We start from the raw sequence: 115,343 nt of genomic DNA on the forward strand, positions 1-115,343 counted from the left end.
GACCTGGCGTTCCTCTTCCGACAGGTGCGAATATACTTCTCCCATAGGTGCGACATCCCTTCGGACTGGTTTTCTAGGCAATTTCCAATCTAACGGGTGTTGCACTTTCATTTAGACAACGGGCATCACGGCCTTGAGACAACGCCGGCTGCCTACTCATGGCGGTAATGATGGCATCGCCAAGCACAATCAGCGTTCGTAGAGATACATGCGCCGAAAGTTGCGCCCATGTATGGAATAAATCAAGCGCATAAACATTTCGGCTGATTTCCACGACACCCGCTCGGGCCACGTGTTTCCAAATATGAGTGCACAAAGGTGAGTTCTTTACTCTGATCCGTTTGTTCTTAGCGCTGGAAACGGTATGCAACAACGACTCGTCAAGATCACAGTCAACGGGGAGCGGTACAGATTGTAGGACAAGGGACGTGGTCATACCGAAAAGCATTTTTTTATTTAACCGCTTTGCTTCTTCAATGCAGCGCGCGATTGTCTCTCGTTTACGCTGGTCCAAGCTCTCGGACATGGAAGGCGTCATCGCACTGTCCGATCCGCTACTCACGGCGGTTGCGGGCGGAATCATGGACTCCGTTTCCCAGTCCTCTGGAGGCAAATCATACGCCGAAACCGGCATCATTACAGGTGCAGCACGATTTATACCATTGCTATTTACTCCATTCATGAGCCCACCATATAGGCACGCAAATCACGAAGGAAGCCAAATCGGGGTATGTGGTTCCAGCTTCGCCGCAATGCTGTAAATGTGGATAACTTGCTCGACAATCATGCCGATTTGACAGCGTAACTGTATTTGATATAGTTACAGTATCGATACTGTACACAGTACAGTTACAGTTGATTTGGCAAGGAGGAGTCCGTGAACGGAGACTATTCACTAGCAGTGCACGCGCTGGTCTATTTGGATCACCGCAATACGCACCTGCCCAGCCAGATCTTGGCCGAGAACATCTGCACCAACGCAGCTCGCGTGCGCAAGGTGATGCGCCCGCTGGCCGCAGCCGGTCTCGCCGCCACCAAGGAAGGCACCGAGGGCGGATACGCGCTGGCTCAACCCGCCGCCGACATCACACTGAGCACAGTGGCCGAGGCCACCGGCACCACTTTTGTGGACGCGAACTGGAAACCGGGAGATATCCACGAGGAGTGCCTAGTGTCATCCTCCATGGGTGCGGTGATGGACGGCATTTACGATGGGCTGAACCGCACCTGCCTCGAGCAGTTGGCACACACCACCATTCACGACATCACCGAACAGATCTTCAGCGGCGCTAGCAGCCAAGCAAACTAGACCGCCCCGATCAGTTTCGGCCCTTCGCAATTCCCGAGGAATGCAGTAGCATCACAGCCCGCTACACACCTGCAAATGGTCAGGCTGCAACATCCGCGAACAAGGAATTCATGCCGGCACCAGCGCACCGCACGCACCGCAGACCCCGGCATCATCGCAACGAATCACACGGCGTGCGCCACAACTCAGCACGCCTACGCCACACACAAGGGAACACCGTTGACCGCGAACACGGTCGCCCCCCCCCCGCAAATTGTTCACACCTCACACAAGGAAGCATTCCATGACCACCAACACCACTTTCTCCCCCACCATCACCACAGATGTCCTGATTATCGGATTCGGCAAAGGAGGCAAGACATTGGCGGCCAAGCTCAGCGCAACCGGCCATAAAGTCGTCGTCGCAGAAGCGAGCGCCAACATGTACGGCGGCACCTGCATCAATATCGGGTGCCTGCCATCCAAGTCGTTGATTCTTTCTGCCGAACAGGCGAATCGAACCGGAGAAAGCCTGACGACCGAAACTCGCGAGATGGCATTCAAGAACGCAATCGCAGAAAAGCGCCGCGTCACCTCCATGCTGCGAGACAAGAATTATCACAAGCTCGCCGACCAGGACAATATCACCGTGCTGACCGGCCACGCTCGATTCATCGGACCGCACAGCGCGGAAATCGCCACTGCCGATGGGCCAGTAACCGTAACCGCCGGCAAAATCTTCATCAACACCGGCGCCACGCCGCACATCCCGGATATTCCCGGCATCCGCACTACACCCGGCGTGTACACCAGCACTGGTCTGATGGATATTGACGAGATTCCACAACGATTGGTGATTATCGGCTCAGGTTTCATCGGACTCGAGTTCGCCTCGATGTTCGCCGACTTCGGCTCGGCGGTTACCGTGCTGCAGCATAGCGCCGAGTTCCTGCCACGCGAGGATGCGGATATCGCCACTGCAATCCGGGAACAGCTGGAGGCCCAAGGCGTCAAATTCCTGTTCCATGCAGAGACCAAAGAAATCGCACCGGCGAGCGCTGGCGGCGTCCGACTTTCCGTCGCGGTAAAGGGCTCAACAAAAGCCACACCAGAGAAGAACGCCTCGGCCAATTCCACGACCACACCGCTGCAGGAAACATACGAAGCAGACCAACTGACTTCAGCCGCCCACCCTTCCGAGGCTCAATTCTGCCTGACTGCGGATGCCGTTCTGGTGGCCACCGGCCGCACGCCAAACATCGAAGGCCTGAATCTCGAAGCAGCCGGCGTGGAGCTCACCGAACGCGGCGCGGTGAAAGTGGACGAGTTGCTGCGCACCACCGCACCGGATATCTGGGCTCTGGGCGACGTGAACGGAGGTCCTCAGCATACGTATATCTCGCTGGACGATTACCGCGTGGTGTTCTCGCAGCTCAACGGCTCCGACCGCCCATACACGGTGAACGATCGGAAGAACATACCGTCGAGCACTTTCCTGCACACGCCGTATTCACGCGTGGGCCTGAATGAGCGGGAGGCATCAGCCGCCGGGCTCGATTATGTGGTCAAGAAACTGCCGGTGGCCGCCGTGCCGAAAGCGCAAGTGATGCGCCAGCCGGAGGGTATGATGAAGGCGATTGTGGAGCGCGGCACCGGCCGTATCTTAGGTGCTATGCTGCTCTCCGCCGAATCGCACGAGGTGATCAATATCGTCAAACTAGCGATGGACCTCGGTGCCCCGGCCAGCACCTTACGCGACATGATCTTCACACATCCGACCATCGCCGAAGCATTGAACGACTTGTTCGCGTAGCGGCCATCGCCCATCACCCAGCATCCAGCCACCCAGTGCGATAGGGTGGAATGCATGACGATTGTTGTATCTACTGACGGTTCCGCACTCGGCAATCCGAACGGACCGATGGGCTGGGCGTGGGCCGATCACGACAAGAACGCAGGCGGTACTGCCGGTCATGAGCATGACGATCACGGCTATGACGCCGGTGGCGCCACCAACGGCACCAACCAAATCGGCGAACTGTGCGCGGTGCTCGAGGCGCTGCGCGCGCACCCCGGTTCAGAGCCGCTGCTCATCGAATCCGACTCGCAGTATGCCATCAATTGCTCAACCACTTGGGTCAAGGGTTGGAAGAAGAACGGCTGGAAGAACTCGCAGAAGAAGCCGGTGAAGAACGTCGAGCTCGTCAAGGCTATCGACCGCGAGATATCGCAGCGCCCCGGACCGGTGAACTTCAAGTGGGTCAAGGGCCATGCCGGCAATGAAGGCAACGAGCTGGTCGACGAGTTGGCACGCACGTACGCCGGAGACTGCCGTTCGGGCGCACGCGATGGCTACCTGCCAATCGAAGGCTGGCAGTCGCTGCTAGGTTCTGAATACGCGCGTGGCACCGACGTGCCACCGGACGTGCAATTGGTACTGGATGGCAAAGCGGATGCGACAAGTCTGCGCAAGCCGGTCGCAGCCGACCCCAATACCGCACCGGGAGGCACCCCCCACCAAGTCAAGCCTTCATTGGAAGAATTACTGACCGAGCCGGAGGGAGTGCCGGATTGGGGCGACGACACGCCTACTGCCGAGGCGCCCGCCATAACAATTGACGAAAAGTCCGTCAGCAACGCGGCAACCAACGATACGCCACGTAACGCAACGTCCTCACCCAATGCGGCACAATCGCCGGCAGCCGAACAAACTCCAGCTGCATCAACATCAACAGCAACAGCCGCCCCGACTCCCACGCAACCGGCACAACCAGCCGCGACCACCCCAAAGGCCAGCCCCAGCGGTCTGACGGTTTCAGGTGCCTTGCGCTTCTCCCCCGCGCCGAAAACCAGCCCGTATTTTAACGGCCAGCCCATGCCCATCAGAGGCAGTATCGAGGTGCAGGGATACGTGGACGGCGACGGCAACTTGGTCATCACCAATGCGCCATTCACGCGACACTAACACTGAACCACACGAATACATACCGCAATCGGACACGATGTCACAAAATCGCTCATTCGCGTTAGGATAAGGAGTAAGGCTTCACGCCATTAATCCATGCGGCGGAAGCAAGGATGGCAAAGGAGAAACCATGGATAAGGCACAGCAGGATGCGCTGAAGAAGGCGGCCGGCATCGAAGCCGCCAAGCTCATCGAAGATGGCATGATCGCCGGTCTCGGCACCGGTTCGACCGTTAAGTTCCTGGTAGATGAGCTCGGCCGCCGCCATCAGGAAGAAGGCCTCGAGTTCACCGGCGTGACTACTTCCCGCCGCACCCAGGCTCAAGCCGAAAGCTACGGCATCAAGATCGTGGACATCGATGACGTGGACCACATCGACGTGACCATTGACGGCGCTGACGAGGTCGACAAGAACTTCAACGGCATCAAGGGCGGCGGCGCTGCCCTGCTGTGGGAGAAGATCGTGGCCACCAACTCCAACCAGATCGTGTGGATCGTGGACGAGTCCAAGGTGGTGGACACCATCGGCAAGTTCCCGCTGCCGGTCGAGGTCATCCCGTTCGGCGCCGGCCATGTGATCAAGAAGTTCGAGGAGCGCGGCTACAAGCCGGTGCTGCGTCTTGACGCCGAAGGCAAGGAAGTGCGCACCGACGAGAACAACTTCGTGGTGGATCTGCACCTGGAGCGCATCGATCACCCGCAGGAGCTGGCCGAGGACCTCATCAACACGGTCGGCGTGGTGGAGCACGGCCTGTTCCTCAACATGGTAGACAAGGTCATCGTCGGCGACCCGAACGGCCCGCGCGTGATGACCAACGCCAATAAGTGATCGTTCGCATCACTCAAGCTTCTCAAGGCCGCATCCGCATCTCGCAGGTGCGGCTTTGTTGTATTGCACGAACCAACTTTCGTCTCGCCGCGTGACAGGAACGCACCGGTCTTGACGGCATCGAAGCAAAAGAGAAACCCCGTGACCGTAACGATCGCGGGGTTTCCAATGCCTTGAATGCAGGTAAGACTACTTGCGCTGGTGGCGGGTCTTACGCAGCAGTTTGCGGTGCTTCTTCTTGCTCATCCGCTTGCGGCGCTTCTTGATGACAGAACCCATCTGAAGCCTCCATTCCGATTAATCGTAAAAGTTGCAACTCGCCCAATAGTACACGTGTTGCCAGACAGAGGGAACACGCACGCACAATTGCGCAACCCACCGGCGGCGACAACGGCAATCACCGGCATATTTGCGCAATACGTTGCGCTTTACAGCGGGAACTTCTGGTAGAAACGCTCGACGGCGGCCTTGGCGCCGGTGGCCCGGAACACCACGGTATCGTTCTGCCAGATAGCCACGGCGTTCTTGTCGTCCAAGGCATCCACCTTAACCGTGTAGGAACCGGTGGTGCTGCCGGAGACCTTCACATTGCCGGCAGCCAATTCATCACCGGTCTGAGCCGAAGCAAGAGCATCATACTGGGTCTTGGCATTGTCGGAAGCGGACCACTGAGCAATAATCAGCGTCACATCCTTGGCCTTGTCTCCGGTGGAATATGTAAGCGTGTACTCTTCGAGCGGCGTGGCAGCGGTCCAAGTGGTGGAAGCCTCGGCCTTGGTGCGCGCATAGTTCAACACGCTATCCGGCATGGCCTTCAGCAGTTCAGTGGCATCATCCGGCAAAGCCGTGGCCTCGATGGTCGGCTTGGTGGGCTCGGCCGATGCGGCGGCCTGCTGCTTGCCCTGAACACTGGTTTCGTCCTTCTTAATGGCCCAACCCGGCCATACGAAAGCCGAAAGCACTGCAAGAATAATGACGACCGCAGCGGCGACCACTACTGCAATCAGCTTGCCATGGGACTGCGTAGATGAAGAGTTCTCAGTATTAGTCATGGCTTTGATTCTCTCACAGCCGCGTGACGCTGGCGACTATGTCGTTCCTGATTGAGGTGAATATATCGTGAATCGGTAGAAATCTACCGCTTTGTATATCACCGGCTACTGTTGAAGGTATGGCGAAATCAAGTGTGCAGTACGTGTGTTCCGAATGCGGATGGAACGGCCCGAAGTGGTATGGCCGTTGCCCTGAATGTGGGCAGTGGGGAACGGTCGAGGAGTTTCATGAAGCCCGTCCGGCTGCGGGTTCACACACCGCTGCGCCCGGGCGGACATCACGCACACGATCGGCGGCCGTGCCGGACACCGCGCGTGCCGCAGCCAAGCCGATTACCGAAATCGGTACAGAAACCGTGGAACGCTTGGGCACGGGGTTTTCCGAATTCGACCGTGTGCTGGGCGGCGGCGTAGTGCCGGGTTCGGTAACGTTGATTGCCGGTGAGCCCGGCATCGGCAAGTCAACACTGCTACTGCAGACGGCTGGTAATATCGCCAGGACAGTGGCTGAAGGCCAGACAATCAACGCTGCTGGGAGAGGCCAATCATCGCATCGGCCTTCCGGATTAGCCTCGACTCGCGCTCACACGGTGCTCTATATTTCCGGTGAGGAGTCACAGGCACAGGTGCGTCTACGCGCCACCCGCATTAATGCAGTGGAACCGAATCTACTGCTTGCCGCCACCACCGATCTGGCTACCGTATTGGGCTTAATAGAGCAGAACAAACCGGCACTGGCCATCGTCGATTCGGCACAGACCATTGTTTCGCAGGAAGTCGATGGCATCTCGGGCGGTTCCACACAGGTGCGAGAGGTGGCAAGCGCCCTGATCGACACCGCCAAAACTCTCGATATCCCCGTGTTTTTGGTGGGTCATGTGACCAAGGACGGCTCGATTGCCGGGCCTCGTACCCTCGAGCATTTGGTCGACGTGGTCTGCCAGTTTGAGGGAGACAGCGAAACGGCCCTCAGAATGCTCAGAGCAGCGAAAAACCGTTTTGGCCCGACCGATGAGGTGGGGTGCTTCGACATGAGCGGCGAAGGCATCGAAGAAGTCACCGACCCCGCCGGACTGTTCTTGTCCGGAGATGGCCCGGAATCAGCCAATGACGCTCCCGTGGAGGGCACATGCGTGACATTCACGCTGGACGGCCATCGCAGTCTGCCTATCGAAGTGCAAGCATTGGTCACCAATTCAGTGCTGCCTACGCCAAGGCGTGCCGTCAATGGCGTGGATCCCAGCCGCATTGCCATGTTGGTCGCCGTGCTGTACCGGCACAGCAAACTCAATCTGCTTTCCAACGATCTGTATATTTCCACCATTGCCGGAGGTCAGGCCAAGGAGCCCGGTTCGGATCTGGCCATTGTTGGAGCGCTGGCAAGCGCGGCCACATCGAAGCCGATTGCCCGCTCCACCTGTGCCATCGGAGAAATATCGTTGACCGGGCAGGTTCGTCCCGTACCGCGTATGGAATATCGTTTGCGCGAGGCAGCACGCCTCGGGTTCACTACGGCGGTCATTCCACCCTTGCGCAAACCGGTGCATGTTGATGGGCTGAAACTCGTCGAGGCGAGCACGCTTGCCGATGCGCTTCACGCACTAGGAGTACGGAAGTAATGGGCAGTATCAAGCGGTAAGGCGCTTGGTTTCCTCCACATTGCGCTTGAGTTCCGCAACCAGCTGGTCCGGTCCATCGAACTTGACTTGGGGGCGCAGGAAACCCACGAATTCCACGCGGACATTGTGCCCATACAGGTCGAGCCAGTCACCGGTGATGGCATATGCCTCGACCACACGCTCGTGAAGTCCGGTCTTCTCGCTGAAAGTAGGCTTGGTGCCGATGGAAATGGCGGCAGGCCAACGGTTGTCGCCATCCACCAGCCAGCCGGCATAGACGCCGTCCACAGGAATGTATCCCTGTGTTTCCGAGCCGAGATTGGCGGTGGGGAATCCGATGGTACGGCCTCGCTCCTCGCCGTGCACCACTTTGCCTTCGATGGCGTGCGGCACACCCAAAATGGCGTTGGCGTCTTGAATGCGCCCGTGGGCAAGCAGATAGCGCACATTAGTGGAACTCCAGGCGCGCATGGCCTTGGCTTGGTTCTTCTTGCTCCAGGCACGGCGCTCGGCCTTGGTGGCATTGGCCAGCGGGTCGGCAGGCTCGCCCCATTCGGTCGGGGCTTCGGGCCGGAAATCACGCGGAATACGCACTTCGCCAGGACCACGGTCATCAACCACATCAAGTTCAAAGACACCGGTGGCGGCGGCGAGGTTGGCGATATGCTTGACATCGCCTGCGCATCCCTTGCCCATGGCGGCGTCCTGGCCAAGTACCAACGTGCGCATGCCGAGCTTGCCGGTCAGCTGGCCAAGGAAAAAGATGTAGGACTTATCCGCAAAAGCCAGCGTGTAATGAACCACCAATACATGATCCACGCCAAACTCTTCAAGACGACGCAGACGCTCATCAATGCCGGTCAGCGCATCGGCATCCACATTGCTCTGTGTCGGTTCCTCACCGTTGTGCGTGCCGGCCCAGCCGTGCACGAACGCAGGACGTGGATCAAACAGAATGACGATGGAAAACGCGTCATGCCGATGAGCGAGTTCCACCACACGGTTGATCACGGCCTGATGACCCAAATGCATGCCATCAAATGCGCCCAGCGTCACCACGGCCTTCTTGTCGTTGCTGAACGAAGGCCAGGCAATCGAGCCTTCGGCGTCAGGAGTCAAGTGCGTGATTTCCATAAGTTGTGCGGTTCCTTTATTCGTGCATTCAATCAAGTCTCGCTGTACGCGAGTTTACGCGAGGGGGAATACGGTGATCGGCTTGGCCTGATGGCCATTCGCCCTCTCGATGATGGCCACCACATCATGGGTTTGCGGCACGATGGCGGCGGCAGGCTCATGAATCGTGCGCTCGATGCGACGCCCAAAACGCAGCTCCGCAGCTTCCTCCGGCGTGATGTCAAGAGCGGGCATGGCGCTGCGGGCGGCCTGTTCCATGGTCAATGAGCGACCAATCAGCCATGCGCATCGACCAGCGCCGTCAAGCCCTTCCGGGGTGTCGAGCACGCACTTATTGCGAGTGATGGTTTCGCCTTCGCGATTAGTAAACGTTTTCTGCTCGGTATGAGCCGTGATCGTATGGGGCTGCGTCTCGCTCACCGCATCAGGCGAAAGAAGCCCGCTGGTGTCGTCCGGCAGGGCGAAGTTGCCGACTCTGGTGCGGCGCAAACGGGTCAGATAACCACCGACACCCAACTTGTCGCCCAAGTCACGGGCCAATGCGCGAATATACGTACCCGACGAGCAGCTGACGCGTACATCGACGTCCAATACTGAAACCATTCCGCGCTCTTGCAACGCTTCATCAGACTGCTTCCCCGTCACGAATCCACTGCGAATAGCCAGCACAGTGAATTCGCTGATAGTGACTGGACGTGGCTTAAGCTCCACATCCTTGCCTTCGCGGGCCAAGTCATAAGCCCGCTGACCATTGATTTTGATGGCGGAAAAAGTGTTGGGAATTTGCTCGATATCGCCGGTGAAGTTGGCGGCGATGGTGCGAGTGAGTAGCTGCTGCCACGAGGAGGCTGGCAATGATGATGGTTCCTCGCTATGACCACCTTCAGTCAGCTGCGACGACAGCTCCAGCCAGCGGGAGCGGACTTCGTCATCGACAAGCACCTCGCCTTCGGCATCGTCGGTGGTGGTGCGCAAGCCGAGACGAATGGTGGCCTCATAGGTTTTATCATGTGCAACGATGGCATTGAGCAGACGCGTGGCATGGCCGAATGCGATGACCAACGCTCCGGTGGCCATCGGATCAAGTGTGCCGGCGTGACCGACTTTCTTGATATGCAACGCGCCGCGCACGGCGGCCACTGCATCGAAACTGGTCACGCCTTGCGGCTTGTCGATGACGAGCAGGCCGCTTGGAGTTGTTTGAGGCATATGCGGTGTTCCCTTTATCCATGCCTTCGGCATGGTCTCTCCCTCCGCCCCCCTGGGTCACCTCCCTCGTCAGAGGGAGGTTGCGGGGAAACTACTCTTCGTCGGAAGAGTATTCCTCATCGTTGAGGTCTTCATCTTCCGGCTCGTCGTCGTGCTTATAGGGGTCGGCGTCGCCGGCGTAGTGAGCGGTGGCGCGGGCGCGCGCAAGATCCTCATCGCGCTTCTTGGCCATAGCCAAAATATCTTCGATCTCGTGGGCCTCGCCGGGCACTTCATCGAACACAAACTGCAGTTGCGGGGTCAGGCGCAAGCCGGCCTTGTGGCCCACCAAAGTACGCAGATGTCCCTTGGCCTGATCGAGAGCCTGCTGGGCACGCTTACGTTCGCCATCCTCGTGGCCTTCATGACCAAGCTGGGTCCAGTAGATCTTGGCGATCTGCAAATCATTGGTCACACGCACTTCCGTGACGGTGATGCTGGACAGTCGCTTGTCGTGCAGCTCATGCTCGATGGACGAGGCGACCACACGCTGAATCAGAGCCGCAATACGCGCGGCACGTGGGTTGGTTCCTGCCATGGGAATTTCCTTTTCTGTCGTGTTTCTAGCTCCCCCTCCTAGGGGGAGCTGTCGTCGTTAGACGACTGAGGGGCTGAGCCGTTAAGCGAACAGCCAGTGGGCTGTTCGTAGGCGAAGTAGCGGCGATAGCCGCAAATCAAATGAATACAAAAATAGAGGAGGCATCCAGCAAAAACCGGAGCCCCCTCAGTCTGCTTCGCAGCCGGCTCCCCCTAAAAGGGGGAGCCGATAAAAGTGAGGGGCTCTCCTTGAGGAGAACCAGAATGACTACTTGCGCTCGACTTCCTGCATCTCGAAGGTCTCGATGATGTCGCCGAGTTCAATGTCGTTGAAGGTGCCGAGGTTGATACCAGCCTCGTAGCCTTCCTTGACGGACTGAACGTCGTCCTTGAAGCGACGCAGCGAGGAGATCTCGAGGTCGTTGACCGTGGCCACGCCATTGCGCAGGATACGGCACTTCGTACCACGCTTGACCTCGCCGTCCTGCACCATGACGCCGGCGATGTTGCCGAACTTGGAGGAGCGGAAGATCTCGCGGATCTCGGAGTGAGAGGTGACGACCTCTTCGTATTCCGGCTTGAGCATGCCCTTGAGGGATGCCTCGATGTCTTCGATCGCACGGTAGATGACCGAGTAGTACTTGATCTCCACGCCCTCGCGCTCGGCGAGGTCCGCCACCTGACGGTTCGGGCGCACGTTGAAGCCGATGATAACGGCCTTGTCGACCGTGGCCAGGTTGACATCATTCTGGGTGATTGCACCGACGCCGCGGTGGATGACCTGGATGCCGACCTCGTCGGATACCTCGATCTTCATCAAGGAATCCTCGAGCGCCTCGACCGAACCGGACGAATCGCCCTTGATGACAATATTGAGCATGTCGATCTCGGACTCGGCGAACTTCTTCTTGAAGTCCTCGAGGGAGACGACCTTGCGACGCTTGGCCAGCTGGGCGGCACGCTCGGTGGCCTGACGCTTCTCGGCGATCTGGCGAGCGGCACGATCATCGGAGGCGACCAGGAAGAGGTCACCGGCGGTCGGCACGGAGGTCAAGCCCAGCACCTGAACAGGTGTGGACGGACCGGCCGCTTCCATCGGCTGACCGTTCTCGTCGAGCATGGCACGCACGCGGCCGTACGAAGTGCCGGCCACGATGGCATCGCCCACGTGGAGCGTACCCTGCTGAACCAGCACGGTGGCCACGGCACCACGACCCTTGTCGAGTCGGGCTTCGACGGTGGCACCACGGGCGTCCATGTCGGGGTTGGCGCGGAGGTCCAGCTCAGCGTCAGCCGTGAGCAGCACGGCTTCGAGCAGCTTGTCGACGTGCAGGTTCTGCTTGGCGGAGATGTCGACGAACATGGTGTCGCCACCATACTCTTCAGGGACCAGGCCGAACTCGGTGAGCTGGCCGCGGACCTTCTCCGGGTTGGCACCGGGCACATCGATCTTGTTGACGGCCACGACGATCGGCACTTTGGCGGCCTGAGCGTGGTTGATGGCCTCAACGGTCTGGGGCATCACACCATCGTCGGCGGCGACCACGAGGATCGCGACGTCGGTGAGCTCGGCACCACGGGCACGCATGGCGGTGAACGCCTCGTGGCCAGGGGTATCGAGGAAGGTGATCTTGCGCGGTTCGCCTTCAAGGTTCACGGTGACCTGGTAGGCACCGATGCGCTGGGTAATGCCGCCGGCCTCACGTGCGATGACGTTGGTCTTGCGGATGGTATCCAGCAGTCGTGTCTTACCGTGGTCGACGTGGCCCATGACGGTGACGACCGGCGGGCGAGGCTTCAGATCCTCATCATCCTGCAGTTCTTCCTCGTCAAGGTTGATGTCGAACTGCTGGAGCAGTTCCTTGTCTTCCTCTTCTGCGGAGACGAGCTGGATGTTCCAGCCGATCTCTTCGCCCAGAATCTGGAAGGTCTCCTCATCCAAGGACTGGGTGGCGGTAGCCATCTGACCCAGGTGGAAGAGCACGGTGACCAGCGCGGCCTGGTTGACGTTGATCTTCTCCGCCAGATCGGCCAGGGAAGCGCCCTGACGCAGACGGATGGTCTGACCGTTGCCGTTGGGGATGCGAACGCCGCCGATGGTCGGTGCCTTCAGCTCCTCATACTCATGGCGCTTTGCCAGGCGGTTCTTACGGGCCTTCGAGGACTTGCCGCCCTGACGGCCGAAAGCACCAGCGGTACCGCCGCGACCACCGCGGCCACCGCCGCGTGCGGGACCATTGCTCGGGGCTCCGCCGCCCTGGAAGTTGCTGCCGCCGCCTTGGCCGCCACGGAATCCACCGCGAGCGCCGCCGCCTTGTGCGGCACCGCCCTGACCCGGACGGTTATGACCCCATTGGCCGGGACGAGGGCCGCCCTGACCGCCTTGGCCCGGACGACCACCGCGGAATCCACCACGGCCTTGACCCTGGCCCTGGCCTGGACGACCGGGACGGCCACCACGACCACCTTCAGCGGTCGGACGAGCCATCGGATGCGGGCGCGGAATATCGCCCGGAGTCGGAGAGTGCATGCCCTGCTTGCGGGAGAACGGGTTATTGCCCGGACGCGGACCCTGTGCATGCGGGCGCGGAATCGCGTTGGAAGCATTGCCTCCAGCAGCCGGACGCGGCCCCTGTCCACCACGGTTGTTCTGGTGCTGACCGGGCTGGCCACCGTTCGGACGACCCTGGTCCTGACGATTACCGTTCGGACGGCCTTGACCCTGACGGTTCGGACGACCGCCGTTATCGTGCTGATTATTGTGACGTGCGGGAGCCGGAGCCGCAGGACGTTCCGCCTGCGGGCGCGGGCCCGGAGTTGCTGCAGCCGGTGCGGCACCCTGATGTATTGCAGCGGCAGCCGGCTTGTGCTGTGCCGGCTTGGCCGCAGGCTTCTGCGCAGAAGCCGCGGGCTTGGCATCGCCCTTATCGTCCTTGTCGAACGCGGCCTTCAGACGACGCGCCACCGGCGGTTCAATCGTAGAGGAAGCGGACTTAACGAATTCACCCATGTCCTTGAGCTTCTCAAGAACGGTCTTGCTATCGACGTTCAAGTCCTTAGCCAGTTCGTATACGCGTGGTTTCGCCACTAATTACTCCTATCTGTGACCACGCGTACATGGGCGTGGTCAGTTGGTGATGACGGCAAGCCTACCCTGTCTCATCGTGCGACCATGATCGTGTTACCTCGTCTCTGGTGTGGGAGATTTTGCGCACACTGCGCCAACCCACATACGCCAATCCAGCATACTCATAGCGCTGGATAGCACGGAATAGCGCGAGCCGCGTCATTATCGGCGCGGCTCGCAATATATATATCTGCCGGCTGCTCGGAATCATTCGTTCCGGGAGCCGGGCCTTCCCAAGCTATTCGGCCTGTGCCGTAGCCTGCTCGGCTGCCTGTTCCGCAGCGACCTTCTTGGCGTGAGCCTCAGCGGATTCGATACCGATCTTCCAACCGGTGAGCTTTGCGGCCAGACGGGCGTTCTGCCCTTCCTTGCCGATGGCAAGAGACAGCTGATCATCGTGGATGAAGGCGATTGCGGTCTTGTTCTTCTCGCTGATCACCTGTACGCCGGTGGCCACGGCCGGAGACAGCGCGGCAGCCACGAACTTGGCCGGATCATCGGAGTAGTCGACGATGTCGATCTTCTCCGGTCCGAGGTTCTCCATGACGGCACGCACGCGAGCGCCGCCGGGGCCGATCAGAGCACCCTTCGGGTTGACGCCATCGGTGTTGGCCTTGACCGCAAGCTTGGTGCGGGCACCGGCCTCACGGGCAATCGCCATGATGGACACGGCACCGGAAACCAGTTCCGGCACCTCACGTTCGAACAGCTTGCGCACCAGTTCCGGGTGGGAGCGGGAGACCACGATCTCCGGGCCCTTGATGCCGCGGGCCACATTCACCACGTATACGCGGATGCGTTCGCCGTGACGGTAGCGCTCACCCGGCACCTGCTCGCGGCGAGGCAGAATGGCTTCGACCTCACCCATGGCAACATGCACGTTGGTGGAATCGGAAGCATCCTGCTGGATGATGCCGGTAACCAGCTTGCCCTTTTGTCCGGAGAAGGCGCCGAACACCTTCTCATCCTCGACTTTGCGGAACAGTTGGGTGATGACCTGACGCGCGGTTGCTGCAGCGAGTCGGCCAAAGTCGTGCGGGGTGTCGTCGTATTCCTCACCCAGTTCAGGAGCGGGGTGCGGATCGTCTTCGGTGGGTTCGACCGGAATATCGTCGGCCGCCCACACAGTAAAACTGCCGGCGCGCTCATCGAGTTCCACACGGGCGTGCTTGGCCGCATGCGGGGTCTTGAGGTAAGCAAGACGAAGAGCCTCTGCCAGCGCATCGTCCAAGGTTTCGGGGTCGATTCCTTGCTCGGCGGCAAGCTTATGCATTCCTGTCAGGTCCAGTTCCATCGATCCGTACCTCCTATGAAGTTATGTGGCGAATGGCCTTGAGTGGTCACAGTTAGCTATTAGTGTAGATTTCCATGCAGACACGCTCCCCCTTGACTGGTTTCCGCCGACTGATGGCAGGCGTATGCGCGGGTGCGTTCATATGTTCGCTTTCCGCATGCTCGATGCCTCGATTGGCGGACCGAGCCGAAGCGGAACGAACGATGAGTCCCTGCGAGAGCGCGCTGACGTTGGCGAACTTTGCCACGACTCCGGCCAAGGGCACTCCGCTCATGGTGCAGTACGGCAACGGATTGGCCGCTCCCCTGGCATGGATCGATGTTGCCGGACACTGTTCCGGGCGCTTTGCCGAAGGAACGTTGCGCAACGCCCAGACCAAGCAACGATTGACCGTGCTGGCCGGCAAATTCGGACAAAGCGCGCCAGAAGTCACGCCGGCCCGTCTTGATGGCATCACTTCCGCAACCATCGACCGATCGGCATTGGATGCGATGGCTATTGCCGAGGACCGCGCCGGATTTGCCCTCGAAGTGTTGGCCGCCCGCGGGGTGACAGCCGGTGCAACACTTACATTGAGCGACATGCATAAGACCGCCGGACAGCAGTTGGTGTCGCTGGCGAATAAGCGCTTCAGCGATTCTGGTTCAACTGCCGACGCCGGCGACAGCCAAGACCCACGGCAAAAGGTCTATGCCATCGACCAGTTGCTGGCCAATCCGACCACCATCGAAGACAAGGCCAGCGAACAAACCGTGCCTACGGCTTCCGCCATCGAAATGGATTGCGCCCGTGCCGAAATCAAGGCCGTGGCCGATTCCACCTCCCAATCCGACAGCGATACCTTGCTAGTGCTTGCCGCCCTGGCCGCCAAGCATGCATACACCGCATTCCAGCTTGGTTATCCCTCCGGAGACTCCGCTTTGTTTGCGTAGGGATATAGACGGCACAGGCAAATCGCCCGATTACGCGCAAAAAACAGGAACTGCCCATTACCGAGCGAGCTTGGTCGAGGCACGCTCCACCACGGTGAAATCGGTGGTGTACGTGCGGGCCGGCCCGGAATATCCTTCAATGCGTTCGATAAGCATATCCACGGCATGTTTGGCGTAATCATCCGCATGCGGATCGATGGCGGTCAGCGCCGGCACCGAATACTCGGATTCCGGCACATTGTCGAAGCCGATGAGTTGCACATCGGCCGGCACTCGCAGCCCACGCCTCTGCAATTCGTGAATAGCACCGAGCGCGATGGCATCGTTGAGACACAGCACCGCCTGAGGGCACGGCAACGAATCCAGCATGGATGCCGCGGCCTGCACACCGCCATGCTGATTCCAGCCGAGCAGAGGAATGACATACCGTCAATCCACGGTCAAACCGCGCTCCTCATGAGCCTGCACATACCCCTGGATACGCAGCGACTGCGTGCCGTCGCGCTGATCGCGAACGTCCTCCCAACCATGCATGCCGGGTGAGGCGCCGATAACGGCGATGGTTCTCACACCTGTGTCCAGCAAACGCCCGACCGCGAACCGCACCGCCTCGGTGTTCGGCATGGTCACCTGATCGCATTTCCCATACGACAGATAATCGCCGCCCAACACCACCGGATACGGCTGCTGAAGTACCTCACCCTTGTTCTCCAGCGCGCGTTCGGTAAAGAAAATCCACCCATCCGCACCCAGCCGGTATGTTTCCTCGATATTGTCGGCCAGACCCATGCCACCCGAGCCATAGGTATTGATGATGACGCCATACTCGCGTTGCTTGGCGAACTCGATGACAGGCAATGCGGCTACCGCACCAACGCAAAGCCCCCGAAGTGCAAGACTTCGGGGGCTTGGTTGCGGATGAAGCGAGATTCGAACTCGCGGAGGCTTTCACCTCACACGCTTTCGAGGCGTGCTCCTTAGACCGCTCGGACATTCATCCATGCTGCCCAAAAGGCAACTTGTTTATTATGCCACATCCCGGCGACGCGGCAAGTCGGGGTTTTGCGAGACTACGCCACCTGCTCATGCACGGAGGCATTGACCCACTGGGTCTGCTGGACGTTGTAGCCGGAGAATATGCCGATGTCGAGCATGCAATCACGGTAGTCACGGCCGTGGGCGATGGTGATGTAGTTGTCGTCCACCAAACGATTATGCGTGGGATCCAAGCCGACCCATCGGCCATCCTGATAGACCTCAACCCAAGCGTGAGTGGCGCCTTCTCCCCCGAGCAGACCCGCAATATACCGGGCGGTCAGGCCGACATGCCGGCACACGGACAGCATCACATGCGCATAGTCCTGGCATACGCCTTTGCGCTGCGCCAAGGCCTGTTCGGCGGTGGTGCGAATCGTGGTGGATCCGGGCGTATATACAAAAGCTTTGTACACCTCGTCCATCACTTCGGCAGCCTGCTGCACCGGCGTGGCATCGGAAGGCAGTGCGGCCAAGCGTTCACGGCATACGGCGATCATCGTCTCCACATTCGGACCGGGAATGGTCAACGCGGAGTTGAACCGGTAGAGCGGCTTGTAGATTTCCTTATGAATATGCGCATTGTCCACAAAGGCGATGCCGGTCACCGAATAGCTGAACATGTCGTGCGGTTCCGGCGCAAAGCCGGTCATCACCACGGAATCAAAGGAATCGATGGTGGTTTCGAGTTCGGTCTCTGGCTGAATCTTCACTTCGACGTCAATCACTTGCTGGCGCGGACCGGTGGCCGGTATGCAGCGCAACTGGAACCTGTGGTCGGTGACCGGCGAGCTGAAGGACAGCTTCATCTCATAGTCGAACACGAGTTTTTTCACGACGTCTCCTGCACAATACTCACGCACCGGCGGCCGGCACATTTCGGGATAGCAGCACTACAGATACAGTGGCCGCCGCACCCGCTCGCAAAAATGTAGCGAGCGCATACGGCTTGAAGCCATACCACCATACCATTGCAACCTGTCAGGGGCGCTTGGCATCCATGTTCATGGAGCTGAGCGAGCCCATGTCCTTGATGGCCAAAGCGCTGACTCTGCCGGAATAATCGTCAAGGTACTTCTTCAGAGAATCGGCCACCTCCTGATATCCGCGAGACGGCAGCTGGCCGACAAGCCAGCTCAGTCCGTCGGCGAAACAGCTCGGCAACGGCATACCGTCGAGAATCATCGAATAGGAGGCCAGCTTCTTCAGCGGGGCTTCCATTTCTTCCATCGTGAGCCCAAAACGGGTGTACAAATCGATGCGTTCCAGATACTTGCCGATGAAGATAAAGGCCTTTAGCGTGGGATCGACTGGCGAATTCTCGATGCCGCCCCAGAAGGCGAGCATGTCATCGGTGATGTCTCGCTGGTTGTAGATGTCCTCGGCATCGGCCGCATGCTTGGCGGCATCTGTAATGTTGGTCATCGCCAGTTCGACGTATTGCAGCAGTCGGGAGCTCAGTTCCGGGCGCAGAATCACGGCATTGTTGAACGCGGAGGTAACTGCGGAACGCACGGAGTCCGGGTTCGAGCCGTCGTACAGGAAGCTTTCCACGAACCCATCAAAGTCCTCGAAGTCCTCGGGCAGATCGAGGGCATGAGCGAAGGGCCGGAAGGCGTCTACATCGGTGTCCATCACACGGTCATAGAACGGGAAGAACTGGTTCAGGGTGGTGAAGGCACGTTCGGTGTATCGGCCCAACCAATACAGGTTGTCCGCTTTAGAAGCGGTGACCAAGGCCAGCGAATGGTGACGCGACTGACTCAGCAGGTTCGCCACCTGCACCTCGGTACCGTATTCGTGTTCCACTCCGGTCTCCGGCGCCAACACCCACGTATCCTTGAATCCACCGCCCTGCGACGAGTTGACGATCATCTGGCCAGGCACGGACGAATAACGGGTCAGGCCCGAATACCACACATGCGTGTTCTTGCCGGTCACCACGAAGGCGCGCAAATCGCATTTGCGCGGCGACATTTCGCCGGTCTTCGGATCGACCACGTCGATATCGCGGAACCGAATGACCTCCTGTGCAATGAATCGACGTGGCTCCTCCTTAATGCGGTCGGCCAGTTCCTCACGTGCGGCGGCGTCCAGCGACGAGCCGAACACCACACCATAGCCGCCGGCCTCGGCCACATCCTTAATCACCAGCTCGCCCATACGATTCAGGACTTCCTTACGGTCGGCCTCAAACATAGGCATGTAGGTGGGAGCGTTGTGGAGGATGGGCTCTTCGCCGAGATAGTACTTAATCATCTGCGGCACGAAGTAGTAGATGGCCTTGTCGTCGGCCGCGCCGTTACCGGGAGCATTGACGATAGCCACATTGCCGGCACGGTAGGCGGACAGGAGCCCGGGCACACCAATCACGGAGTCGGGGTTGAAGGAGAACGGATCGAGGAACTCGTCGGAGAGACGGCGGTAGACCACGCCCACACGGTGACGCTTGCCGGCGTAATCCAAGAAATAGACCTTGTTGTCCACCACTTCAAGGTCTTCAGGGAAGGCAAGTGCGGCACCGGTTTTCTCAGCCAAGTAGGCATGTTCGAAGAACGCGGAATTGTATCGGCCTGGCGTGAGGACCACGGCGATACCTTCAGTAGAGACGAAATCCATGGCTTTGCGCAGTAGACGCGGATATTCACGGTTGTCTCGGATACGCACGTCACGGAACAGTCGTGGAGAGATACGGCGTTCGATATCGCGTACGAACAGCGGGTAGCTGGCACCGGACGGAATACGCAGGTTGTCTTCCAGCACCCACCAGCGGCCGTCCTCACCCTGGACCAAATCCTCACCGGCGATATGCGCGAAAATGCCACCGGGAGGGGTCACACCGTTGACCTGCGGGAAGTATCCGACAGACGTGTAGACGTATTCCTCCGGCACCACACCGTCATGAATGATGGCCTTGTCCGAATAAATGTCTTTCAGGTAGGCGTTGAGTGCGTTGACACGCTGCTTCAGGCCTTTCTCAAGCTCATCAAACTCGTCGGATTCGATAATGCGTGGCACAGGATCGTATGGAAACAAACGGTCGTGGTATTCGCCGTTCTTGTAGATGCCGAAGCGCACGCCGTTGCGGGACAGCTCACGGTTGATTGCCTCACGGCGATTCACCAGTTCGTGGGCCAGTCGGCGTGCCGCGGATTCAATCATCGTACCTGCTCCTTGCTCTGACGGCTGCAGGCTTGCCATGCTTGAGGCGCACGCTGACGCCGCAAGCCACAACCGGGTTTGATGGTTTCAACCTAGGCGGCACCCGTTTCAGCAAATGTGCGGGTTTGTTACGGGCAGGTCACTTGCAGGTCCATGAAATCTACAAAGTACGTACGGCACGAATGGCTTCGGCACGAGCAGCCAACTGGTCATCCGCCGGATATTCGATATGTTCCAGAGTCAGCCCTTGCGGTGCGATTGGCCCGCTTGACCCCTCTCGCACCGGATTGGCCATCTTGTCCGCAAACCATTCCAGCGTTTTGCGCCCTGAACCAACCTTGATCGAGGAACCGACCAGCGAACGAACCATATTGCGAGCAAAGGCATCGGCCACAATCGTGAATACAACCAAGCCGGATTCCAGCGACGGCGTCCGGTATGCCTCGTTCTCAGCCAATACGTCTGGCACCAACGAGGCAACCGGCACTCGGCGCCAGTAGGCCGTCTTGACTTCACGAATCGTGGTACCACCCGGATTCGGCGTGGCAAACGAACCAAAATCATGCAGGCCAATGGTCATGGCGGCAGCGGCATTCATCGCATCCAAATCCAGCGACTCATCCACGCGCAGTACACAGCCGCGCAGCCGGGGGTCCACTTCGGATGAACGGTCGGCAACACGGTACACATACGTGCGCTCCAACGCGGAGAACCGCGCATCGAATCCCTGCGGCGCAATGGCGATGCCGTGAATCACAATGTCAGCAGGCAGCACGGCCTTAAGCCTGCGAGCCAATGCTTCGGTCAGCGGCACATCCATATGCCCCTGGCAACGAGCAAGTGTTTCATCAGACACATCCAGATGCGCCACCTGATGCGAAGCGTGCACACCGGTATCCGTACGACCGGCCACAGTCAGTCGCAGCGGCTCTCTCTCGTCACCGACCGGCACACGCAGCACCTTGTGCAACGCATCCTCGATAGTTCCCTGCACCGTGCGCAGCTCAGGCTGCTTGGCCCAGCCGTAGAATCCGCCGCCGTCATAGGCAAGGTCGATGCGTAGTCGTGTCATAGTCCATCATCTTAATGATCACGATGATAATTCGACTTTTGATGCGATGCCGGCATACAGAGACGAACCAGCTATGGTCGAATAACGCAAAGGGCTGGAACCCAAATGGATTCCAGCCCTTTAAGCTAGCTATGCGACCTAGCGGTCAGCTCACTCGGCCTTCTCGGCTTCCTCAGCAGGAGCCTCAGCCTCAGCGGCAGCGGTCTCCTCGACCGGAGCCTCAGCAGCTTCAGCAGCCTCGGTCTCGACGGCCGGAGCCTCTTCCTCGGCAACCTTAGTGGCAGCCTCGGCTTCCTTCACGACAGCCTTCTTGGCAACCGGCTCGGTGACGAGCTCGATGATGGCGGCCGGAGCGTTATCGCCAACGCGCGGAGCGATCTTGACGATACGAGTGTAGCCACCTTCACGCTGCTCCATCTGCTCAGCGATCTGGGTGAACAGAATGTGCACCACAGACTTGTTGCGGATGACGCGCATCACGCGACGGCGAGAGTGCAGATCACCGCGCTTGGCGAAGGTGATCAGGCGCTCAGCCAGCGGACGAAGACGCTTGGCCTTCGGCAGCGTGGTGGTGATTTGGCCATTCTGGAACAGGCTGGTCGCCATGTTTGCCAGCATGAGGCGCTCGTGTGCAGGGCTGGAAGCCAGACGCGGGCCCTTCTTAGGTGTAGGCATGGGTTTACTCCTTATTGTCCGAAGCAGGCAAGCAGGTGGGCATGTGCCCGAGCATCCGCTTGCCGTGCGAACAGACGGTTAATCAAAAGCGACGAATCACTCGTCTTCCGGCGAGAAGAAGGTGCCGCCTTCGAGGTTATTGGTGTCGAAGGCCATCGGCGAAGACTTGAGGCTCAGACCCAGAGTCTGCAGCTTCTCCTTGACTTCGTCAATCGACTTCATACCGAAATTGCGGATGTCGAGCAGATCCTGCTCGGTGTGGGAGACGAGCTCACCGATGGTGTGGACACCCTCACGCTTGAGGCAGTTGTAAGAACGCTGCGTCAGGTTGAGATCCTCAATCGGGACGGCCATCTCGGGGTTGGTCTCCTCGGCCACCGGGGCCGGACCGACCTCGACGCCTTCGGCCTGGGCATTGAGCTCGCGGCACAGGCCGAAGAGCTCCACCAGGGTCGAACCGGCGGAAGCCACCGCATCACGCGGGGAGATGGCGGGCTTGGTCTCCACGTCCAGAATGAGCTTGTCGAAGTCCGTGCGCTGTTCCACACGGGTGGCCTCGACCTTGTAGCTCACCTTGAGCACCGGGGAGTAGATGGAATCGACCGGAATACGGCCAATCTCATCGGTGTCCTGCTTGTTCATCTGGGCAGGCACGTAGCCACGGCCACGCTCAACGGTGAACTCGATCTCGAGTTCGCCGTCCTCGGCGAGGGTAGCGATGTGCTGCTCCGGATTGGCAATGGTGACGCCAGACGGCGGGGTGATGTCCCCGGCAGTAGCCTCGCCCTTGCCGCTCTTGCGCAGGTACATGACCACAGGCTCGTCATACTCGCTGGTGAGCACGATGCCCTTGATGTTGAGCAGGATCTCGGTGACGTCTTCCTGAACACCCGGCAGAGTGGTGAACTCATGCAGGGCTCCGGAGATACGCACGGAGGTCACGGCAGCACCCGGGATCGAACTCAGCAGCGTGCGACGCAACGAGTTACCGAGCGTGTAGCCGAAGCCAGGCTCGAGAGGCTCGATGGTGAAGCGAGAGCGCTGCGGATTCAGAGATTCCTCGGTCAGAGTCGGACGCTGTGCAATAAGCACTGTGGTTATCCTTTCAGCTTGAACTCGGTGGTGCACTCACCGGCTAAGCGGTTTTGGATGGAATTGGTATTGCTGAGTGCTCAGACGCGACGACGCTTCGGAGGACGAACGCCGTTGTGGGCTTGCGGGGTGACGTCGGTGATGGAACCGACCTCGAGGCCCGCGGACTGCAGGGAGCGGATAGCGGTTTCACGACCGGAACCCGGGCCCTTGACGAACACGTCGACCTTCTTGACACCGTGCTCCATCGCCTTGCGGGCGGCGGACTCGGCAGCCATACCAGCGGCGTACGGAGTGGACTTACGGGAGCCCTTGAAACCGACATCGCCACCGGATGCCCAGGACACCACGGCGCCAGACGGATCGGTGATCGAGATGATCGTGTTGTTGAAAGTGGACTTGATGTGAGCCTGGCCGACCGGGACCGACTTGCGGTCACGACGACGGGGCTTACGAGCGGCTTGCTTAGGCGCTGCCATTGACCCTCGTTTCCTAGTAACGAACTTATTTGTTGACGTCCGAACGATGGGATAGAACTCATCCCGTGGCTCGGAGCATGCCACCTATTACTTGGTGGCCTTCTTCTTTCCGGCGACCGTACGCTTCGGGCCCTTGCGGGTACGGGCGTTGGTCTTGGTGCGCTGACCGCGCACAGGAAGTCCCTTACGGTGACGCTGGCCTTGGTAGCAGTTGATCTGAATCTTGCGACGAATATCTGCATCGACTTCACGACGCAGGTCACCCTCGATCTTGTAGTTAGCTTCGAGGTAGTCACGCAGCGTAATCAGCTGCTCGTCGGTAAGATCCTTGACGCGGATGTCCGGGTTAATACCGGTCGCGGCAAGCGTTTCCTTGGCACGGGTACGACCAACACCGAAAATGTAGGTGAGGGCGATCTCGATGCGCTTCTCATTGGGGATGTCGACTCCGGCAAGACGTGCCATTGCGATTCCTTCTTGTTGCCGTAGGTCTTGCACCCACTCGTCCGGTTTCCCGGCACGGGCCTACGTACCCGTGGTTCAGTGTCGTTCCCTTGCGGGAAGCACTGTGAGAGAGTGCCTTATTTACTTAGTGCCGCTGGAGAATCTGCTCTCAGCCCTGACGCTGCTTGTGGCGGGGGTTGACGCAGATCACCATGACGCGGCCGTGACGGCGGATCACGCGGCAGTTTTCGCAGATCCTCTTCACGCTAGGGCTGACCTTCATGGTTATCCTTTTCTTGTGTACCTTTACTTGTAGCGGTACGTAATGCGTCCGCGGTTCAGGTCGTAGGGGCTCATCTCCAGCACGACACGGTCCTGCGGCAGAATGCGAATGTAATTCTTACGCATCTTGCCGGAAATCGTGGCGAGCACGATGTGCTTGTTCTCGAGTTCGACGCGGAACATCGCGTTGGGCAGTGCTTCCACTACCTGTCCTTCGACCTCAATCACACCGTCTTTTGCCATGCGCCTCTAGTCCTATTCCGTTGGATGATTACTGTGGCATATCCGAAGACACACCAACTGTCAACTATATACGCACATACCCCTATGCGACACTCGGCGTGTCGCATAGGGGTATGTGCGAAATGTTGTGGTAGCCGCTAGGCTTGCCGCCTCTACTGCAGGTGGCTGATGATGCGGCGGCTGATCTCGTCGATGTCGCCGACACCGTTGACCACGACCAGCAGACCGCGGGACTCGTAGATGTCGAGCAGCGGGGCGGTTTCCTTCTCGTAGGTTTCCAAACGCTTGGCGATGGCCTCCGGGGTGTCATCAGCACGACCCTGCTCGGCGGCACGCTTCTTCATGCGCTCCAGCAGCACGTCACGGGCGGCTTCGAGAGCCACCACGTGGTCGAGCGGAGTGCCGAGGTCGGCCAGCATTTCGTCAAGTGCGGTGACCTGGGCGGCGTTGCGCGGGTAGCCATCAAGAATCCAGCCGTTGGCACAGTCTTCCTTGGCCAGACGATCCTTGACGATCTTGTTGGTCAGGGAATCCGGAACCAGCTCGCCCTTATCGGTGTAGCTCATCGCTTCAAGACCGAGTTCGGTCTTGTTCTTGATGTTGTAGCGGAAGATATCGCCGGTGGAGATGGTGGGGATGTTGAAGTGCTCAGCGAGCAGCGCAGCCTGGGTGCCTTTGCCCACGCCTTGAGGTCCCATGATGAGCAGACGCATGGTGGTCTCCTTTTATGTTGGAAATTAATACGGCTTTGGCTCCCTTGTTAAGGGAACCATTGAGTTATATGTGGGAGGAAACGGATTGCTCCGTCAGTCGACAGCCCACAGGGCTGTCTCCTTCCTCGCGCTGACGCCTGCTGAGCGGGCGTCAGCCTTCCTTATGATCCACGTTCTCGAGCAGGAAACCGGTGTACTGGAACTGCTCGGTCTGGGCCTTGGCCTGACGCAGGGTGTCGAGGCCGACGCCGGCGATAATCAGGATGGTGGTACCACCGAACGGCAACTTGGCATTGAGTCCGAGGGCCATGATGAGCACGGTCGGAATCAGGGCCACGAACAGCAGGTAGACGGCACCGACGGTGTTGAGTCGGTTCATCACGTAGGTCAGGTAGCGGCTGGTGGCGTTGCCGGCGCGGATGCCGGGGATGAAGCCGCCGTACTGCTTCATGTTGTCTGCGGTCTCGTCCGGGTTGAACGTGATCGAGGTGTAGAAGAAGCAGAAGAACACAATCATCAGGGCATACAGCGCGATGTACCACACCGAAGTGGTGTTCGCGAGATTGTTGTTGATCCACTTGACCCAAGACTGGTCGGACTTGCCGAACTGGGCGATCAGGGTCGGGATGGCGAGGATCGAGGAGGCGAAGATGGGCGGAATAACGCCGGACATATTGATCTTGAGCGGCAGGTAGGTGGAGGAGCCACCGTACATCTTGCGGCCAATCATGCGTCGGGTGTACTGCACCGGCACGCGGCGCTGGCACAGTTCGACGAAATCGACGAAGATGAGGATGACCACGAGCACGCCCACGACGATGCCGAACTTCAGCCAGTCGCCGTTCTTGCCGTTGGTGCCGTAGCCGATCTCCCACAGCTGCGGCAGGAAGCCGGAGCAGATGGACATGAAGATCAGGATGGACATGCCCTGGCCGATGCCCTTGTCGGTCACGAGCTCGGCCATCCACATGATCAGGCCGGTGCCGCCGGTCATGATGAGGACCATGACCACGAGGTTCCACACGGAGCCGTCTGGAATGACCTGGTCACACTTGTAGTTGAACAGGGCGCCGGAGCGAGCGGTGACCAAAATGGTGGTGGACTGGAGCACAGCCAAACCAATGGTCAGGTAACGGGTGTATTGGGTGAGCTTGGCCTCACCGGACTGACCCTCCTTGTGCAGGGCCTCGAAGCGCGGAATAACCACACGCAGCAGCTGCACAACGATGGATGCGGTGATGTACGGCATGACGCCCAGCGCGAAGATGGACAGCTGAAGCATGGCACCGCCGGAGAAGAGGTTCACCAATCCGATGAAGTTCTCCTGTGAGGCGCTGCCCATGGTGGCCATGCACTTGTTCACCACGTTGTAGTCCACGCCCGGCGTCGGAATGAACGAACCGATGCGGTAGACGATGATGATGAACAGGACGAAGAGAATCTTCTTCCTCAGCTCTTTGGTCTTCAGGGCCTGGATTAGTGTCCTCACCTGGGTTTCCTCCCACTAGCGCGCACTCGACGCGCGAAATACACAAACTATCGAACGAGCATAGTCTAACGTGCCTACTTCAGACAACTGTGCGTCTCGTCAATGCTTGCTGAATATGACTTTATGGACAACGCATCTCCCCGAAAATCGGGGTATTGTATCGGCGCCAGCGAATGTAGGACTTGATGCTGAGACCGCATCACTGCACGCGGAACGCCATCAATGATCTCGATAGGTCATAGTGATAGCAGTGCCCCCGACCACCAGATAGGCGGACGGGGGCACAGAGCTATATTCAGCGTTTCGCGCGGACTAATCAGTCCTCAACGACGGAGCCGCCGGCAGCTTCGATCTTGGACTTGGCGGAAGCCGAGGCCTTGACACCCTTGAGGGTGAATGCCACGGTGGTTTCGCCTTCGCCCAGAACCTTGACCGGAGCGTTGCCACGGACGACGCCCTTGGCAACCAGATCCTCGGCAGTCACTTCGCCGCCCTGAGGGAAGACCTCAACGAGACGAGCAATGTTGACCACCTGGAACTCCACACGGAACGGGTTCTTGAAGCCACGGAGCTTCGGCAGGCGCATGTACAGCGGCAGCTGGCCACCTTCGAAGCCAGGACGCACGTGAGTGCGCTTGGTCTGGCCCTTGGCGCCACGACCGGAAGTCTTGCCCTTGGAGCCTTCACCGCGACCCACGCGGGTGCGGTCCTTCTTGGCGCCCGGGGCGGGCTTCAAATCGTGCATCTGCAGGATTTCGTTATCTGCCATAATCAGTCAACCTCCTCGACGGTGACCAGGTGACGCACGGCGTTCACCAGACCACGGTTGGCCGGGGTATCCTCGCGGATCACGGTCTTGCCGATCTTGTTCAGGCCGAGGGTCTTGACGGTGGCGCGCTGAGCCGGAGTACGGTTCACGATGCCGTGGTGCAGGGTAATCTTCAGGTTCTTAGCCATGAGTATCACTCACCATCCTTCTCTTCAGCGGCCTTCTTGGCAGCCTCTTCACGAGCCTTGCGAGCCTCATCGATACCAGCGGCACGAGCGCGCAGCAGGGCATCGGGAGCGACCTCGTTGAGGGCCAGACCACGACGGGCGGCGATCTCCTCGGGCTCTTCGAGCTGCTTGAGAGCGTCAACGGTAGCGCGCACCACGTTAACGGCGGTGGCGGAGCCCATCGACTTGGTCAGGACGTCGGTGATGCCTGCGCATTCCATGACGGCGCGCACGGAGCCACCGGCGATTACACCGGTACCCGGGGCAGCAGGACGCAGCAGAACAGTGCCGGCGGCGTCGTGACCCTGAACCGGGTGGGTGATGGTGCCACGGACACGAGGCACAGAGAACATGTGCTTCTTGGCGTCCAGCTGGCCCTTGGCGATGGCGGCCGGGACTTCACGGGACTTGCCGTAGCCGACACCCACGGTGCCGTTACCGTCGCCCACTACCACGAGAGCAGCGAAGCTGAAGGTACGACCACCCTTGTGGGTCTTGGACACACGGTTGATGGTCACCACGCGATCGAGCAGTTCGTCGCCGCGGTTTTCCTCACGACGGTTACGACGCTCGCCACGACGGCCTTCACCGCGCTGGCCACGACGACCCTTGCGGTCCTCGTTGTTGGATTCGGTCGCCACAGTGTTCTGAGTTTCTTCAGCCACTTGGGTTTCCTTAGTTTCGTTGTCGCTCACAGTGCAAGACCTCCCTCGCGGGCGCCATCAGCAACGGCTGCGACGCGACCGGTGTACTTGTTGCCACCGCGGTCGAAAACGACCTCGGTGATGCCGGCAGCCTTGGCCTTATCGGCGATCAGCTCGCCGACCTTCTTGGCGGCCTCGGTCTTGGTGCCCTTGAAACCGGCAAAGTCGGCCTGCAGGGTGGAGGCGGACACGAGAGTCACGCCCTTGGTGTCGTCGACCACCTGAGCAACCATGTGACGGTTGGAACGGGTGACCACCAGGCGCGGACGCTCGGCGGTACCGGAGATGCGCTTGCGGATACGCACGTGACGGCGCTTGAGAGCAACCTTCTTGCCTTTTCCGAGAATAGCTACGCTCATATCACTTACCAGCCTTTCCAGCCTTGCGCAGGATGCGCTCATCGGCGTACTTGACGCCCTTGCCCTTGTAGGGTTCCGGAGCGCGCAGCTTGCGGATGTTGGCGGCGACCTGGCCCACAGCCTGCTTGTCAATGCCCTCGACAACCACGTGGTTGGCGTCGGTCACCTTGAGGGTGATACCTTCGGGCGGGTTGACGGTGATGGTGTGGGAGTAGCCGAGGAAGAACTCGATGCCCTGACCCTTGGCGACGGCGCGGTAACCGGTGCCGACGATCTCAAGAGTCTTGGAGTAGCCATCGTGCACACCCTTGACCATGCCGGCCATGATGGAACGAGCCAGACCGTGCTTGGCACGGGTCGGACGCAGGTCATCAGCCGGGGTAACGATGATCTCGTTGCCCTCAACGGCAGCGGTGATGCCTTCCGGAATCACGTAGGAATCAGAACCCTTGGCGCCCTTGGCCGAGAAGTTCTGACCTTCAATCTTGACTTCAACGCCAGCGGGGATGGCGATGGGGAGCTTACCAATATGCGATGCCATGTTTCAGCTCTCCTTTCTCACCACACGAAGGCGACAATTTCGCCGCCAATGCCCCGGTCGAGGCATTCCTTCTGAGTCAGCAGTCCCGAGGAAGTCGAGATGATGGCGATACCCAGGCCACCGAGCGGCATCGGCAGGGAGTCGGACTTCGCATAACGACGAAGGCCCGGCTTGGAGATGCGCTTGATGCCCTGAATGGAACGCTCACCGTTCGGACCGTACTTGAGGGTGACCTCAAGAGTCTGGCCGACCTTGGCTTCCTTAGCGGTGAAGTCCTTGATGTAGCCTTCGCGCTTCAGGATCTCGGCGATGTTCGCCTTGAACTTGGAGTACGGCATATCCACGGTCTCGTGCTTTGCCGCGCTCGCATTACGCAGACGCGTAAGCATGTCTGCGATCGGATCTGTCATTGTCATTTGGGCTTGTTGCCCTTTCTCGCTATGGTTTCCGCCGCCCTCACGCTTCTTCTAGAAGCGATTGGGCCGCGGACCTTCAGCGTCGATGTTTACCAACTGGACTTCGTAACGCCGGGCAGTTCACCGCGGTGAGCCTTCTCGCGAAGGCAGATGCGGCACAGGCCGAACTTGCGGTAGACGGAGTGGGGACGACCGCAGACCTGGCAGCGCGTGTAAGCGCGCACCTTGAACTTCGGCTTGCCGGCCGCCTTGTTCTTAAGAGCGGTTTTTGCCATATCAGTTCTCCTTGAAGGGGAAGCCGAGGTGCTTCAAGAGCGCGTAAGCTTCCGTGTCGTCCTTGGTGGAGGTCACCACAGTGATGTCCATACCGCGCACGTGATCGATCGAATCGGGATCGATCTCATGGAACATGGACTGCTCGGTGAGACCAAAGTTGTAGTTGCCCTGGCCATCGAACTGGTGACCGTTGATACCGCGGAAGTCGCGGATACGGGGCAGCGCAAGGGTCAGCAGACGATCCAGGAACTCCCACATACGGTCGCCGCGCAGGGTGACGTATGCACCGATGGCCTGGCCTTCACGCAGGTGGAACTGCGCAACGGACTTCTTGGCCTTGGTGATCTTCGGCTTCTGGCCGGTGATCAGGGTGAGATCCTTGACGGCGCCTTCGATGAGCTTGGAGTCGCGAGCTGCGGCACCGACGCCCATGGAGACGACGACCTTCTGCACACGAGCAACCTGCATCGGGTTGGAGTACTTGAACTCCTTCTCGAGCTCAGGGATGATCTGCTCGTTGTACTTGACCTTCAAGCGCGGGGTGGCCGGCGCTTCGACAGTGGTATCGGTCATGCCAGCTCCTTTCCGGACTTCTTGGCGACGCGTACACGCACGGCCTTGACCTTGCCGTCACGCGCCTCTTCCTTAACAGTGATGCCCACGCGGGTCGGCTGCTTGGTCTCCGGGTCGATGACCATCACGTTGGAGCGATGGATCGGAGCCTCAGTGGAGACGATGCCAGCCTGCTGGCCCTGCTGCGTGGCGCGCACGTGCTTCTTGACGATCTGCACGCCTTCGACGATCAGTCGGTCGTTGTCCAGCACCTGCTTGACAGTGCCTTCCTTACCGCGATCCTTGCCGCGAATGACCTTGACCAGGTCGCCGCTCTTAATCTTGGCTGCCATGTCAGATCACCTCCGGGGCGAGGGACACGATCTTCATGAACTTGTGCTCACGCAGTTCACGACCAACCGGTCCGAAGATACGAGTGCCCTTCGGTTCACGGCCGGAGCCGAGAATAACGGCGGCGTTCTCGTCGAACTTGATGTAGGAACCATCCGCACGGCGGGATTCCTTGACGGTACGGACGACAACGGCCTTCACCACGTCGCCCTTCTTGACCGACCCGCCAGGAATGGCGTCCTTGACGGAGGCGACGATCACGTCGCCGATGCCGGCATAGCGTCGCTTCGATCCGCCGAGCACGCGGATGGCGAGGAGTTCCTTCGCACCCGTGTTGTCGGCGACATGAAGCCGCGTTTCCTGCTGAATCATTGATTCTCCTTAGCCGAGCTGGTTCTCCCCATTTACCGGGGCACCTTGGTCTTCCGAGGTGCCCCGGTAAATGGCGAGCCTTGCCGAACTTTACTTACTTGGCGCGCTCGATAATGGATTCGAGACGCCAGCGCTTGGTCTTGCTCAGAGGCCGAGTTTCCATAATACTCACGAGGTCGCCAATGTGGGCGTCGTTGTGTTCATCATGGGCCTTGACCTTGCTGGTGGAACGAACGACCTTGCCATACAGCGGGTGGGTCGAACGCTGCTCGAGCTCGACGGTAATCGTCTTGTCCATCTTGTCGGACACGACGTAGCCGCGGCGAACCTTACGGAAGTTACGCTCTTCAGCCATAATCACTTCTCCTTGGATTCGGTAGCGGCCGGCTCCTGGCTGATGCCAAGCTCACGCTCACGCAGCACAGTGTACATGCGGGCGATGTCGCTCTTGACAGCCTTGAGACGGGCGGTGTTCTCGAGCTGACCAGTGGCGTGCTGGAAGCGCAGGTTGAACAGCTCTTCCTTGGACTTCTTGAGGAAGCCTTCGATTTCCGCGTTGGTCTTCTCGTTGAGATTCTTGATGGAGTAATCAGCGGTACCGACTGCCATCAGATATCACCACCTTCACGTGCGATAATGCGGCACTTCATCGGGAGCTTGTCGATAGCACGACGGAGGGCTTCGCGAGCGACGTCCTCAGACACACCACCGATCTCGAACATCACGCGACCAGGGCGGACGTTCGCGATCCAGAACTCCGGGGCGCCCTTACCGGAACCCATTCGGGCGCCGAGCGGGTGCTTGGTCAACGGACGATCCGGGAAGATCGTGATCCACACGCGGCCACCACGCTTGATGTAGCGGGTCATGGCGATACGTGCGGCCTCGATCTGACGGTTGGTCACGTAGGCCGGGGCAAGAGCCTGGATGCCGAAATCACCGAAGTTGATCTCGTTGCCGCCCTTGGACATGCCAGAACGCACGGGGCGGTGCTGCTTGCGGTACTTAGTCCTCTTGGGGATAAGCATTCTTGCTCACTCCTTCGTTTCTGCAGCGGCAGTGGCCTCGGCAGGAGCCTCGGCCTTGGGGGCCTGAGCATTCTGCTGAGCGGCGGAACGGTTGCCACGGCGCGGGCGGCGATCGCCACGACGGCCCGGACGGTTGTTCTGCTGAGCCTGCTGCTCTTCGAACTCGGATTCGGTCATATCGCCCTTGTAGATCCACACCTTGACGCCGATGCGGCCGTAGGTGGTCTTGGCCTCGAAGAAGCCGTAATCGATGAGGGCACGGAGGGTCTGCAGCGGAACGCGGCCCTCGCGATAGAACTCGGAACGGCTCATTTCCGCACCGCCGAGGCGGCCGGAGAGCTTGATGCGGATACCCTTGGCACCAGCGTGCATGGCGTCCTGCTGAGCCTTGCGCATGGCACGACGGAAGGTGACGCGGTTGGTCAACTGCTCGGCGATGCCCTGAGCGACGAGCTGGGCGTCCAGCGCGGCGTTCTTGACTTCGAAGATGTTGAGCTGAACCTGCTTGCCGGTCAACTTCTCCAGCTTGGCGCGAACGCGCTCAGCCTCGGCGCCACGACGACCGATCACAATGCCCGGACGGGCGGTGTGAATGTCCACGCGGACACGGTCACGGGTGCGCTCGATGACGATGCGGGACACGCCTGCGCGCTCGAGATCCTTGCTCATTTCCTTACGGATCTGATCGTCCTCGAGAACGAAGTCGCGGTAGCGTTCGCCGGCCTTGTTGGAGTCAGAGAACCACTTGGAACGGTGATTCTCGGTGATGCCCAGGCGGTAGCCAAACGGATTGATCTTCTGACCCATCTTTAGCGGGCTCCTTCCTTGGTAGCAACAACGACCGTGATGTGGGAGGTGCGCTTGTTGATACGAGCGGCGCGGCCCTGGGCACGAGCGCGGAAGCGCTTAAGGGTCACACCTTCGTCAACGAAGGTCTCCTTGATGAACAGGTCGTTCTCGCGGAACGGCTCGCCGGCCTTGTCGGCCTTCACGCGGGCGTTGGCAATGGCGCTCTCCAGGGTCTTGCGGACCGGAAGGGCCGCAGCCTGAGGGGCGAACTTCAAAATGGTGACGGCGTCGGTGGCCTTCTTGCCGCGGATGAGGTCGACCATGCGGCGAGCCTTGCGCGGCGTCACGCGGACGTGACGAGCGATTGCTTTAGCTTCCATGTTCTATTCCTTATCCTTAGCGGCGGGCTTTCTTGTCGTCCTTCACGTGACCCTTGAAGGTCTTCGTGGGGGCGAACTCACCCAGCTTGTGACCAACCATGGCCTCGGTGACGAACACCGGGACATGCTTGCGACCATCGTGAACGGCGAAGGTGTGTCCGATGAAATCAGGGGTGATCATCGAACGACGGGACCATGTCTTGATGACATTCTTGGTGCCCTTCTCGTTCTGCTCGTCGACTTTCTTCTGCAAGTGGGCGTCGACGAAGGGGCCCTTCTTGATGCTACGAGTCATCTTCTCGATACTCCCTTACTTGCGGTTCTTGCCGGACGGACGACGACGAACAATCATCTTGTTCGAAGCCTTCTTCGGACGACGAGTACGAACTTCGCCCTTGCCCCACGGAGAAACCGGCGGCTTACCACCGCGGGTACGACCGCCGTGCGGGTGGTCGACCGGGTTCATGGACTCACCACGGGTGACCGGACGCTTGCCGATCCAACGGGCGCGACCGGCCTTGCCGAGCTGCACGTTGGCGTGGTCTTCGTTGCCGACCTCACCAACGGTGGCGCGGCAGCGGGCGTCGACGTTACGGATTTCGCCGGACGGCATACGCAGCTGGGCGTAAGCGCCATCCTTGGCGACGAGCTGAACGGCAGCACCAGCGGAGCGAGCAATCTTGGCGCCACCCAGTGGGCGGAGCTCAATCGCGTGAACCACGGTACCGGTCGGGATGTTCTTCAGCGGCAGGTTGTTGCCCGGCTTGATATCAGCCTGAGCACCAGTCTCGATGACGTCGCCCTGCTTAACACCCTTCGGCGCGATGATGTAGCGCTTCTCGCCATCTGCGAAGTGCAGGAGGGCGATACGGGCGGAACGGTTCGGATCGTATTCGATCTCGGCAACCTTGGCGGGCACGCCGTCCTTGTCCCAACGCTTGAAGTCGATGAGACGGTACTGGCGCTTGTGACCACCACCGCGGTGACGGGAGGTGATACGGCCGTAAGAGTTACGACCGCCGGTCTTGGAGTTCTTGCGAACCAGCGACTTCTCAGGCGTGGAGCGCGTCAGATCGGAGAAATCCGAGACGGACGCGTTGCGGCGACCTGCGGACGTCGGCTTGTAAACGCGGATAGCCATAATATAGTTCTTCCTTTAACTTTTCTCGGCTAGCCTTCAGTTGCCAAAGATGTCGATCGTCTGGCCCTCGGCGACGGTCACGATCGCGCGCTTCTGGGAAGCACGCTGGCCGAAACCGGTGCGGGTGCGCTGCTTCTTGCCAGCGCGGTTGAGGGTGTTGACGTTCGTCACCTTGACCTTGAAGATCTCTTCAATTGCCTGCTTGATCTGCACCTTGTTCGCGTCCTTGGCCACCACGAAGGTGTACTGGCCACGGTCGGAAAGGGCGTAGCTCTTCTCAGAGACGACGGGCTTCAAAATCACGTCGTGCGCGGGCTTGTGAATAGCGACCATCTAAATCAGGCCTCCTTCGGCTCGGTCTTGGCAGCCACGAAAGCTTCGAAAGCTTCCTTGGTGAAGACCACGTACTGAGCGGTGATCACGTCGTACGTGTTGAGCTGATCGACAAAAATCGGGTGAACGGTCGGGATGTTGCGCACGGAGAGCCACTCGTTGATGTTGTCACGAGTGAAGACGACCGTGGTGAACTTGTCCTCGGTGATCGGGCTCAGGGCGGCGACAGCAGCCTTGGTGGACGGCTCGGTGATACCGAAGTCCACGACGGCGATGCGGCCGGCGTTGGCGCGATCAGACAGGGCATAGCGCAGAGCTGCGGCCTTCATCTTCTTGGGGGTGCGCTGGGAGTAGTCGCGCGGCTGCGGGCCGAACACGACACCACCGTGGTACCACTGCGGAGCGCGGATGGAGCCCTGACGAGCACGACCGGTGCCCTTCTGCTTCCACGGCTTCTTGCCGCCGCCGGAAACCATGCCACGAGTCTTGGTGGCGTGGGTGCCCTGACGGGCAGCAGCGAGCTGAGCGGTAACAACCTGGTGAATCAGCGGGATGTGAGCCTTGACGTCTTCAGCGGAAACACCGAAGAGTTCAACCGGAGCCTCGACGGTACCGGCGGCCTGGCCCTTGGCGTCAGTGACGTTCAGAGTAACGTTTGCCATGGTTTATCAGGCTCCCTTCACAGCCGAACGGACGAGAACGATGCCGCCCTTGGGGCCAGGAATGGCGCCCTTGATGGCGATGATGCCGTTCTCGACATCAGCGGAGACGACGGTCAGGTTCTGGGTAGTGGCGGTCACATGACCCATGCGGCCGGCCATACGCTTGCCCTTGAGAATACGGCTCGGAGTGGCGCATGCGCCCACAGAGCCAGGACGGCGCTCGTTCTTATGAGAGCCGTGAGTACGGCGGTAGGACTTGAAGCCCCAACGCTTGATAGTGCCGGCGAAGCCCTTACCCTTGGTAGTGCCGGTCACGTCGACCTCAGTGCCCTCTTCGAACAGGTCGGCGGCCAGTTCCTGGCCAGCCTCGAACTGATCGACGTCGTCGGTGCGCACCTCAACGAGGTGGCGACGCGGAGTGACACCAGCCTTGGCAAAGTGGCCAGCCAGCGGCTTGGTCACCTTGGTCGGGTCGATGGCGCCGTAGCCGAGCTGGACAGCCTTGTAGCCGTCGGATTCCTCGGTCTTCACGGCAGTCACCACATTGGTGGACACGTCAACAAGAGTAACGGGCACGAAGAAGCCGTTCTCGTCCCACACCTGGGACATGCCGAGCTTCTTGCCCAGCAGAGCCTTGCGATTAGACATAATGCTTCCTCCTCCCTTACAGCTTGATTTCGATGTTGACATCCGCAGGCAAATCGATGTGCATCAGGGAGTCCACGGCCTTGGGGGTCGGGTCCACGATGTCGATGAGGCGCTTGTGAGTGCGCATCTCGAAGTGCTCGCGAGAATCCTTGTACTTGTGAGGAGAACGGATAACACAGAAGACGTTCTTCTCGGTCGGCAGCGGAACGGGGCCAACTACAGTTGCGCCCGCGTTCGTCACCGTTTCGACGATTTTCTTCGCCGATTGGTCGATGACCTCATGGTCATAGGACTTAAGCCTGATGCGGATTTTCTGTCCCGCCATTGCCGTCCGCCCTTTCTAGCGATGTTCGTTGTACTGTTTACCAACCTGCTTCTTCAGGGCACCGGCGCGCATGGCCTCCCTTGGACATACGTCCTCTGGCGGTCATCCGACATCAGTGCGCAGTCTCCGTTTGCCACCTACAAGAAGTGGTTCCCGGCCCGCGCTCGCTTTTTCAATTCCAATTTGCGAGCCCAAATCAGGCAACTTGTTTATTCAACCATCGAGGCGGGACACTGGAATCCGCGCGTGTCGCGTGCTCGCGCCGACCATACTCTCATAAACCATCAAAAAAGATTACTTGACTCGATACGAATAGGTTGGCGATTACGGGTGAACAGCCAACTGCAGAAACCGGGAATCGTCTGCTCGTACACACGTGTCATAAATCACGCACCAAATATGAACGTTCGGATTGTGACGTACAGCACTGGGCGTTACGCTAAGCGACGTGACACAATCACTGGCAAAAAACATCAAACCCATTCACGAACATGGCGCAAACGTGCTGTACCAACATGGCACCCTGGCCCTACTGGTACCAGGCCTGCTGGAAGGCACCACCACCATCGGCGAGCTGCTCAAGCACGGCGATACGGGTATCGGCACCGGCGAAGGGCTCGACGGCGAGCTCATTATCTTGGATGGGGTCGCATATAAGGTCGGCCAATCCGGTGTGGCCGAGCGCGTGCCAGATGATTTCACGATGCCATTTGCCAACAGCCATAGGGCGGCATTCCAGTATCAGTGCGAACGCGAAGATATTGGTCTTGAGGAACTGAACAAGAAAATCGTTGAGGCCAACGGTCGCGCGAACACCTTCTTCTCGGTGGTGGTGCGCGGCACGTTCAGTTTCATCAAGACCCGCGCGGTCATCAAGCAACAGGCACCCTACCCCACGTTGGTGGAAGTGGCCGATCGACAGGCCGTGTTCCTGCGCCACGATGTCAAAGGCACCATGCTCGGATACTTCTCCCCTGTGATGTTTCATGGTGCTGCCGTGGCCGGATTCCATGAGCATTTTTTGTCCGACGACCACACGTTCGGCGGGCATGTGCTTGATGCGGTACTCCAACGAGGCAAAATCTACAGTCAGGTATTCGACACCCTAGTACAGCATCTGCCGGTGGATGATCCCGGATACCGCAATCATGATTTCAGTCAGGATCCGATTGCTGAGGCCATCTCCAGTGCCGAAGGCGACATTCGTCCACACAACGAATGATTGCCCGGCCAATAGTCCAAGCCCACTCCCCCATAGCTGGCGGCATTGGCCCTCGGCACTTTCTGGGACGAAACGAATGTTCCCCACTCCCCGTGGCCGGCGGCATTGACTTGCATTGCGAATGATTGCCAAGCCAATAGGCTCGGCTACCCCCCCCCCCACACACAGCCTGCGACATTTACTCGTATCGCAAATGATTTCCGCAAGAACAGCGCGAATCCAACTCATATTCTTCGGATAACCGCGCATACCGCGCGCACGCCTGAAATCGGATTCCCACACTGCCGGTAGTCGGTTAACACGTTATTAGTCTCACATTGCTCTTATCTAGAACCGGCCGCTACGATACTATTGCCAGCTATGACGGCACAACGCACGACCCGCAAACGTGATTGGTTTGACAATCAGCCCGGCGCATGGGTGATGGTTATGCTGCCCGCAGCGGCAGGCTTCATTATCGGTGGTCCTAATCTTGATACGCTCTGGCTATTGGCGATTTGGGCTTTGTGCTATTGCGTGCAGTTCAGCGCTGCGCACTGGTTCAAGGCACACTTCTCGCACCGCTATCTGCCACCGATGATTGCCTATACCGTGGCACTTACCGTAATTGGCCTGCCATTCCTGATTACGCATACCGGCATACTGCGCTGGGCTCCTTTATATATAGTGCTGGTCGCGCTATCAATGCTGTCCTCGTGGTTGAGGAAGGAGCGCTCGCTGTGGGGCAATGCGGTATCGGTGATTGCCGCGTCGACGATGGCCACGGTAATCACGTCATTCGGCAGCGCTGCCAAGACGGCATGTGCTATTCCTCTCAACGCGGCGCAAGCCTCGTGCGGAGCCGATACAGACGCCGCACGTGCCATGATTCGGAATATGCCGGGATTCAGCCAGATATTTGAACCCCGTGCCTGGTGGCCCGCTGGTTCTTTGCCCATGAACGGGCTGATTGCCACTGCGCTGTTCGCACTCATCCAATACGGCTCGGTATTGGTGGTCAAAACCATGATTCGAGAACGTGGGAAGCGTTCGTACGTGGCAGCATCGTGGGTATGGCATGTGATGTTGGTGGCGCTGACCATAGTGGCAGGGCATAATCCGTTCCTCATAACAATGAGCGTGCTGCTAATGGCCCGTGCCATCGCCCTGCCTGTGGCCGCTCGGTACCGAACCATGAAACCTGTGGTAACTGGTATTACCGAAGCATTCGCCAGTCTTATTGCTTTTGGCTGCATTCTTGCGGCGGTGTTGATGTAATGCCGCCTATGCATAGGGCCTCCACCGCGCGGTGAAATGCCCACCACGTAGTGATTCTTCCACCACGATGTTAGCGAGAGTTCCTTATCCGCGGAATTCCGCCATTCTGGGACACTGCGCGGTGGGAAATACACGTCGCGGTGGCGCCCCAAAGGCTTTCCATCACATAGCAAAATACACAACATATGACAAAGAGCCCGGCCCCGGAATGGGGTCGGACTCCTGTTACGCGGTCATGAAACCGTTTGGTCTCATATCGCTAATGGCACATGGCCATTAGACTCTTGCAATCAGCGCTCGGAGGCTTCCTCAGTGGCGGCCTCGCCTTCGCGCTCGATGCGCAGCTTGTGGCCTTCCTCCTGGGAGACGCCGTAGTAGGCACCAACGGCGATGTCCTTCATGTCGTTGATCAGCGGGATGCGCGGGTTAGCCGGGGTGCACTGATCCTCGTAGGCACGCATGCCGATCTGATCAAGCACGGACCAGAAGTAATCCTCATCCACGCCGCAATCCTGGAAGCTCTTGTTCATGCCGAGCTTGTTGTCGCGGTAATCCTCGACGGCCTTAGCCAGGTTCTCCACGGCTTCGGCCGGGGTCTTGCCGGTGTCGATGCCGAGATTGCGGGCGATGTCCTGGTAGCGCTCCGGAGCGACGTACTTGTTGTACTTCGGCCAAGAGGTGGGCTCCTCAGGAATCTGGCCGTTGTAACGAATCACATACGGCAGCAGGATGGAGTTGGTACGGCCGTGGGCGATGTGGCACAGAGCACCGATGGTGTGGGCCATGCCGTGGCACATGCCAAGGAACGCGGAGCCGAACGCCATGCCGGCCATGGTGGCGGCGTTGTGCATCTTCTCCTGGGCGTCGGTCTTGGCCAGGCCGGGCTCGCCGTTGACGGACTCAGCCAGGTTGTCCCAGATGAGCTTGGCAGCGTGCAGCGCCATGCCGTCGGTGAAGTCGTTCGCGTACACGGACACGTAGGCTTCCATCGAGTGGGTCAGGGCGTCGAAGCCGGCGTCGGAGGCCAGCTTGCGCGGCTGGGTGCGGGCCAGCACCGGATCCACAATGGCCACGGACGGGGTCAGGGCGTAGTCGGTGATCGGGTACTTGTAGCCGGTCTTGTGGTCGGTGATCACAGCGAACGGCGTGACTTCGGAACCGGTGCCGGAGGAAGTCGGGATGCACACCAGCTTGGCCTTCTTGCCCAGCGGCGGAATCTTGAAGGCGCGCTTACGGATATCGAAGAACTTTTCGCGCACATCGGAGAAGGCGATTTCCGGGTGCTCGTAGAGCAGCCACATGATCTTGGAGGCGTCCATCGGGGAGCCGCCGCCGACCGCGATGATCGTGTCCGGCTCGAACTCGTCGCGCATCATGGCCGCACCCTTTTCGACGGTCTCGACGGAGGGCTCCGGCTCGACGTAGTCGATGATGCGGAAGGTCACGCGGTTGGAACGGGCACGCAGCTGGTCGATGATCTTGTCGACGATGCCGAGCTGCTCCATGACCTTATCGCAGACGATGACGGCCTTCTCGATGCCGTACATGTCGCGCAGGTACTTGATGGCGTTCGGCTCGAAGTAGGTCTTGGCCGGGATCTTGAACCACTGCATGTTGTTGTTCCTCCGAGCAATGCGCTTGATGTTGACGAGGTTCACGGCCTGCACGTTGCCGGAAACCGAGTTGCCGCCGTAGGAGCCGCAGCCGAGGGTCAGGGACGGGGCGATGGCGTTGTAGATATCACCGATGCCGCCGAGAGAGGAAGGCTGGTTCCAGATGATGCGGCAGGCGTGCATACGAACACCGTACTCGCGCACGAGCTCTTGGTTGTTGGTGTGGATGGCGGCGGTGTGGCCGGCACCCAGCTTGAGCATCTTCTCGCACATCTCGAAGGCCTGCTCCTTGTTATCGGCCTTGAGGACGGCCTGCACCGGAGCGAGCTTCTCGTGGGTCAGCGGCTCATCGTCAGAGACTTCCTTGCACTCCGCGGCGAGGATGGTGGCATCCTCAGGAATGTCGAAGCCGGCGGCCTTGGCGATGAACTGCGGGGACTTGCCCGGCACCACGGAGTTCAGCACCGGCTTTTCACCGGAACCGGCCACGCAGCCGAACATGTACTTCTCGAGCTTGGCCTTCTCTTCGGCATTGACGAAGTAGGCCTTGCGCAGCTTGAGTTCCTTGATGAGCGGGGCGTAGACGTCCTTGTGGGCGATGATGGCCTGCTCGGTGGCACAGATCATGCCATAATCGAAGTGCTTGGAGAGCACCAGATCGTTGGCGGCGCGCACGATGTCCACGTCCTTGTCGACGTAGGCCGGCGCGTTGCCGGCGCCCACGCCCAAGGCGGGCTTGCCGGAGGAGTATGCGGCCTTGACCATGCCCGGACCGCCGGTCGCGAGGATGGTGGCGATGCCGTCGTGCTTCATCAGTGCGCCGGTCGCCTCGATGGAGGGGTGCTCGATCCACTGGATGCAGTTCTCGGGGGCGCCCGCCTCGATGGCGGCGTCGCGCACGATCTTGGCGGCCTCAACGGAGCACTTCTGTGCGCCAGGATGGAAGCCGAAAACGATCGGGCAGCGGGTCTTCAGGGCGATGAGGGACTTGAAGATGGCGGTGGAGGTCGGGTTGGTGACCGGGGTGACGCCGGCGACCACGCCGACCGGTTCGGCAACTTCATCGATGCCGAGCACGTCATCTTCGCGGATGATGCCGACGGTCTTCTGACCAGCCAGGTAGTTGGTGATGTGCTCGCAGGCGAAGATGTTCTTGGTCGCCTTGTCTTCCACCAGGCCACGGTGCGTTTCGTCGACGGCCATTTTGGCGAGCACGAGATGCTTGTTCAGCGCCGCCACGGAGGCCTTGGCGACGATGTGGTCGACCTGCTTCTGGTCGAGCTTTTCGAATTCGACGAGAGCCTGCTGGCCCTTGGCTACGAGTGCGTCCACTTCAGCTTCGGCTGCGGCAAGCTTTTCTTCCGGAGTCGGCTTCGTTGCGCTGTTCTTAGTTTCTGCCACTGTAGGATCCTCCTCTAATAGAGATCTGGAACGTGGTGCGTTATTCCTTATTGCTGATTGCCGTTGTGCAACAGTCACGTCACGACGCTTCATGACACTGAATCGCCTGTGACCTGCATCACAATATACATGACCCATTGCATCTTTTCATCCCTTAAGCGAGTTGTGCGTTTCGTGTTATATTCCGTGTGCTTAATGTTCAAACAAGGATTATTTTTGCACAAAACTCTGTTCACTCTCTCCTAATTGTAACCTTTTGTTCATTTTATATATCAAATGAACATTGCATCACCCCTATTTCTAAAAGCCGTTTTTTAAAACTCACGTATTCAAGTCTGCCTTGTTAGACAACTTCTACAAAATCATTTTATTTTAGTGGGCTTGTCGTGTGACCGCCCATCGGCGAAATCACCAATCGGCGTTATCACTGGGTTTCCGCCCCGCCTTCCGATGAGCCTTTCGATACGTCGACGGCGTCGTTCCCGTCTCGTCCAGAAAGCGCCGGTTGAAATTCGACGCATTGTCGTACCCGCATTCCTCCCGGATCCTGGCCACCGCGCGATCCGTTGTGGCCAGCAGACGTTTGGCCCTGCCGATACGCAGCCGTCGCACGAAATCCGAGAATCCGATGCCGGCCGCCCGCTTGAAGAAACGGGAAAACGCCGAAGGGCTCATCGACACCAGACGGGCCGCCTCCTCCAGCGATATCTCCCCGGCCAGGTTCTCCGTGACATAGGCGATGGCCTCGTTCACCGTGCGTTCGGTGTCGGAGCTGAGCTCGAGATCATACCCCGGCGTCACCACCGTGGATGCCTCGGTCTCCGGAGCGTCGGCGAATACGCCGAACAGCTCGATCAGGTCGGCCACACGACGCGCGGGATCATGGTCGCCCATCCCCTCCAGCAACGCTCCGGCAGCCTGGGCCGACTCCCCGGACAGCACCATCGCACGCGCGGCACGGCGCAGTACCAGATTGAACCGGGCGGTTTCCGGAAAACACGCCATCAACGCCTTCACGGTCTGGGGACGCACATGGCACAGCACGTCACGTCGGGCCAACCGCTCCCCCGGCTTCACATCGGAAACCCAGTTATGCGGAAGATTCGAACCAATCAAGGCGACATGCCCGGCGCGGCAGGGGACCACGCAATCACCCACCATCATCAGCCCAGAACCCTCACGGATGAGATGGAACTCGATCTGCGGATGATGATGCCACTTGGCCAGTGAATTCGGATACCCGTGGCTTGCCCATCGCACCGCTGCATCGGCATCGGGAACGATGACCTCCAACGCCCCAGAGCCCGATTCCACGACGGTCCGACGACGGTCGGCGAACATGATATCGGCATTCATCGAAGCCCCCTTCGCTTGCCCTGGCATCACCGGCGGAACGGCCCGGCCCATCCCACCGGATGGGCCGAACCATACCCGGCTCAGTCGCGATCCACGGTAATCTGCAACTTGATATCGCCGGGACGTCCCTCATCCATACGGTCGAAGGCGGCCTTGGCATCGGCCATCGCATAGGTGTCGGTGATGAACGGCTTGAGGTTCAGTTTACCGCTGGCGACCAGGTCAATGGCCTTCTGGTAGACGTTCGCGTAACGGAACACATTCTCGATGCGCACCTCGGTCGCCTGCAGCTCGGTGATGTCGATGCTCACGGGATCGACCGGGATGCCGACGAGGACGGCGGTGCCGCCCGGCGCGACGAGCTTGAAGAAGGTCTCGTAGGCTTTGGGGGCACCCGAGCATTCGAAGATCACGTCGGCTCCCCAGCCTCCGGTTTCCTCACGCACGCGTTCAACGAGATCCTCCTTGGTGAGATCCACCGGCACGATTCCCGGAATCTTGCCGATGATGTCGAGTTTGATGCTGGAAACGTCGGAGACGATCACCTTGGATGCGCCACCGGCAAGCGCGCAGGAGGCGGTGAGCATGCCCACCGTGCCGGAGCCGGTCACCACGCACACGTCGCCGGGTTTGATGCCGGCCTTGGTGGCGGCCCACATGCCGACGGCGGTGGGTTCGAGCAGCGCTCCCTCGCCATAGCTCACATTGTCCGGAAGCTTGTAGGTGAACGCCGCGGGATGGTTGACCGTCTCGCACAGGCAGCCATCCACCGGCGGGGTGGCGAAGAAACGCACGGCCGGATCGACGTTGTACATGCCGAGTTTGCTGGCACGGGAATTCATGTCCGGAATGCCGGGTTCCATGGCCACGCGATCGCCGACTTCGAAGCCTTCGACGCCTGAGCCGACCGCGACGACGGTACCGGAAGCCTCATGCCCCAGGATCATCGGCTGTTCGACCACGTATTTGCCCACACGCCCATGCGTGTAATAGTGCAGATCGGATCCGCACACCCCCACGGTATGCGGGGCGATGGTGAGCTCCCCCGCCGCCGGAGCCGGGGTGTCCGGCACCTCACGCACGTTGATGACGCCCTTCTTCTCAAGAACGACTGCCTTCATGATGTACTCCTTCTGTTTGTTTGGTTGTTTGGTTACATATTCGATTGCCGGCGGGCCACGGCACCATGGCCGATGACACCGACGAGTGGGCTCTCACCGTCGAGCGACGACCTACCCCCGACATTCCGGTTCGGGCTGCGCCAATTCGCCGCTCGACTCCAGAGGCTTCCGGGATTCCAGGACCGTGGCGCCTTTGCCCTTCAGTCGCCGCCCGCGTTCATCGAACCCGGGCTGCTTCGGCCGGATGAACACCGTGATCAGCGAACCGACCGCATAGAGCCCGGCATAGGCCCAGCACACGCCGCTATAACCGACGGTGGAGATGAGAACCGTGGCGATCAGCGGGCCGAAGAACGTGGTCAAGCCGGAGGCGAGATTGTGTGCGGAAATCGCCGCGCCCTTATGCTCCGGGGCGAGGGCCGGGAATATGGCCCCCATCGGCACGAAGGCGGAGATACCCAGACCGAGCACAATCGCGTCGGCGCACATCAGCGCCATATTGCCGCCGAAGAAGCGGGGAATGTAATACATGCCCAGCGTGCCGAGCACGCACCCCCAGCATCCGAACCAGCGCATCTGCCGCATCCATCCGTAACGGTCGCCCATACGACCCCAGAACACGTTGCCGAACACGGTGACGACGAACTGGAATCCCCAGATCTGGCTCCACTGCGAGACTTCGAACCATGCGCCGCCGCCATTGGTATGGGTGGCGAGATACAGCGGCATGATGACCGGGAATCCGTACAGCGTGAGATTGCAGATCACACGGACCACCGCCGCGAGGGCGATCTGCCGGTTCTCCACGAGGATGGTGGCGCCGCGGCTCAGCTCATGGAATTTCTCCTTGGCGCTCATCCCTTCCGTCTTCTCGTTGCGGGTCGACGGCACCAGGGCAAGGCAGATCAGCAGACCGGCAACCGCGAACGGCAGGGACAGCCACAAGCTGCCGTATTCCCCGACCCATCCGATGGTGAAACTCGGCAGGTATGCGCCGAACACGCCGATGCCGAAGGAATAGGACGTCCAGAACCAGCCCATCGCCGTGGCGAGCTTGCCCGGATCGACGGTCTGCGAGATCAGGACCACGAAGCTGTAGATGAACAACGGATATCCCACGCCTCGCATCGCGTACACCGCGAGCATCAACGCATAGGAACCGGACGGCAATGCCATGGTCAGGAACACCAGATGCAGGCAGATCCACGAGATCGCGCCGATGAGCATGATGCGCTTGGCGCCGAACATCTCGGCGAGCACGCCAGACGCCCAGCCTGCGACCGCGGCCATGAGCCCGTACATGGTGAACATCAGCGAGGCCTGAGATGAGCTGAATCCCTGATCGACAATGTATTTGGACAGGAAGGTGAGTTCGAAGCCATCACCGGTCATGAACACGGCGATGGCAATGAATCCCGCCAACAGTTTCCTTGGCAATCCTATGGACATGTTTCCTCGTTTCCCAGCACTTCGTTGTCTGTTGTGTCTGTCCGCTCCTCCTTGGGCGTAATACCATTCTCATGCTGGAAAACCGGGTGTTTTGGTGCCCAACCACCTCGTTGTGATACTTTTTTAACACGCGAGACAGGGCAACATTTCAAAAAGTCTTTTGCTAAAGTAATGAGGGGCCTTACATAGGCAACGACGCGCGAAACGGAAAGGATACGTCATGAAGCCCATGCCATCCACAGCGGTCAAACAGGCCAACCGTCAGGCGATAATCGACCATCTGTACCGGCATGGCCCGTCCACCAAGCAGCATCTGCAGATGACCCTCGGGCTGAGCCTGCCCACCATCACCGCCAATCTGCGTGACCTTGAGGATGAGGGACTGGTCGGACGAGGCGAGCCGACGGAATCGACCGGCGGACGCAAGGCGCAGACCCACGTGTTCGCCGCGAAATCGCATGCGGCGATCGGCGTGAGGATGCGCGCGGACGGCGTCACGCTGGTGGCGGTGGACCTGTACGGCGAGGTGATCGCCCGCAAACGCAAGCGCGTCTCCTACCGCAACACCAGCGACTACTACGATATGGTCGGCGATTTCGTCACCGAATTCGCGGGGCGTGTGGTGCGTTCGGGAAGCCAGGTGCTCGGCATCGCCTTCTCCATCCAAGGCATAGTCTCCCCGGACGGCAGCGCGATCACCTTCGGGCAGATCGTCGGCAATACCGGTCTGACGCTGGAGAAACTCACCCGGCACATCGAATTCCCGGCGCTCATGATCCACGACTCGGACGCTTCGGCCATGGCCGAGCTCTGGTTCGACCCCAGCATCAGCGACGCCGTCTGCATCTATCTGGAACGGCGCCCGGGCGGTGCGGTGATCGCCCATGGAACGCTCTACCAAGGGCCGAACCTGTCCAACGGCACCGTGGAGCACATGTGCCTGGTGCCCGGCGGAAAACCCTGCTATTGCGGGCAGCGTGGATGCATGGACCCGTACTGCTCGCCGGAAGCCCTGCTGGAGGACGGCGAAGGCATGCCCGGTTTCTTCTCGGTGCTGAGCCAAGGCGAACGCGGGCATCGTAAGCGTTTCGACGAATGGATGGGGTACGTGGCGCAGGCGATCGTCAACATCCGTTCGGTGATCGCGGGCGACGTGATCATCGGTGGCGAAGCCGCGCAATATCTGGACGACGACATGCTGACCGAACTCAAGCATCGCGCGGAGTCGCTCAGCCCGTTCACGACCGACTTCACACTGAAGAAAAGCATCTGCATCGAGGATCAGAACACCATCGGCGCCGCGCTGCGTTTCGTGCGCGACTACGTGGACGGCATCTGCGGACGCATGAGGCCACTGCCCCGAAGGTGAACACGATACGGGAAGGGCCGCTGCCCTACCTTGGAATCAGGTGGGGCAGCGGCCCTTCCCGCCATTGCGGATCCGGTTATCACACGATCTGGCAGAATTCGATGGTCTCGTCATTGGGACCGTACACGTTGAAGTAGCGGATGCCATGCTCCCAGAAGCTGTCGATGTGCTGAATCTCGGTGTCCTTGAACTCCAGACCGAGCTTCTTGGCGTTGGCGAACGCGGCCTCGATATCCGGGGTGTCGAACGCCCAGTGGTTGATGGCGCCGGTGACGCCGGGTGCCGGCTCACCCTCCCAGGTTTCGATGGTCAGATGCCCGTAGCGCAGGAACGCGCAACGGTTGTCGCCGTTATGGAACAGTCCGGCGAGTTCAAATCCGAGCTTTTCCGTGTAGAACGCGATGGTTTCGTCCAGATCCCTGGCGATCATGCCGGAATGCTGCAGATCGGTGGTGAAGGCGGACATGGGTTTGGTCATGATGATCTCCTTTGCATTGGTTGATGGATGATGGTTCATATCAACGTCGTTGACGATTGGATTGCGATTAAGTCTAGACGGCTTCGGCTGCGGCAACACCGACGCCGATGCTCTCCTCTGATACCGTGTTGACCGCCGGCACCGCATCGTCTTGCGGCGCCGTTCCGTTCTTTGCCTTAGCGATCCGATGGCCATGCTCGTCGAATCCGGGCTGCCGCGGCCGGATGAACAACGTCAGCACGAATGCCAGCACATACAACGCCGCATACGTCCAGCACACGCCGCCGTACCCGATGACCGGCAGAAGAATCGTGGCGACGCCGGGACCGGCGAACGTGGTGAGGCCCGCCGCGAGATTGTAGGCGGACAATGCGGCGCCCTGTTTGCCTTCACCGGCGTACAACGTCATGATGGTCGGCAGCGACGAGAAGGCGCAGGTGCCGATGCCCACGATGATCGAGGCGACAATCATCATCAGCGCGTTCGCGCCGAACCATTGCGGAATGTAGTAGAAGGCGACGGATCCGACGGCGAGCACCGCGCAACCGAACCAGCGCATCGGCCACACCCATCCGAAACGATCCATGAACCAACCCCAGAAGGTGTTGAAGATCAGGGTGACCACGAATACGAAGCCCCAGATGCGCATCCATTCCTCGGTTTTGAAGATGTTGATGCCGCCGTTGTGCGTGGTGCACAGGTATAGGGGCATGATGACGGGGAAGCCGTACAGCAGCAGGTTGTTGATGATGCGGATAATCGCGCAGATGAGGATCTTGCGGTTGGTGACGAGGATGGTGGCGCCTTCGGCCAGTTCCTTCAGCTGTTCCTTACGGCTCAGCCCTTCGCCTTTGACGACCTTGTTCTTCGGCACGAACAGGAAGCACATGATCGTGCCGACGATGGAGAACGGCAGCGCGAACCAGAAGGTGCGGTATTCGCCGAACACCGGCATGATGAAGCTCGGCAGGTATGCGCCGAACACGCCGATGCCCAGCGAGAAGCAGGTCCAGAAGAATCCGGTGGCCGAGGCGAGTCTGGACGGGGAGATGTGCTGCGCCATCAGCACCACGAAACTGTAGATGAACAGCGGGTAGCCGATGCCGCGCAGGGCGTACAGGCCGAGGATCAGCGGATAGATGCGGCTGGGGATGGCCACGCCGAGGAACAGCAGGTGGATGCCGATCCACCAGCATGCGCCGAACATCATGACGCGTCTGGCACCGAACATCTCGGCAAGCATGCCGGCGGACCATCCGCCCGCCGCGGCGAACAGACCGTACACGGTGACCAACAGCGAAGCCTGGGATGAGGTGAATCCCTGATCCACCATGAATTTGGAGAGGAAGGTGAGTTCGAAGCCGTCACCGGTCATGAAGATCGCGACGGCCAGGAAGCCGAGCATCAGCACCCGGGGAACGCCGAGGCGCTCAAGCAGCCTAATCATGAGCAATAAACCCCTTACCCGACCTTCACCGACGTTGGGAAGATCGTTTCACAGTCATATGAATGTTCGCACACAGCGGTTCCGGCCCCTTTGCCGGCGCCCCGCACCGCGGGAGGCATGGCCGCCGTCCGTGTGCGCGTGGCGACGGCCATGATTTCATACGTGTGGGCGGATGGCCCGTGGCGTCACTCGCCGATCTTGACGACGGCCTTGGAAACGCCCTTGATCTTGCCGTCGAGGAAGTCCTGCACCTCGTCGAGCCCCAGTTCGTGGCTGATCAGGCCGCCGATGTTCATCTTGCCGGCGGAAACCAGCGAGATGGCATCGCGGAAGGTGAGCGGGTTGATGAAGGAGCCTTGGATGGTCAGCTGCTTCTTGTAAATGTCGTACGTATTCATTTCGAAATGCGCCTCCTGCGGGCCGACGCCGAACATCAGCACCTGGGCGCCCTTCTTGGCCGCGGCGACCGCCTGGGCCTGGGTGGCGGGCAGGCCGACCGCTTCGACGATCACGTCGTAGGAGTCCGCCGGAATCTGCTCGCGGGTGGTGTTGTACGTTTCAGTGACGCCGAAAAGCTCCTTGTTGCGCTGCAGCTTCTCGTCGAAGATTCCGGCAAGATCCACCTGATGCACGCCGTACGCCTGCAGCAGCTGGACGAAGATCTGCCCCATGAAGCCGTCGCCGATGACCAACGCCTTCTGGTACGGGTGCAACTTGAGCAGATCGAGTCCGTGCACCGCGCAGGAGACCGGTTCGATGGCGGCCGCGTCACGCAGGGAGACATTGTCGGGCAGCTTGTAGACCACAGTGGCGGGAGCGGTGAACTGTTCGGCCAGACCGCCGTCGCGGGTGACGCCGACCGCGCTCAAGTGGTCGCATAGTTCCGGACGCTGAGTCAGGCAGAATTCGCACTGGCCGCAGTAGATGTTCGGATCGACGGCCACGCGGTCGCCGACCTTGACGTTGGTGACTTCTGAACCGACCGCGGCGACGACGCCGGAGTTCTCATGGCCGAGCACGATCGGCGGAACTGCGGCAGCGGAGCCGGGGCGACCTGCGTACAGGTCGTGGTCCGTGCCGCACACACCTGCATATACGGTGTTGATCAGCACTTCATCGGGTTCGATCTGCGGTGTTGGCATGTTCTGGATTTCGAATTTCTTGACACCGGTCAGTACAAGAGCTTTCATGATATGTCCTTTCCACTATGAAAGAGGTTCCGGCAGATCGTTCTGCCTGATGATTGAAAACTATACACTTTCTTAAATTCTTTTGCAAATTTCTTTTCATAAAGTTATTTGCAAATCGTGTTGCCGCAGAAAATCAACGTTTTTCAAAAAACCACCATCACAATATGCACATCATCATCAAAAATAGCCAGAACGGCATCTCACCGGCAGCGCAGCAACCATCGATCTGACATGGGCGGAAATGGTCCCGACATAGCAAGTCAACAGATAATTCCAAAGTGTTTAGAATGAGGTTATGAAGAACCCGTCTTTGCACCGTTACGCAACCCGCCCAGGTCTCTACTTCACCGATGACGGTGGCGCCGACGCCATCGTCCGCTCGGAAACAGCAGACCAGCTGTGGTTTTGCGTACTTGAACCACTTGACCAGCCGAGCGCCTTCTATGCCGACGCAGTACGATTGTTCAACGAGCCGGGGCTGACCTTCATCGATCAGGCGATGAAACAGCGCATCTGCACTCGGCGAATCCCCTCGCTCAATCTTCGCGAAACACTATTCCGCATGGACGGGCCCAATTACGGACTGTGGTACGTTCACGTTCCCCAGGCTTGGGATGGCATGCAATACGGATACCGCGTCAACGGCCCATGGGACCCCGACCACGGCGTGAGCTTCAACCCGTACAAACTGTTGCTCGACCCCTATGCCAAAGGCATCGAAGGATCAATGGAGCTTGATCCCGGAGCGTTCTCCTATGAATGCGAGATCGTGAACGGCAAAGTCAAAGGTTCGCCATTCGGCCCGATGAGCACCATCGACTCCGTGGGGCATGTTCCCGTTTCCGTGGCGATAGACGACCGTGCCACCAACAAGCATGACGGTGAGCCATCACACCCGCATGTGGCATGGAGCAAAACCGTGATCTACGAGCTGCACGTCAAAGGCTTCACAGCCAACGCGCCTTGGCTTCCCAAAGAGCTTCGCGGCACCTATGCAGGTTTGGCACATCCGGCGACGCTCTCCTACCTGCAGGATTTGGGCGTCACTTCCATTGAGCTGCTGCCGATTCAAGCCAAGCAATCCGAACTGTTTCTGCAGGAACGCGGACGCGTCAACTATTGGGGATATTCGACGCTCGGCTATTTCGCGCCGGAAGCCTCATACGCCACCAAGCGCTCCCAGGAGGCCGGCGCCGCCGCCGTACGCCAGGAAGTCATTGACATGGTGCGCGCATTGCACGAGGCCGGTTTCGAAGTGATTATGGACGTGGTCTACAACCACACCTGCGAATCCGGTCCGGAAGGGCCGACCGTATGCTGGCGCGGACTTGACAATCTGTCGTACTATCGACGCACCAAAGACAAGATGAGTCGCCTGTACGACACCACCGGCTGCGGCAACACACTTGATTTCACCAACACGCACGTCACCACGTTCGCCGTGGATTCGTTGCGCTATTGGGCCAAACGCATTGGCATCGACGGATTCCGATTCGATCTCGCGGCGACGCTGGCACGTCTCGACGATGAATTCACCCGCTACCATCCGTTCCTGTATGCATTGCGTTCTGACATGCTGCTCGGCAATCTCAAAATGATCATGGAACCTTGGGATTGCGGTCCAAATGGCTGGCGCACCGGCGAATTCGGCATCCCCTTCGCCGAATGGAACGACAGGTTCCGCGATTGCACACGCAAATTCTGGCTGACCGACGTGGATCGCATGCGCGGTGGAGAATACGGCGAAATGACCATGCAGGAGATGGCCACACGTTTGTGCGGATCATCCGACCTGTTCGCCACCGATCCAGGCCGCGGTTCGACCGCGTCCGTGAATTACGTGGCATGCCATGACGGCTTCACCACAGCCGATCTGACCATGTACAAAACCAAGCATAACGAGGCCAACGGCGAAAACAACCGCGACGGAACAAACGACAATCATTCCGTCAACTTCGGTCACGAGGGCCCCAGCGGCGATCAAATCATCGTGCAGCAACGGCAACGCGCCACCATGAACCTGCTGGGTACGCTGCTGCTTTCGCTAGGCACGCCAATGCTGCTTGCCGGCGACGAATTCGGCAATTCGCAGAACGGCAACAACAACGCCTACACGCAGGATAACGACACCACCTGGCTTGATTGGGATTGGCTGTACAGTACCGAACAAACGCCGGAATTGAAGCAGTTCAATCTCACTTCCCGTTTAATCACATTGCGTAAATCCCGTGATTTGTACAATCATGAGGATTTCTTCACTCGCCTGAGCGAAATCGGTTTGCTGAAGAAATCCGATCGCGTGCATTGGTATTTGCCGAATGGACAGATGCCAAATGATGCGGATTGGACGAATCCTTCCGTCCGTCCGTTCGCCATGCAGCTGCTATCTCCCGACGAGCCAAGTCTGCTGATTCTGATCAACGGTTCCGATGAGGTCACGCGTTTTCATCTGCCGAAAGACATCGAATGGGAGATGGTCTGGTCCTCGTCGGAGATTGTCGGCGAATATCCGGGATTGGGAACGTCCATCGAACGTGTGTCGGAATTCGACGAAGAATCGGAAAGCAAGCCCGCGGGCAGACTCCGCAACCATCTGCACCGCATCAACATGATGTACTGGCAGATGAAAGACGATGCGGACGATCTGCAATCCGCCGATGATGGGCTGTCGGAAGATGATCCGACATTGTGGACGCTTCCGGCATTGAGCATCAGCGCGATGAAGCAGATGCCAACCATCTAAACGCCAGTCAAAATACCGTCCGAAATACCAAGAAACCCCTCGGAAATCGAATTTCCGAGGGGTTTCGTATAAGCCGTAAAGCTTTAGCGCTTGGAGAACTGCGGGGCGCGACGTGCCTTGTGCAGACCGGCCTTCTTGCGCTCCACGACGCGGGCGTCGCGGGTCAGGAAGCCAGCCTTCTTCAGGGCGGCGCGGTTGGCGTCACGATCGATGGCGTTCAGAGCGCGGGCCACGCCGAGACGGATGGCGCCGGCCTGGCCGGTGGTGCCGCCGCCGTCAACGAGGACGATAGCGTCGAACTTGCCTTCGAGCTTGAGCAGAACGATCGGGGAGTTGACCTCACGCTGCAGCAGCTTGGAGGGGAAGTACTCCTCCAGAGTGCGGCCGTTGATGGTCCACTTGCCGTCACCCGGAACCAGACGGACACGGGCGACAGCCTCCTTGCGGCGACCGGTGCCGTAGCCCGGCTCGATCGCGGAGGTGCCGGTACCAGCGCCAGCGTTGGTCTCGGTGGTGTAGTTGGTGAGCTCCTCTTCGGTCTCGACAACCTGGGAGTCGTTGGTGTTTTCAGCCATGATTCTTATCTCCTCTCAGGTTTCACTTAGCCTGCTGCGAGACCTGAGCGATCTCGAAGACCTGGGGCTTCTGCGGGGTGTGCGGGTGCTCAGCGCCGCGGAAGATACGCAGACGATCGAGCTGCACCTTGGCCAGACGGTTCTTCGGCAGCATGCCCTTGACAGCTTCCTTGATGATGCGCTCGGGGTTCTTCTCGAGCAGCTCGGCGTAGGAGTCGCGACGCAGACCACCAGGACGGCCGGAGTGCGAGTAGAGTTCCTTGCCCATCTTGTTGCCAGTCAGAGCAATCTTGTCGGCATTGATGATGATCACGTGGTTGCCGGAGTCGGCGTGCGGCGCGAAAGTCGGCTTGTTCTTGCCACGCAGCAGGATTGCAGCCTGGGAGGCGAGACGACCAAGCACCACGTCGGTGGCGTCGATGACGTACCAGTCGTGAGTCAGATCAGCTGGTTTCGGAGTGAAGGTTTTCACTGGATTACCTTTTCTATATATTGTGTTCCGGGCTGTCAGCTGCTTGGCGCGGCTTGGTCAGGGCCGCATCCAAGAGGCTTCAGGCCTCATTATCCGTGGGCTCCCTGAAAGTCCTCGATGGCGAGTGGGATAGCGCTTTGAAGGACCCCTTAGGGAAACACAACAATCCACTAGTATATCGCCAGTCTTGACATAGGGCAACTGTGGAGACACTCCCGCTTTTTTATGTCGTCTCTCCCCCACCTCGCTTCGCGAGGAGCCCTCTCATCAGAGGGGGGGGGCTGGAGTGAGTCAGTTATTGAAGATTTGGGCGAAACGTTGGGCACCGGGGGTGTCGAAGAGGGTTTCGAGCGGCACCACATTGCCCTTATCGTCGGCCAGCGGGATACGCCAGTTCGGATACTCGTTATTGGTGCCGGGCTGGTTCTGCGCACGCTTCTCCCCCACCGCATCGGTAATCGAGGCGGCAAGCAGCTTGCACGGAGATCCCTTCAGCGCACGGTACAACGCATCGATGATGTCCGCCTCGTGCTCCTCACGGTGTTCGGCGAAATCGGCATCCAGATATCCTTGATCAACCAGCATAGCAATCATGGCGTTTTGCTCAGCCTTGGCAGAAGCTTGGAACTCCTCAGCAGGGCCAGTCAGCAGCCCCAAGCGTTCGCGAATCTTGACGTGCTCATACTCCAGGTATCCGGCGGCCGGCGGCAGGTCATGGGTATTCACGGACGCCAAGGCATACGGACGCCATTGAGATGGTGTGCGGAACACCCCGTCCCTCTGCTCGAACCATTCGACCGCACAGCCGAGAATGCCGTGGCCGGACAGGGAATCGGCCACATAATCGGGCATCACGCCCAAATCCTCACCGACCACCACGCCGTTGGCGCGGGACGCCTCGATGGCCAGAATGCCGAGCATGATGTTGGAATCGTAATGCACATAGGCACCATCCGTTGCCGAATGATTCTCAGGAATCCACCACAGACGGAACAGACCAAGGATATGGTCGATGCGCACGGCACCGGCACGGGCGAACATACCATGCACCATGTTGCGGTAGGTCTGGTAGCCAGTGGCTTCCAAATCAAGCGGGCTCAGCGGCGGTTGGCTCCAATTCTGGCCCTGCTGGTTGAACATATCCGGCGGAGCGCCAACCGTAGCGCCCTTGGCGAACCGCTCAGGATTCCACCACACATCCGCGCCGAGGGGATGCACACCGACCGCCATATCAGACATGATGCCGATTTCCATGCCGGCATCCTTGGCCGCCTGCTGCGCAGCGGCAAGCTGATCGGACGCCACCCATTCGAGCCAGCGGTAGAAGTCGAGCGTATCGGGGAATTGACGCTTCAAATCAGCAATCTGCTGAGAATCCCGGCCAAGGGCCTGTTCCCAATTGTCGCCTTGTGCCGAGGGCGCACCCCACTTGTCATAACACAGGCACCACGTGGCATAGGCTTCGAGGTCGGAACCGAAATCCGTCTTGAACTGGTCGAATGCGGCCTGACGCTCGGCAGTGCGACCGGCCTTGAAGATAATCCACAGAGCATGCATCTTGCTGCGCCACATGGCGTCACGGTCAATGACCTGGGCATCGCCGTTCAGCGGCTCCACATCGGAGTGCAGTCCATCCACTTCATTCTTGGCATCGGTCGGCAATGTGGCGTATTCCGGTACCGACTCAGGGCGAATATACGTGAAATTGACCAGACGACGGCTCACCGGAAGATACGGCGACGGCGTAAGCGGAGACACCGGTTCGGCGGCGTGCAACGGATTGACCAGCACAAAATCAGCGCCGGTCTTCCGCTTGGCGTCGACCAATATGGTCTTCAAATCCTCGTAATCGCCGACACCCCATGATCCGGAGGAACGAATCGAGTACAGCTGCGCCATCCAGCCCCACAGGCTACCGTCCTTCATCGGGTCAATCAACGGAACCTGGCTCGGCGCACTAATCAGGGTGGCGTCCTGCGAACGGTTACCGACCTTGACATGCAGGGTGTGATAGCCGACCGGTACATCGGCGGGAATGATCAGCGATGCCGTAGACACAAAGTTACCATCCAAATCGAACGCCGGAGATCCGTCTCCCGGACCGACTCCGATGGTCCCCTCGTATGACTCACCATTCTCCAGGATGATGCTTGCAGAAGGTATCTCCATGATGCCGGTGTTAACGAGCAGACGGTCTTCCTCGCCGACGGTATGCAACACTGTTGGAGCAACCAGTCGGCTATGGCGTTCCTTCAAAATCCTGTGAATGGCTTCCTTTTGCCGATCGTCGTTTCGGGCTTCGATGCCTAGAGCAGACAGGATTTCGATGAGCACATCATCGTCGATCTCATGATAATCGTGGCTCATGCCCACATAGCTGGTACCGATACCCACCAATTTGGCCAATCGAATCAGCGGACGAGCCAATCGTTCTTTACTCTCGGTATTCTCACTCATAGCCCCAGTGTAGCGCCGAAAAGCCGCGCCACACCGTAAGACGGCCATAGAATGCTTACGTTTGCAACAATTGAGCAACCATATATCGACATGAGAACGCTCACATGGCGGCAAAACGGAATCTAGCGACGACTCTCCACCGCGTGACGCACCTCCACTGACGGATCTTCCGCCAGCTTGGCCATCATGTCCGCAGAAGTGTTGGGGTTCAGCGCCACGGCACGACGAACCATGGAAGAAAGCACCGCCGGGGCGCCTTCCTCAAGCTCAGTGCCGAGCAACCCAAGATAATCCAGAGTTTCACTGTCCGCAGCGGGATCCTGCGCACCCTCGAGCCGCATCTTCCAACTGGTGCGCTTGTTGCGCAGCGCGGCATCCCTCACCTCGGGAATCGGATCCTTGGTCAGACGCCCGACCAGCCAGTTCTTATCGTCCTCGTTGGCAGCCACAGCCACACGCACGGAAGGCTCGGGATCCACGGACAACTTGACCAGTACGTTCGGGAACGGCATGGTACTGGCAAGAAACACGCGATCTTCGACCGGCGTGTGCTTGTTGCCAGCCACGGCCTCAAGCAGTGCGGTGGCACGCGAGAACGCCGCCTGATCGCTACGATCAGGCAGAGGACGGCGAGCAAACTCGGAAAGCTCGGCAGAGTCAGTGGAATGACGCAAACGCTCGTATGAGGCGGTCAACGGCTCAAAGGCGGCGCCGTTGGCATCACCGCCCTGTGATGCGGCGGAGTCGCCGCTCTGCTGGGTCTCATTGATGGGGTTCTCGTCGGTCATAGTGTTTAGCTTAGTCATGCCAGAGGAACCGGAATGTTGACCATGTCGATTGGTTCCGGAGATACCGCAGCGTTGAACGCTTCTACGACCTGCAACTCGAATTGTTCGCAATGGTCGACGGGCACCACAGCCGTCAGCTCGACGTTCGCCGCATACGATTCGTCTTCCTGCCGCCCATCCAGTTGGCTGAGCAGCTGCTGGAATCGGGACAACTGCGGGTATTCAAGATGCACGCGATACCGGCGCGCAGTCATGATTCTTGCCACTTGCGCCGCTTTCATGGCCAATGACGCCGCGGATGAATACGCCCGAACCAAACCACCCGACCCCAACAGGATTCCGCCGAAATATCGGGTGACGGCAATCACGCAATCGGTAGTACCGGACTGCTTCAGCACATCGAGGATAGGTTTGCCTGCAGTGCCGGAAGGCTCACCATCATCGCTCATGCGCTCGGACAAACGTCCGTCCGCGCCTCCACACACCGCGGCATACGCGACATGTCGAGCTTTTGGATGCTGCTCGCGGATTGAGGTCACGAATGCGAGCGCCTCATCGAGCGTATCGACATGAGCGGCATCACCGATGAACTCGGATTTCTTCTCCACGAGGGAATCGTGGGCCGGATTGTCGGATGTGTTGAGAATCGTCTGCATAGGCGGCGTTTCGACTAGACGAATCAGTGTTCGGAGACGACGACGTTATAGTCCTCGCCGGCAAAGTAGGCGTTCATGCAGGCGATCATCTGGCGGGTGAGCTCCTTGAATGCGCCATCGGTACGCCAGCCGACATGCGGAGTCAGAACAATGCCCGGCACATGGCAGATGGGATCATCTGCGGCGAGTGGCTCGTGGTCAAATACATCGAGAGCGGCGGGAATGTCGCCTTCCTGCAGACGGGCAAGCAACGCACCGGACTCGATGACTTCGGAGCGCGCGGTATTGATCAACATTGTGCCGGGCTGGAGATGAGCAAGGTTTTCAGCGGTGACAATGCCACGAGTGGCATCATTCAGCGGTAAATGGACGGAAATAACATCACTGGTTTCAATAAGCTCATTGAGATCGTCGACCGGAACGGAACCGGACCGTTCAAAATGCTCGGCAGGCACATGTGAATTCCACGCGGCAACTTCCATGCCGAAGGCGCGGGCAATGCCGGCCACGGTAGTGCCAATGCCGCCCAGCCCGATAATACCCATGCGGCGGCCGGCAAGCTGCAAACCGTCGCCCCCTGCCCATGCCCAGTTGCCCGCCTTGACATCCTTATCGAGTTGTCCGACCTTGCGAATGAGTTCGAACAGCAGCGCGAACGTATGCTCGGCCACGGCATGATCGCCGTAATGTTCGGCATTGCAGACACGAACCTTAAGCTCACGTGCCAGCTCGAGATTGATATAGCTGGCGACTCCGGTACCGCAGAACACGATGCACTTGACATGGCCTTGTTCGCTGATCGTGCGCAATAAGTCATCCGAGATATGGTAGCCGCCGACCAACAGGGCATCTGCGTTTTTCAGGCGTTCAGCCAGCACGGCTTCGTCCGAAGTGAATTCCTCGAACATACGCACGCGAGCCACATCATGCAGCGCCGGGAACTGAGCCTTGATGGGTTCAATCATCGCGTCGAGCACGGCAGGCATCACGACAAGCGGCAAATCGGCACGTTCGCTCTGAGTCTCGTAAATCTCGGTCATGGGCACCACATTAGAACTGCGGCGGGAAATTCACTGTGCGGTTTGCTGCGCCTGTTCTTGGGTAATGTTCCACTCCTTGGCAACATTCTGGTCGGCACCCATCGCATAAATCACATCCGATATGCGCTGGCGCACTTGAGCATCCTTGACCTCGGTCCAACAAGTGCCTATGGGATGGTCGCTGAATATCGCTGTCGTGATGCGGATCGCCTTGCTCGCGCAGGCGATCAATCTGCCAGTCATGGTCGGCGGTCATGCCATTGATGGACACCGTACCGGCCACCAGACCGAGTTTGCCGCCGCCTGTGGGAGAATCAATGACCAACGGCTTAAGGGAATCCTCCTCGGTTTTGTATGAGCCAGTTTGGGCAATGCCGTCGGCCTCCAACGTGTCCCAAAGCCGGGCGATGCCATCGGAGCCTTGATCCCATGAATGGTTGGTGGCATGAGTGCAGGCGTTGTATCCCACGTTGCGGGCGGCATCGGCCACTTCAGGCGGTATGTTGAAAATCGGGTAGGCACTGTAGGGGCCGCCTCGTTGGGCGACTGGAGTCTCGAAGTTGCATACGGCGATATCAGAGGCCTGAATGTACTGTTTCATCGGCTCAAACAGTGGATCAAAGTTGAAGGCAGTGCCATCCGTGGCACTGGTGTTGGCACCGCGGAAACCGTTCCACAGGCTCTCGTGGAACAGCAAGTCGCCATTCACCAGCATGGCGATGCAGTCGGTATCCGGGCAATCCGGCGAATTGCCGTGATGCTCCACCACCGGCTGAGGAACGGATCCGGATTTGTCCAGCGACGTATCGGCAACCGTGCTGGTTCCGGGACGAGACACATCGGTTGAGTCGTTATGCATGGCAGCGAACCATACTCCCAGCCCCAAAGCCACAGCCAAGACGGCAACGAACGCCACAATCAACGCGATGTGATTGCCGTTCGACGACATTGAACGATGCTGCCCTTGACCGCTGATATGGCTCATAGCTTCCCCATTCCGCGACTCTCTGTACTCACTATCAGAGTACCGTCCAAGGGCGGCATTGCTTCAATATTCGGGAAGAACCTTGTCATATGCCGTATTTTTTATGACGCGCCGCTCCCCAAATGCCGGTAGAATGGCTCACGGAGGCGGACGGACAATGGCGTACCTCCGGCTCCGCTAATCTGGCAATGCGACTATCGATAGAACAGTAACAATAAGTATTAGCGATGGATACGAACTTGCGAGCCGTGTACGCAACAAATGAGTTGCCATAAAACAAACAGACATCATGGATTGTGGGACACAGTTCATATGAAAACCGTGCCCCACATTTTTTGCGGATAAGTTATCGCATTCTAATAACAGAACTACCGATACGGGTGAGTTACGACTCCGGTGCGAGAAATAGAACCAAGCCAGTTAAGCGATGCCTTGGGCTGGCGTTCAAAAGTGTCTTTATCCCAACCGATAAGACCGAATGTAGGCTTGAACGACCCCCATTCATAGTTATCAAGCAAGGACCAATGCGTGTAGCCTCGCACATCAATACCGTCATCCATCGCGTCATGCAGTCCAGCAAGGGCATCGAACGTATAGTCGATACGACGACGATCGTCAGCAGTGGCAATGCCGTTTTCAGTGACGAAAATCGGCGTATGTTTTGCGACATCCCAAGTATGACGCACAGCGATGCCGAGGGCTGGAGGATAGTATTCCCAGCCAGTTAGGGTGCGTTCCACATCATCGTCGACGGGCACAGGCCCGTCCTTGCCGATGAATGTGCGTAGGTAGGCTTGTACGCCGATAAAGTCATCACCCGCACCCGCTTCGGTGAAGTAGTCCTCGCGTGGGTACTGATATTCCTCCATCTCCTTCTCACAACCAGGCACAGCATGGAAAGCCTGACAAGCGATGGTCCAGCCGACTTTTGCATCAGGCAGCTCAGACTTAATGACAGCGCGGGACATATGATGCGCATCGACTAGCGCCTTGGAAATCACCGGGTCAGGGGCAGGCAGGGAGACAGCCACAAAGTCAGTGCCTTCCGTGCCGCCTTGGGTCAAAGCGACCATGTTCGGCTCATTAATCGTGCAGATCCACGTTACATCGTTGAGAATAGGCAGCACATAACTCACGTAACGTTTGAACTTATCGAGTGCATCCGGTCGTTTCCATCCACCTTCTGCAGCAAACCACAATGGCATGGTGAAATGGTAGATAGTCACCATAGGTTCAACCCCGAACTCGTGGCAAGCGTCAATCATGGCGCGATAGTGCAACAACTCGGCTTTGGAGAAGCAACCTTCTACGGGTTCGATGCGTGCCCACTCGATACCGAATCGATACATGGTCAGACCAGAGTCGGCGAGCAGCCTGACATCCTCGCGATAGCGGTTGTAGCTGTTTGCGGCATCACCGGATGGTTCGCTCACGTCAGTACGAGGCGAGTGCTCGCGCGCCCACCAGTCGCTGGAGGTATTATTGCCCTCGATCTGGTGACCAGCAGTAGCGGCACCCCAAATAAAGTTTTCAGGAAATACGTAATTTAGAGAAGACATCGAAGCTTATCTTTCTTGTTTAATTCCCGCTTATTTAATGCCCGTCATAGCCACGCCCTGAATGAAGTAGCGCTGCAGGAATACGAACAAGAGCAGGATGGGTGTGATGACTAGCACGGCGCCGGCGAGCAGCACACTGTAGTTGGTGGCGTTCTGGCCCGTGGAGTAGAGGGACAGGGCTACTGGCAGCGTGTACATCTCCTCGCTTTGCGCGGAAACCAATGGCCATAGGAAGTTGTTCCAGCTAGACAGGAAGGTCAGGATGGACAGCGTGGCCAGCGCCGGGCCACATTGCGGCAGGATGATCTGGAAGAAGATGCGTAGTTCGCCAGCACCGTCCACACGAGCGGCTTCCATGAGCGCGTCCGGAATGCCACCGATGAACTGACGCATTAGGAACACACCGATAGGCTGGCACAGGAACGGCAGGATCAACGCTGCGTATGTATTGGCCAGGTGCATGTTCGAGATGATGACGAACAAGGGCACGAACGTGGCGACACTAGGCACCATGAGGGTGACCATGACCGCGCCGAACAAGATATTCTTGCCGGCGAACTTCATCTTGGCCAGTGCGTAGCCGACCATCGAGCAGAACACCATGTTGCCCAGAACAGTGATGACCGCGACGATGAGGCTGTTGGTGAAGTACGAACCAAAGTTCAGCTGGGTGAACCATTGCGAAAAGTTGGCTAGTGTCGCGTGCTCAGGCATGAGCTTGGGCGGCTTAGCGAGGATTTCACGCTGGGTCTTAAGCGAGCCTAGAGCCATCCACAGGAACGGGAAAATCCAAACAATGCCAATGACCGCCAGCACGATGTACGAGATGCCACGACCTTTGATGAATCGCTGCCACAACAGCAGCTTGTTGTCCTGTGCCGGTGCAGGGCATCCGGCGGATTGTATTGTTGCACTCATATCGATCCCCCTTAGTCTTCGGAACGCAGGATGCGGAACTGCAGCACGCTCACCAAGGCGATGATGATGAACAACACCCAGCTGGCGGCGGATGCGATGCCGTACTGGCCGAATCCGAACTTCTGGTAGACGTAGTATGCGGCCGACAGGGTGGAATCAAGCGGACCACCTTGTGTCATAACAAACGATTCCTCAAAGAACTGCAGGTAGCCGACTGACAGTAGCACCGCGCCGAGTAACAGTGTTGGCTTCATGAGCGGCAGGGTAATGGAGCGGAAGGTGCGCCATTTGCTCGCGCCGTCGATGGCGGCGGCTTCCTTGAGTTCTTCGGGGATGGCCTGCAATCCAGCGAGGAAGATAATCATCAGCGTGCCCATGTTACGCCAGACGGTCATGATCATCAGGGCAGGCAGAGCATAACGAGTCTCGTGCAGCCAGTCCGATCCCTGTACGCCGACGAGGGAAAGCAGGGAGTTGAGCAGGCCGTCTCCCTGCAGGATGTAGCGCCATACAACGGAGACGGCAACGACGCTGGCCACGACCGGCGCGTAGAACAGCGCACGGAAGAAGGCGTTCAGGTGCTGGGAGCCCTTGTTGAGTGCTACGGCGAACGCCAGAGCAATGATCATGGTGATCGGCAGACCGATGAGTACGAAGATGCCAGTGACACCAAGCGAATGCAGGAAGCGCTTGTCACTGAACAGGGCGATGTACTGGTCGAGTCCGACGAAGTTCACGTTGAACGGGGTACGCAGGTCGCGGGATGTGATGTCGGTGAACGACATCGCCATGGAGGAGATGAGAGGGATCAGCATAAATACGCAGAAGATGACCGCGAACGGCAGTGCAAATCCCCATGCAAGTAATGTCTGGCGGCGGCGAAGGGAGCTGCCGGCTCCCTTCTCCTGCGCCTTCGCGTGCTTGACCATTGCTGTATGTCCTGATGGACTCACTCGCCGATGCCGATGGAATCGGCTTCGGACTGCAGGCTCTTCAGACCATCGCCCACAGAAACCTGGCCCTTGGCAATCTGTTCGTAAATGCGGTCAGCTGCGGAGGAAACCTGTGCCCAAGTGGTAAAAGCAGGCACGCCCTGAGCATGTTCAAGCTGATCGCCAAATGCGGTTAATGTGGTGCTGGAGGTCAGTGCATCATTGTCCCAGGCGCTCTGAGCAGCCGGCAAATCGGAGGACAGGGTGTACCACTTAGCCTGCACGTCAGACCGGCTAGCCCACTGTATGAACTTCCATGCCGCCTGCTTATTCTTGGAATCCTTGAAGGTAACCAGACCGGAGCCACCGAGGTAGGAAGTACCCATGTCGGAGGAGTCGTCCATTGCGGGAAGCGTCACCGTTGCGTACTTGTCCTTGATGTCGTCGCCACCGAGTTCCTCGATCTGGCTGACAGCAGTGGGCCCTTGAAGCATCATCGGCGTGGTGCCGGCTACGAAGTCAGCGATGTCGGCACCGGCGCTCACGTCAGCATTGGCATCAGCGATACCGTCCTTGTAGAAGCCGGTGACATAGTCAAGAGCCTCGGTCATCGCATCGCTGTCGATGGTCCACTTGGTCTGGCCGTCATCGGAGAGTGCAGCGCCTGCGGAGTAGGCGTATGGCAGGATACCAATGAAGCAGTCCGTGCCAGAAGCACCGATACGCATGCCGTAATCGACGCCATCCACTTTCTGCATGGCTTCAGCCATCGTCTTGAGTTCGTCCCAAGTCTTCGGCGTTTCAGTGACGCCGGCTTTCTCAGCGATGTCGGTGCGGTAGTACAGCACGCGGGTGTCAACATACCACGGCACGCCCAACTGCTGATCTCCGACCTTGTAGTTGTCGGCCGGCCCTTCGAAAAATCCACTCATGTCAAAGTTACCGGGGACCGTAGAGAAGGAATTGGAGAAATCGGCCATCCACGTGTTGCCCATCTGAGCAACGTCCGGGCCGTTACCCGCCGCGATGGCGGTCTGAATCTTGTCGTGTGCGGAAGACCACGGGATAGCGGTCACCTTCACAGTGACATCCGTATTCTCCTTCTCGAAATCCTTAACGAAGTCGCCAAGCAAATCACCTTCGTTACCCATAGCCCAGATGGTCAGATCGCCGGTGGCCTTAGCCGAATCGATTGTGGTCACGTCATCTGCACTGTCAGACGTAGCGCTAGTGCGTCCGCAGGCTGCGACGCTGGTCAGCATAGCCGCACTGGCGATGATGGCAGTCGCCATCTTGAACATGCTTCGCTTCATTCCTCGTTCCTCCTTGAACTGTTACTTCTCAACAATCTAACCGCGTAGATTGTGATTAATATTTAAGCGCATAGTTTTTTGTTTGTCAACTCGCGAACCGATTCGACACGACGAAACAGCATCAACAGTGACTCCCCTGCAGGAGGTCTCAAAAGCCTTATTTAGCCTTCTTCAAGAAATAATCAACACCCACAGCTGCCCCGCACGATGAGCTTGACCGGCAAACGGAACCGTTCGGGCTTGCCCCACGGCTCCCCTGCCTGCTCATCCAACAGTCGGGCCGCCAACTGCCCCAGCAGCTCCAAGGGCTGACGCACAGTGGTAAGCGTGGGAGTCAGCACCTGACCAGCGAGCACACCATCAAAACCAGTCAATATGACATCCTGAGGAACCCGGACACCGGCATCTCGAAGTACGCTCATGACTTCGAACGCAGTTTGATCGGTAGCGCATAGCAATGCCTGCGGCAACCGTCCAGCGTCTATTACCTCGCACAGATCTACGAACCACTCATGCGTGCCAGACACACTGTCATCAAGCGGCAAGTCCGGAACCCGCAACCCTTTCATTTTCAGTTTTGCCCGCATCGCAGCAAATCGATGACGAGAATCGTAGTTGTCCAGACTGCCCACAAACTCCATGTCATGCACGCCGTGGACATCAACCAGATGGTCAATCAGCTGGTTCATGCCAGTTTCGTTGTCACAAGAGATGTAGGCCGCAGGCTCGTCACCATCACCCTCGCTCAGACGCACGATAGGTATGCTTCGGCACAAAGCCTCCAATGGCATAGTGCTGGTGAATTCGTTTGGAAACACTGCTAAACCATCCACGCGACCAGCTACATCTGTGATACCCGCACCATCGTCATGCCGAATAGCAGTACCTAGCAGCACGGCACGATTGCGACGCCGGCATTCCAGCTCGAATCCACGCTGCACTTCATCCACATACAATGGGTACGACAACACACTCGGGCAATCAAAGCTCTCACCTGCGCGATTGGAGAAAATTGGTCTCCCATTCTCAGACACGACATCGTTGCCGCCAGAGCATGAATCGAAATCATCCTCATCGCCAAGCGGCCGCTCAATAAGCATGTCAAAGGAATACAGACCGAGCACGCCGGTGTTTCCGCGAGCCAAGCCACGAGCGTTGGCGCTGGGCACATAGTCAAGGTCTTTCGCCGCCCTGAGTACCTTCGCCCGGGTTGAAGGCTTGACCTTATCCGGGCGACGGAAAGTAAATGAAACCGTGGCGGTGGACACTCCCGCCTTCTTCGCCACGTCATACACCGTTGCCCTACGCATGATTCCTACTTTAATCGATTCCGGAGGTCAGCACACGTTCGACCTGAATCTAAAAAAAGTTTTAGTGGCTTTCCTGTCAATCTCGCATGCATACTTCAGGTTACGGGCGCAGCACCCAATAATGGGTACCGCGCCTTAATGACCGCTACACGAGCAGTCTCAGCAACTGGTAAAGCTGCCATAGGCTGCGCACGTTGAAATGCATGCCATCCACCGTGGCGCACGCCTCGCCATCGCCCACATGGACAATGACGGTGCGACCGTTCACGGTCAGACCACCGTGCATCGTGATATGATTCATTTCGTAACCTTTGGTTAGGGGCGTAAGCCGATAACCACAACAAGGCCCGATGTTCGTAGCGTCGGGCCTTTTTGCTACCAGCTTCCGCCGGTAACGGCCCGTCATATCAACGGGGATGCCGCATGTTACGACATCACTATCCAATGTACCAGTTGCACGAACGCAGCCTGAATGCCTAGAGAACAACAACTGTTCATTCACCTGAGCTATAAGAGCTGACACGTCCATAAGCCGGTATTTATGTTCCTAGTGCGGTGGAGCAGGAAAACAGAAAGGGCCTCCGAGAAATCCCGAAAGCCCGTGCTTGCGGAGTCAGAGGGATTCGAACCCTCGAGCCGTTTACACGACTAACACCTTAGCAGGGTGCCCCTATCGGCCACTCAGGCATGACTCCACGTTACGCAATGAAGCGCAACAGCAAAACATCGTACCATGCCCTGCGGATACAACGTGCCGAATGCGTCCAAAAAAGCGCAAGACGGCCTTGCCGGCCAGACAGCCCGTCACTTGCCCTTGGCCAGGGACACATCACCGGAAAAGGTGACGATCACGGCACAGATCACCAATGCGACGCCAATAACCTCACCGGTGTCTGGAATCTCGCCAAACGCCAGTCCCACAGCCACGGCCATCGCGGGGTTGATTGACTGCATGACCGAGAACGCTCCCGAGGTGGCGCGGCGCAACGTAATCTGTTCCACCGCATACGGGATGAAGGACGCCATCAGGGAAATCACAAACAGCAACGCCAACAGTTTCCATGGCCCGCCAGGAGCAAGCGCCCATGTGGCATCGGATTTCGGATGAATCACATGGCTCACAGCCGGCACGCCAAGGAACAACGACTGCACCAGCCAGCCGACGGCAACCGCGATGCACAGGTTGTCCAGCGAGTTGCCTCCGGACGCCACACGACGGCCTGTCACAATGTAAACGCCCCACATCGAGCCGCCGATAAGGATGACAATCAGACCAATGAGAAAACTACCCTGTCCTGATGGGTTGGCCAGCGAAATCCCGGCCTGCGCCATAGCAACAGCATCACTGCCATAAACCCGACGCGATACCAGACCGAATACAACGGATCAAGCTGGGTGAATGCCAGTTTGGCAATGGCCATAGCCGTATAGATGACCAACGCCTCACCGATCACGATGCACACCACAGGAACCCGATTGAGGATACCGACCGCTGCCTTCTTCATAAGATTCACGCTACTCGCAGAGCCGGGACAGTACATAGTCGGAAGAGTTCGGCTCGGACAACGACATAATGTGGACGTCCCTATGAGACTGCTTACAATGGTGAGCATGAGCACCGCACCGAGACTTGAGGCCGCCAAGCGCGATTGGGGTCATGACGAGACCGGCTGCACCGTGCTGCATATCGATATGGATGCTTTCTACGCCTCGCTGGAAGTGGCCCGCAATCCCGGGCTGAAAGGCAAGCCAGTCATCATCGGCACCGGGCCGCGTTCGGTGGTATCCGCAGCGAGCTACGAAGCGAGACGCTACGGCATCAATTCGGCCATGCCGGCCGCCCGCGCCCATCAACTCTGCCCGGATGGCGTGTTCCTGCCGGTGGATATGGCGTACTACCGCATGATGTCGCACCGCATCATGCACGAGGTCTTTCTGACCATCACCGACCAGTTCGAACAGGTTTCGGTGGACGAGGGATATATGGATGTGTCCGGCGCGCTGCTGGAATGGGACAAACCGAGCGCAATCGGGGCATGGATACGGCAGCAGGTGGCCGAACGATTCAACGTGACTTGCTCGGTGGGCATCGCCTGCAACAAATTGGTGGCCAAAATGGCTTCGACCAACGCCAAGCCAAACGGCATGCTGCTCATTCCGGCGGCACGGTCGGCACAGTTCGTGCAGATGATGCCATTGCGCGGCATTCCCGGCATTGGACCGTCGCTGGAGAAACGGCTCAACGCCTGGGGTGTGCATTCCGTGGCCGAATTGGCACAAATGGATGAAGCCGCTCTCATACAGGCCACTGGATCGCCCGCCGCGGCGCGCGGACTGTGGGCGGCCTCGCATGGTCTGGATTCACGTGAGATCGCAACAACCCGCGAAGAGAAGTCCATCGGTTCAGAACGCACCTTGACCGAAGATACCCGTGACATGCACATCGTATGCCGGCTGCTGCGTTCAGCATGCGATGAAGTCGCCCGTACCTTGCGCCGCAAAGGATTGGTGGCTCGCACGCTGACAGTGAAATTGCGGTTCGCCGACCTGAGTTATCAGACCAGATCCTTCACCATGGAGCAGCCGACCGATACGGCAAGCACGCTGTATCCCGAATGCGTGCGGCAGTTGAAAATTATGCTTGGTATACCGGCGAACGCCGAACCGACCACTCCCCTGCCAAAACTCATCAGGCTGGCAGGCATGAGCACATCATCGCTCAGTGAGGCACATGCTACCGCAGTGCAGCCGTCATTAGACGATCTGCTCGAAGAGGCCGATGACGCACACGGGCAGACCACACAGGCGCGAATGCATGACGCCGAAGCCGCACTGGATGCCGTGCGCCGCAAATTCGGCAACACGGCGGCACAGTTCGGGGCGTAGTTAGGCCATCAGACGCTGGCATGCAGCGTCAATGGCATCATCGGTGGCGGTGGCGGAGAAACGCAGATACTCGGGGGCACCATAGAACTCGCCGGGGCTGGGAATGATGCCCAACTGGGCAAGCTCGGCCATATCCGACCAGCAATCACCAGACTTGGCCTTGACCCACACATACAGTGCACCTGACGGCATCTGAGCCTGATAACCATAGGCATTGAGCGCGTCGACCAATGCGACCAATCGACCCCGATAACGGTTCCACTGCGCATATACGGAGCCGGCGTCGTTCAGTCCTGCGGCCATGGCGGCCTGCACCGGCCCCGGAATGATCTGGCCAATCTGTTTACGATATTCGCCCATTTCGGCGACCAGCCGGTAATCGCCGGCAATCAGTGCGGTGCGATAGCCGGCCATGTTGGACTGCTTGGACAGCGAATACAGCACCAGGATGCCATCGGCCGAGCCTTCGCATACCTGCTGGTTGAGCGCACACGGCGTGGCGAACAGGCTGAACGCGGCATCAGAGGCGGGCTCGTTGGATGCCGCCGCAGGCCTGGAAGTCGTATTGCGCGCCAAACGCCAGTCCATAAGCGCGTAACATTCGTCGGAGAGCACTACTGCGCCAATGCGTCGGGCTGCAGCAACGATGTCGGCTAGCCAATCGGCGGAAATGACTTCGCCGGTCGGATTGCACGGCGAGTTAATCCAGATGGCTTTGACATTGGGAATGTTGACCCAGGAATCGACATCGGTCACGTCATCGACCTTGGCCACGGTAGCGCCGGCAAGCTGGGTGCCGATTTCATAAGTCGGGTAGGAAACCTTCGGCTGCACCACCACATCGCCCTCGCCAAGATGCAGCAAGCTGGCCATTAATGCCACTGCCTCTTTGGAGCCGACGGTGGGAATCACCGCCGCGTTCACGGCTTTCAAATCCACACCGCGCATATTGCGGAACCACGAATCTATAGCGGATTTCAAATCGACAGTGCCCGCCGTGACCGGGTATCCGTGGGCATTCGACGCATCCGCCGTAGAGGCCAACGCCTGCTGCACGGCGTCAGGAACCGAATCCACAGGCGAGCCGACGGACAGGTCGATCATGCCGCCCGGCACTGCCTTGGCCGCGGCCTTGAAACCGGCGATGCGTGACCAATCGTACGGCGACGAATATGCATGAAAGCCCATGGGAACCCTTTCTTGGACGATATGTTCCTAAGATACGACGAGCCCTCGGCCTATTGACCGAGGGCTTGCATTACATGATTGAGCGAATCAGCTCACTGATTCTGCGGCGGCAGCGCGGCCACCTGCTCGGGATCCTTGCCAATCGGACCATTGGCGGAAGCACCACCAAGATCGCCTACTTCGGCAAAGAAGCTGACGGCTGCGTCCTTGTACCAGGCCCACTCATCCGGCAGATCATCCTCATAGAAGATGGCCTCAGTGGGGCACACCGGCTCGCAGGCGCCACAGTCGACGCACTCGTTCGGATTGATGTACAGCGAACGAGAACCCTCATAAATGCAATCGACGGGGCACTCGTCCACGCAAGCCTTGTCCTTGACATCCACGCAAGGCTGAGCAATTACGTATGGCATGGAATTCTCCTTACGAACAACTTTCTACAAAAATACGCGCGCGTTAGGACGCGCCCCCGACACCTCAGCCGTTAACGGCCCGATCAGTCTCGTCAGATAGCGTTTCGCTCAAATCTCCCTTACCGAGACGAGCGTGCCAGTAACCATAGCTGAAGTAGATGGCGAAACCGATCACCAGCCACACTAGGAAACGAATCCAGGTGAGCACAGACAGGTTCAACATCAGCCAGAAGTTGGCCAAGGCAATCAGAATCGGAACCCACGGGTTGCCGGGCATTCTGAAGGCACGCGGCAATTCGGGGCGTTTCTTGCGCATAATCGGAATGGAGATGGCCACCAAGGTGAATGCGGACAGCGTACCGATGTTCACCATGTCAGAAAGCACGCCGATGTCGAACAGGGCAGCGACCAGGGCCACCACTACGCCCACAACAATCTGCAGAACGGCCGGGGTGCCATGCTTGCCGGTCTTGGACAGGCCACGCGGCAGCAGACCATCGCGGCTCATAGCAAAGACGATGCGGGTCAAGCCCAGCAGCAGCACCATAATCACGGTGGCCAAACCCAGCACAATACCAAAGCTGATAATCTTGGCGGCCCAGTCAGCCCCGACCAATTCGAATGCCGTGGCCAGAGACGGGCTATCTTGCTTGGCAAGATCCTTATAGGAGACCATGCCGGTGGTCACAATGGCCACGAGCATGTACATGACGATAATGAGCAGCATGCCGACACCGATGCCCAGCGGCACGTTCTTGTGCGGGTTCTTGGTCTCTTCGGAGGCGGTGGCCACCACGTCGAATCCCAGGAACGCGAAGAACACAAGCGCCGCACCAGACAGGATGCCAGGCACGCCGTAAATGGACGGGGTCATGCCAGTGGCCCATTGCCATAGCGGCTGCGCCATCTGAGCGCTGACGGCACCGTCGCCGGTAGTGGCTGCGGCCGGCTGGCTCGGTGGAATGAACGGGGTGAAGTTGGAGGCCTTGACGTAGAAGAAGCCGACAATCACCACAAACACCACGATGGCGATCTTGAGCACGGTCATCGCGCCATCCACACGAGCGCCAATCTTGGTGCCGAACACCAGCAACACGGTGAAGAACGCGACGATGATAATTGGCGCGAGGTCGAAGTTGAAGGAGCCTAGCGCCAGATCGGTATTCACGTTCCAACCCATCAGACGTATGAAATCGTTGAGATACACGCCCCAGTATTTGGCAATCACCGAACCGGCGAACAGCATTTCCAGAATCAGATCCCAGCCAATGATCCATGCCGTGAGCTCACCCACTGTGGTATAGGTGAAGGTATAGGCGGAACCGGCCACTGGAATCATCGAGGCAAACTCGGCGTAACACATCACGGCCGCGCCGCAGACGATGCCGGCAATCAGGAAGCTGATGATCACGGCCGGGCCGGCGTGGAAAGCCGCCGCCTGCGCACCTACTGAGAAGATGCCAGCGCCCACGGCCACAGCCACACCCATGATGGACAGATCCCACCACGTTAGGCTGCGCTTGAGCTTGCGACCCTCTTCACCTGTTTCGGCAATGGTCTGTTCGACGGATTTCGTACGGAACAGTTGCATGATATTGCTCTCTTCTCCCCTGCCTACACGCCGGACGCGCGCAGCACTGAAAATGAGTATAAATGGGGGTGATTACGTTGTCCATCAATCCGTTATCCAGTGGAATCACTGGTTTGCCGGCCAAACGGCCAGGCGATCATCGCCAAGTTTTCTGCGGGGAATCACAGCACGCCGATACAGACCGGCTCCGGAACCAAGGTGACGCCGAATGCTTCCCGAACTGCTTGCTGTACGGCCTTGGCCAAGACTTCAACGTCGGCGGCACTCGCTCCTCCACGATTGGTCAGAGCCAACGCATGCTGCGTGGACAGACCCGCAGACGCATCTGGACTGACCTTGTATCCCTTATGGCAGCCGGCATGGTCGATAAGCCAAGCGGCCGAGGTCTTGACGCCAGGCGTACCATCGGGCCGGGTCGCGTCAAAACGAGGAGCGTCCTCAGGCAACGCGGCAGCCTGCTGCGCAGAGAGTATCGGATTCATAAAGAACGAACCACAGCTGTGGCGATTGTAATCAGGAGCGGGCAAACCATCGCTGCTAGCCGGGATACCGGCCTGATTGTTCAGAGCGGCAAGCCGATCCAAATCGGACAGAATATTGGCCTCTCGCTTGGCGGTGGCCATATCGGGCAGTGCATAGCGGGTGGGATCTTCGAGCATGCCCTTGGCGGCACGAACCGCAAGTACGGCCTTACGAATATCGGTGGTGGCCATGCGATCGCCCACCTCGACGCCGAGCGCCTTGGCCAATTGCCCATAGCCGACCGTGCCTTCAGCCGAATGGGTAAGGGCAAAGGTAACGGATAGCACCACATAACGCGGGGTCGGGAAGAACCGGTCGGCAGGCTTGCCGGGCCCGGCATACATGCTGGCCTTGAGTGCGGAGTAACGGTATCCGAACTGGAGATCGGCAGGAGTCAAATCGCGCGTGGTTTTGGTTTCGCGGTCCCAGACCTCCACCGATTCCACCGAAGTGGCGACCTCCTGGCCATAGGCACCGATGTTTTGCACCACTGAGGCACCGACCGTGCCGGGGATGCCGGAAAGCCCCTCAACGCCTTCAAGCCCGAGTTCCACGGTGAACGCCACAAAATCATCCCAGTTGGCGCCGGCCTCGGCATTGACATGGACCGTGCGATCGCCGCCTTCGACCGGTGCGGCCTCGTCCGGCACGGTGATCAGGCAGCGCGCATCTCGCACCACCACGCCGTTGAAGGGGTCATCGGAAACGAGCATATTGGAGCCTCCGCCGATAACGACCAAAGGAAGTCCTTTGGAATCGGCGTCTTCCACGGCCTCGATCAGTCCGACGCGCGTGGTCGGCTCGACGAAGTGGGCGATATGTCCGCCCACACCCATGGTGGTGATGTCTGCAAAGCTTGTCATGGCTTCCTATCTTAGTGTCGCACGGGCGATATCGAGGCAATCGTCGTCTGAGACAGCAGCAAGTTCCATACGCAAAAACCCGGCCGCATGGGCCGGGTTTGAAACATAATGCTGTGCGCAATCAACGAGTCTCGCGGTGCACAGTCTGCTTGCCGCAGCGCGGACAGAACTTCTTCAGCTCGAGACGGTCGGGAGTGTTACGACGGTTCTTCGTCGTAATGTAGTTGCGCTCCTTGCACTCGGTGCAGGCCAGCGTGATGCCCGGACGGATGTCGGCGCTCTTAGCCATTGTCATTCACCTCTGTGTTCTTATAAGGTTTAGTGCGCGCCCACCGGTTAGCGGGCGCGATTTGTAGCGAGGAAGAGGCTCGAACTCTTGACCTTACGATTATGAGTCGTACGCTCTAGCCAGCTGAGCTACCCCGCCAGAGAGCCCCGAGTGAGAATTGGACTCACGACCTCTTCCTTACCAAGGAAGTGCTCTACCACTGAGCTATCGGGGCGTGGCGGATAGTGGATTCGAACCACTGAAGCACGAAGCGGCTGATTTACAGTCAGCTCCCTTTGACCGCTTGGGAAATCCGCCAGTCTGTTTCCCGCCGCGGTGTTTGACCTCAACAGGCAACTTGGCTATATAACCACAAAACCCAGACAAACGCAAATCGGTGCGACACTCCGCAAATTCCCGCGTTTTTCCCGAATCCACATAGGCCAGTCGGAGAAATCAGGAAGCGACCAAGACGACGCACTCTTCTTGGAGTCATCAGCACCGGCTTTCTTGCTACCGGCATCGTTGGCGTTATCCGTAGAATCGGACTGTGCGGAGGCATCGTCGGATTGACCGTCAACGGCTGAGCTTTTTGGGGAGAATATGCATTCCCTCGGCCCCCTCAGTCGCCTACGGCGACAGTTCCCCTCAAAGAGGGGAGCCAAGACACAAGACGCAAAAACCCCGACTGTTCGCAAGGAACAGTCGGGGTTGGTGAAGTTCTCTATACGACTAATCAGCCGAGAATGGCAAGAATGTCGCGGGAGGAGACGATGAGGTAGTCCTCACCCTCGTAGTGAACTTCGGTGCCGCCGTACTTGGAGTACAGCACCTTGTCGCCGACCTTGACATCCACCGGAATGCGCTCGCCCTTGTCGTCACGACGGCCCGGGCCAACAGCCAGGACTTCACCCTGCTGCGGCTTCTCCTTGGCGTTGTCCGGAATGTACAGACCGGATGCGGTCTGAGTCTCGGCCTCGGCCTGCTTGACGATGATCTTGTCTTCCAACGGTGTGAGCTTAATCGACACTGTGGGTCACCTCGTATCTACTCGTAGTTCTAATGCCGCGCCAGAACACCTCAAGAGGCTGACGATCACTTGCGTTGTCCCTTTGCGCTAGGACACATCGTAGCGCGATTGTTAGCACTCTGCCAACTCGAGTGCTAACGCTGTGAGAGAAATCCCTTAGTTGCCGCGGCGGGCAAGAATGGAATCGAGCCCCACGCTCAACGATTCAGACGTGGCGACCGGGGCCTGCACCTCAGCACGCTCCTCATGCTCATGGAAGGATTCCGGCTGCGCAGCACTGTGATCCGCTTGAGCCTTGGCTGCCGAGGCGTCGTCGGAAGCCTTGACGGCCTTGGCCTCATCAATCAGCTTGTTCACCATCTCAGGCTCGGCGGGAGTGGCTTTGGACACCTGACGCGTCGACTTGATTTCCAAGCTTTCCGGAGCGTTATCTTCAGCATGGTCCGCACCCAGAGAGAAGGAGATGAGATCCTGGGAGGTGGCCATATCGAACACATCCAGCGCACGGGCCGGCTGAACGGAAGCGAGCTCCGACGTGGCATCGTCCGCAACGGAGTCATGCGCATCGCGCTCATCGCGTACCGTCAGGGAAGGTGTCTCCGCTTCGGAATGGTCGGCAGCCTGCGGCGCAGCAGCCTCCCGATCGGCCTTGGCTTGTGCTTCACGCAACGCCTTGGCCTTGGCCTGCTCGACTTCAGCGTCATGCAGCACGCGGCGAATCTGACGCTGTTCCATCACTTCGGTGGCAGCATCATCTGCACGACTCGTCTGAACGGCCGGAGCGGCGGACTCGGCAGCATGGTTCTTAGCCGGAGAATCAATCTGCCCCTGCTGAGCAGGAGTTGCAGACGTCTTCTTCTGCTCATAGCGGGACACCCTGCGTTCCCACTGACGGGCCTGGCGTGCGGCATTCGCACCCATTGCCAGCACCGCTGCGGTCAGGGCCAAAGGAATCAAAGCGAACAACGGGCTGTAATGCACGATGAACGCCAACGCAAATACCACTATGGCCACGGCGAGAAGGCTGGCCACCAGAATCTGGCGACGACGGATGGATTCACGGCGCAATTCGCGTATATGCGCGATATGCTCGGTCGTCAGCCGGGCTGACTGTGTCGATGCTGGCATTGCTGCCCCTTTCGCCTGATACGGCTCGATATCGCCGAATCGTCTACCGTCTTCCGCTTCCACAATACGCAGGGACGGCGAATAACGATCTTGCCGATGCTCAGCCGCGCGCTTCATGCCGTTAGCCGTACGCGCGGGCAACCATACAGCGATGGCAATTATCACAATCACCAAGACGACAACCGTGCTCAGTGACTCGTAACCCATACCGTCAAGAATAGGAGACATATTGACCGAACCAACACTTCCCGCTCGGGCGTGTCGGGAGTATTAGGAGATTTATTGGAGGTTTTGCGAGGCCAATCGATTGGCGAACCCTTGCCCGGCATCCTCGGCCAACAGCGCAAAGGTCACGTGGTCTCGCCACTGACCATTGACGTACATATAGCGCTCGCGCAGTCCTTCATGATGGGCCCCGACCTTGCGCACCACCGCTAAAGAGCGCGCATTGTCCGGCAAAATGGCGATTTCCAGCCGGTGCAGAACCGGGCCAAAGGGATCCGTCAGTGCCCAGTCGGCGAGCAAAGCCACGGCCATGGGGGCAAAACCATGACCGGCGTAACACTGGTCAACCCAATAGCCAACCACACCGGTGCGCATGGATCCGTAGGAAATCGCCCCCAACGATATCTGGCCCACAATGCGCATCTGGTATTCGATGGCGAACAACGCCCCCACCCCATGCTGCTCGTTACGGCGCTGGCGCTGAATCCACTGATTGAAGGTGATGAATCCGCCATGCATCGGATCTCCTGATTCCCACGGGGCAAGCCAATCATTATTGCGCCACCGCACCTCATTCCACTCTTCCTCGTCGTCCAAGGTCAGCGGCCTAAGCGTTATGGGAAAAGCAGGATGGGAAAGACGAGGCATACGAATCTGATGATCCGGCTTGAACGCCTCTTTGATGGATTGGAAAACTGACACGGCCTTTATTGTAGCCATGCTAGGTTGTGCGGTATGGATAAGGCAACGCTACGGCACAGATTGCTGGCTCAACGAGCTTTGATTACGCCTGAGGCCCGGCTTGCAGCAGGAGAAAAACTGGTTCATCAGTTTCCCGCATACGTGTTGGATCGCCCCTGTATTCACTACGGCTCCGCTCCACTGACGGTGGCGGCATATGTGTCGATGGGATCCGAGGTTGAGACTCGTCCGCTGTTGGCTTGGCTGCTAGCGTCAGGAATCCGCGTGTTGGTTCCGTTGTTGGGATCTGGCCTGGATATCGGGTGGAGTGCACTGGATTCGATGGAATCACTGCATCCAGTGGCGGGTTCTGGATACCGGCGGCCTGACGAGCCGCAGGGAACTCCATTGCCGCCTGAAGCGTTGCACGATGCCGACCTGATTATCGCTCCCGCATTGGCTGTCGACCGGCATGGCAATCGGCTGGGACGCGGGGCCGGCTGGTATGACCGCGTATTAGTGAATCGTCGGCCCGGCTGCCCGATCATCGCAGTGTGCTGGCCTTGGGAGGTGGTGGACGACGATGAGTGGATCGCGGACCCCCACGATGTGCCAGCGGATGGCGTGCTGACGCCGGAAGGATACCGGCAGCTGCCCTGATTACCGGCGAATACCGAACATAAGACGGCTTTTATCTCGCCTGCGTATGCCTGCAGGGCAAAGTGTCAGGGCGGCGACTAGGATATGAACGGTTGTCCAGCATGACGACAATGCCTATGCGTGAGAATTGACTTGTGGAGGAATCCGTTGCCTACTTATCACTACCGCTGCAAGAACTGCGGCTATGACTTCACTGAACAGCAGTCGTTCAACGACGACCCGATCACCGTATGCCCGAAGTGTGCTCAGGAGCAGGTGCGCAAGGTGTATTCGGCCGTACCGATCGAGTTCAAAGGCCACGGTTTCTACCGCACGGATAAGTCCGGCAAGTAGAAAAACCGACCTGACAAGCTGGAACCACAATGGTCGTTTCAGCTTGCACCGAGAGATAAGCGCAAGTCACCATGATGTTCATGGTGACTTTTTCTATATTCACGCCACCCACGCATGGCTTACTACGGCGCCGTCGTATGCTGCATGCCGCGCGCAGGTGCATTGCCGCGTTCTGCGCCGGTTTGGCCGTGCTGTTTGGATTGGGAACAGTACTGGCTCAGGTGCAGACCGCTCCAGTGGTGATTGCCGACCGGCCTATTGCGCGCGGCGAGATAATCTCCAGCGCCGATATCAGAGTGGAGCTACTGCCGGTCAGTACGGTTGGATCGTCTTATGCCACAGATGCCGATGAGATCACTGGACTGATTGCGCAGATTGATATTGCGGTCAATGATCCCATCTCTACGCATATGGCACGAGATGCACCACTGCCGCCCACCGGCACCACGGTGATTGAAGTGCGGTTGGCCAGCAATCCAGATGATCTCTTGCCCGGAGACAGCGTGCAGCTGGTGTCCGCCGTGGGATGCGCCGGGGAGGATTGCGTGCTCGCTGAGGAGGCGCTGGTGATGGCTATTGGCGAGGCTGAAGCATCGTCACTTGGGAGCAATGAACGACAGGTCTCATTTGCTATGAAGCCTCATGCCGCGGCTGCAGTAATGGAGTTGCAGCAAGCCGGCGCGATAGTCGCCGTGATGCGGTGACCGTCTCTTGCTCCCGCCGGCGGAAGCTGGCTCGCGAAGCGAGACTGAAGGTGGACTGTTCTCCCAACCACCCCAGTCGGCTTTGTCGACAGCCCCGCCAGAGAGGGCGACTAGCGCTTGTCGTTGAACACAGCCCAGTGAGCTGAGCCGTATAGCAGACAGCCCGGTGGGCTGTCTGTAGGTGAAGTGAGCGGCTGCACTACAAGCAGCCGCGAAGGCTGCCTCATTGGGCTGACGTTCAACGCTTGTCGTTGAACACAGCCCAGTGAGGCGGCAACTCGCCGAGAATGCGCTTGTCATCGTCGGCTCGACGCTGCTGGTCGGTTTGCATGTCGCCAGGCTCGAGCTTGACACCGTCTGCATCGAAGCTTTCAGTGCCCTTCATCACTACTCGTTTATGTTTGCGTGGGGTGCGCCTTGTAGCCGAATATTCCGCCATGTCTACTCGACTTCGCGATAGATCTCGCCGATACGGGCCACGATGCGATCGACTTCCTTATCCGGGTTCACGAATGCCGCAACGCTCCATACACTCATGACATTCCAACCTAGAGAAATCAAATCCTGTGCCGATAGGCGATGACGCTTGCGCGTGGACTGCACGGACATGAAGCTGGCATCATCGGTCTGCACCGCCAACGCGAACGGGCGACCCTTAAGACCGACGACCAAGGGGACCCTTGGACCCCTATCGAAACCGTAATTCACAGCCGCTTCAAGACCGCGCGCCCGCAGACGCTCGGCGATATCTTCGAACAGTACGTTCTGACCGGCATCATCACGCGTCGGCAATATCGGACGATCGTTGAATTGCTCAGCCCAGGCCAGCATGGTCTTCAGGAATCGTGGGCCCTGCTGGTGGAGACGCTCATCCTCCATATCCTGAGAGCCAAACGCCGAGACGATATCCAAGTTGCGGTCGGCAAGCGCCAATGCATCGAGCAGCATGCCACGTCCGCCCTCGTGCTCCACCACACCGAACTGCTGCAGCAAGCGACCATGCACCGTCTTGGCATAGCACAGGGACAGAATCACGTCGGTGGCCTGGCAACCCGCCACGTCACGCAGCGGAACCAGCCGCACATGCCGCAGGAATCGGCCCATCGGCTTGTTCTTGGAGGCCAACGACTTCAATTCCGCGCCCAGACGAGTGCGGAATACATCAGTCAGCGTCACCACGGTCAGCACATAGCTGGAAGGCACCACAGTAAAGCTGGCAGCCCGCTGAGTGATAAGGTGCACCACCTTATCAATCTCCTGTTGGCTGGATTCCACAAGACCAGACAGCATGACCGGTACGCCGTTGGCGTCCTCGACCGAATGGAAACGCACCTTGCCTGATGCCGGCTCAGTCGCCACATCATACCGAACCGAACCATAGCCCTCAGATTCAAGGAATGCAGCGAGACGCGGGTCGCGGCGGGTCGGAGCGGACTCCACTTCAACATGAGGAAGCAAATCAATCAGTTGCTTCATGGATTCACTGGTCACCGTAGCGCAATGGGCAATCACCACTACCTGACGCACACGGCCAAGAATCGAAAGCAATTCGATGGATGGAATATGCGCGCAGGCATCCACAATGGCCACATCCGCAATAACCGCGGGGTCGGTGAGTGCGGCCAAAGTGCCCGGCGTCGCCACGAGTATCGGCTTGGCAGCAGCCAAAATCTCCGGATAGTCACGGCGAATACGACTGAGCGACACATGGGCACGACCGGCTAACACCGTATGCAACTGGTTGGCCTCCTGTGTATGGGAGAACAACATATCGCACAAACGCCGCATCGATTCCTGAGATACCATCGGCCCCACGGAACGCACATGCTCCACATCGACCTGGGCGAACCGGTCGGATGCGGTTTGCAATGCGGAACCGTCCTGGTTGGAAATGATGGCGGACGAACGCACGATATCCTCAAACACCGTGGTCCACCATGCCAGTTGCACTTCGCCACGAATCTGCGGCACACTCACCTGACGAGTATGCAGATCCTCGACCAATTCGTTCAGTCCGACACCGGCGAATTCATGTTCCAAGCGGCATCGTTCCGGCAAGGTATCAAGAGCCTTACGGTCATCAAGCAAGGCCTTCAGACGCACCTCGACAGTATTGAAATCGGTGGATCCCAAATTGCCGCCCGCCGGAGTCGTGGCGAGCACGGTGTCAAGCGCAGTCATATCGCTGACCATCGCATCCAATGTGGTGATGATGTCGTCCAGCTTGGTGGGGAGCACCGGCCATCCGCCGTGTGGCACGAACTGCCTCCACTGCTCCGACTGCCGAGCCACTACTTTGAGCGCTTCATGCAGGTCTTCCACCTGGGCACCCACGCGCAGCAGACCCTTGGCCTCCTTGATATGACGACGCCGCTCCCAGAAGCCCATCGCGCTTCCTTCAGCCTTGCGCTGAGCCTTGGGCTTGGTCGCTTCAATCATCGAATCGATGTCGCGCTCGAAAATCTCCGGCTGGAACACGTCGAGCACGCGGCGCAGGTTCTTGAGCACGGTGACCTGGCGCTCCCATTCGCGGATGGTCGAGGGAACGGGGAATCCGCACGTCTGTACGGTACGAGCCACCTGCTCACGGGTTGCGGGAAGGAACCGACGCAGCAAATCATCCACGCGCTGGTAGGCTGTCACTGCCTCCTCCTCGGTGTTCAGGGAGGCCTTGTACCAGGCGGTATCATCCGGCCCGATGGAGAATTCGCCGAGTTCACCGGCCCGCTCCAACTTGCCGACCCATGCTTCCATATCGCCGGCAACGGCAATCGCGCTCTGTTCGGTCAGGCGGATATGCGTGGCGGGATGCGTGGGCAGCACGGAGATGCGAGCCAGATTCTGAATCGTCTCGTAAGCAGATACGTTCCACTTATCGTTCACTCCGTGCAGGTCGCCCAAGTATCGGGTCAGACGAGAACGCACGCCAACAAGTTCATCAGCAAGCTGGTCGAAACGCTGTGTGGCTACACCCTGCTGGAATCCCACAGCGGAAATCAACTGCTTGTCAATGGCGGCGTTGGCCTGCGCATCAGCCACATCCAACATCTGAGCCTTCAGCTCATTGGCGGACACGGCTTGCATAAACAGTCGCTTCTGTTCGGCGACACCCGGCACATACAGCACCGACCGACCACTCATCAGGCAGCGCGAAGCGACGGCTACCGCCTGCTCTGCCGTGCCTTTGGGGAACTCTCCGTCAATGACGATGCTATGGCCCGCGGCTGCAAGCGATGCGGCATATCGCACGGTGTTGTCGACATCGCCCACCTCAAATTCCGCATGCGGATCTGCATCGAACGGGCTGTACTGCGCAAGATCGGCATCTTTGAGGGACGACTGCGCATGTTCGTTACCAGCGAGTGCATCAAGCAGCACATTGTCACTTTCGCCGTTCTCCAGCTGGTCGATGAAGCGCTGGCTTTCGGCAATCATCAACGATGAGGGATCCACAAAGCAGCCCAGCACGATTTGGCGCTCGATATTGAAGTCAGGAATGCGTTCCACGGCTTCCGCCGTGATTCTGGCGAACATAGCCGAGGTTTCAGGCTCGCCACTGTCATAGCTGGAACCGTCAAACAGAGAATCCTCGTCAACATATACCCGCTGCTCTCGCAGCACATTGACGAATGCCGTATTCAACTTCACACGGCCGGTGAACTGCACAGTGGCGGCGGATTCTTCCTTGGGCACCGTGACGTTGACCGGATACAGCAGCACGGGCAGTGCATTGCCCTTCCACGTGGCCACACCGACCACCAACGAGAGCTCGGCCACTCCGGACACACGGCGCTTGGCGGTCTGGTCATCCATGACCCGAGACAAGTGCCGTTCCGCCGCCTTCAACACCCCGGCATCACGGAACAGCGAGTCCAAGCGAACATGTCCCGAAGCGAACAATTGTGCAATGCCGGACGGATGGGCATGCGTCATATCAAGTTTGGCCACCAGCTGGTTCGCGTCCTCCAACGGAGAGGGGGCCAACATGCCGCGATACTGGTCACGCCAGCGACGGATGCGGTTCAGACCGTTTTCAGCATTCTGATCCTGCGTCTGGGTCATCTCTTGGCTCACTTTCCAACCGCTTCGCGGTATTCCTGATATCCCTTGTTATGGGATAGAGCTTCGTCGATGTCGGCTTCGCCTCTGGCGGCGAGCCAAGCATACATATCGTCATACAGGTATGGGTTCATTGCCAGAAATGCCAGCAACTCAGGGTGACGAGCAATCTCGAACTGCGTGGAGAAATCCTGCGTGGTTTTAGCATCGTCCGAGGTCAGGCCATCAACTTCCACCACCGGCTCCTGGGCCTTCAGTTCTCCCTTGCTCACACGGTCGAACACGGAGCCCGGCTCAAAAGCTGGTGTATAGACACCAGTGGTGTCAGCCTCGCCCAAATCGGCAACGCTTACTTGAACGGGCTGGTCCGACTGATCGGACTGATCGGGTTGGACGAATTGGCCGGGCTGCTCAAATACCGGCGACTGCTCAGGCTGTGCCTGCACATCCGGCTGCTGGTCCGGGATGGATACCGCCTCAGCGGATGGTGCAGTCTCAGATTCCGTCTCGGTTGCTGTTTCAGATGCGGTCCCAGATACAGTCTCGGGCACCTTGGCAACAGGATGAGCGATCGCATCCACCGGCACCACGGCAGGTGCAGAAGGCTCCGCCGGTTCGACGGGTTCAGCTTGCGGGCTTGTCTGCGGCACGAAATCAGCGGCAGGCTGGGTCTGCTGCGCCTCACCGTCCGGCACGGTATCTTCGGACTGCTCGGCCATCGCATCGGCGAACAAATCACGCGGAGTGGCCGGCTCTTCCGCCTTGACCACGGATTGGGCAATGTTCAGACTGCTGAAGTCGAGTTCGTCAACCTTATGACGAACGCTGGCGGCGCTGAACGCGGCGGTCGGCTCACCGGCCCGCAAATCCAAAATGTCGTCAACGGACATATCAGCGGCATCCGGCTCCTGCGGTGCTTCATTCACCGCGTAGCCGAACAAATCAGGCACCGGAAGCTGCTGCTCATGCTCGACGTCATCGATACGGATGAAGTCCGCCGGAACATCACCGAACTGCATGCGCATCGGCGAGGACGGCAGCATAAACTCGGCGTCAACGGGCAGACGCAGTAAATCGCCATTGTCACGAACCACATAAGAGCCATTGGTCGAGCCTAAATCGCGCACGGCTGCAGAACCATTCTGCTTCACCTCGAACACGGCGTGCCTTTTGGACATCGACTTGGTCTGATCCACCACATCAAGACGCTGCATGCCGTCATCGGCTAGAGGACGCAATGGCTTACGGCCAATCTCCACGCAGTCGCCCGGTTTGACGTTGACTCGATCAACCCCATTGATCCGCACCGTCCATTCACTCACCGTGACCGCCTCCCTATACACACTATGAACCACACTATGTGCCATTGTGTCATCTTTTACTCGGTTTCGCCGGATTATCCCGGTCAAGAATTGCAACTTTTGCGCATTAGCAGCTTCCATGCCGCCAGCAACGGGTGAAATCGCTCCCCCTATTCAGTACAGGGTCTGCCCAAGGGCACAATGCAGGAAACCCCGCAATCCATAACGGATACGGGGTTTCCGGCAACAAGTTGGTGATTGCGGCTTAAGCCGCACAAATCACTTGAGCTCGACGGTGGCGCCAGCCTCTTCCAGCTGAGCCTTAGCCTTCTCGGCGTCTTCCTTCTTAGCCTTCTCGAGGACGGCCTTCGGAGCGCCGTCGACGAGGCCCTTGGCCTCAGCCAGGCCGAGGTTGGTGATGGCGCGGACGGCCTTGATGACCTGGATCTTCTTGTCGCCGACGGCGGAGAGGATGACGTCGAACTCGTCCTTCTCCTCAGCAGCCGGGGCAGCAGCGCCCGGAGCAGCAACGGCGACAGCAGCCGGAGCGGCAGCCTCGACGTCGAACTTCTCCTCGAAGGCCTTCACGAACTCGGAGAGCTCGACCAGGGTCATCTCGCCGAAGGCTTCCAGCAGCTCATCGTTGGTGTACTTAGCCATTATGGCTTCCTTTCAATCTTGGCGGCGGACGAAGTAGGTGATCCGCAGCCGAATAAACCTTGTTTGTTTAAATTATCGAAGCAACTGATTCATGCCGTGAGGGCGTAAATCAGGCAGCCTTCTCCTGCTTGTCGCGCAGGGCGTCGATCGTACGCACGGCCTTGGTCGGCAGAGCGTTGAACAGGTACGCGGCCTTGGCCATCGATGCCTTGACGTCGCCGGCGAACTCGGCGAGCAGCTGCGGGCGAGACTTGAGGTCTGCCAGCTTCTTGGCGCCCTCAGCATCATAGACAGTGCCGTCAGCGGCGGCACCCTTGATGACAAGAGCCTTGTTGTCCTTGGCGAAGTCACGGATGACCTTCGCAGCCTCAATGAAGTCGCCCTTCACGAAGGTGATGGCGGTCGGGCCAGCAAGAATCTCGTCGAGACCCTCGATGCCCGCTTCCTTGGCGGCGATGCGTGCCAGCGTGTTCTTTGCCACGGTGTAGGAAGTATCGCGGCCTAGCTTTTCACGCAGATCGGAAATCTGCGGAACGGTAAGCCCGCGGTACTCGGTCAGGTAGACGGCGTCAGCGTTACGGAATTCTTCCGTAAGCTGAGCGACTACCGCTTCCTTTTCGGGCCTCTTCATGGCGTTCCTTCCTAAGTCGGCCGTTGACTTGGAGTTCGGAACTTTCGGCTGGGCAACAAAAAAGCCCTGCGCACAGGCAGAGCAATATAATCTCGCGAAGCGACCTTCGCCGGCCCTTGACGGGCTTATATCTCTCAACCTGCGCTGGCTTGGCGAACCAAACTTCGAAAGTGCACTTGCGCACACTTCAACCAACGGTCTGTGGTTTACGAATGATTAGGTTACGGGCGGTCGGCGACATTGTGGAATTCGGGCGTGTCGCGCAGGCAGCACCCCCAGGAGAGTGGCACAACAAAGTCCTCCCGGCCCAGCATTGGCGCAACATTCCCGGAGAAGTGATGCAGGATTACAACGTGGCGGCATATTGAGCCACGGATGCCGTGACTTCCTTTAGGTAATCGAGAGAACGACGCCAATGGCCGGGCACCTCAATCGAATGGTTGGCGTCTGGATATTCATGCACATGCGGGGTCAATGCGTTGGCGCGGTCGCGATCATAGAACGGGTCGGCGGTTCCGGCACAAATCAGCGGTGCCGGTCCAGCATATCGGGAGCTGGCGGCGTGTGACTGCCCGGCAAGCTCGGCACGGATTATCGCCTTCGCTTCGGCCACGGATGGTGCTTCGGATTCGGCTACGATGTCATCGCCCACAGCGGGCACCGGAATCACGCGGGCGGATGGGTCGAAATCGGCGTGGTGCAATACCGGGGTCAACAGCACGAATGGCAACCCATAATGTGCGGCCACGTGCGGGTAAGTCATCGTGGTCAGCGATTTGCCGATGAGCAGCAGACGCGGGCCGGATTGATTGGTGGAATCCGACGAATCAGCAGCGTCCCTACCGACATTATCGTTGGAGTATTCGCCGGACTGATTTCCGCGCACTGACTCCACCCACCCGTCAATCGCCTGATTGAGCACCGGAATCACTGTGGACAAATCATCGGAAGCATTGCGTACATTCATGCGATCGACACGCCACCCGGCCTCGACCAAGGCTTGTGCAGACCAGTACAGCAGCGGACGGTCGCAGTTGTAGCCAGTGCCTGGCATGAGCAGTACGCGGCCGTATTCCTGACCGAACTTGACGACGTTCTTTTTCCATGAGGTGATGCTGACTTCGACGGCCGGTTTCACTGCGCGACTTCCTTCCGCGGCACTCTCTGCGCGTTCCTGTATATGTATTGCCGCAGTCAGTCTACCCCGGCCTGTTCACGTTACCTCCACAAGCTATAATCGGCCACGGTTCTGATTGGATGCGTAGCGCCTGACGTGCGTTGGGCAGGTCAATCAGGGCGAGTCGCAATTCTCGCCGGGGCCAACCGGGTCACCCACAGGTGGCGTATGGCCTCGCACAACCCAAGGAAGTAGAGAGTATATGGAGAAGTTCTTCCATTTGAAGGAAAACGGCACGACCGTCTCAACTGAGATTCTGGCCGGCCTGACCACGTTCTTCGCGATGGCCTACATCATCGTCGTCAACCCGCAGATTCTGTCGCAGACCGGTATGCCGTGGGGCGGCGTGTTCCTGGCCACCATCATCGCGGCCATCATCGGCACCCTGGTCATGGGCCTGTTCGCCAATGTGCCGTACGCGCAGGCCGCCGGCATGGGCCTCAACGCGTTCTTCACCTACACCGTGTGCTTCGGCCTCGGCTTCAGCTGGCAGCAGACCATGTGCATGGTATTCCTGTGCGGCTTGATCAACATCATCATCACCGTCACCAAGATCCGCAAGATGATCATCATGGCCATCCCGGAGTCCCTGCAGCACGCCATCGGCGGCGGCATCGGCCTGTTCGTGGCCTACGTAGGCATGCTGAATGTCGGCTTAATCAAGTTCACTCCCGGCGATCCTAAGGCCGCCGCTAAGGGCGGTGCCGTGGCCGCAACCCCGGGCCTGGCCAACTTCAATGACAAGGTACTGTGGGTATTCCTCATCGGCCTCGTGCTGGCCATCGTATTCACCGTGATGAAGGTCAAGGGCGGCATGCTGCTGGCCATCGCCGTCACCACCGTGATCGGCATCCCGTTCGGCGTGACCACCTGGTCCGACTCCCAGTCTCTCGGTCAGACTTTCTCCGAACTGCCGCAGACCTTCGGGGCGATCTTCTCCGCCGAAGGCTTCCCGGCCTTGTTCTCCGACCCGGCCAAGCTGCCACTGGTCATCGTGACCATCTTCGCCTTCTCCATGTCCGACACCTTCGACACCCTGGGCACTTTCATCGGCACCGGCCGTCGTACCGGCATCTTCTCCGCTGAGGACGAGAAGGCCCTCGAGAACGGCCACGGCTTCTCCTCCAAGATGGACAAGGCCCTGTTCGCCGACTCCATCGCCACCTCCATCGGCGCCATCTGCGGTACTTCAAACACCACTACTTACGTAGAGTCCTCCGCCGGTATCGCCGCTGGTGGTCGTACCGGCCTGACTTCCGTGGTCGTGGCGATCTGCTTCGCCCTATCCGTGTTCTTCGCCCCGGTGATTTCCGCCGTGCCGTCCGCCGCGACTGCTGGCGTGCTGGTCATCGTCGGCTGCATGATGGCCGCCTCCCTGAAGGAAGTCAAGTGGGACGATATCGCCGAGGCCATCCCGGCATTCTTCGCCGCCGTGTTCATGGCCTTCTCCTACTCCATCTCCTACGGCATCGCCGGTGGCTTCATCATGTACTGCATCGTGAAGACCTGCAAGGGCAAGGCCAAGGAAGTGCACCCGATTATCTGGATCGTATCCGCACTGTTCATCCTGGACTTCGTGTGCATGGCGATTCTGTGATGTTGGTTTGATGACGGCGGTGAATCACGTCGTTCTAGGCTGATTTGCCGTAAGCCGTAACTTATCTAGGGCCGGGTTCGAAATGAGTCCGGCCTTTGTTATTGCAGATATTTAGGTACTAGTTAGCAGCGTTGCAGGTATAAAGGAACTTCTTAGAGCCGTATTTGCCTCCTTCATAGGCCCGAAATACCTGCAATCTACTTAATGTCGTCTTTATACCTGCAAATTCGCGTCATAAATCGACCTGAAATACCTGCAAATCTTATGGATTATGGCGGATGGCCGATATTCGCCCCGTAAATAGACCCAAAATGCCTGCAACCTATTTATGATTAGGCGACCCGAAAATCCATTGCAGGTATTTTGGCACTATTTAGGACAGCATGCAGGAAATTTCGATACGAAAAGTCCCGGTAAGCAGCTTGCCTACTGAGCCTTTCGACAAATAACGGGTCTCTCTGGCCCAACAACAAACAAAAAAGACCCGCCTTACGACGGGTCTTACTGTTCTTTTTCTACGCACAAACCACTACGCTGCGTGCAGGGAACGAATCTTCTCCGGTCCAGCAATTTCGAACCGGCCGGAGGCCGGACTCAAACCTTCGCTCAGCTATCGCTTCGCTCACGGATCAGCCAAAACGACCGGAGATGTAGCGCTCGGCTTCTTCGTTCTGCGGGTTGTTGAACATCGTGGTGGTGTCCGCGAAGTACTCGAGGTGGCCGGGCTGGCCCACAGCCTTCAGGTTGAAGAAGGCGGTGTAGTCGGCGATACGGGCGGCCTGCTGCATGTTGTGGGTCACGATCACGATGGTGTAGTCGCTCTTAAGCTCGTTGATCAGATCCTCGACAGCCAGGGTCGAAATCGGGTCAAGGGCGGAGCAGGGCTCGTCCATGAGCAGCACCTGCGGGTGGACGGCCACGGCGCGGGCGATGCACAGACGCTGCTGCTGGCCACCGGACAGACCGATGCCGGGGTTGTCAAGACGATCCTTGACCTCTTCCCAGAGGTTGGCACCGCGCAGAGCCCACTCGACCAAATCATCGGCGTCGGACTTGGCCATGTGGTGGTTGTTCAGGCGCACACCGGCCAGCACATTCTCGCGGATGGACATGGTCGGGAACGGATTCGGGCGCTGGAAGACCATGCCGACGTCGCGGCGCACGGCCACCGGATCCACATCCTTGTCGTACAGGTTCTTGCCCTCGAGCAGCACCTCGCCCTCGACGTGTGCGCCGGGGATGATCTCGTGCATACGGTCCAAGGTGCGCAGCACGGTGGACTTGCCGCAGCCGGACGGGCCGATGAAGGCGGTGACCTTGTTCGGCTCGATGTTGATATTCACATCCTCCACGGCCAGGAAGTCGCCGTAGTAGATATTCTCGTGGTTGACGTCAATACGTTGTCCCATGATGTTTCCTTATATTTCCTTGTATCTTTAAGTCTAACGGCTCGCTCAGCGATCGGTCTTCACGGCGAAGACCTTCGCCACGATTCGACCAATGAGGTTCAGCAGCAGCACGACAATGATCAGCACCAGAGCGGCGGCCCATGCACGTTCCATAGGAATCGTGGTCACGCAAGTGGAGGCGGCGTTAGGCGGGCAGTTGGCGCTCAGCTTCGAGTACTCCTGATAGACGAACACCGGAAGGGTGGTCATCTGGCCGGAGAACAGGTTCACATTGGTATTGACAATGTAACCGGCGGTCATGAGCAGAGGGGCGGTCTCACCAATCACGCGGGCGATGGCCAGAATGGCACCGGAAACGATGCCCGGCAAAGCGGTACGCAGCACGATTTTGGTGATGGTGCGCTGCTTGGTGACGCCCAAGGCCAGGGATGCCTCACGCAGGTCATTAGGCACGATCTTGAGCATTTCCTCGCTGGACTTAACCACGGTAGGCAGCATCAGCAGGGAGAGGGCCACCGAGCCTTCAAAACCGTTGATAGTACCGGGACCGAGCAAAATCGTAAACATCGAGAAGGCGAACAGGCCGGCCACAATGGACGGGATGCCGCTCATCACGTCGACGAGCAGGGAAATCGTGGTGGCAAGCTTGCTGCGGTTCGCGTACTCGACCAGGTACACGGCGCACATCAGGCCGATCGGGATGGAGATGACCATGGCACCCGCGGTGATTTCCAGCGTACCGATGATGGCGTGCAGCACACCGCCGTAACCACCGGATGGAGTCTGGCTACCACCAACCACACCGGTCATGTTGTAGGTCAGGAAGTTGAGGTTCAGACGCTTGATGCCGTTGACGATAGTGGTCCACAACAGGGAGACCAGCGGCACACAGGCGATAATGAACGCCAGCGCGATAAGCACCCACATGAAGATATCCATGCTCTTGCGGCGCTGCACGGAGGAACGGGTGGGGCGGAAACGATCGAAATCGATCTTGGGAGCACCGTCCATCGGAGTCTTTTCAGTATTCTCAGCAGCAGTCATCACGCAGTCGCTTTCTCGGTGATCTTGCGGGCAATGAAGTTGACCACAAAGGTGATGAGGAACAGAATCAGACCGGTTCCAATCAGCGTGGAGACGCCCAGCTCGTTGGCTTCAGGATACTGTGCGGCAATGTTCGCAGCGATGGTCTGATTCTGCGAGGCCTGCAGCAGTTTGATGGAGTAATTGAGTCCCGGGGACAGAATCATCAACACGGCCATGGTCTCGCCAAGCGCACGGCCAAGGGCCAGCATGGAGGCGGACACAATGCCGGACTTGCCGAACGGCAGCACAGCCAGGCGAATCATCTCCCACTTGGTGGCGCCAAGCGCCAGAGCGGCTTCCTCATGCAGACGCGGAGTCTGCATGAAAATGTCGCGGGACATGGAAGTAATAATCGGCAGAATCATCACGGCGAGCACCACGGCCACCGTGGCCACGGTACGCGACGGGTTCGCAGCAGGGCCGGCGAACAGCGGGATGAAGCCCAGATGATTGGCGACCCAATTCCAGAACGGGTAGATGGCCGGCACCAAAATCAGGCCACCCCACAGACCGTAGATAACAGAAGGAATGGCGGCAAGCAAATCGACCACATAGCTCAGTGCGGTGGCGAGCTTCTTAGGCGCATAGTGTGAGATGAACAGCGCGATGCCGATGGAGACGAAGAAGGCAATAATCAGAGCCAGCACAGAGACCAGCACCGTGCCGAACAGCAACGGCAGCACATAGCCCCAGAAATTGTTGGCCTTACCGCCGGTGAAGCTGGACACGGTCTTGCTGTTGGCAACCTGATCGCCGCCAATCAACGGCCAGGCACGGAAGAACAGGAACAGGAACACAGCGGCAAGAACAACCAGAATCAGGATGCCGCAGGCGTATGCCACACCGCGGAACACCTTATCGGCGGTTTTGCCGCCGACTGGCTGCACAGCCGTTTTGTCTTGCGAACTCACGGATTCTCCTTATATAGGATGGTTATCAAGTATTCAAGTGGCACGGTTTTCGTCGTCAAACCGTTCGGCCCCTGACCCGCTTTAAGCCGCAGCCGTATGTGTTTACGACTGCGGCTTAAAGATCTCGGGCTATTGCAATCTCAATAGTCTTGTATTCAATTATCGTTTCAGGTCAGTGGTTCAGCAACCCTTTGCGGGTCGGCCGCTCACTTGGTCTTGATGGCCTTGATGGACTTGGTGATCTCGGACTTCAGGGAGGAGGGCAGCGGAGCGGTGCCGGCGGCATCCTGAGCGGCCTTCTGGCCTTCGTCGGAGGTCACGTAGGTCAGCCAAGCCTTGGCGAACTCAGCCTGCTTGGTGTCCTTGTATGCCGGGCAGACGATGTCGTAGGATACCAGGACGATCGGGTAAGCGCCCTTGGCTTCGGTGGCGTGGTTGATCTTGATGACGATGCGGTTGTCGCCCTTCACAGTGTCGTCCTGCTTGGAGTCCTCGATGACCTTGGAGCCGGCCTCAGCGGAGATCTCGTTGTAGGAGTCGCCGACCTTGACGGCCACGGTGCCCAGGTCGCCGACCTGGGAGAAGTCGGCGTAACCGATGGTGCCATCGGCCTGCTTGACGGTGGAGACCACACCAGAGGTGCCCTTGGCGCCCTGGCCAACCTCGTTCGGCCAGTTCTCGGACAGGTCGTAGGTCCAGGAGTCAGGAGCCTGATCCTTGAAGTAGGAGACGAAGTTCTGGGTGGTGCCAGACTTGTCGGAACGGTGAACCACGGTGATCGCGGTGTCAGGCAGGGTCAGGTCCTTGTTCTGATCGGCGATGGCCGGATCGTTCCACTTGGTAATCTTGCCGTCGAAAATCTTGGCGATGGTGTCGGCATCCATGTTGATGTGCTTGCCAGCGTCGGAGACACCCTTGAGGTTGAAAATCACGGCGATCGGGGAGACGTAGACCGGCACGTCGAAAGCGGTGCCATCGGCGCACACGGACTTGGACTGCTCGACCTCGTCATCGGCGAGGGCCTTGTCGGAACCGGCCCATGCGGTGGCACCGGTCAGGAAGGTCTGCACGCCAGCGCCAGAACCGGACGGGTTGTAGGCGATCTTGGCGTCCGGGTTGGCGCCCTGGAAGCCGGCAATCCAAGCTTCGACGGCGGACTGCTGGGAGGAAGCGCCAGCGCCCTGGAAGTTACCGGAAATCGGAGCGGTCTTGGAAGCGGAATCAGTGGAGGAGCTGTCGGTCGTGGAAGCGGTGTTATCGCCGCAGGCGGCCACGGAAGCAAGCATCACAATGCCGGACAGGGCGGCAATGGAGCGAATGAGGATGTTCTTCTGCATGATTATTTCTTAATCCCTCTATCAACTATTCGCGGGCGGCTCTTGCTGCCCGGTCAACTCATGACAACTACAAGATTATTGGTGGTTTTGGGGTCTCGAAACCGAAATCAGTAAACAGAAGATGAACAGTTGGATGTTTGTGGGTCACATAACCGCTACGTAGTTTTTATCACCCTGACCCTTCACGGGAAAGAAGCCATCATACGAAAAGGCGACCTCGAAAGGTCGCCTTTCATCATCCGGCAAACGACCTTTACTCCACCGGGGCGTCGATCTTGTAGCCAAGCCCGCGCACGGTGGTCAAATACTTGGGGTGTGCCGGGTCTTCCTCGATTTTGGAGCGCACGCGCTTGACGTGCACATCGAGCGTCTTGGTATCGCCCACATAATCCGATCCCCAAATGCGGTCAATCAGCTGATGCCGGGTCATCACACGGCCCTTGTTCTGCATCAGGTATTCGAGCAGCTCGAATTCCTTCAGCGGGAAGAACACGGTTTCGCCGCGCACCGTGACCTGGTGCTGGCCGACCTGCATGGCAATGTCTCCGCACACCAGCGGAATATCGTCGTCCACCGTGCCGGAAGCCTGCGCCGTGGCCTGATTGCGGCGCATCACCGCACGGATACGAGCCAGCAGCTCACGGAACGAATACGGCTTGGTCACATAATCATCGGCGCCAATCTCCAGGCCTACGACCTTATCAATCTCCGCACTTTTGGCGGTGAGCATGATAATCGGCACGCGGCTTTGCTCGCGGATACGGCGGCACAGTGCGGTGCCGTCGATGCCCGGCAGCATCAGATCAAGCAGCACCAGGTCAATGCCTCCCTTGGTGAACAGCTCCAGACCTTCCTCACCGGTGGCAGCAGCGGACACGTCATACCCCTCGCGTGTGAGCTGGTACACCAGCGGCTCGCGGTAGGATTCCTCGTCTTCGACGATGAGAATGCGCGTCATAGTGGCCTTTCTTGGGTATGTTCCCGTACGCATCGGTGCAAAAGTATCAGACACTATCGTAACCATGAGTTCTCCATCACCCTGTTGTTTCCTGGAAGTACGTAATTGCGGATACGCGCTACACGCCCTGCACGGCGGTAGGTTCCTCATCTGCGGGAGCGGCCGGCAGCTCGATGGTGAACGTGGAGCCCTCGCCCTTGCGTGACCACACCGAGATCCGGCCACCATTCTCCTGCACGCAATGTTTGGTAATGGCCAGGCCCAAACCCGAGCCACCGGTTTCTCGCGAGCGGGCTGGGTCGACGCGGTAGAACCGTTCAAAAACGCGATCCAATGACTTCTCGGGAATGCCAATACCCTGATCGACCACGCGAATGGTCACTTTGCCATCGCGCTCCCCCACACCGACCGCCACAGTCGTGTGCTCAGGCGAGTAGTGAATGGCATTCTCGACCAGATTCTTGACAGCGGTTTGCATGGCATCCGCATCAGCCATAATCATCAGCTCTGTTTCGCTCGGCTCATCATCGCCTTCGCCAGCCGAAATCGGCACGGGTTTGCCGTTGACATTAAGACGAATATCAATATAGCGGGCATCGGCCTGCACCTGATTGTCATTGATGGCCGCGCGGGCTACAGCAAGCGCGGAAATGCGCTTGACATCAATCACGCTACCTTCGGAAGATTGCGCCTTCTGCAAATCGATGAGGCGACGCACCAATTCGGTCAAACGCGCGGATTCCTTGGAAATACGACCGGAGAAATAGCGCACGGCGTCCGGATCGTCGGCGGCATCGGTCACAGTCTCGGCAAGCAGCGAGATCGCGCCGGCCGGAGTTTTCAGCTCGTGGGACACGTTGGTAACAAAGTCGCGCCGAACCGCCTCGAACCGACGCTGTTCGGACATGTCATTGATAAAGATGGCGTACAGGTCATCGCCAATATCGCCAATGCGCACGCGCAAATACAGCATGTTGGATGGCATCGACTGCCCCGCTTCAAGCCCCCGGCCGTTTGAGGAGAGGAAGACGCTACGATTGACCGGCATCTGCACTTCGCGCTCTCGCACACCGCCGTCGGTGGCGGCTTGGGTCAGAATATCTTCCACTTCGCGAGAGTTGAGCCGGTTGCCGGAAACCAAGCCAAACGGCACCGAACCGGGGCTGGCATACTGCACCCGGCCATTACGGTCGGTGACAATTAACGCTTCGGGCAGCACTTCAACCAATCGACGCTCCGTGGGACGCACGGGAACATCGTCGCCAAACAGACACAGTGCGGTCTCGTCAGATGCTGCAGCCTGCTGCGCGGACACACGCCCGGAAACACGGCCCTTGTTATAAGCGATAATGGCCACCCACGCCACTACCAGCGCGGCAAGCACCACAAACACGATGATCTGCCAGATATCCATGGTTTCCAGAGTAAAACGTGCAAGACGTAGCTTAGTGCCCAAACTACGTAAGTTCGCCTATTGTTCATTTTTGGCAGGGCGAATATAGCAAAGCTCCCGCTGACGGGAGCCAGCGGGAGCACAATATCGGGAGCAATTTACAGCTCGTAGTCCTTGTCCTTGCCTTCCTTGATCAGGAACAGAGCAAGCAGGGCGAGAGCCGCCATGATGGCCATGTACCAACCCACACCGGCAACGCCGAACTTGGAGTTGACCAGCGCCTGGGCGATGGTCGGGGCGAACGCGCCACCGAAGATGGCGGCGAGGTTGTAGCTCAGGCCAGCGCCGGAGTAACGCACGTGGACCGGGAACAGCTCAGGCAGGTAAGCACCGCAAGGTCCGAACAGACCGCCCATGAGCACGAAGCCGATGCAGAGGAACACGAGAATATGTGCGGCGGAGTGCACCAGCAGGAACGGGGTGAAGAAGCTGAACACCAGCGTGGCGGCAGTCACGGCAAGAAGCACCTTCTTGCGGCCCACCTTGTCGGCGTACACGCAGGAAACCACGATGAAGATGGCGAAGAACACCACGGAGACCATTTGCAGCAGCAGGTATTCGCTCTGCTGGAAGCCCAAACCCTTAACGCCGTAAGACAGCGACCAAGTACCAAGCACGTAGAACAGCGTGTAGGTGATGCCCATGGCCACAGTGCCAAGCACGACTTCCTTCCAGTACGGCAGCAGGTCGCGCAGCGGGTGCTTGGAGGTGCGCTTTTCTTCGGAAGCCTTCTGGAACACCGGAGTCTCAGACATACGAGCACGCACGTAGAGGCCGATGATGACCAGCACAACGGAAGCAAGGAACGGAATACGCCAGCCCCAGGCGCCCATCTGCTCCTGACCAAGATGAGTGGTGAGCAGCAGGTTCAGGCCGTACGCGCAGAAGAAGCCGATCGGGGCGCCGAGGTTCGGGAAGGAACCGTAAAGGGCGCGCTTGGAAGCCGGAGCGTTCTCGGTGGCCACCAGAGCGGCGCCGGACCATTCGCCGGCGAGGCCCACACCCTGGCATGCACGGCACACACACAGGATGACAACAGACACGCCGCCGACCTGCTCATAACCGGGCAGGCAGCCCACCAGGAAGGTGGCGATACCCATGGTCAGCAAAGCAATCACCAGCGTCTTCTTGCGGCCCATCTTGTCACCGAAGTGACCGAACAGCATGGAGCCGAACGGACGAGCCAGGAAGGAGACAGCGAATGTGGTGAACGCCATAATCTGAGCCAGTGCCGGATTGGTGACGTTGGCGAAGAAGATCGCGCCGAAGTAGCTGGCGGCTGCGATGGAGTAACAGTAGTTGTCATAGAACTCGATGGCAGTACCCACCATCGAAGCGGCGATGATCTCAGGAACCGAATCCTTCTTCACGGGTTCCGTCACGGCCGCAGTTGCACTTGCAGGCATAATCCTTTTTCTCTCCTCACACTGCGCATAAACCTTAACGCAGCACATGCATTGCATGTTCAATGCTTCGCGACAGTGTTGCCATCGCTCAAAGAATTGAGCACAGCGACCGGCATGCGGGAGAAAGACTGGTTATGACTTGTGGCCCCAGCGATGAACCCCCACACATCGCTGTGCCGCACACTGAGTATGGCGCAGCTGATGAGTCGAGGGCTTGAGAGCGTTCACATAGTGAACGCGTCTTATGGGTCGGACTGCCTAACGCCCCTACAGACGCTTGACGATATCGACGGCGAGACGGGCGGCGGTATCGGCGTATTCGGAGATGTCGAATTCCTTGAACACCTCATAGTCGGTGTCGGCATTGTCAGAAAGCGCGCGAACCACCAGAGCAGGCACGTCATTGCGGGCGGCCACCTGGGCCACTGCGGCACCTTCCATTTCCACGGCATCAGCACCGGTAAGACGGACGACTTCCTCGACCTTTTCAGGCGTGTCCACAAAGTAATTGCCGGAGGCGATGATACCGACGATGTGGGTGATGCCGGCCTCGGCAAGCGCCGCGTCAGCAACCTCCAGCAGGTGGTCGTCGGAGTGGAATTCCTCAATCGGGGCATCGGCAGTGCCGGGCTTCCACTGGCCCACGAGTCGCATGTCGGTGTCGAGGTAGCGCAAGGTGCCGCCGAGCACCACGTCATTGATATGCAGATGGGTGTTGAGGTTGCCGGCAATGCCGGTGAAAATCACGGCATCCGGAGCGAACTCGTCAATCAGCAGCTGCGTGGTGGCGGCTGCATTGACCAGCCCCATACCGCCTACCGTTGCGGCGACCTTAATCACGTCGGATCCAAAAGAATCCACGGTGCCGGAGACTATGTCAAGGCTGCCCTTGGCGGTGTGGGTCACGTGCGTGAGCGATTTGGCAATCAGCGCCACTTCCTCGTCCAGCGCGCCGATAATAGCCACGGTTTTCATACCCATACGTAAGTTCCTTTCATACAGGCTCCCGCTGGCGGGGGGCTGTCGACGTAGTCGACTGGGGGGGTCGTTAAGGTGTCTCGCTCAAACCATCCCCCAGTCTCGCTTCGCGAGCCAGCCCCCGCTAGCGGGGGCATAAATGGCTCAGTGCCACCGCCGCGTCGCCACGGCTTCGGCAAGTTCGCGCAGTAGCGCTTCGGTGTCCGGCCAGCTAATGCACTTGTCAGTAATCGACTTGCCGTACACCAGCTGGTCCAGTGGCGCGGCCTTCTGATTGCCGCCCTCAATGAAGCTTTCCATCATGATACCGGTGATGCCTTGTTCCCCAGCCGCAATTCGACCGGCGATATTGCGCACTACTTCGGCCTGTCGATGCTCATCCTTGCCGGAATTGCCATGCGAGCAATCGATGATAAGGCCATGGGACGCAGCCGATTCGGCGGGCATTTCGGCACGCACGTCACCCATGGCCTTAGCCACGGATTCGGCATCGTAGTTCGGGCCGTACGCGGAACCACGCAATACCACATGGCAATCCGGGTTGCCGAGTGTCTCGACTGCACAGGCACGGCCCAAGTGGTCAATGCCGAAGAACGTGTGCTGTTGGGCAGCGGCGAAGCAACCGTTCACGGCGGCCTTGACCGAGCCATCAGTGGCGTTCTTGAAGCCCACCGGCATGGACAGGCCGCTGGCTAGCTGTCGGTGAATCTGGCTTTCCGTGTTGCGCGCGCCGATGGCACCCCAGCTCACCGCGTCCGAGATGAACTGCGGGCTAGTAGGCTCCAGAAATTCCGTGGCAGCGGCCAAGCCCTCATCCAATACGCCGAGCAAAGTCTTGCGCGCCAGCAACAGGCCCTTCTTGATGTTGTGGCTGCCGTCGATATCCGGATCGTTGATCAGGCCCTTCCACCCGACGGTGGTACGTGGCTTTTCGAAGTACACGCGCATGACGATAAGCAGCTGCTCGCCGAGCTCATCCTTCAGCGCAGCCAATCGATGAGCATAGTCAAGCGCCGCCTGCGGGTCATGAACCGAGCAAGGGCCAACGATGACCAGCAGCCGGTCATCTTGACCGTACAGACATGCACGAATTTCGTCGCGCGAATAGGCGACAATCTCCTGAGCCTTATCGGTCAGAGGAAGTTCGGCAAGTACCTGAGCCGGCGTGGGCAGCGGCTCAAGCTCCAGCACCCTGCGGTTGATGATGCGGCTGACACCTACCTGGTCCTCCCAGCGCGGCACGTCAGTGGCGATGAGCGGGTTCTTGCCCTCTCCCATGGCCTGACGAATCGCGCGAAGCTCCTCCGGCGTATTCAACGGCTGCGGGCCGACCTGCAACGGGTGCGTGGCCGTGGCGCTGCCATCCTGCTGCTGCATAACATCTCTCCTTGGATTACTATCTTTCCCAAGGATAGGGTGTCACGGGAACAAACCCAGATTGTCAGCGATGGAGCGCGCGGCGAGTCGTGACGGCGTCGGCCAGCGTGTGCAAAAGCTCGTTGGCGCGATCCCACGGCACGCAGGAATCGGTGACGGACTGACCGTACACCAGTTGATCGAGCGGGGCCGGCTTCTGATGGCCTCCCACCAGGAAGCTTTCCATCATCACACCGGTAATGCCCTGTTCGCCGGCCGCCAAACGTTCGGCAATCTCTTCGATGACCCCGGCTTCACGATTCTCATCCTTGCCGCAGTTGCCATGGGCGGCATCAATGACGAGGCCATGCTGGCTGGGGCCGGACGCCTTGGATGCTTTCAGATCCTCGAGCGCCTGGCGCACGGATGCGGCATCATAGTTCGGACCATGGCTGGAGCCGCGCAGCACCAGATGGCAGTCCGGGTTGCCTTTGGTCTCGGCGGAAATCACACGGCCATCAAGATTGATGGATAGGAAGTGGTGCTCAAATCCTGCGGCATAGCAAGAATCAGCGGCGGCCTTGATGGAGCCGTCGGTGGAGTTCTTGAAGCCCACCGGCATGGATAGGCCAGAAGCGAGTTCGCGGTGAACCTGGCTTTCGGTATTGCGCGCGCCGATGGCACCCCAGCTGATCGCGTCGCAGATGTACTGCGGAGTGATGGGATCGAGCCATTCAGTGGCCGTGGGCAGACCGAGGCTCAGCACGTCGGTGAGCACCTTGCGGGCCAACCACATGCCTTTGCGAATATTGAAGCGGCCATCCAGATCAGGATCGTTGATCAAGCCCTTCCAACCGATGGTGGTACGCGGCTTCTCGAAGTACACGCGCATCACGATGACGAGACGGTCTTCGAGCTCACGCTTGACGGCGGCAAGCTTTTCGGCGTATTCGTGCGCGGCCTTGGGATCATGAATAGAGCAGGGGCCCACAATGACCAGCAAGCGGTCGTCGCGACCATTGAGCACGTCACGAATCTCCTGACGGGAGTGAAGCACGAGCTCGCTCATCTCATCGGTGAGCGGCTGCTCCTTGAGGAAGGCGCGAGGTGCGGGAATGGGGTCGAGCTGGCGAATATTGACATCCACTGTCTCGGGAAAGACCGCCTGCTCCCCCAAACGACGTTCGTCCTCTGAACTATCAGGACCACGCAGTGCTGCCATTGCTCGACTCCTTTCTTCTTCTATGACTATAAGTTAGGCCTCCGTGCGTGTTGCACGAAGGCCTAACTATAGCAGTTTGTTTATGCTCGCGCTCTCCGAGCCCCACAATTACGGACTCGCCTTTCAGCTCCGTCCTGCTGGCCGAGAAGCCGGGAAAACAGTCCACTGGACAGTTTTCTATTTCCGGCTTCTCACATTGGCCGACGCACGCTTCGCGTGCTACTTAGCCAATGCGCCCATCGGATCCCAAGCCGGAAGCATGGTGGCGGGCTCTTCTAAAGCCTTCTGGTATTCGGCTGGGAGCATGCTCTTCGGGACGGCGACCTCGTAGACGTACTCAGTGAACCAGTCGTCGGACATGGTGAAGTAGCCCTTGTCGGCGATCTTGGCGCCCCAGGAGTTCTCCACGCGCCAGCGGCGGGTGGTGCCATCGTCGGCAACGTCCACACCGGCGAATGCCATGGCGTGGTTCATGGCGGAATCGCCGAAGCGTACGCGGGCTTCCTTATCGAGGTCGAAGTCTACGTCGTATACCTTGCCGTACTCGAACAGATCGGTGGCCCAAGCGCCGGATTCACGATCCATGAACGGGTGGCAGTCGGCACCGAACCACACCGGAATGCCCTGCTCGACCAGAATCTGCTTGACGCAGTCCTTCATGAACTGGTTCGGCACGTTGAGGTACTCGGTGGCGTCGCCGCCGGCCACGTTGCCGAGGTGCTCAATACCGATCTTCTTGCCCTTGGCGTGCTCGGCGCGCGGGTCGTCCACCAGGCACACGTAGTCCTCAAGACCGGCAGGCCCCACGTACTTCTTCCAGAACTCGACCGGCGTAATCTCGCCGTCGCGGTGGAATTCGCCGTCCGCGTCAGTCCACTCCCAGTCGAAGGAGACCGGCGGCTCGCCCAGGTGGATGGTCAGGATACGGTGGCCAGCAGCAGTGGTCTCGGCAATGATCTGCTCGACCTTGGCGGTGTCGCCTTCGGCAGCGTACATGTGCGCCACGGCGGTGTGCAGCAGGTGACGAAGCTGGGTGTTCATCTCGCCGGTGTTCTTGGAGGATTCGGTCTCCGGGAACAGATCCTTGGGCACGGCACCGTACTTCTTGTACACGTTCATGGCCATGGTCCACTGGCCGCCGTCGCCCATCACGTCGGCGAGCAGGTGCTGGATCAGGCGGGAGTCAGCAGGCTCGCCGGCCTCCACCAGAGCTGCCACATCCTTGAGGAAGTAGTTGACGCGCTCCAGCTTGTCGTAGTACATCGCGTAGTTCTGGGAGAACTCGAACTCCTTCAAGTTCATGTTCTTCTTGGCGATGAAGCGGGCCACGTTCAGGGAACTGAACAACCAGCAGCGGCCGGAGCGATCCTGATGGGTGGCCTCGCCGTTATCCACAGTGGTGGAGAAGCGACGCTGCAGCAGACGGGCGCGATCATAGTTGCGGGCCACCTTGTCGATTCCAGCGGCGGTCACCGCATTCATGGCCAGGCGGCTGGTGCCGTCGGCGTCAAATTCGCTGCGCAGAGTGTTCAGCGCTTCGCCAGTCAAAGGCGTCAATTCACTCATGTCTATTCCTTCTTTGGGTTCGGTACGCTTGTGGCGCAATGTTCACAACGATTACGGCACCTGGCGCAGAGCACAGGTGCCGTATATCTTGCCGTTAGTAGTCTAATCGATGGCTTGTCATTCAGCCTCGGGCTCAGACGGTTCCGACTGACCGGCCTCGTCGCCCTGTTCGGCGCTCTGTCCATCGGTTTCGGCGTCATCAGGCTGCGCCTGTTCGTCATCCGATTCCTGCTGCTGTTCCGGAACCGGGTTGACCACCGGCAGCGAGGCAGCGGCATCGCCGGAATTATCGGCGCTGAGACCGAAGCCGGAGAATGCCTGGGCGAACATCGCACGCAGTTCGGCAACGCGCTGGGTAATAGTGGCCTCACGCGACTGCAATTCGGCAATGCGCTTGGCCAGCCCGTCAAGCTCGCTTTGAGCCGCGTTACGACGCTCCTGAATCTGATTGTCGGCGTCCTCACCTGCCTTGCGCACGATCTCAGCCGCCTGTTCGTCGGCCTCCTTACGCTTATCGGCCGCATAGGAGTCGGCCTCTTCACGGGTGTTCTTCGCCTGGCCAACCAGTTCATCGGCCTCCTGCTTGGCGGCAGTACGGCGCTCCTCGAGGTTGGCGAGCAACTCGTTGACTTTCTTGGTGGCCTCATCCTGCTGAGCGGCAATGTCGGCACGAATCTGTTCGACCTCGGCAGTGACCTGGCTCATCGTGCTGGTGCGGTTGACCTCGGCCTCGTCGGTGATCTCCTGAGCCTTGGCCTTGGCGGTATCGGTGATCTCGCCGGCCTTGCGCTGGGCCTCGGTCATCATCTTGGACACCTGCTCGCGTACATCGGCCAGCTTCTTGTTGGCATCGGCGAGCGCCGCTTCGATCTGGTCATTGGAATCGGACTTGAGCTTGGCGATTTCCTCGTTGGCGTTCTTGCGCAGCTCGGCGGTCTGCCTGGCCGCTTCGGCCTTCATCTCGGCGATTTCGCGCTCTTGCGTAGAGCGTTCGGAGGCAAGCCTCTTATCGTGTTCCTCACGGGTGTTGCTGAGCTCAAGTTCAACGGTCTGACGCTGCTCGGTGACGTTCTTGGCGGTCTCAGCGCGCAGCTGGGCGGCATCCTCGTTGGCGGCAGTGGTGATTGATGCAGCCTGATTGTTGGCATCCTGCAGGATGGAAGCAGCCTTGGCATTGGCATCATCCACAATGTGCTGCGCGTCCAACTTAGCGTTGTTAATCAACGTCTCGGCTTGAGCTTGCGCGGTCGTGCGCGTGGAGGAGGCGTCCTGCTTGGCGCGTTCGAGCAGCTCGGAACTGGTCTGCTCGGCGGAAGCAAGCATCTGCTGAGCGTTGGCGCCGAGCGACGCGAACGTGTTGCCCTGCGACTTCTTATTGCGCTCCTCCTGCAATTGGGCCTGCAATTGCAGAATGCGATCATCATCCGCGGCAATCTGCTCTCGCATGTTGGCCAGCGTGCGATGGGCCTCGTTCACGCTATCTTGGGCAACCTCGAATGCCGCGTCCACCTTCTCTTTGTCGTATCCTCGCAGCACCACCGGGAAACGGTCCACCATGTCTGTCCGTCCTTTCACATACGCAACTTGGCTCGTCCTCAAGCACTGTAGCGCATGGAAGCATGCCGAAGCTGGGGACGGCGAACATCGTTACAATGCGTGCGAAACGTGTTCGGTTTTGGTGCGTCGGGGTGAGACTCAGGCAATGAGGATATCGGAGCTGGAGGGCTTGAGATAGTAGCGCACAGCCTCGCGCACCACGTCTCGCCCAGCGGCAATCTGCTGTTCCAGCGGCAATCCGTTCTGGCTGGAATGCGCCGGCCCTACCAATGGGAAGCTCACGAATCCTCCCAGCACACGTTCCTGAGTGGCGGTCCAATTGAGCAAATTGTAGAACAGCGAGTTGCATACGAATGTGCCGGCATCAGAGCTTAAGGTGGCCGGAATCGAATCGTCGGCAAAGTCATTCAAAATCGAGCGCAATGGCAGACGCGTCCAGTAAGCGGCCGGGCCGTCGGGATCGATGGGCTCGCGACGCGGAGTCACATTGTCGGCGTCAGGTTTGGCCGTATCCATCAAATTGGTGGCGCAGCGTTCCAGCATCACACCACGGGCCGAATGCTTGAGCCCAGTGGCGATGACAATGTCAGGCCTCGTGGCCTCGATGGTCTCTTTGAGTGTGGGCCAGGCTTTGGCGAAACTCACCGGAATGCTGACCACATGAATGGTCACCTCAACCTGATCCAACGGGTCGTCCGGACTGGAGGCAGGCCCCAAACCCTGCTCGGCAATGGCCTTGGGCACCTCGATAGCCGGATTAACGTCCACACCGTCATAGTGGTCGAATCCGGAAATCACAACATTGAGTTCACGCATATTGGTAAGTCTAATATCTCTTCACGGGTTTGGGGAGGTCAGCGCATCTGACCTGCGGCTTGGGCGAGGAGCGCATGCATGCGGGCGCGCGCCTCTTCCCTGGGATCGCGTCCCTGAATTTCCTCGGCGATATGTTCGGCGGTGGGCACATCTTCCAGCGTGGTGATTTTGAGATTCGTCTCGCTGCCGGACACGATGGCAACCGGCTCGTCAGGCAGATAGTCGACCACTACCCGAGTGTCATCGGTGGGATGGAAATCCGGATCGGATGCGGCCAGTTCGTATGCACGGCGAATCGTGGCGAATCGGAACGACTGCGGTGTCTGCGCACGGAACGTGTTCGGGCGGTCCGGCACCGATTTGACCACTTTCACATCGCCGAGATCCTCGGTCAGCAGCACTGTATCAGTGGAAGCATATGCCACGGTTGCGGCGGTGAACTGGTCGAGCGCGTCAATCGACCCCTCGATGGAGGACTGCTCCACAAACGGTCGGACGGCATCATGAATCAGGATCTTGGCATCATCGGGAATACCGGCGGCCGCCAACGTGTCAAGCGCGGCGGCGGTGCTGTCCACACGTTCGGCGCCACCGTCGATAATCACGCGCACTTTGGTGTATCCCATATCGTCAATCAGTGATTCGACCGCCGAACGTACCTTGGGATTGACCACCACCACGATGTCACTGACACGCCCGCAACGCTCGAACGCCTCGATGCTCCAGCACACGATGGGCTTGCCGCCCACAGAGACAAGCTGCTTGGGGTTGTCGGGGTCAAAGCGGGTGCCGAAGCCGGCCGCCAGCACCACGGCCACCACCGGCGCGGTCTGTGCGGGTCGGGCGGCTGCGGTTTCAGGGATATCGGAGTCTCTCTCAGTCATAGCCACCACCGTAAGGGGAGGTCTGGCCGTTCGTGACCTGCCTCACAGCTTTCTCCACGGAATGTGCTCGCTATTGCCGCACGATGAGAGCCAGCAGGCGGCCTTCGTGGGCTTTGTTGGCAAGCGAGGCACGGCGATGGGAGTACCAGAGCGGATTCTCGAGCGTGCACATACTGTGGTTGATGTTGCCGATGCGCTCCGCAAGCTCGGCCGGCCCCTCACCGTCGGTGCGGCACAGTTCAGCAAGTTCAGGATCCGCCTCGAGGTATTCGGTCGCAGCATGGACGCGCGGCATGGAATCAACCACCTGATGGACACCGGCAAAGGCGAGGTCAATCATTGCGGCTTCGGCGATATCAATGCCGGCACCGCCGAAGCGTGTCTGCGTTTTGGTCAACGGGAAACGCTTGACGAACTGGTCGGCGACTTCATCGCCCACCTCGTAGCAATCACCGCAGATACGCGGGCCGAGTGTAGCAATGATGTTCGTCGGATCGGCCCCCTTGAGCTTCATCAGTTCCACGGTGGATTCGATGATGCCGCGTTCAAGGCCACGCCGTCCGCAATGAGCCGCGCCGATGACGCCGGTGACCGGGTCGGCGAGGAGCACCGGCAGGCAGTCAGCCGCGAACATACCCAGGGCGATGCCGGATTGTGAGGTGACTTGCCCGTCTGCCTCGATGACCTGCGACACATTCTCAGCTGACCCAGTGGGTTCGGTCGGCTCGTGCTTACGACCATCGGCATCGGTCTCCATGCCACGACCCGTCTGATATTCCTCCACACTCCGGTGGGTGCCGGATACATCGAAACCAAATGGGGTGTTGACAACGAAGGAATCATCCACATCCACAGCCACGCCGGAATGCACCTGCGAGACCAGCGACAGGCGTGCATGCACTGCTTCAGACAAGGCAATGCGGTTCGACATCACGGCCTGTGGATTGTCGCCGGATTTGCCACCGAGGTTCAGATTGCCGTAATCACCGGCGCTCAGCCCTCCCAGCCGCGTGGTGTAAACCACCGTGATACCGGGAGCTAGCGCAATCGGAATAGTCACCGGAATCGGGCGACCCTCCTTATCAGTGGAGCTGATCTGGTTGGAATCGAGGATCTCGTCACTGTATTCGGACATCACGCGCTCCTTTATTGTCTCTGTTGTCTTATTATCTCAGTTATCTGTGGCTCAGCGCCAGAATTTTCGGAAATCAATGGCTTTGTCCCTTAATTTCTGTCGCTTACCAGCTCTCAGTGTCAGGAATTTAGGAAATGAGCCCCCATCTCCTAAATTTCTAACGCTGAACTCGACTCAGCGAAAGGATTTCAGGACGAATGGGACAATTTCCTAAATCTCTGTCGCTGAGATAGCCGTGACGAAGGAACTCCACCGGTAATGCGGTCTTAATCGCCACATTCAACCAATGGCTTCCGGTTCTTCGTCCGTCAAAGCTATTCGGCTTTGAGCGTGGGCTTCTTGGTACGCGAACGGATGGCGGCGTTGATGGGCACCTGATGCGGGCAAGGCATCGAAAACACATGCGCCGGATTATTGATGGCGGGCACCGGTGTGCCGTCTGCATCGCGCAGACCGTCTTCCGGCACAATGTATGCCAACGGACGCTCACCGGGTAGGAGGAATTCGACTTGCTGACCGGGTTCGATTTTGTTGCGGCTCATCAGTGTGACGCGGCCGCCTTCGTCTGCGCTCCAGCTGAGCACTTCTCCGACTACCAGCCAGGAACGGAAATAGGCGGAGCGGTCAGTGTTCTGCGTGACTTTGCGCTCGGGGTAGTAGAAGCCGGTGGAGTAGTCACGGTGAGCCACTTTGTCGGTTTCTTCGAGCAGCCACTCTGGCAGTTCGACGTGAGGGGCCGGGCGGACGGCTGCGTGCTTCCAATCGGTCTCAATCTGTTCGACGGCGGTGTTGGACTTGCGACGCGTGGAACGGGCATGCGAACTCATGCCGTCGGGCTCCGGCGCATCAGACGTAGCGACGGCACGGTCATAGCCTTCATCGGCCACACCGGCGAATGCGGCGTCGGCATTGCGCATTACCTGATCCTCGGTTCCCTGGCCGTAATCAGGGTCGGACGGGCGGATCACGCGGTCGTGGAACGGCAGCAAGATATTGCCGTCAGCATCTTCAAAACCGCGTTGAATCATGTATTCGTTGACGGCGGTCTTGTAGGCGTTGGTCATCGCGGCGATGTAGTAGGCGCTTTTCGCACGGCCTTCGATTTTGAGGCTGGTGGCGCCGGAATCGATCAGATCGTCGAGGTGGCCCAACATGTTCATGTCCTGTGAGTTGAACAGGTAGGCGCCGTTTTCTGTCTGCTCGATCGGGAAGTACTGTCCGGGGCGTTTCTCCTCCACAATCGAGTACTTCCAGCGGCAGGGCTGGGCGCATTCGCCGTGGTTGCCGTCACGGCCGGTCAGGTAGTTGGAGAATAGGCACCGACCGGAGAACGCCATGCACATGGCGCCGTGCACGAAGCATTCGATGTCAAGGTCATCGGGAATGTTGGCGCGGATATCGCGCACAGCCTGCAAGTCCATCTCGCGGGCCAGCACCACACGGCGAGCACCGAGCTCATAGAACGCGTTGGCGGCCTGGTAGTTGGTCACACCCGCTTGGGTGGAAACATGCAGTTCGAGGTTCGGGGCCACTTGGCGGGCCATCATCATTACGCCGATATCGGAAACGATGAGCGCATCCACGCCGGTGTCTTTGAGCTGGCCGATGTATTCGCGCATGGCTTTGATCTCGTTGTTACGTGGCAGCACATTGCACGTCACATACACGCGGGCACCGCGCTCATGGGCGTAGCGCGAGCCCTCCTCGAAGTCCTCAAGACTTAGGTTTTTGGGGGCCGAGCGCATGCCGAACGCTTTGCCGCCGCAGTAGACGGCGTCGGCACCATAATCGACCGCAGTTTTCAGGCCGCGCAAGTTGCCGGCCGGAGACAGCACTTCAGGCTTCTTGCGTGTGGGGATTCTCATCGTGGTATTCATCACCGCAATAGTGTAGTGGTGGCCGTGTAATGCGGGCGGGGCTACCGTTAGGCTGGGGAACATGAAAATCGATATCGTGAGCGTGTTTCCCGAGTATTTTGAGGTGATGAACCTGAGCCTGATGGGCAAGGCACAGGCCAAGGGGCTGTTGGAGATCAAGGCGCACAATCTGCGCGACTGGACCCATGACGTGCATCATTCGGTGGACGATACGCCGGTGGGCGGCGGCGCCGGCATGGTGATGAAGCCCGAAGTGTGGGGCGAATGTCTGGATGAGCTGCTGGGACTTTCGCAGCAGTCTGACTCGGCCCCAGCTCCAGGTATTGCAGCTGACTCTGACGCCGATACGAACCAATCCGACGATCCGGTCTCCGCTGCCAACACGCAATCGGCATCCGTCAACGTTCTCGTTTCTTCTGACGGCTCTCCTGCCGAAAGTGACGTGTCCGCCCAGCCAAGCGCACCAGTGCTCATCTTCCCGAACCCGTCGGCCCCGCTGTTCACTCAGCGCGACGCCACGGAACTCAGTCATGCCAAGCATCTGCTGTTCGGCTGCGGCCGGTACGAGGGGTACGACGCGCGCATTCCCGACTACTACCGTTCGCAGGGCATCGATGTGCGCGAGTATTCCATTGGCGATTATGTGCTCAACGGCGGCGAAGTAGCGGTTTCGGTGATGCTGGAGGCCATTACCCGCCTTATGCCGGGCTTCATGGGCAACCCGGATTCCATTGTCGAAGAGTCCTACACCGGCGAGGGCGCGCTGTTGGAACACCATCAGTACACCAAGCCGGCCGTATGGCGCGATATCGCCGTACCGGATGTGCTGCTTTCCGGAGATCATGGCAAGGTGGATCGCTACCGCCGCGATGAGGCGCTGGCCCGCACCGCCGAGATTCGTCCGGATTTGATTGCGGCGCTGGATTGCAAGGCGTTGGATAAGGCCGACCGCAAGACCCTGATGGCTTTGGGTTGGGAGGTCTCCGCCGCCCACCCGCGCAAGTTGGAGTAGGCTACGCCTCCGGCTCAATCGCCTCAATATAGAACACAGCGGTTTCGCCGTAGTTGCGACTTTCGGTGATTTTCCAGCCCTCAGGGGCCTGCGGATCCTCCGATCGCACCGAACGTTCGAGCATAATCACCGTGTTGGTGTTAGTGGCGCTGCCCGCCGCCAAGTCGGCCAGAAGCTGGTTGCATTCGTCGGTTCCGTAAGCGTAGGGCGGGTCGATAAAAATCACATCGAACGGCTCGCCAAAACCGCCAGTCACCTGCTCGGCCTTTTTAGTGAGCACACGGGCTTTCAGCGAGGCGTCCCAAGAACGGTTTTTCTGCAGTTGCGCGAACGTCTTGGCGATAAGCGCCGCCGCAGGTCGGGAACTTTCCACGGCCACCAGCTCACGTGCGCCGCGGCTCAATGCCTCGATGCCCAGTGCGCCCGTACCGGCGAACAAATCCAGCACACGGGCGTCGTCCAGCACACCCCATGAATCAAGATGGGAGAAAATCGCCTCTTTGGTGCGATCCGTGGTGGGCCGAGTGCCGGTTTTCGGGGTGGTGAGTGCCGCACCCTTGAATCGTCCAGAAATAACGCGCATGTCTACCAGCCTAGCGGCTGCTCGGAACCATCGAACTCGTTAATACGGCCTTTGCAATATTCTGACTGACGGCCGGCTTCCCCACGGATCTCTCATAATTGAGGCAATCAAGGCACAACAATCGTCAATCTGGCCTTCGAGGGGCTGATTGGGGCATTTCAGGAGGTCTATCTCCGTTTCAAGGGGCTCCTCAAGCACGAAACATCGAGTATAAACGGTCTAACGATAACGTCATTCCGCCGTTTTGTGTCCATGTCTACTCAGCCACCAGCCCCTTGAAACGGAGATAGACTTCCGGGCAACCGGTGTATCTGCCCCTCGAAACCGAGAAGGCCTCAGCTGGAAGTCAAAAACGTCTCGTTGCCTCGGGTAAAGTCGAGGACCGCTCCGGCAAGCTGGACTTCGCCGGCCAGTTCGGGGTCGGCTTCGAGCAGCTGCTCGGCACGGGTACGAGCGTCGGCGATCATGTCGGCGTCCTTGACCACGCGCAACAGCTTCAGACTGGACTTGCCACCGGATTGGGCATCTCCCAACACGTCGCCGGCACCGCGGAATTCCAAGTCGGCCTGTGCGATTTCGGCCCCATCAAGCGAATTGTGGATGACCTCAAGGCGCTGCTCGGCGGGCGAGCCCGGCTCGGCACGGGAGATGAGGAATGCCCACGAATTGGTACCGCCGCGGCCCACACGACCACGCAACTGGTGCAACTGGGACAGGCCATACCGGTCAGCATCGAAAATGACTATGCAGCTGGCCTGCTTGACGTCCACGCCAACTTCAATCACCGTGGTCGAGACCAGAATCGGAGTCTCGCCGCTGGCGAAGTCAGCCATGACTTGGGTTTTGACATCATCCTTGTCTCGACCGGTCAATGTGGCGAAACGGATGCCGGCAAACTGCGGGAGCTTCTGCAATCGATCTGCGATTTCGGCTACCGAGTGCAACGGCGGGCGGACTACCGTCTCACCATTGTCGTCGAAAGTCTCATACGGATCATCAATGCCAATGTCATCGGCCGATGCGCGGGATGTCCGCGAAGAAGCCGCCCGACTGGATCGCCCGCTTGAACCCGCTGAAAGCCCTCGCGAACGCCGCGCGGAATCCGCTGCCGACACGCCGCCGTCATCTTCATCATCCGTATCGATGCGCGGGCAGACGATATAGGCCCGCTCCCCTGCATCCACACGCGCACGGATATGCGCGAACATACGCCCCATCGTGCCCGCGTCAGCTTCGTTAACCACCACCGTACGAATCGGTTTGCGGCCACCAGGCAGCTCAGTGAGCCAGGAAATATCAAGATCGCCGAACCAAGTCATGGCGGCGGTGCGCGGAATAGGCGTTGCGGTCATCACCAGCAGATGCGGCGTGGTGCCGTCATCGGTTTTGGCATTGAGACTTTCGCGCTGTTCCACACCGAATCGGTGCTGCTCATCAATGACCACCAAAGCCAGATGTGGTGCTTGGAACGTCTTGGAGAACGCCGCATGCGTAGCCACGATAATGCCCGGCTCGCCACTGGCCGCAGCAGCAAGAGCCTTACGCCGGGCTGCGAGTTTCATGCCGCCCGTTAGCAACGTGACAGGAACATTGAGGTCGGCGACCATCTTGCCAATAGTCTCAAAATGCTGTTCGGCGAGCACCTGAGTAGGAGCCACAAGCACCGCCTGATACCCCGCGCCGACCACTTGCAGCATGGCGGCGAGCGCCACCACGGTTTTGCCGGATCCGACTTCACCCTGCAACAGGCGTTGCATAGGCCAGTCACGAGCCAAGTCAGCGGCGATATCTTCAACTACCTGATGCTGACCAGCAGTCAGTTCAAATGGCAAGGATGCGATGAACCGATCACGCAAATTAGTTACGGCCGTCGTGCTGGCTGCGCCGGTTTCATTATCGCCGTCCAACAGGCACGGATGAGCAGACGACTTATGAGCATGTTGGCGGGCCTTCAGTAGCGAGGCCTGAGAGACGAACGCCTCCTCGTAGCGCAACGTCTCAATGGCCGCTTTGAATCGCACGGTGGAGTCCGGGTCATGAATGGCCAAGAACGCCTCCGCCCTGTGAAGCAGGCCCTTGGCCGCGCGTATGGATTTAGGCAGAATATCCGGGATGGACTGGGCGAGTGTGGCAACCTTGGACTCGGATTCCTCGCCGTCCTGCACCGCGATGTTGTCGGTGGAGGGCGCAGCGAGTTCGGCGGGCATGTTTTGGCCTTCAGGCACGGATGCTGCGCGCGCACCCATCATCCACAGCAGTCCCAGAATCGTCTCGTGAATATGTTCGGACGAGATGCGTGAGCTGGCGTGGTAGATCGGCCGGGGACGGCAGACGCGGGTGAGGGCGTCCGCCACGGTGTCGGCATCATATTTAAGCGTCGAAGCGGGCCAATCGGCGGCAGACTGGAAATTCGCGTATGGGCCAGCAGAGCCCGTGGATGCAGAATCGGCCGCAGCATCAGGAATACTGTTCTCGCCCCCCGAACCCGTCGCTGTTCCCGCCGGCCCGGGCGCGACGGTCACAATATCCGGGTGGGTGAACTGGAGTTGACCCATATATTCACTGGGCACACCAGAAACGACCAGAATCGGACTCGACTTGAGGCGTCTCGCCACCCAGTCAACATAATTCTTACGGCCGCCAAAGAATGTCAGCTGTGCGATACCTCCGGGCATATGGCGAGTGCGCGCATAATCGGTATCGTCCACAGTGGCGATGACACGTGACATGCGGCCTTGCACCACCCGCACATCGCGCACCTGAGCGGCAAACGCCATTTGCTGACCGATCACGGCCTCTCGAATCGTGCGCAGTGGCACCGGTTCGGTGACACGGAAAGGATAGTAGGTGAGTGCCTCGCCCACGGTGGTGACACCCAGCGATTTGAGCGCGGACACGCGACGCTTGTTGGGAACCAGCGAAGCGAGTGCGGTGTCCATGGTGATACTCATAGCGCTCCATTCTATCCGTAAGCCCTCGAACGGCATCACCTACAACAAAACCCGCCGAGCCGAAGCTTAAGCGGGTTTTGTAGACGTTAGTACGTTAGTACGCGATTCACGCGGCCACGCGCTGAACCTTGCCGGCCTTGAGGCATTTGCCGCACACGCGCAGGCGAGTGTTCTCGCCGTCGATCGTGGTGCGCACGGACTGCAGGTTCGGGCGGAAGCTACGCTTGGTACGACGGTGCGAATGGGAAACGGTGAAACCGGTCTGCGGTCCCTTGCCGCACACTGCGCAACGAGCTGCCATGATGGACTCCCTTAAACCTTGATGTGTCAAGTCTTTCACGTATCCGGTCACTGGTTTTACCCGGCAGGCCGAACACACAACTTCACAAATATATAGCTCAATACCGACAACCGCAACTCTTGCGTGTATCATAGCCCGACTCATCATCGCGGCATGCTCTGCATCAGGCTCGTGTGAAGCCTCTATTCGCCGCCATCCCGCGCACTACGCCGTCCGCGAATCGCCGGCAAAACAGTCATATTATCCAATACAACACGCCACCTTGTCTATTCCCTATCCAGCAAGCTCCCATATAATTTCGATATAAGAGATGGCATGGGAACGAAGGGGGCTCCCGTATTCGCGGCATACGCACTGCAACTGCTACGACTACGACCGCAACTCACAAAGAAGGAGGTTGTCATGTTAAATCTCAGGCGAGGCATCGGTACCCATGAGCCAAGCGTGATCTCGTTGGGCCAAGTGTGGGTAGACATCATGCTGGATGTGGACGAGATACCGGAACAAGGTGGATTCGCCGTGGCCGACCATCCGAAGCCCACCATCGGAGGCAGCTACCGAGTGCTGCAAGCGGCCAGCCGCATGGGCGTGCCGACCGAGCATGCCGGCATTTTGGGCAACGGCCTGTGGGCGCACTTCATTCGTCAGTCGTTCCAAGACAACGGCATCACGCATATCGGTCAGGATCGACTTGATGAGGATTCCGGCTTCCGCGTGGTGCTGACCTCCGGTTCCCCGAAGAAGACCTTCATCGCCTCCTATGGCGCCGAAGCGCACGGCGACGCCGATACGTTCAGCACACTCGAGCCGCAGGCTAAGGACGTGGTGCATATCAGCGGCAATACGCTGATGGACCACACGGCCGCAGGCGTAGACGGATTCCTGCTGAAAGCCGGCACCGATCCCGCCAAGCGCGATTACACACTGGTCATCAACCCCACCAATACGTTGCGACTGGTCAACGACCATATGCTTGAGGATTTGGTGCTTGCGCGCCCAGTCTGGTCCTGCAATCGTCAGGAGGCCATGACCTTGGCCGAACGTTTGGGCGCTCCGATTGACGACAGCAAGGTGACCATCGGCGGCGGTCTTGACGATTTCATGCATCAGCTCTGCGACGGTCTGGGAACCACATTGCGCGCGCCATTAGTGGTACGTGTCGGCGCTCGCGGTGCTTGGATACGCGAACCGGGCGGCGAGACGACACACATTGAAGGCTACCCCACCAAGGCCATTCATACTCGATCGGCAGGTGGCTGCCATACCGGCGTGATGTGCGCGATGCTGGCGAAGGGCCATGACTTGGCCGAATCGGTCAAAATCGCAAACGCGGCGGCTTCGATTGCCATTCAACACAGCGTCAACGGCGTGCCGCAGTGCCCTGAATATGACGAAGCGGCAGCGCTGATTGGGTAGCGTCTGCTGCATGAGCCAACGGACTCCCCTCAACAAGGGGAGTCTTCCATATGTGGGCTTAACCTCAACATTATTCACGTGCCGTTCAACTGGAATGACCCCTCTACCACTTTAAGCGCTCCTACGATAGATTGAGTTGAACACTGCCGAGGAGTGACATGACCAATTCCACGAATATCCACGAGCCCACCGGGGCCGAGAGCCAATCCACCGTGCCGACAAACGGCAAGTTGACCGCCCGCGAGAAGAAGTGGATCGTCTACGATGTCGGCAATTCGGCATTCGTGCTGCTCTCCACTGCAGTCATCCCCATCTACGCCAAATCGCTCATGCCCGCGGACGGCAACATCGTGTCCGCGTGGGGCTACGCGCAGACCATCGCATCGCTGGTCATCGCGCTGCTCATGCCGCTGCTCGGCTCCATCGCCGACGTACAAGGCATGAAAATCAAGTTCTTCCTTGGCTTCTTCGGCACCGGCGTGGTCACCTGCTGCGCGATGGCCCTGCCCCTGACCTGGCTGCCGTTCCTCGTCGTCTACATTCTGGCGACCATCGGCCTCAACGGCTCGCTGACGTTCTACGATTCGATGCTTATCGACACCACCTCGAACGAACGCATGGACAAGGTCTCCTCGCACGGCTACGGCTGGGGCTACATCGGCTCCACCGTGCCGTTCATCTTCTGCATCGCGCTGATCTTCGGCGGCCCGTCGCTCTTCGGCTGGTCCACGGTGGCTTGCACGCGCGCCTCGTTCATCATCACCGCCATCTGGTGGGCGGCATTCACCATCCCGCTGCTTACCAGCTACCGCCAGGTGCACTACCGTGCCACCCGCGACCAGCTGGGCTCGGCCGTGCGCGGCACGTTCAGCGAGCTGGCGGGCACGTTCGGCAAAATCGTGAAGAACAAGCCGTTGTGGATGTTCATGATCGCGTTCTTCTTCTACATCGACGCCGTGAACACGGTGATTTCGATG

Annotated in this window: 112 protein-coding genes, 5 tRNA genes and 2 pseudogenes (1 of these 119 running past the window's edge); 18 read left to right on the forward strand and 101 right to left on the reverse strand. The window is 58.9% G+C overall.

Translation table 11 applies throughout. The features are described from left to right. Positions 1–73: 73 nt before the first annotated feature. Complete coding sequence (locus NBH12_RS00005; protein WP_250819037.1) at positions 74–682, reverse strand: hypothetical protein; 609 nt, start codon at positions 680–682, stop codon at positions 74–76. 195 nt (positions 683–877) lie between these two features. Here NBH12_RS00005 and NBH12_RS00010 point away from each other — a divergent pair, with 195 nt between their 5' ends. The 4 genes from NBH12_RS00010 to rpiA all read left to right on the forward strand — a co-directional run bounded on the left by NBH12_RS00010 (position 878) and on the right by rpiA (position 5,082). Beyond that, a complete protein-coding gene (locus NBH12_RS00010; RefSeq protein WP_052828753.1) occupies positions 878–1,309 on the forward strand; it encodes an RrF2 family transcriptional regulator in 432 nt (143 codons plus the stop codon). Between the two features lie 283 nt (positions 1,310–1,592). Further along, positions 1,593–3,101 carry an FAD-dependent oxidoreductase gene (locus NBH12_RS00015; protein WP_250819038.1) on the forward strand — a complete coding sequence of 503 codons (1,509 nt, stop codon included), beginning with the start codon at positions 1,593–1,595 and terminating at the stop codon, positions 3,099–3,101. 54 nt (positions 3,102–3,155) lie between these two features. Continuing rightward, the gene (locus NBH12_RS00020; RefSeq protein WP_250819039.1) at positions 3,156–4,253 is read left to right on the forward strand and encodes a ribonuclease H family protein; all 1,098 of its coding nucleotides are present in this window, start codon (positions 3,156–3,158) and stop codon (positions 4,251–4,253) included. Between the two features lie 130 nt (positions 4,254–4,383). Next, positions 4,384–5,082, forward strand: coding sequence for a ribose-5-phosphate isomerase RpiA (rpiA, locus tag NBH12_RS00025; RefSeq protein ID WP_003829925.1), 699 nt, complete (start codon positions 4,384–4,386; stop codon positions 5,080–5,082). Positions 5,083–5,271: 189 nt separating this feature from the next. On the opposite strand, the gene NBH12_RS00030 is transcribed toward rpiA, so the two are convergent. Then, complete coding sequence (locus tag NBH12_RS00030) at positions 5,272–5,361, reverse strand: 30S ribosomal protein bS22 (protein WP_004268639.1); 90 nt, start codon at positions 5,359–5,361, stop codon at positions 5,272–5,274. Positions 5,362–5,510: 149 nt separating this feature from the next. Then, positions 5,511–6,134 (reverse strand): hypothetical protein, encoded by a 624-nt coding sequence (locus NBH12_RS00035; protein ID WP_003829922.1) that lies wholly within the window; start codon positions 6,132–6,134, stop codon positions 5,511–5,513. Between the two features lie 119 nt (positions 6,135–6,253). On the opposite strand from NBH12_RS00035, the gene NBH12_RS00040 reads away from it, so the two are divergent. Further along, the gene (locus tag NBH12_RS00040; RefSeq protein ID WP_015439195.1) at positions 6,254–7,753 is read left to right on the forward strand and encodes a DNA repair protein RadA; all 1,500 of its coding nucleotides are present in this window, start codon (positions 6,254–6,256) and stop codon (positions 7,751–7,753) included. 9 nt (positions 7,754–7,762) lie between these two features. Here NBH12_RS00040 and ribF read toward each other — a convergent pair whose 3' ends face one another. The 5 genes from ribF to nusA all read right to left on the reverse strand — a co-directional run bounded on the left by ribF (position 7,763) and on the right by nusA (position 15,093). Continuing rightward, positions 7,763–8,887 carry a bifunctional riboflavin kinase/FMN adenylyltransferase gene (gene ribF / locus NBH12_RS00045; protein ID WP_250819040.1) on the reverse strand — a complete coding sequence of 375 codons (1,125 nt, stop codon included), beginning with the start codon at positions 8,885–8,887 and terminating at the stop codon, positions 7,763–7,765. A gap of 54 nt (positions 8,888–8,941) precedes the next feature. Then, the gene (locus tag NBH12_RS00050) at positions 8,942–10,096 is read right to left on the reverse strand and encodes a tRNA pseudouridine synthase B (protein ID WP_154035859.1); all 1,155 of its coding nucleotides are present in this window, start codon (positions 10,094–10,096) and stop codon (positions 8,942–8,944) included. A gap of 91 nt (positions 10,097–10,187) precedes the next feature. Then, positions 10,188–10,673: a 30S ribosome-binding factor RbfA gene (gene rbfA / locus NBH12_RS00055; protein WP_003829918.1), complete on the reverse strand. Its 486-nt coding sequence runs from the start codon at positions 10,671–10,673 to the stop codon at positions 10,188–10,190. A gap of 267 nt (positions 10,674–10,940) precedes the next feature. Beyond that, positions 10,941–13,760, reverse strand: a complete 2,820-nt coding sequence (gene infB, locus NBH12_RS00060) for a translation initiation factor IF-2 (RefSeq protein ID WP_065504817.1) — start codon at positions 13,758–13,760, stop codon at positions 10,941–10,943. A gap of 277 nt (positions 13,761–14,037) precedes the next feature. Next, complete coding sequence (gene nusA / locus NBH12_RS00065; RefSeq protein WP_052787244.1) at positions 14,038–15,093, reverse strand: transcription termination factor NusA; 1,056 nt, start codon at positions 15,091–15,093, stop codon at positions 14,038–14,040. A gap of 203 nt (positions 15,094–15,296) precedes the next feature. Between nusA and NBH12_RS00070 the strand changes: the two genes are divergently transcribed. Beyond that, positions 15,297–16,025: a hypothetical protein gene (locus NBH12_RS00070; protein WP_025222109.1), complete on the forward strand. Its 729-nt coding sequence runs from the start codon at positions 15,297–15,299 to the stop codon at positions 16,023–16,025. Positions 16,026–16,082: 57 nt separating this feature from the next. Here NBH12_RS00070 and NBH12_RS00075 read toward each other — a convergent pair whose 3' ends face one another. The 35 genes from NBH12_RS00075 to rpsJ form a co-directional block, all read right to left on the reverse strand. Continuing rightward, a complete protein-coding gene (locus NBH12_RS00075) occupies positions 16,083–16,412 on the reverse strand; it encodes a substrate-binding domain-containing protein (RefSeq protein WP_236716266.1) in 330 nt (109 codons plus the stop codon). A 42-nt stretch (positions 16,413–16,454) separates the two neighbouring features. Then, entirely contained in the window at positions 16,455–16,883 is a 429-nt protein-coding gene (locus NBH12_RS00080; protein WP_250819041.1) for a type 1 periplasmic-binding domain-containing protein, read from the reverse strand. 57 nt (positions 16,884–16,940) lie between these two features. Continuing rightward, positions 16,941–17,025 (reverse strand) — tRNA-Ser (locus NBH12_RS00085). A gap of 70 nt (positions 17,026–17,095) precedes the next feature. After that, the gene (locus NBH12_RS00090) at positions 17,096–17,896 is read right to left on the reverse strand and encodes a transglutaminase family protein (protein ID WP_025222111.1); all 801 of its coding nucleotides are present in this window, start codon (positions 17,894–17,896) and stop codon (positions 17,096–17,098) included. Positions 17,897–18,041: 145 nt separating this feature from the next. Next, positions 18,042–20,222 (reverse strand): circularly permuted type 2 ATP-grasp protein, encoded by a 2,181-nt coding sequence (locus NBH12_RS00095; RefSeq protein ID WP_065457101.1) that lies wholly within the window; start codon positions 20,220–20,222, stop codon positions 18,042–18,044. 160 nt (positions 20,223–20,382) lie between these two features. Then, the gene (truA, locus tag NBH12_RS00100; protein ID WP_003829910.1) at positions 20,383–21,294 is read right to left on the reverse strand and encodes a tRNA pseudouridine(38-40) synthase TruA; all 912 of its coding nucleotides are present in this window, start codon (positions 21,292–21,294) and stop codon (positions 20,383–20,385) included. A 150-nt stretch (positions 21,295–21,444) separates the two neighbouring features. Continuing rightward, positions 21,445–21,969, reverse strand: a complete 525-nt coding sequence (rplQ, locus tag NBH12_RS00105) for a 50S ribosomal protein L17 (protein ID WP_065465292.1) — start codon at positions 21,967–21,969, stop codon at positions 21,445–21,447. A gap of 96 nt (positions 21,970–22,065) precedes the next feature. Further along, positions 22,066–23,061 carry a DNA-directed RNA polymerase subunit alpha gene (locus NBH12_RS00110; protein WP_003829908.1) on the reverse strand — a complete coding sequence of 332 codons (996 nt, stop codon included), beginning with the start codon at positions 23,059–23,061 and terminating at the stop codon, positions 22,066–22,068. 80 nt (positions 23,062–23,141) lie between these two features. Then, entirely contained in the window at positions 23,142–23,540 is a 399-nt protein-coding gene (gene rpsK, locus NBH12_RS00115; protein ID WP_003829907.1) for a 30S ribosomal protein S11, read from the reverse strand. 87 nt (positions 23,541–23,627) lie between these two features. Continuing rightward, positions 23,628–24,005 carry a 30S ribosomal protein S13 gene (gene rpsM / locus NBH12_RS00120; protein WP_003829906.1) on the reverse strand — a complete coding sequence of 126 codons (378 nt, stop codon included), beginning with the start codon at positions 24,003–24,005 and terminating at the stop codon, positions 23,628–23,630. A gap of 148 nt (positions 24,006–24,153) precedes the next feature. Then, complete coding sequence (gene rpmJ, locus NBH12_RS00125) at positions 24,154–24,267, reverse strand: 50S ribosomal protein L36 (RefSeq protein WP_003808136.1); 114 nt, start codon at positions 24,265–24,267, stop codon at positions 24,154–24,156. A gap of 23 nt (positions 24,268–24,290) precedes the next feature. Next, on the reverse strand, positions 24,291–24,509 hold the full coding sequence (gene infA / locus NBH12_RS00130; RefSeq protein WP_003808114.1) for a translation initiation factor IF-1: 219 nt from the start codon (positions 24,507–24,509) through the stop codon (positions 24,291–24,293). Positions 24,510–24,661: 152 nt separating this feature from the next. Further along, positions 24,662–25,222 carry an adenylate kinase gene (locus NBH12_RS00135; protein ID WP_003829904.1) on the reverse strand — a complete coding sequence of 187 codons (561 nt, stop codon included), beginning with the start codon at positions 25,220–25,222 and terminating at the stop codon, positions 24,662–24,664. A 151-nt stretch (positions 25,223–25,373) separates the two neighbouring features. Beyond that, positions 25,374–26,711, reverse strand: a complete 1,338-nt coding sequence (gene secY / locus NBH12_RS00140) for a preprotein translocase subunit SecY (RefSeq protein ID WP_250819042.1) — start codon at positions 26,709–26,711, stop codon at positions 25,374–25,376. Positions 26,712–27,027: 316 nt separating this feature from the next. Beyond that, on the reverse strand, positions 27,028–27,480 hold the full coding sequence (gene rplO / locus NBH12_RS00145) for a 50S ribosomal protein L15 (protein ID WP_003829901.1): 453 nt from the start codon (positions 27,478–27,480) through the stop codon (positions 27,028–27,030). Positions 27,481–27,482: 2 nt separating this feature from the next. After that, on the reverse strand, positions 27,483–27,668 hold the full coding sequence (rpmD, locus tag NBH12_RS00150) for a 50S ribosomal protein L30 (RefSeq protein ID WP_025222115.1): 186 nt from the start codon (positions 27,666–27,668) through the stop codon (positions 27,483–27,485). Between the two features lie 5 nt (positions 27,669–27,673). Next, positions 27,674–28,402 (reverse strand): 30S ribosomal protein S5, encoded by a 729-nt coding sequence (gene rpsE, locus NBH12_RS00155; RefSeq protein ID WP_003829899.1) that lies wholly within the window; start codon positions 28,400–28,402, stop codon positions 27,674–27,676. Next, positions 28,399–28,770: a 50S ribosomal protein L18 gene (rplR, locus tag NBH12_RS00160; protein ID WP_003829898.1), complete on the reverse strand. Its 372-nt coding sequence runs from the start codon at positions 28,768–28,770 to the stop codon at positions 28,399–28,401. The genes rpsE and rplR overlap by 4 nt, the downstream gene beginning before the upstream one ends. Position 28,771: 1 nt before the next feature. Further along, positions 28,772–29,311 (reverse strand): 50S ribosomal protein L6, encoded by a 540-nt coding sequence (gene rplF / locus NBH12_RS00165; RefSeq protein WP_003829897.1) that lies wholly within the window; start codon positions 29,309–29,311, stop codon positions 28,772–28,774. Between the two features lie 17 nt (positions 29,312–29,328). Continuing rightward, entirely contained in the window at positions 29,329–29,727 is a 399-nt protein-coding gene (gene rpsH, locus NBH12_RS00170) for a 30S ribosomal protein S8 (protein WP_003829896.1), read from the reverse strand. An 89-nt stretch (positions 29,728–29,816) separates the two neighbouring features. Continuing rightward, on the reverse strand, positions 29,817–30,002 hold the full coding sequence (locus tag NBH12_RS00175) for a type Z 30S ribosomal protein S14 (protein WP_003814530.1): 186 nt from the start codon (positions 30,000–30,002) through the stop codon (positions 29,817–29,819). A gap of 1 nt (position 30,003) precedes the next feature. Beyond that, a complete protein-coding gene (rplE, locus tag NBH12_RS00180) occupies positions 30,004–30,576 on the reverse strand; it encodes a 50S ribosomal protein L5 (RefSeq protein WP_003829895.1) in 573 nt (190 codons plus the stop codon). Further along, entirely contained in the window at positions 30,573–30,908 is a 336-nt protein-coding gene (gene rplX, locus NBH12_RS00185) for a 50S ribosomal protein L24 (protein WP_003829894.1), read from the reverse strand. Before rplX ends, rplE begins: the two co-directional genes overlap by 4 nt. Position 30,909: 1 nt before the next feature. After that, a complete protein-coding gene (rplN, locus tag NBH12_RS00190) occupies positions 30,910–31,278 on the reverse strand; it encodes a 50S ribosomal protein L14 (protein ID WP_003829893.1) in 369 nt (122 codons plus the stop codon). Between the two features lie 94 nt (positions 31,279–31,372). Beyond that, positions 31,373–31,633, reverse strand: coding sequence for a 30S ribosomal protein S17 (gene rpsQ, locus NBH12_RS00195; RefSeq protein ID WP_007055338.1), 261 nt, complete (start codon positions 31,631–31,633; stop codon positions 31,373–31,375). Between the two features lie 2 nt (positions 31,634–31,635). Next, complete coding sequence (gene rpmC, locus NBH12_RS00200) at positions 31,636–31,887, reverse strand: 50S ribosomal protein L29 (RefSeq protein ID WP_003829891.1); 252 nt, start codon at positions 31,885–31,887, stop codon at positions 31,636–31,638. After that, positions 31,887–32,306 (reverse strand): 50S ribosomal protein L16, encoded by a 420-nt coding sequence (gene rplP / locus NBH12_RS00205; protein ID WP_003829890.1) that lies wholly within the window; start codon positions 32,304–32,306, stop codon positions 31,887–31,889. The genes rpmC and rplP overlap by 1 nt, the downstream gene beginning before the upstream one ends. Positions 32,307–32,312: 6 nt before the next feature. After that, complete coding sequence (gene rpsC, locus NBH12_RS00210; protein WP_003829889.1) at positions 32,313–33,113, reverse strand: 30S ribosomal protein S3; 801 nt, start codon at positions 33,111–33,113, stop codon at positions 32,313–32,315. Positions 33,114–33,115: 2 nt separating this feature from the next. Next, the gene (rplV, locus tag NBH12_RS00215) at positions 33,116–33,475 is read right to left on the reverse strand and encodes a 50S ribosomal protein L22 (protein WP_003829888.1); all 360 of its coding nucleotides are present in this window, start codon (positions 33,473–33,475) and stop codon (positions 33,116–33,118) included. 16 nt (positions 33,476–33,491) lie between these two features. Continuing rightward, a complete protein-coding gene (rpsS, locus tag NBH12_RS00220; RefSeq protein ID WP_003814508.1) occupies positions 33,492–33,770 on the reverse strand; it encodes a 30S ribosomal protein S19 in 279 nt (92 codons plus the stop codon). Between the two features lie 15 nt (positions 33,771–33,785). Next, positions 33,786–34,616 (reverse strand): 50S ribosomal protein L2, encoded by an 831-nt coding sequence (gene rplB / locus NBH12_RS00225; protein ID WP_003829887.1) that lies wholly within the window; start codon positions 34,614–34,616, stop codon positions 33,786–33,788. A gap of 36 nt (positions 34,617–34,652) precedes the next feature. Then, the gene (gene rplW / locus NBH12_RS00230; RefSeq protein WP_003829886.1) at positions 34,653–34,949 is read right to left on the reverse strand and encodes a 50S ribosomal protein L23; all 297 of its coding nucleotides are present in this window, start codon (positions 34,947–34,949) and stop codon (positions 34,653–34,655) included. 5 nt (positions 34,950–34,954) lie between these two features. Next, positions 34,955–35,611 carry a 50S ribosomal protein L4 gene (gene rplD, locus NBH12_RS00235; RefSeq protein ID WP_003829885.1) on the reverse strand — a complete coding sequence of 219 codons (657 nt, stop codon included), beginning with the start codon at positions 35,609–35,611 and terminating at the stop codon, positions 34,955–34,957. 6 nt (positions 35,612–35,617) lie between these two features. Then, positions 35,618–36,259, reverse strand: coding sequence for a 50S ribosomal protein L3 (rplC, locus tag NBH12_RS00240; protein WP_003829884.1), 642 nt, complete (start codon positions 36,257–36,259; stop codon positions 35,618–35,620). A 16-nt stretch (positions 36,260–36,275) separates the two neighbouring features. Next, positions 36,276–36,584 carry a 30S ribosomal protein S10 gene (rpsJ, locus tag NBH12_RS00245; protein WP_003827292.1) on the reverse strand — a complete coding sequence of 103 codons (309 nt, stop codon included), beginning with the start codon at positions 36,582–36,584 and terminating at the stop codon, positions 36,276–36,278. 448 nt (positions 36,585–37,032) lie between these two features. Here rpsJ and budA point away from each other — a divergent pair, with 448 nt between their 5' ends. Together budA and NBH12_RS00255 are read left to right on the forward strand one after the other, a co-directional pair. Beyond that, positions 37,033–37,806 carry an acetolactate decarboxylase gene (budA, locus tag NBH12_RS00250; protein ID WP_003829882.1) on the forward strand — a complete coding sequence of 258 codons (774 nt, stop codon included), beginning with the start codon at positions 37,033–37,035 and terminating at the stop codon, positions 37,804–37,806. Positions 37,807–38,166: 360 nt separating this feature from the next. Then, positions 38,167–39,063, forward strand: coding sequence for a YwiC-like family protein (locus NBH12_RS00255; protein ID WP_025263250.1), 897 nt, complete (start codon positions 38,167–38,169; stop codon positions 39,061–39,063). A 290-nt stretch (positions 39,064–39,353) separates the two neighbouring features. Here the strand turns inward: NBH12_RS00255 and adhE are convergent, their stop codons facing one another. The 4 genes from adhE to NBH12_RS00275 form a co-directional block, all read right to left on the reverse strand. Continuing rightward, the gene (gene adhE / locus NBH12_RS00260) at positions 39,354–42,077 is read right to left on the reverse strand and encodes a bifunctional acetaldehyde-CoA/alcohol dehydrogenase (protein ID WP_052789301.1); all 2,724 of its coding nucleotides are present in this window, start codon (positions 42,075–42,077) and stop codon (positions 39,354–39,356) included. A 408-nt stretch (positions 42,078–42,485) separates the two neighbouring features. After that, complete coding sequence (locus tag NBH12_RS00265) at positions 42,486–43,433, reverse strand: helix-turn-helix domain-containing protein (protein ID WP_016462585.1); 948 nt, start codon at positions 43,431–43,433, stop codon at positions 42,486–42,488. Between the two features lie 80 nt (positions 43,434–43,513). Then, a complete protein-coding gene (locus NBH12_RS00270; RefSeq protein WP_003829876.1) occupies positions 43,514–44,554 on the reverse strand; it encodes an NAD(P)-dependent alcohol dehydrogenase in 1,041 nt (346 codons plus the stop codon). A gap of 111 nt (positions 44,555–44,665) precedes the next feature. Beyond that, the gene (locus NBH12_RS00275; RefSeq protein ID WP_003829875.1) at positions 44,666–46,003 is read right to left on the reverse strand and encodes an MFS transporter; all 1,338 of its coding nucleotides are present in this window, start codon (positions 46,001–46,003) and stop codon (positions 44,666–44,668) included. A 220-nt stretch (positions 46,004–46,223) separates the two neighbouring features. On the opposite strand from NBH12_RS00275, the gene NBH12_RS00280 reads away from it, so the two are divergent. Next, entirely contained in the window at positions 46,224–47,372 is a 1,149-nt protein-coding gene (locus tag NBH12_RS00280) for an ROK family transcriptional regulator (RefSeq protein WP_003831534.1), read from the forward strand. 79 nt (positions 47,373–47,451) lie between these two features. On the opposite strand, the gene NBH12_RS00285 is transcribed toward NBH12_RS00280, so the two are convergent. The 3 genes from NBH12_RS00285 to NBH12_RS00295 all read right to left on the reverse strand — a co-directional run bounded on the left by NBH12_RS00285 (position 47,452) and on the right by NBH12_RS00295 (position 50,487). Further along, the gene (locus NBH12_RS00285; RefSeq protein WP_014484259.1) at positions 47,452–47,850 is read right to left on the reverse strand and encodes a VOC family protein; all 399 of its coding nucleotides are present in this window, start codon (positions 47,848–47,850) and stop codon (positions 47,452–47,454) included. Between the two features lie 73 nt (positions 47,851–47,923). Beyond that, a complete protein-coding gene (locus tag NBH12_RS00290; RefSeq protein WP_003829872.1) occupies positions 47,924–49,297 on the reverse strand; it encodes an MFS transporter in 1,374 nt (457 codons plus the stop codon). A gap of 185 nt (positions 49,298–49,482) precedes the next feature. After that, entirely contained in the window at positions 49,483–50,487 is a 1,005-nt protein-coding gene (locus tag NBH12_RS00295; protein WP_003829871.1) for a zinc-dependent alcohol dehydrogenase family protein, read from the reverse strand. 295 nt (positions 50,488–50,782) lie between these two features. Between NBH12_RS00295 and glgX the strand changes: the two genes are divergently transcribed. Next, a complete protein-coding gene (gene glgX, locus NBH12_RS00300; protein ID WP_003829869.1) occupies positions 50,783–53,230 on the forward strand; it encodes a glycogen debranching protein GlgX in 2,448 nt (815 codons plus the stop codon). Positions 53,231–53,313: 83 nt separating this feature from the next. On the opposite strand, the gene rpsI is transcribed toward glgX, so the two are convergent. From rpsI to NBH12_RS00375, 15 genes and pseudogenes are all read right to left on the reverse strand, one after another. After that, positions 53,314–53,805 carry a 30S ribosomal protein S9 gene (rpsI, locus tag NBH12_RS00305; protein WP_003829868.1) on the reverse strand — a complete coding sequence of 164 codons (492 nt, stop codon included), beginning with the start codon at positions 53,803–53,805 and terminating at the stop codon, positions 53,314–53,316. Positions 53,806–53,827: 22 nt separating this feature from the next. Next, positions 53,828–54,277 (reverse strand): 50S ribosomal protein L13, encoded by a 450-nt coding sequence (gene rplM, locus NBH12_RS00310; protein ID WP_003829867.1) that lies wholly within the window; start codon positions 54,275–54,277, stop codon positions 53,828–53,830. Between the two features lie 291 nt (positions 54,278–54,568). Continuing rightward, entirely contained in the window at positions 54,569–56,734 is a 2,166-nt protein-coding gene (gene malQ, locus NBH12_RS00315; protein WP_003829866.1) for a 4-alpha-glucanotransferase, read from the reverse strand. Positions 56,735–56,856: 122 nt separating this feature from the next. Further along, positions 56,857–57,540, reverse strand: a complete 684-nt coding sequence (locus NBH12_RS00320; RefSeq protein WP_003829865.1) for an AbrB family transcriptional regulator — start codon at positions 57,538–57,540, stop codon at positions 56,857–56,859. Continuing rightward, positions 57,537–58,178 carry a YigZ family protein gene (locus tag NBH12_RS00325; RefSeq protein ID WP_003829864.1) on the reverse strand — a complete coding sequence of 214 codons (642 nt, stop codon included), beginning with the start codon at positions 58,176–58,178 and terminating at the stop codon, positions 57,537–57,539. Before NBH12_RS00325 ends, NBH12_RS00320 begins: the two co-directional genes overlap by 4 nt. A 23-nt stretch (positions 58,179–58,201) precedes the next feature. Continuing rightward, positions 58,202–59,218, reverse strand: coding sequence for a D-2-hydroxyacid dehydrogenase family protein (locus tag NBH12_RS00330; protein WP_250819043.1), 1,017 nt, complete (start codon positions 59,216–59,218; stop codon positions 58,202–58,204). 142 nt (positions 59,219–59,360) lie between these two features. Further along, a pseudogene (locus NBH12_RS00335) lies at positions 59,361–60,203 on the reverse strand (CapA family protein); the annotation flags it as partial. A gap of 368 nt (positions 60,204–60,571) precedes the next feature. Continuing rightward, the gene (locus NBH12_RS00340) at positions 60,572–61,762 is read right to left on the reverse strand and encodes a glycoside hydrolase family 1 protein (protein ID WP_250819044.1); all 1,191 of its coding nucleotides are present in this window, start codon (positions 61,760–61,762) and stop codon (positions 60,572–60,574) included. 30 nt (positions 61,763–61,792) lie between these two features. Beyond that, a complete protein-coding gene (locus NBH12_RS00345) occupies positions 61,793–62,680 on the reverse strand; it encodes a carbohydrate ABC transporter permease (RefSeq protein ID WP_003829860.1) in 888 nt (295 codons plus the stop codon). An 11-nt stretch (positions 62,681–62,691) separates the two neighbouring features. Next, positions 62,692–63,609, reverse strand: a complete 918-nt coding sequence (locus tag NBH12_RS00350; protein WP_003829859.1) for a carbohydrate ABC transporter permease — start codon at positions 63,607–63,609, stop codon at positions 62,692–62,694. 20 nt (positions 63,610–63,629) lie between these two features. Beyond that, entirely contained in the window at positions 63,630–64,925 is a 1,296-nt protein-coding gene (locus tag NBH12_RS00355; protein WP_003831521.1) for an extracellular solute-binding protein, read from the reverse strand. 182 nt (positions 64,926–65,107) lie between these two features. Then, positions 65,108–66,235: a LacI family DNA-binding transcriptional regulator gene (locus tag NBH12_RS00360; RefSeq protein WP_003831519.1), complete on the reverse strand. Its 1,128-nt coding sequence runs from the start codon at positions 66,233–66,235 to the stop codon at positions 65,108–65,110. Between the two features lie 145 nt (positions 66,236–66,380). Beyond that, positions 66,381–66,536 carry a hypothetical protein gene (locus tag NBH12_RS00365; protein WP_016462593.1) on the reverse strand — a complete coding sequence of 52 codons (156 nt, stop codon included), beginning with the start codon at positions 66,534–66,536 and terminating at the stop codon, positions 66,381–66,383. A 307-nt stretch (positions 66,537–66,843) separates the two neighbouring features. After that, a tRNA-Ser gene (locus tag NBH12_RS00370) sits at positions 66,844–66,930 on the reverse strand. Positions 66,931–67,039: 109 nt separating this feature from the next. After that, positions 67,040–67,740 (reverse strand): annotated as a pseudogene (locus NBH12_RS00375) (EamA family transporter). 106 nt (positions 67,741–67,846) lie between these two features. Between NBH12_RS00375 and dinB the strand changes: the two are divergent. Next, positions 67,847–69,121, forward strand: a complete 1,275-nt coding sequence (gene dinB, locus NBH12_RS00385; RefSeq protein ID WP_025300032.1) for a DNA polymerase IV — start codon at positions 67,847–67,849, stop codon at positions 69,119–69,121. Here the strand turns inward: dinB and dapC are convergent, their stop codons facing one another. The 11 genes from dapC to NBH12_RS00440 all read right to left on the reverse strand — a co-directional run bounded on the left by dapC (position 69,122) and on the right by NBH12_RS00440 (position 77,069). Further along, positions 69,122–70,309: a succinyldiaminopimelate transaminase gene (dapC, locus tag NBH12_RS00390; RefSeq protein WP_014484267.1), complete on the reverse strand. Its 1,188-nt coding sequence runs from the start codon at positions 70,307–70,309 to the stop codon at positions 69,122–69,124. It lies immediately after the preceding gene. Positions 70,310–70,401: 92 nt separating this feature from the next. Next, positions 70,402–70,722 carry a ferredoxin gene (fdxA, locus tag NBH12_RS00395; RefSeq protein WP_003829849.1) on the reverse strand — a complete coding sequence of 107 codons (321 nt, stop codon included), beginning with the start codon at positions 70,720–70,722 and terminating at the stop codon, positions 70,402–70,404. A 64-nt stretch (positions 70,723–70,786) separates the two neighbouring features. Then, complete coding sequence (locus NBH12_RS00400) at positions 70,787–72,313, reverse strand: amino acid permease (RefSeq protein WP_065471079.1); 1,527 nt, start codon at positions 72,311–72,313, stop codon at positions 70,787–70,789. Between the two features lie 161 nt (positions 72,314–72,474). After that, positions 72,475–73,698 (reverse strand): UDP-N-acetylmuramate dehydrogenase, encoded by a 1,224-nt coding sequence (locus tag NBH12_RS00405; RefSeq protein WP_250819046.1) that lies wholly within the window; start codon positions 73,696–73,698, stop codon positions 72,475–72,477. A gap of 121 nt (positions 73,699–73,819) precedes the next feature. Beyond that, positions 73,820–73,987, reverse strand: coding sequence for a 50S ribosomal protein L33 (rpmG, locus tag NBH12_RS00410; RefSeq protein ID WP_007053013.1), 168 nt, complete (start codon positions 73,985–73,987; stop codon positions 73,820–73,822). Positions 73,988–74,051: 64 nt separating this feature from the next. Continuing rightward, a tRNA-Met gene (locus NBH12_RS00415) sits at positions 74,052–74,125 on the reverse strand. Positions 74,126–74,129: 4 nt separating this feature from the next. Beyond that, positions 74,130–74,201 (reverse strand) — tRNA-Thr (locus NBH12_RS00420). Between the two features lies 1 nt (position 74,202). Continuing rightward, a tRNA-Tyr gene (locus tag NBH12_RS00425) sits at positions 74,203–74,284 on the reverse strand. Positions 74,285–74,702: 418 nt separating this feature from the next. Beyond that, positions 74,703–74,996, reverse strand: a complete 294-nt coding sequence (groES, locus tag NBH12_RS00430; protein ID WP_003829844.1) for a co-chaperone GroES — start codon at positions 74,994–74,996, stop codon at positions 74,703–74,705. A gap of 156 nt (positions 74,997–75,152) precedes the next feature. Next, positions 75,153–76,352, reverse strand: coding sequence for a magnesium transporter (locus NBH12_RS00435; RefSeq protein WP_025300034.1), 1,200 nt, complete (start codon positions 76,350–76,352; stop codon positions 75,153–75,155). 51 nt (positions 76,353–76,403) lie between these two features. Further along, positions 76,404–77,069 carry a GNAT family N-acetyltransferase gene (locus tag NBH12_RS00440; protein WP_003831507.1) on the reverse strand — a complete coding sequence of 222 codons (666 nt, stop codon included), beginning with the start codon at positions 77,067–77,069 and terminating at the stop codon, positions 76,404–76,406. Positions 77,070–77,084: 15 nt separating this feature from the next. Here NBH12_RS00440 and NBH12_RS00445 point away from each other — a divergent pair, with 15 nt between their 5' ends. The 3 genes from NBH12_RS00445 to NBH12_RS00455 all read left to right on the forward strand — a co-directional run bounded on the left by NBH12_RS00445 (position 77,085) and on the right by NBH12_RS00455 (position 78,727). Beyond that, on the forward strand, positions 77,085–77,690 hold the full coding sequence (locus NBH12_RS00445) for a 5-formyltetrahydrofolate cyclo-ligase (RefSeq protein WP_052829171.1): 606 nt from the start codon (positions 77,085–77,087) through the stop codon (positions 77,688–77,690). A 147-nt stretch (positions 77,691–77,837) separates the two neighbouring features. Continuing rightward, on the forward strand, positions 77,838–78,023 hold the full coding sequence (locus NBH12_RS00450; RefSeq protein ID WP_014484273.1) for an FmdB family zinc ribbon protein: 186 nt from the start codon (positions 77,838–77,840) through the stop codon (positions 78,021–78,023). A 137-nt stretch (positions 78,024–78,160) separates the two neighbouring features. Further along, positions 78,161–78,727, forward strand: coding sequence for an SAF domain-containing protein (locus NBH12_RS00455; protein WP_003831505.1), 567 nt, complete (start codon positions 78,161–78,163; stop codon positions 78,725–78,727). Positions 78,728–78,965: 238 nt separating this feature from the next. Here the strand turns inward: NBH12_RS00455 and NBH12_RS00460 are convergent, their stop codons facing one another. The 6 genes from NBH12_RS00460 to NBH12_RS00485 form a co-directional block, all read right to left on the reverse strand. Further along, positions 78,966–79,166 (reverse strand): hypothetical protein, encoded by a 201-nt coding sequence (locus NBH12_RS00460; protein WP_003831504.1) that lies wholly within the window; start codon positions 79,164–79,166, stop codon positions 78,966–78,968. Between the two features lie 2 nt (positions 79,167–79,168). Further along, entirely contained in the window at positions 79,169–82,789 is a 3,621-nt protein-coding gene (locus tag NBH12_RS00465) for a PDDEXK-like endonuclease domain-containing protein (RefSeq protein WP_052829166.1), read from the reverse strand. A gap of 8 nt (positions 82,790–82,797) precedes the next feature. Continuing rightward, a complete protein-coding gene (locus tag NBH12_RS00470) occupies positions 82,798–84,108 on the reverse strand; it encodes an FHA domain-containing protein (protein WP_025263260.1) in 1,311 nt (436 codons plus the stop codon). A gap of 258 nt (positions 84,109–84,366) precedes the next feature. Then, on the reverse strand, positions 84,367–84,747 hold the full coding sequence (gene rplL / locus NBH12_RS00475) for a 50S ribosomal protein L7/L12 (protein WP_003829835.1): 381 nt from the start codon (positions 84,745–84,747) through the stop codon (positions 84,367–84,369). Between the two features lie 109 nt (positions 84,748–84,856). Beyond that, the gene (rplJ, locus tag NBH12_RS00480) at positions 84,857–85,378 is read right to left on the reverse strand and encodes a 50S ribosomal protein L10 (RefSeq protein ID WP_003829834.1); all 522 of its coding nucleotides are present in this window, start codon (positions 85,376–85,378) and stop codon (positions 84,857–84,859) included. A gap of 346 nt (positions 85,379–85,724) precedes the next feature. Continuing rightward, positions 85,725–86,516, reverse strand: coding sequence for a hypothetical protein (locus tag NBH12_RS00485; protein WP_106628472.1), 792 nt, complete (start codon positions 86,514–86,516; stop codon positions 85,725–85,727). Between the two features lie 241 nt (positions 86,517–86,757). On the opposite strand from NBH12_RS00485, the gene NBH12_RS00490 reads away from it, so the two are divergent. Continuing rightward, the gene (locus NBH12_RS00490; RefSeq protein WP_003831495.1) at positions 86,758–88,152 is read left to right on the forward strand and encodes an NCS2 family permease; all 1,395 of its coding nucleotides are present in this window, start codon (positions 86,758–86,760) and stop codon (positions 88,150–88,152) included. Between the two features lie 629 nt (positions 88,153–88,781). Here NBH12_RS00490 and pstB read toward each other — a convergent pair. From pstB to NBH12_RS00570, 16 genes are all read right to left on the reverse strand, one after another. Beyond that, positions 88,782–89,561, reverse strand: coding sequence for a phosphate ABC transporter ATP-binding protein PstB (pstB, locus tag NBH12_RS00495; protein WP_003831493.1), 780 nt, complete (start codon positions 89,559–89,561; stop codon positions 88,782–88,784). Positions 89,562–89,606: 45 nt separating this feature from the next. Next, positions 89,607–90,605, reverse strand: a complete 999-nt coding sequence (gene pstA, locus NBH12_RS00500) for a phosphate ABC transporter permease PstA (RefSeq protein WP_003829829.1) — start codon at positions 90,603–90,605, stop codon at positions 89,607–89,609. Further along, positions 90,605–91,558, reverse strand: coding sequence for a phosphate ABC transporter permease subunit PstC (gene pstC, locus NBH12_RS00505; protein WP_003829828.1), 954 nt, complete (start codon positions 91,556–91,558; stop codon positions 90,605–90,607). Before pstC ends, pstA begins: the two co-directional genes overlap by 1 nt. A 206-nt stretch (positions 91,559–91,764) precedes the next feature. Then, positions 91,765–92,895 carry a phosphate ABC transporter substrate-binding protein PstS gene (gene pstS / locus NBH12_RS00510; protein WP_003829827.1) on the reverse strand — a complete coding sequence of 377 codons (1,131 nt, stop codon included), beginning with the start codon at positions 92,893–92,895 and terminating at the stop codon, positions 91,765–91,767. Between the two features lie 253 nt (positions 92,896–93,148). Beyond that, positions 93,149–93,853, reverse strand: coding sequence for a response regulator transcription factor (locus NBH12_RS00515; protein ID WP_003829826.1), 705 nt, complete (start codon positions 93,851–93,853; stop codon positions 93,149–93,151). A 118-nt stretch (positions 93,854–93,971) separates the two neighbouring features. Continuing rightward, the gene (locus tag NBH12_RS00520) at positions 93,972–95,267 is read right to left on the reverse strand and encodes a sensor histidine kinase (RefSeq protein WP_250819047.1); all 1,296 of its coding nucleotides are present in this window, start codon (positions 95,265–95,267) and stop codon (positions 93,972–93,974) included. A gap of 137 nt (positions 95,268–95,404) precedes the next feature. Next, positions 95,405–96,712 carry an MFS transporter gene (locus NBH12_RS00525; protein WP_050825154.1) on the reverse strand — a complete coding sequence of 436 codons (1,308 nt, stop codon included), beginning with the start codon at positions 96,710–96,712 and terminating at the stop codon, positions 95,405–95,407. Positions 96,713–96,979: 267 nt separating this feature from the next. Next, complete coding sequence (gene mtnN / locus NBH12_RS00530) at positions 96,980–97,693, reverse strand: 5'-methylthioadenosine/S-adenosylhomocysteine nucleosidase (protein ID WP_021648793.1); 714 nt, start codon at positions 97,691–97,693, stop codon at positions 96,980–96,982. 141 nt (positions 97,694–97,834) lie between these two features. After that, positions 97,835–99,067: a 3-deoxy-7-phosphoheptulonate synthase gene (locus tag NBH12_RS00535; protein ID WP_003829822.1), complete on the reverse strand. Its 1,233-nt coding sequence runs from the start codon at positions 99,065–99,067 to the stop codon at positions 97,835–97,837. 64 nt (positions 99,068–99,131) lie between these two features. Continuing rightward, positions 99,132–100,268, reverse strand: coding sequence for a 3-deoxy-7-phosphoheptulonate synthase (locus NBH12_RS00540; protein ID WP_016462607.1), 1,137 nt, complete (start codon positions 100,266–100,268; stop codon positions 99,132–99,134). A 219-nt stretch (positions 100,269–100,487) separates the two neighbouring features. Next, entirely contained in the window at positions 100,488–101,834 is a 1,347-nt protein-coding gene (locus NBH12_RS00545) for a C1 family peptidase (RefSeq protein WP_021648791.1), read from the reverse strand. Positions 101,835–101,951: 117 nt separating this feature from the next. Beyond that, positions 101,952–103,391: a cell division protein gene (locus NBH12_RS00550; RefSeq protein ID WP_050825155.1), complete on the reverse strand. Its 1,440-nt coding sequence runs from the start codon at positions 103,389–103,391 to the stop codon at positions 101,952–101,954. A 138-nt stretch (positions 103,392–103,529) separates the two neighbouring features. After that, entirely contained in the window at positions 103,530–104,207 is a 678-nt protein-coding gene (locus NBH12_RS00555) for a pyroglutamyl-peptidase I (protein WP_003829818.1), read from the reverse strand. A gap of 38 nt (positions 104,208–104,245) precedes the next feature. Then, complete coding sequence (locus NBH12_RS00560) at positions 104,246–105,091, reverse strand: IspD/TarI family cytidylyltransferase (RefSeq protein ID WP_250819048.1); 846 nt, start codon at positions 105,089–105,091, stop codon at positions 104,246–104,248. 70 nt (positions 105,092–105,161) lie between these two features. Beyond that, the gene (locus NBH12_RS00565) at positions 105,162–106,226 is read right to left on the reverse strand and encodes a purine nucleoside phosphorylase YfiH/LACC1 family protein (protein ID WP_065471059.1); all 1,065 of its coding nucleotides are present in this window, start codon (positions 106,224–106,226) and stop codon (positions 105,162–105,164) included. A gap of 314 nt (positions 106,227–106,540) precedes the next feature. Continuing rightward, a complete protein-coding gene (locus NBH12_RS00570) occupies positions 106,541–108,091 on the reverse strand; it encodes a peptidase U32 family protein (protein ID WP_250819083.1) in 1,551 nt (516 codons plus the stop codon). 133 nt (positions 108,092–108,224) lie between these two features. Here NBH12_RS00570 and trmD point away from each other — a divergent pair, with 133 nt between their 5' ends. After that, positions 108,225–109,115, forward strand: a complete 891-nt coding sequence (gene trmD / locus NBH12_RS00575; protein ID WP_416335937.1) for a tRNA (guanosine(37)-N1)-methyltransferase TrmD — start codon at positions 108,225–108,227, stop codon at positions 109,113–109,115. Position 109,116: 1 nt separating this feature from the next. Here the strand turns inward: trmD and rsmD are convergent, their stop codons facing one another. From rsmD to rpmB, 3 genes are all read right to left on the reverse strand, one after another. Next, positions 109,117–109,698, reverse strand: a complete 582-nt coding sequence (rsmD, locus tag NBH12_RS00580; protein WP_185964122.1) for a 16S rRNA (guanine(966)-N(2))-methyltransferase RsmD — start codon at positions 109,696–109,698, stop codon at positions 109,117–109,119. A gap of 335 nt (positions 109,699–110,033) precedes the next feature. Further along, complete coding sequence (locus tag NBH12_RS00585; protein WP_250819050.1) at positions 110,034–112,649, reverse strand: ATP-dependent DNA helicase RecG; 2,616 nt, start codon at positions 112,647–112,649, stop codon at positions 110,034–110,036. Between the two features lie 106 nt (positions 112,650–112,755). After that, positions 112,756–112,950 (reverse strand): 50S ribosomal protein L28, encoded by a 195-nt coding sequence (gene rpmB, locus NBH12_RS00590; protein ID WP_003829811.1) that lies wholly within the window; start codon positions 112,948–112,950, stop codon positions 112,756–112,758. Between the two features lie 402 nt (positions 112,951–113,352). On the opposite strand from rpmB, the gene NBH12_RS00595 reads away from it, so the two are divergent. Beyond that, on the forward strand, positions 113,353–114,366 hold the full coding sequence (locus tag NBH12_RS00595) for a carbohydrate kinase family protein (protein ID WP_025222156.1): 1,014 nt from the start codon (positions 113,353–113,355) through the stop codon (positions 114,364–114,366). Positions 114,367–114,524: 158 nt separating this feature from the next. Continuing rightward, positions 114,525–115,343: the 5' portion of an MFS transporter gene (locus NBH12_RS00600; RefSeq protein ID WP_052790439.1), read on the forward strand. It continues 483 nt past the right edge of the window; only the first 819 of its 1,302 coding nucleotides appear in the window; its start codon is at positions 114,525–114,527; its stop codon lies beyond the right edge, outside the window.

It is taken from the genome of Bifidobacterium sp. M3-N-101 (assembly GCF_023656805.1).
GTDB classification, from domain to species: Bacteria; Actinomycetota; Actinomycetes; order Actinomycetales; family Bifidobacteriaceae; genus Bifidobacterium; species Bifidobacterium breve.

Coding starts and splice junctions, on each gene's coding strand:
- mtnN (WP_021648793.1), bottom strand. CDS start 97,693: ATGGGTATGAAAACCGTGGCTATTATCGGCGCGCTGGACGAGGAAGTG.
- NBH12_RS00255 (WP_025263250.1), top strand. CDS start 38,167: ATGACGGCACAACGCACGACCCGCAAACGTGATTGGTTTGACAATCAG.
- NBH12_RS00030 (WP_004268639.1), bottom strand. CDS start 5,361: ATGGGTTCTGTCATCAAGAAGCGCCGCAAGCGGATGAGCAAGAAGAAG.
- dapC (WP_014484267.1), bottom strand. CDS start 70,309: ATGGGCTTTCATGCATATTCGTCGCCGTACGATTGGTCACGCATCGCC.
- rplC (WP_003829884.1), bottom strand. CDS start 36,259: ATGTCTAATCGCAAGGCTCTGCTGGGCAAGAAGCTCGGCATGTCCCAG.
- NBH12_RS00570 (WP_250819083.1), bottom strand. CDS start 108,091: ATGAGAATCCCCACACGCAAGAAGCCTGAAGTGCTGTCTCCGGCCGGC.
- NBH12_RS00270 (WP_003829876.1), bottom strand. CDS start 44,554: ATGAAGGCAGTCGTTCTTGAGAAGAAGGGCGTCATCAACGTGCGTGAG.
- NBH12_RS00455 (WP_003831505.1), top strand. CDS start 78,161: ATGCTGCATGCCGCGCGCAGGTGCATTGCCGCGTTCTGCGCCGGTTTG.
- NBH12_RS00345 (WP_003829860.1), bottom strand. CDS start 62,680: ATGAGTGCAACAATACAATCCGCCGGATGCCCTGCACCGGCACAGGAC.
- rpsC (WP_003829889.1), bottom strand. CDS start 33,113: ATGGGTCAGAAGATCAATCCGTTTGGCTACCGCCTGGGCATCACCGAG.
- NBH12_RS00330 (WP_250819043.1), bottom strand. CDS start 59,218: ATGACCGAGATTTACGAGACTCAGAGCGAACGTGCCGATTTGCCGCTT.
- NBH12_RS00015 (WP_250819038.1), top strand. CDS start 1,593: ATGACCACCAACACCACTTTCTCCCCCACCATCACCACAGATGTCCTG.
- rpsJ (WP_003827292.1), bottom strand. CDS start 36,584: ATGGCGGGACAGAAAATCCGCATCAGGCTTAAGTCCTATGACCATGAG.
- NBH12_RS00585 (WP_250819050.1), bottom strand. CDS start 112,649: ATGAGTATCACCATGGACACCGCACTCGCTTCGCTGGTTCCCAACAAG.
- nusA (WP_052787244.1), bottom strand. CDS start 15,093: ATGGAACTGGACCTGACAGGAATGCATAAGCTTGCCGCCGAGCAAGGA.
- rpmB (WP_003829811.1), bottom strand. CDS start 112,950: ATGGCAGCTCGTTGCGCAGTGTGCGGCAAGGGACCGCAGACCGGTTTC.
- NBH12_RS00040 (WP_015439195.1), top strand. CDS start 6,254: ATGGCGAAATCAAGTGTGCAGTACGTGTGTTCCGAATGCGGATGGAAC.
- NBH12_RS00280 (WP_003831534.1), top strand. CDS start 46,224: ATGAAGCCCATGCCATCCACAGCGGTCAAACAGGCCAACCGTCAGGCG.
- rpmG (WP_007053013.1), bottom strand. CDS start 73,987: ATGGCTAAGAGCGCCGACATCCGTCCGGGCATCACGCTGGCCTGCACC.
- NBH12_RS00460 (WP_003831504.1), bottom strand. CDS start 79,166: ATGGCGGAATATTCGGCTACAAGGCGCACCCCACGCAAACATAAACGA.
- NBH12_RS00050 (WP_154035859.1), bottom strand. CDS start 10,096: ATGCCTCAAACAACTCCAAGCGGCCTGCTCGTCATCGACAAGCCGCAA.
- trmD (WP_416335937.1), top strand. CDS start 108,225: ATGGGCAAGGCACAGGCCAAGGGGCTGTTGGAGATCAAGGCGCACAAT.
- NBH12_RS00340 (WP_250819044.1), bottom strand. CDS start 61,762: ATGTCTTCTCTAAATTACGTATTTCCTGAAAACTTTATTTGGGGTGCC.
- rplO (WP_003829901.1), bottom strand. CDS start 27,480: ATGGCAGATAACGAAATCCTGCAGATGCACGATTTGAAGCCCGCCCCG.
- rpsM (WP_003829906.1), bottom strand. CDS start 24,005: ATGGCACGTCTTGCCGGAGTCGACATCCCCAATGAGAAGCGCATCGAG.
- NBH12_RS00405 (WP_250819046.1), bottom strand. CDS start 73,698: ATGACAAGCTTTGCAGACATCACCACCATGGGTGTGGGCGGACATATC.
- NBH12_RS00320 (WP_003829865.1), bottom strand. CDS start 57,540: ATGACTAAGCTAAACACTATGACCGACGAGAACCCCATCAATGAGACC.
- NBH12_RS00545 (WP_021648791.1), bottom strand. CDS start 101,834: ATGAGTGAATTGACGCCTTTGACTGGCGAAGCGCTGAACACTCTGCGC.
- NBH12_RS00095 (WP_065457101.1), bottom strand. CDS start 20,222: ATGATTGAATCCGCGGCACGCCGACTGGCCCACGAACTGGTGAATCGC.
- rplJ (WP_003829834.1), bottom strand. CDS start 85,378: ATGAAGAGGCCCGAAAAGGAAGCGGTAGTCGCTCAGCTTACGGAAGAA.
- rplB (WP_003829887.1), bottom strand. CDS start 34,616: ATGGCTATCCGCGTTTACAAGCCGACGTCCGCAGGTCGCCGCAACGCG.
- pstA (WP_003829829.1), bottom strand. CDS start 90,605: ATGACTGCTGCTGAGAATACTGAAAAGACTCCGATGGACGGTGCTCCC.
- rpmD (WP_025222115.1), bottom strand. CDS start 27,668: ATGGCTAAGAACCTGAAGATTACCCTGCACCACGGCATCGTGAACCGT.
- fdxA (WP_003829849.1), bottom strand. CDS start 70,722: ATGCCATACGTAATTGCTCAGCCTTGCGTGGATGTCAAGGACAAGGCT.
- rplQ (WP_065465292.1), bottom strand. CDS start 21,969: ATGCCTACACCTAAGAAGGGCCCGCGTCTGGCTTCCAGCCCTGCACAC.
- dinB (WP_025300032.1), top strand. CDS start 67,847: ATGAGCACCGCACCGAGACTTGAGGCCGCCAAGCGCGATTGGGGTCAT.
- truA (WP_003829910.1), bottom strand. CDS start 21,294: ATGACACGACTACGCATCGACCTTGCCTATGACGGCGGCGGATTCTAC.
- NBH12_RS00285 (WP_014484259.1), bottom strand. CDS start 47,850: ATGACCAAACCCATGTCCGCCTTCACCACCGATCTGCAGCATTCCGGC.
- NBH12_RS00175 (WP_003814530.1), bottom strand. CDS start 30,002: ATGGCAAAAACCGCTCTTAAGAACAAGGCGGCCGGCAAGCCGAAGTTC.
- infA (WP_003808114.1), bottom strand. CDS start 24,509: ATGGCAAAAGACGGTGTGATTGAGGTCGAAGGACAGGTAGTGGAAGCA.
- NBH12_RS00290 (WP_003829872.1), bottom strand. CDS start 49,297: ATGATTAGGCTGCTTGAGCGCCTCGGCGTTCCCCGGGTGCTGATGCTC.
- rplV (WP_003829888.1), bottom strand. CDS start 33,475: ATGGAAGCTAAAGCAATCGCTCGTCACGTCCGCGTGACGCCGCGCAAG.
- NBH12_RS00355 (WP_003831521.1), bottom strand. CDS start 64,925: ATGAAGCGAAGCATGTTCAAGATGGCGACTGCCATCATCGCCAGTGCG.
- rplE (WP_003829895.1), bottom strand. CDS start 30,576: ATGACCGATACCACTGTCGAAGCGCCGGCCACCCCGCGCTTGAAGGTC.
- malQ (WP_003829866.1), bottom strand. CDS start 56,734: ATGAGTGAGAATACCGAGAGTAAAGAACGATTGGCTCGTCCGCTGATT.
- NBH12_RS00295 (WP_003829871.1), bottom strand. CDS start 50,487: ATGAAAGCTCTTGTACTGACCGGTGTCAAGAAATTCGAAATCCAGAAC.
- NBH12_RS00265 (WP_016462585.1), bottom strand. CDS start 43,433: ATGAATGCCGATATCATGTTCGCCGACCGTCGTCGGACCGTCGTGGAA.
- ribF (WP_250819040.1), bottom strand. CDS start 8,887: ATGGAAATCACGCACTTGACTCCTGACGCCGAAGGCTCGATTGCCTGG.
- NBH12_RS00275 (WP_003829875.1), bottom strand. CDS start 46,003: ATGTCCATAGGATTGCCAAGGAAACTGTTGGCGGGATTCATTGCCATC.
- NBH12_RS00520 (WP_250819047.1), bottom strand. CDS start 95,267: ATGGATATCTGGCAGATCATCGTGTTTGTGGTGCTTGCCGCGCTGGTA.
- rpsI (WP_003829868.1), bottom strand. CDS start 53,805: ATGGCTGAAAACACCAACGACTCCCAGGTTGTCGAGACCGAAGAGGAG.
- rpmC (WP_003829891.1), bottom strand. CDS start 31,887: ATGGCAGTCGGTACCGCTGATTACTCCATCAAGAATCTCAACGAGAAG.
- NBH12_RS00465 (WP_052829166.1), bottom strand. CDS start 82,789: ATGACCCAGACGCAGGATCAGAATGCTGAAAACGGTCTGAACCGCATC.
- NBH12_RS00135 (WP_003829904.1), bottom strand. CDS start 25,222: ATGCGTCTGCTCATCATGGGACCTCAAGGCGTGGGCAAAGGCACCCAG.
- rpsQ (WP_007055338.1), bottom strand. CDS start 31,633: ATGGCTGAAGAGCGTAACTTCCGTAAGGTTCGCCGCGGCTACGTCGTG.
- rpmJ (WP_003808136.1), bottom strand. CDS start 24,267: ATGAAGGTCAGCCCTAGCGTGAAGAGGATCTGCGAAAACTGCCGCGTG.
- rplN (WP_003829893.1), bottom strand. CDS start 31,278: ATGATTCAGCAGGAAACGCGGCTTCATGTCGCCGACAACACGGGTGCG.
- pstS (WP_003829827.1), bottom strand. CDS start 92,895: ATGCAGAAGAACATCCTCATTCGCTCCATTGCCGCCCTGTCCGGCATT.
- rpsK (WP_003829907.1), bottom strand. CDS start 23,540: ATGGCAGCGCCTAAGCAAGCCGCTCGTAAGCCCCGTCGTCGTGACCGC.
- NBH12_RS00525 (WP_050825154.1), bottom strand. CDS start 96,712: ATGCCTGCAAGTGCAACTGCGGCCGTGACGGAACCCGTGAAGAAGGAT.
- NBH12_RS00535 (WP_003829822.1), bottom strand. CDS start 99,067: ATGCAGCAGCAGGATGGCAGCGCCACGGCCACGCACCCGTTGCAGGTC.
- rplR (WP_003829898.1), bottom strand. CDS start 28,770: ATGAGCGTAGCTATTCTCGGAAAAGGCAAGAAGGTTGCTCTCAAGCGC.
- rbfA (WP_003829918.1), bottom strand. CDS start 10,673: ATGGCAGGAACCAACCCACGTGCCGCGCGTATTGCGGCTCTGATTCAG.
- NBH12_RS00490 (WP_003831495.1), top strand. CDS start 86,758: ATGGAGAAGTTCTTCCATTTGAAGGAAAACGGCACGACCGTCTCAACT.
- rplD (WP_003829885.1), bottom strand. CDS start 35,611: ATGGCAAACGTTACTCTGAACGTCACTGACGCCAAGGGCCAGGCCGCC.
- rplW (WP_003829886.1), bottom strand. CDS start 34,949: ATGGTCGCTATTCACAAGCCCGCGCACGACGTGATTTTGAAGCCCGTC.
- rplX (WP_003829894.1), bottom strand. CDS start 30,908: ATGGCAGCCAAGATTAAGAGCGGCGACCTGGTCAAGGTCATTCGCGGC.
- NBH12_RS00550 (WP_050825155.1), bottom strand. CDS start 103,391: ATGGTGGACCGTTTCCCGGTGGTGCTGCGAGGATACGACAAAGAGAAG.
- pstB (WP_003831493.1), bottom strand. CDS start 89,561: ATGGGACAACGTATTGACGTCAACCACGAGAATATCTACTACGGCGAC.
- NBH12_RS00325 (WP_003829864.1), bottom strand. CDS start 58,178: ATGCAGACGATTCTCAACACATCCGACAATCCGGCCCACGATTCCCTC.
- NBH12_RS00005 (WP_250819037.1), bottom strand. CDS start 682: ATGAATGGAGTAAATAGCAATGGTATAAATCGTGCTGCACCTGTAATG.
- NBH12_RS00440 (WP_003831507.1), bottom strand. CDS start 77,069: ATGGCTACAATAAAGGCCGTGTCAGTTTTCCAATCCATCAAAGAGGCG.
- NBH12_RS00595 (WP_025222156.1), top strand. CDS start 113,353: ATGTTAAATCTCAGGCGAGGCATCGGTACCCATGAGCCAAGCGTGATC.
- NBH12_RS00020 (WP_250819039.1), top strand. CDS start 3,156: ATGACGATTGTTGTATCTACTGACGGTTCCGCACTCGGCAATCCGAAC.
- rplP (WP_003829890.1), bottom strand. CDS start 32,306: ATGCTTATCCCCAAGAGGACTAAGTACCGCAAGCAGCACCGCCCCGTG.
- NBH12_RS00565 (WP_065471059.1), bottom strand. CDS start 106,226: ATGTCCGAATACAGTGACGAGATCCTCGATTCCAACCAGATCAGCTCC.
- rpsS (WP_003814508.1), bottom strand. CDS start 33,770: ATGACTCGTAGCATCAAGAAGGGCCCCTTCGTCGACGCCCACTTGCAG.
- rplL (WP_003829835.1), bottom strand. CDS start 84,747: ATGGCTAAGTACACCAACGATGAGCTGCTGGAAGCCTTCGGCGAGATG.
- NBH12_RS00360 (WP_003831519.1), bottom strand. CDS start 66,235: ATGCGTAGGGCAACGGTGTATGACGTGGCGAAGAAGGCGGGAGTGTCC.
- rpiA (WP_003829925.1), top strand. CDS start 4,384: ATGGATAAGGCACAGCAGGATGCGCTGAAGAAGGCGGCCGGCATCGAA.
- NBH12_RS00515 (WP_003829826.1), bottom strand. CDS start 93,853: ATGACGCGCATTCTCATCGTCGAAGACGAGGAATCCTACCGCGAGCCG.
- NBH12_RS00435 (WP_025300034.1), bottom strand. CDS start 76,352: ATGTCTCCTATTCTTGACGGTATGGGTTACGAGTCACTGAGCACGGTT.
- NBH12_RS00035 (WP_003829922.1), bottom strand. CDS start 6,134: ATGACTAATACTGAGAACTCTTCATCTACGCAGTCCCATGGCAAGCTG.
- glgX (WP_003829869.1), top strand. CDS start 50,783: ATGAAGAACCCGTCTTTGCACCGTTACGCAACCCGCCCAGGTCTCTAC.
- NBH12_RS00555 (WP_003829818.1), bottom strand. CDS start 104,207: ATGCGTGAACTCAATGTTGTGATTTCCGGATTCGACCACTATGACGGT.
- NBH12_RS00350 (WP_003829859.1), bottom strand. CDS start 63,609: ATGGTCAAGCACGCGAAGGCGCAGGAGAAGGGAGCCGGCAGCTCCCTT.
- NBH12_RS00560 (WP_250819048.1), bottom strand. CDS start 105,091: ATGACTGAGAGAGACTCCGATATCCCTGAAACCGCAGCCGCCCGACCC.
- rsmD (WP_185964122.1), bottom strand. CDS start 109,698: ATGCGCGTTATTTCTGGACGATTCAAGGGTGCGGCACTCACCACCCCG.
- rplF (WP_003829897.1), bottom strand. CDS start 29,311: ATGGCATCGCATATTGGTAAGCTCCCCATCGCCATCCCCGCTGGCGTT.
- rpsH (WP_003829896.1), bottom strand. CDS start 29,727: ATGACAATGACAGATCCGATCGCAGACATGCTTACGCGTCTGCGTAAT.
- NBH12_RS00400 (WP_065471079.1), bottom strand. CDS start 72,313: ATGCAACTGTTCCGTACGAAATCCGTCGAACAGACCATTGCCGAAACA.
- NBH12_RS00365 (WP_016462593.1), bottom strand. CDS start 66,536: ATGAATCATATCACGATGCACGGTGGTCTGACCGTGAACGGTCGCACC.
- NBH12_RS00070 (WP_025222109.1), top strand. CDS start 15,297: ATGAGTCCCTGCGAGAGCGCGCTGACGTTGGCGAACTTTGCCACGACT.
- NBH12_RS00540 (WP_016462607.1), bottom strand. CDS start 100,268: ATGGCAGCACTGCGTGGTCCTGATAGTTCAGAGGACGAACGTCGTTTG.
- NBH12_RS00445 (WP_052829171.1), top strand. CDS start 77,085: ATGGATAAGGCAACGCTACGGCACAGATTGCTGGCTCAACGAGCTTTG.